Genomic DNA, 115,343 nt, shown 5'->3' with positions numbered 1-115,343 from the left:
CTTGCTCAGTTCGGTGGGGGTGATCTCCTGCATCGTTTCAGCCTACCGTCGAGGACGTGCCGCCGGGCCGGAAGATGCGGCGGGCAAGCGTGAGGGCGAGGTAACCCGAATACCTCGCCCTCACTTGAGGCGTCTAGCAACCGGTCGACCAAGAAGCTTGCGGCTTCCGGGACCGGCTCACGGGTGACGCCCCCACCTCGAAGGTAGCGGACTCGAGGCACCTTGCGTGACGCAACACCGCCGTGTCGCGTCCGCGTCGTCGGTTTTGTGCACCCCGTTCAGGGGTCAACGCCCGAGGCATCGTTGTCTCAGTGCGCGCTGTCGGGGTCGCGAGGGATGTGGAGCTCACCCGGGTCCACGTCGACGTCGCCCGTGTCGTCCGGACCGCCGGTGCCGGGGGCGACGTTGATCATGCCGGAGGCGATGTCGGGATCGCGGACGACGGGCTGCCCGTCGTCCTGCTTGGCCGCAGTCTCCGCCTCACTGGAGGGGCTGTACGTGCGGTCCTTGCTCGTCTGCTCGTCGTCGTTCACTGCGCGGTCGTGGTCGCTCGGAGTACTCATGCTGAGCACGCTAGTCGCGCTGCCACGCCCGGCAGGGACCCTTGCAGGATCGAGGCGAACGTGCAGACCGCTCAGTGCAGGCGGCGGATCGACGCCGACGCGATGACGGGTCGTGCGGCCTCGATGTACGACGCCAGCGTCTCGCGCAGTGCCGCCGCGTTGTCGTCGGTCAGGTCGATCTCGTAGTTCTCGCCGTCGATACCGAACCGGACCGTCTCCCCCAGCCCGCGGGGGATGTCGGAACCGTCGAGGTCGTCGACGAGCGTCGTGATCGTGCGGGTAGCCATGCGTCCATCCTTCCATGCGGGAGGCGGTACGCGTCGTACCCCCGGTGGGGTTCGAACCCACACTGCGGCGATTTTAAGTCGCCTGCCTCTGCCAATTGGGCTACGGGGGCGTGCACCTCATCGTATCGAGGCGCCGAACGCCGAGAGGCGCATGCCCCGGCGGACCGGATGACATGCGCCTCTCGAGGAACGGAGCTGGGCTCCGGACCGGACTACTTGTTCGCGCTGACTTCCTCAGCAGGCGTCGCGTAGGCCTGCTCGTCGTCGGCACCGGTCGGGGCTCCGGTGCCGGCAGGAGCCTCGGCGGCAGGCGCCTCGGCGGCGGGCGCGGCGGCCTCGGCCGGGGCGGCCTTCGGCTTGCGCTTCACGGGAGCCTTGCGAACGGGCTTCTCAGCGGCTGCGGGAGCCGCCGGAGCTGCTGCGGGGGCCGCAGCGTCCGCCGGGGGCTTCGGGCGAGACGCGAAGGTCTCGAAGGCCTCACGCGGCGTCTGCACGGCCGACAGGGAGACGATGTCGCGTCCCAGCCAGAAGTTGTTCCACCAGCCACCGAACACGCGGAACTTGCGCTCGAAGCTCGGCATGGCCAGCCCGTGGTAGCCACGGTGCGCGAACCAGGCCGGGAGGCCCTTGATCGCGAGGTTGCCGGACTGGAAGACACCGACGCCGATGCCGAGACCGGCGACCGCACCCATGTTCTTGTGGAAGTAGTTCTTCGGCTCCTCGCCACGGAGGACCGCGGTGATGTTCTTCGCGAGCAGCTTGCCCTGACGGACGGCGTGCTGAGCGTTCGGCACGCAGAAGCCACCGACGCCACCACCGCTGAGGTCGGGGACGGCGGAGACGTCGCCGGCTGCCCAAGCACCCTCGACGATGTCGTCGTCGGTACCGACGCGGAGGTCGGCGCGGGTCTTGATGCGACCGCGCTCCTCGACGGGGAGGTCGCCACCGCGGACGACGCCCGGGTTCGCCATGACACCGGCGGTCCAGACGATGAGGTCGGACTCGAACGACTCACCGGTCGAGAGCTCGATCTTGCCGTCGACCGCCGACTGCAGCTGGGTGTCGAGGTGCACGAGCGCGCCGCGCTCGGCCAGGTTCTTGAGGACCCAGTGGCTCGTCTCGATCTTGACCTCGGGCATGATGCGACCCATGGCCTCGATGAGGTGGAAGTGCGTGTCCTCGAAGGAGAGCTGCGGGTAGAACTTCAGCAGCGAGCTCGCGAACGAACGCAGCTCGGCGAAGACCTCGATACCGGCGAAGCCGCCACCGACGACCGTGAAGGTCAGCAGGCGGTCGCGCTCAGGCCCGGCCGGCAGGTTCGCGGCCTTGTCGAAGTTGGAGAGCACGCGGTCGCGGATCGCGACAGCCTCTTCGATGGTCTTGAGACCGATCGCGGTGTCGGCGACACCGGGGATCGGGAAGGTGCGGGAGACGGCTCCGGCGGTGACGACGATGATGTCGTAGTCGACCTCCCAGGGCTCACCGACCTCGGGCGTGATGGTCGCCTTCTTCTCGGCGTGGTTGATGCCCGTGACCTTGGCGGTGATCACGTTGGTGTGCTTCAGGTGGCGACGCGGCGAGACGACCGCGTGACGCGGCTCGATGGAACCGGCGGCGACCTCCGGCAGGAAGGGCTGGTAGGTCATGTAGGGCAGCGGGTCGACCATGGTGACTTCGGCCTCACCACGACGAAGCTGCTTCTCGAGCTTCCATGCGGTGTAGAACCCGGCGTAACCACCACCGACGATCAGAATTTTGGGCACGGCGAACGATCTCCTACGTCAAGACGATTGGTTCAGATGAGTGTCTGAGAATATCGGAACAGAGTACTACTTCTGCAGCACCCGCTTGAAATGCCTGGTAGCGCCTATGACACCGAGCGTGACCAGGCTACCAGTTCCGAGGAGGAGCGCCAGTGGCAGCGAGCCGTAGAGCAGGGTGCTCGGCGTCGGGAGGAACGGGTTCGCGCGCACCTCGACGGCCTCGTTCTCCGGGATCGCCGGGGGTACCGGCTCCGGTGTCGGCGACGGCTGCTCGGCACCCGGATCGGGATCGGGGACCTGCGGTGCCCGTCGGTAGAGCGTGATCCAGTCGGACAGCTGCTGCTCCGGCGAGGTCGCCGCCGGACCGACGGAACCGCTGACCGCCTTCGCGGCGTCGATGAGTCCTGCACCGTAAATGGGGCTCTGCGCGGAGTCGCCCACCTGCTTCGCCGTTGCCGTCACGCGCTTGATGGCGTCGGCGGCGCTGAGCTCCGGCCAGGCGGAGCGGACGAGGGCCACGAGTCCGGAGACGATCGGCGCCGCCCCGCTCGTCCCCTGCCACTGCACGTAGGACCCGGCGGGCGTCACCCCGACGAGTTGCTCGCTCGGCGCAGCGACGGCGATCGTGATGCCCTGGCTCGAGGCGTCGAAGCTCGCCGACCCCGCGCGGTCGACACCGGCGACGGTCAGCACACCCGGGATCGTCGCCGGAGCACCGACCTCGACCGTCCCGCTCCCCCGGTTACCCGCTGCGGCTACCACGACGACGTCGTGCGAGAAGGCGTAGAGGAAGGCGTCGTCCCAGCTCGTCGGCCAGTCGAGGCTGTTGCGCGTCAGCGACATGTTGATGACGTCGGCGCCGTTGTCCACCGCCCACCGGACGGCGGTCGCGATCTGATCGTCCCAGGGGACGACGGCCGACCCGTCGGAGCCGAACCCGACCGAGACGGAGAGCAGGCGCGCTTCTGGCGCCACACCGATGACCCCGGCACCGCCCGTGCGACCACGTCCGGCGATCATCGAGGCGACCAACGTCCCGTGCTCGCTCCCCTCGGAGCCCACCGGTGTCCGGCCGTCGGGACTCCCGAGCCCGGAGACGTCGACGCCACCCGCGACCGCACCGGTCAACTCCGCAGGACCGCTCGCGATGCCGGTGTCGATCACGGCGACGGTGACACCGGCGCCTTTCGTCGTCTCCCACGCCGTCGTGAAGCCGTAGTCGCCGAGCCAGTACTGCATGTCGCGCACCGTGTCCGCCGACGCCGGGAGCGCCTGCGTCCCCACGAGCAGGAACGCCAGGAGCACCACGGACAGCGCCGACAGCGCACCTCGGAGGCCGTGCGGACGACGACGGTCTCCGCGTCGCGGACCGTCACTCCCCCACAGGCGACCCCCGTCGCGTGCGGGGCCTATCCCTGCCCCGCCTGGCCGTCCGCGCATGCGCACACCTCGGGGCTCCAGCTCGCGCGGTCGAGCGCGAGGTCGCCGATGGGGTTGACGCCCGGACCAGCCGCGAGGGCGTGGCCGACGAGCGCGTGGAGGCACTTGACCCGCACCGGCATACCTCCGGCGGAGATCCCGTCGATCTCGGCGACCTCGGCGATGGAGGTGCGGTCGGCGAGGTAGGCCGTGTGTGCGGTGGCGTAGTCGGCGCGGACCGCTTCGTCCTCGGCCAGGAGCTCGTTGTACTCGTTCATCACTTGGGTCGCCTCGAGCGAGGAGACCGCGGCCGTGGCGGCCGGGTGGGTCAGGTAGTAGAACGTGGGGAACGGCGTGCCGTCGGCCAGGCGAGGAGCGGTGGAAACGACCGTCGGGGCGCCGCAGACACAGCGCGCCGCGATGCCGACGACGTTTCGGGCCGGGCGTCCCAGTTGCGCCGACACGATCTCGACGTCGCGCTCGGAGACGGGGCCGAAGGGAGGGGTGCTCATGGTTCCATTATCGCCGGGTTCACCACTGTGTCCGGACGTCAGCCGCCGGCGGGAGGCGTCGTCTGCGTGGGAACGGGGGTGTCGGTCGCGACGGGGGCCGGCGAGTAGCCGGTGGCGACGAGCGAGGACAGCAGACCGTCGAGCCAGTCGGACTGCGAGTCGACGAGCGTGTCGCTCACGGGTGTCTCGGTGGTGGGCAACGAGGCCGGGTCGACGTCGTTGATGATGATGTAGCTGACCTCGCCGGGCAGGGCGTAGAACAGGCGGTCGCGTGCCTGCGTCATGACGTAGCTCTGGTCGTTCCAGCGCTCGCGTTCGGCCTGCTGCGCGTCCACCTTTTTCTGGGTGTCGGCGACACCGGCCTCCAGCGCGGCGATCTGCTGCCGCTGCTCGAGGAAGGTCTTGAGGTTCGGCGCCAGGACGACGACCCCGAGCACGAGGATCCCGAGGAGCAGGACGCTGAACCCGGACAGTCGCAGACTCCGCAACCAGCCGCCGGCGTCCGACTGGCGTGCCGAGGCGGTCCGTGTCGAGCCGGTCCGCGAGCGCGGTGCCGAGGAACCGGCCGACGCGGATCGCGGTGCCTTCGTCGTCGACCGCGGGGCTGTGCCTGCGGAGCGCGCGGGCTTCGCGGTGGCTCCAGTCGGGCGCTTGGACGACGAGGAGGCGCGCTTGGAGGAGGCATCCGCGGAGCTCGATCGGGGCTTCGACGTCGGTCGTTGCTTCGACGAGCCGGAGGACGAGGAGGACGCTGCTCCGCTGCCGGACGGCGTGGGCTTCGACTCGCCGCCGGCCGGCATCGATGGCTTCTTCACAGGCGCCTCCCGCACACGACGAAGGCTCTCAGGGGTGCCGATCGGCACCCCTGAGAGCCTTCAGGTGACGATGCTTAGGCGGTGAACCGGGGGAAGGCGCTGCGGCCGGCGTAGACGGCTGCCTGGCCCAGCTCCTCTTCGATCCTCAGCAACTGATTGTACTTCGCGACCCGCTCGCTGCGCGCAGGCGCACCGGTCTTGATCTGGCCCGCGTTCGTGGCGACCGCGAGGTCGGCGATCGTGGTGTCCTCGGTCTCGCCGGAGCGGTGCGACAGGATCGTCGTGTAGCCGGAGCGCTGCGCGAGGGAGACCGCGTCGAGCGTCTCGGTGAGCGTCCCGATCTGGTTGACCTTGACGAGCAGCGAGTTCGCCGCACCCTTGGCGATGCCGTCGGCGAGACGCTTCGGGTTCGTGACGAACAGGTCGTCGCCGACGATCTGGACCTTGGAGCCCAGCTCGGGGGTGAGGTGGGCGTAGCCTGCCCAGTCGTCCTCGGCCAGCGGGTCCTCGATGGTGATGAGCGGGTAGTTCGCGACGAGGTCGGCGTAGTACGCGGTCATCTCGGTGCTGTTGAGCGCCTTGCCCTCGAACTGGTACGCGCCCTCCTTGTAGAACTCGCTGGAGGCGACGTCGAGGCCGAGCGCGATGTCGGTGCCGACCGTGAAACCGGCCTTCTCGATGGCCTCGACGATGAAGTCGAGGGCCGCACGGTTGTGCTCGAAGTCGGGGGCGAAGCCACCCTCGTCGCCGAGGCCGGTCGCGAAGCCCTTCGACTTCAGCAGGCCCTTGAGCGTGTGGTACGTCTCGGTGCCCCAGCGGAGCGCCTCACGGAAGCTCGGAGCGCCGATCGGGAGGATCATGAACTCCTGGATGTCGACGCCGGTGTCGGCGTGCGAGCCACCGTTGATGATGTTCATCATCGGGACCGGGAGGACGTGGGCGTTGGCGCCGCCGACGTAGCGGTAGAGCGACAGGTCTGCGGAGTCCGCAGCGGCACGGGCGACCGCGAGGCTCGCACCGAGGATCGCGTTCGCGCCCAGGCGGCTCTTGTTCTCGGTGCCGTCGAGCTCGATCATGGTGTGGTCGACGAGGCGCTGGTCGTCCGCCTCGATGCCCTCGAGTGCCGGGCCGATCTCGTCGAGGACGGCGTCGACCGCCTTCTCGACACCCTTGCCGAGGTAACGCGCGGCATCGCCGTCACGCAGCTCGTACGCTTCGAACGCACCGGTCGATGCGCCGGACGGGACTGCTGCACGGCTGACCGTGCCGTCTTCCAGGAGCACCTCGACCTCGACGGTCGGGTTGCCTCGGGAGTCGAGAATTTCGCGAGCGCCTACTGCCTCGATGAGTGCCACTGATGTTCTCCTTGTGGGGATTGGGACGTGGGACGGGTACGACGGCCGCCCGCGCTCAGTCTAGTGACATCGGCTGAACGGGCGCAGAGCCGCGGATCGTCGCCCGAGGCGCGCGGTCAGCGGTCGAGCCGGAAGCTCGACACGATGCCGTGGTGGTCGCTGCCCTCGGCGTCGCCGACGGCGTTGTGGGTCGCGGTCATGCCGCGGACGAAGACGTGGTCGAGTCGCATGAGCGGTGTCCCGGCCGGCCAGGTGAGTCCGAAGCCGCCCTCACTCTGATTGGGCTCCGACACCTCGCTCTGGAGTGCGGCGAGCGCCCGGTCGGAGGCGGAGGCGTTGAAGTCGCCCATGACGACGATCCGATCGCGGGTGTTCGCCGCGACGGTGTCGGCCAACTCCGCGAGCATCACGTCCCGTTCGGCGTGCGCACCCGGACGCGCGGAGTCGGCGTGGATCACGTAGACGCTCACGGCTCCGGACGGGGTGTCGACGACGGCGTTGATCGCCCGGTACCAGTCGAGGCCGAGCTTCAGCCCGACCGAGTCGGCGATCGGATAGCGGCTCCAGAGACCCACCGTCCCCGTGAGCACGGAGTACGGGTACTGCTCGTCGAGCGTCGCGGCGAGCGGTTCGCGGTCGTGGTCCTCGATCTCCTGGAGCGCGATGAGATCCGCCCCACTGGCCTGGAGGGAGGCCGCGATGACCGCGGGATCGCCCTCCGGCCCGAGGTTCTGGCTGGCGACCGTGAGGGAGGCCTCGGCCGGGACCGCCGAACGTGCGTCACCCATGGGGACGACGCCGGGGCCGAACAGGAAGGCCCAGACGAGCGTCGGCGCGAGGAGACCGATGACGGCACCCGGCGTGCGGGCGACGAGGAGGACGAGGAAGAGCACCGGCAGCACGACCCATGTCCACGGCAGGGCGTTGTCCCAGACGAGTCCGAGGCCGAGGATGTCGGGGACGAGGGCGTGGGCGGCCGTCAGCAGGGCGAGCGGGACACCGACGGCCAGCGCGAGCGTGGTCGCCCGGCGCCGTACGAGGCTCACCCGGCGGCGCGTGGGACCGGTCGACTCCGGCGCGCGCCGAGGGCGCGCTGCAGGGGCCATGACGCTCATCGGGGGAACCAGTTCTTCGATCGGGGGCAGAGCGGACGGATCGATCGAGGGAGGCGATCCGGCCGAATGCTCCATCCTGCACCGACGAGCTGGGCAGCGGCTCGGAAGCGCGCCGAGGAGCGCGAAGCGGGTGCGGGAATCGTCAGTCGAGCGCTTTGAACTCGAGCGACTCGAGGGTCGAGTCGGCCGAGACGAACGCGAAGGCTCCGAAGCCGGCTGCCGACACGCGGTCGAGGAGGGCCTTGAGGTTCTTCACGCGGGCTTCGAGGCGCACCCGACGCCCCTGGGCGACGAGCTTGGCCTTCAACGCCACGAGCGTCACGGGAGGCACGTCGCGGTCGTGCACGAGCACGACGGCATCCGCGGCCGCGCCCGCGGGGAGCTCGATGAGGTCGACGATGCGCTCGAAGCCGATCGAGAACCCGACCGCCGGCACGTCCTGGCCGAGGAAACGCCCGATCATGCCGTCGTAGCGACCGCCGCCGCCGAGCGAGTACCCGAGGTCGGGGTGCGCGATCTCGAAGATGGCGCCCGTGTAGTACCCCATGCCCCGCACCAGGAAGGGATCGAACACGAGCGGGTTCGCGAAGGGGTCGGCCGGCTGACCCTGGAGGGACGTGGCCGCGGCGACGGCCTTCCCGAGTGCGTCGAGCTCCGCGACGACGGCGTCGTCGGCACCGAGCGGCAGCGCCTTGCGGATCGCCCGCTCGCCGAAGGTGTTGAACTCCATCGTCTGTGGACGGGAGAAGAAGGCCTCGAGCGCGTCGACGGCGGTGGCGTCGACGCCACGGTCGCGCAGTTCGGCGACCACGCCCTGCTGACCGATCTTGTCGAGCTTGTCGATCGTGATGAGCACCTGCGCGTGCTCGTCGGCAGGGAAGCCCAGCGACTCGAGCATGCCGATGAGGAGTCGGCGGTCGTTGATCCGCACGCTGCAGCCGGTGATGCCGAGCTCGGCGAGGGCCGCGAGGGTCGCGATGATGAGCTCGGTCTCGGCGAGGTTCGACGACTCTCCGATGATGTCGATGTCGCACTGCACGAACTGGCGGTACCGGCCCTGCTGCGGACGTTCGCCGCGCCAGACCGGAGCGATCTGGATCGAACGGAACACCGGCGGGAGCTCAGCCCGGTGCGACGCGTAGAACCGGGCGAGCGGCACGGTGAGGTCGAAGCGCAGGCCGAGGTCGGTGAGTTCGGTCTGGTTGTCCGCCGCGGCCACGATGGCCTCCGGGGTGAGCTTGCGCCGGAGGATGTTGAACGCCATCTTCTCGTTGTCGCCGCCGAGCCCGGAGTGCAGCCGGTCGTACTCCTCGACCACCGGCGTCTCGATCTCGTCGAAACCGTGCGCGGTGAAGACCCGACGGATGGTGCCCAGCGCGTGCTCCCGACGGGCCTTGTCGGCGGGGAGGAAATCGCGCATGCCGCGCGGCGGGTTCACTGGAGCTGCCATGCCTCAATTCTGGCATGGCGGGGAACCGGCACCGTGAGCAGGCGCCCGGCGACCCCTCGCTCAGCCGTCGGTCGGAGACGCCACCGGACGCTCGGCGTCCTGCACTCGCACGCTCAACCGACGGACGGCACCCCGGAGCGCCCGTTCCGCGTCGAGCCCGTTCGCCCGTGCTGCAGCGACCACGGCGAGGAGCTGCTCCCCCAGGGCGTCCTCGTCGTCCACGACATCAGCGTCGACCGTCGGGCCCACCCCGAGCGGCACGGCCCTGCCCAGCACCTTGTCGGCGAGGGCGAGCGACGGCATCCCCTGCGGGATCCCCTCGAGCGCGCTGCTGCGCTTCGCCTTCTCCTCGGCCTTCGCAGCGTTCCAGACGCGCACCACGTCCTCCGGGGTCGGCGCTGCTTCGTCGCCGAACACGTGTGGGTGACGGTGGACCATCTTGCGGGTGACGGCCTCGGCGACGTCGTCGAAGTCGAACGGCGCATCGGCGTCACGGGACGCGATCTCCGCATGGAAGACGACCTGCCACAGCACGTCGCCGAGTTCCTCGACGAGTTCGTCGCGCGTCCCGGCCTCGACCGCTTCGACGAGCTCGTAGCTCTCCTCGATGAGGTACGGCACGAGCATCTCGTGGTCGATGCCCTGCGTCCAGACGCAACGGTCGCGGATCTGCCGCATGGCGTCGACGAGGCGCTCAGCGGAGGTGTCGCCGACGGGCTCGCTGCTCACCGACGGGCTCCCCACGGGCGGCGGTCGTCGGTGCTGCCGGTCTTCGAGATCAGTCGCGCGATCCGGTCGCGCGCTTCGGTGAACGGCGGGTAGACGAGCGACAGCGTGTCCGGGGACAGCGGCTTGGAGAACACCGCCTTCGCGTGACTGAACGTGTCGAAGGAATGGCGACCGTGATACGCGCCCATTCCGCTGGCCCCGACACCGCCGAACGGCAGACCCGGCACGAGGAGGTGCGCGGCCGGCACGCCGAACGCCAACGCGCCCGAGGAGGTGTCGCGCGTGAACCGCTTCCGCGTCGCGCGGTCGTCGCTGAAGACGTAGAGCGCGAGCGGCTTCTCCCCCGCCCGGATGTGCGCGATGGCCTGTTCGAGGCCGGACACGTGGAGGATCGGCAGGATCGGACCGAAGATCTCCTCCTGCATGATCGACGCCGAAGCGTCGACGCCGTTCACGACCGTCGGGGCGATGTACCGCTCCGAGGCGTCGGCCCCTCCGCCCAGGGCCGGTTCGAGACCGTCGAGCAGACCGCTGACCCGGGCGAAGTGCTTGTCGGAGATGATGCGGCCGTAGTCGGCACTGTCGGCGGGGTTAGGGCCGTAGAGCGCCGCGATCGCGTCGCGCAGGTACGGGACGAGCCGATCGGCGACCGAGCGCGTCGCGAGCAGGTAGTCGGGGGCGACACAGGTCTGGCCGGCGTTCATGAGCTTGCCCCAGACGATCCGGCGGGCCGCGTCCGCGAGGTCAACGGTGTCGTCGACGTACACCGGCGACTTCCCGCCGAGTTCCAGGGTGATCGGGGTCAGATGTTCCGCCGCGGCCCGGGCGACGACCTTGCCCACGGCGGATCCACCCGTGTAGAAGATGTGGTCGAACCGCTCGGCGAGGAGGGCGGTGGCGACCTCCGCATCGCCCTCGACCACCGCGACGGCACGGTCGTCGAGGTACTCCGGGAGGAGGCGCGCGAGTGCGGCGCTCGTGGCGGGGGCGAGCTCGCTCGGCTTCAGCAGGACGGCGTCACCCGCGGCGAGCGCCCCGATGACGGGACCGATGCAGAGCTGGACCGGATAGTTCCACGGGCCGATGACGAGGACGACGCCGACCGGTTCCGCCACGACCGAAGCGGACGCCGGAGCGAGGGTGAGTGGCACCGCGACGCGTCGGGGCCGCACCCAGCGCTTCAGGTGCTTCAGCGTGTGATCGATCTCGCCGACGAGGAGGCCGATCTCGGTGATCTGCGCCTCGGTACCGCTCTTGCCCAGGTCGGTCGCCAGCGCCCGCTCGAGCTCGCCGCCCCGTTCGAGGAGCAGTTGCTTCAGCGCACGGAGCTGGCGGAGCCGCCAGGCGACGGGCTTCGTGGTGCCGCGGTCGAAGGTCTGTCGGAGCCGGGCCACGGCGTCGGCCACGACCACCTTCGGCTCCTGCTTCGTCCGGATGCTGGTCGCCATGGGTTCCTCCGACTCGACGGGATCGTGGGCACCAGCATACGTCCGTCCGCAGACCGACGGCCTGGCCCAGCGACCGGCTACCCGATGCCCGGAGCCGCGAGGAAGCGGTCGACGTCCGCCGCGATCTCGCGGGACTTCGTGTGGTGCAGGTAGTGGTCGGCGTCGAGCGGCACGACCTCTCCTCGGTCGACGCTCGCAGCCTGCTCCTCATGGAGCGGCAGCCACCCCTCCACCGTCGGGTTGTCCCGCTGGGCGAAGAGCAGCACCGGGAGGTCTGCCGGGAAGGTCTTCCCCTTCGCCGCTCGGAAGTTCGCCGCGATGCGCGACATCTCGTCCGAGGACGTCGCACTCGAGGTGTTGCGCAGCGAGATCATCCCGAGCTGCTCACGCGTGTGCTGGTCGTACGGCGGATCCGGGTACGGGTCGCCCGACAGCGCCGTGACGACCCGGGTGATGCCGAGTGCCTTCGCCGCACGCAGGGCGTCGACCGGCAGCGCGGCGTCCATGCCCGGCTGATCGGGCACGCTGCTGTCGATGCCGACGAACGCCGTCACCTCGCCGCGGAACCGCTCGACGTAGTCCAGCGCATAGATTCCCGCGATGGAGTGCCCCATCAACACGTACCGGTCGATGCCGAGCCCGGCGACCGCCTCGTGGATCTCGGAGACGATGTTCTCGGTCGTTCGCGGCACGTCGGTCTGGTCGCTCAGCCCGTATCCGAAGGGCTCGACCACGACCACCCGGTACGACGACGAGAGCTCCCCGACGAGCGGCGAGAAGTCGAGCACGGGCGAACCGGTGCCGAAGCCGGGCAGGAGGACGATCGTCTGATCACCCTCCCCCGTGATCGACACGTTCATGCGTTTGCCGTCGACCTCGACCCGCTGCCCGTACTCCTCGATGCGCGTGGCCTCAGAGGCCGATGCGGCGGTGTTGACGATGGTGGTCGTGAGGAGCCCGGCGAGCACGAGCGCGACGAGCGCTGCGATCCCGGTGAGGACGATGCGGAGGAACTTCTTCATCCCTCCACGCTAGGGATGGACGACGACCGTCGGATCGGCCGCGGGTACCGACGCTGTCGTCCCGCGGGCCCATCTGCGGCTGCCCGCTAGGACGACGTCGAGCCCTCCGGCAGCGGGTAGATCGCGTTCAGGAACTGCTGCACCCAGGCGATGAGGTCGGTGTCGGCCAGCGGTTCGTCGCCGACGCGCGGCAACGGCACGATGACGGTATTCGTCTGGGCCAGGTACTTCGCGCCGGGATACATGCGTCGCAGCCGCGTCTGGATGGAGTCGGGGAGGTCGGCGGGCGTGACCCGCAGGTTCGGTCCGACGGCGATGAGGTCGCTGAGTCCCGAGCGCTGCGCACGCTGACGGAGCCGCGACACGGCGATGAGCGTACTCACCTGCGCCGGCGGCTCGCCGTATCGGTCGGCGAGTTCGTCGATCACGAGGTCGATCTGGCCGTCCTTGGCCGCAGGTCCGGACGCGGCCGACAGCTTCTGGTAGGCCTCCAGCCGCAGCCGCTCGCTGTCGACGTACTCCTCGGGGATGTGTGCGTCGACGGGCAGTTCGAGCCGGAGCTCGGTCTGCCCTTCGGCGACGTCGCCACGGAAGGTGGACACGGCCTCGCCGATCATGCGGAGATAGAGGTCGAAGCCGACGCCCGCGATGTGGCCGGCCTGCTCGCCGCCGAGCATGTTGCCCGCGCCGCGGATCTCGAGGTCCTTCAGGGCGACCTGCATGCCGCTGCCGAGCTCGTTGTTCGCCGCGATGGTCGAGAGCCGGTCGTGGGCGGTCTCGGAGAGCGGCTTGTGCTCGTCGTACAGGAAGTACGCGTAGGCGCGCTCGCGACCGCGGCCGACGCGACCCCGCAGCTGGTGCAGCTGGCTCAGGCCGTACTTGTCGGCGCGGTCGATGATGATCGTGTTCGCGTTCGAGATGTCGAGGCCGGTCTCGATGATCGTCGTGCAGACGAGGACGTCGAAACGGCGCTCCCAGAAGTCGACCACGACCTGTTCGAGCGCGGCCTCGCCGAGCTGCCCGTGGGCGATGGCGATGCGCGCCTCGGGGACGAGCTCCGCGAGGTCCGCCGCGACGCGGCTGATGGACGAGACCCGGTTGTGCACGAAGAAGATCTGGCCCTCGCGCAGGAGCTCGCGCCGGATCGCCGCACCGACCTGCTTGCCGTTGTACGGACCGACGAAGGACAGGATCGGGTGGCGGTCCTCCGGTGGTGTCGCGAGGGTGGACATCTCCCGGATGCCGGTGACCGCCATCTCGAGCGTGCGCGGGATCGGGGTCGCGCTCATCGCCAGGATGTCGACGTTCGTCTTCAGCTTCTTGAGGGCGTCCTTGTGCTCGACACCGAACCGCTGCTCCTCATCGATGATGACGAGGCCGAGGTCCTTGAAGTGCACCTTGTCGGTCAGCAGACGGTGCGTCCCGATGATGACGTCGACCGTGCCGTCGGCGAGTCCGGCGAGCGCCTCCCGCGCCTCCTTGTCGGACTGGAACCGGCTGAGCGGCCGCAGGTGCACGGGGAACCCGGCGAACCGCTCCTGGAAGGTCTCGAAGTGCTGCTTGACGAGCAAGGTGGTCGGCACGAGCATCGCGACCTGCTTGCCGTCTTGGACGGCTTTGAACGCGGCACGGACGGCGACCTCGGTCTTCCCGAACCCCACGTCGCCGGAGAGGAGGCGGTCCATCGGGATCTCGCGCTCCATGTCGGCCTTGACCTCGTCGATGGTCTGCAGCTGGTCGGGGGTCTCCGCGAACGGGAACGCCTCCTCGAGCTCGCGCTGCCACGGGGTGTCGGGGCCGAAGGCGTGCCCCTTCGACGCCATGCGCGCCGAGTAGAGCTTGACCAGCTCGACGGCGATGTCGCGGACGGCCTTGCGCGCCTTGCTCTTCGCCTGCGACCAGTCGCTGCCGCCCATCTTGCTGAGCTGCGGAGCCTCGCCGCCCACGTAGCGGGTGAGGAGGTCGAGCTGGTCCGTGGGGACGAGCAGCTTGTCGCCCGGGTAGCCGCGCTTGGAGGGTGCGTACTCGAGCACGAGGTACTCGCGGGTGCTCTTCACCGGGTTGCGTCCACCGCTCGAGACCTCGCGCTGGGTCATCTCGACGAACTTGCCGATGCCGTGGGTCTGGTGCACGACGAAGTCGCCGGACCGGAGCTGCATCGGATCGACGACGTTCTTGCGTCGGGTGGCGAGCTTCTTGACCAGGCGCGAGTCGTACCCGGCGGTGCGTCCGTAGAACTCGGTCTCGCCGAGCAGCATGAGCTTCGACGTCTCCAGCTCGAAGCCGCCCTCGACGTCGGCCTGCAGCAGGTAGGCGACCCCGGGCTCCGGGTCGGCCGGCAGCTCGTCGACCATGCGGGCCGCGATCTCGTGCTCGGCGAGGACGTCCGCCGCGCGCTCGACGAGACCGACCCCGCGGGCGGCGACGATGACCGTCCACCCCTCGCGGATGCGGTCGGCGACGTGTTCGATGGCGCCCTCGACGTTGCCGTGGAAGCTCGGCACGGTCTCGCCGTCGACCGTGACGGTGAGGAGCTCGTCGAGTTCGAGGTGCTCCGGGAGCGTCTCGACGTCGGGGCCGGCGCGGAAGCCGCTGAACGTCCACCACGGGTGGTCGGGCGCCGGCTGGCCAGGAGCGCTGAAGGTGACGGACTCCTTCAGGGCGCCCAGCGAGATGAAGTCGCCGGAGGCGAGGTCGATCGGCGCGTTCGCACCGACGGTCGCGGCGCTCCATGCGGCGGCGAGGAACTCGCGGTTCGTCTCGGCGAGGCTGATCGACCTCGTGACGACGCGCTCCGGCGAGACGACGGCGACGGCCGCTCCATCCGGCAGGTAATGGGTGATCGGGACGAGGCGGTCGACGAGGGCCGGGGAGAGCGACTCCATGCCCTCCACCGCGATGCCCTCCGCGATCTTCTCGAGGATCCCGGTGAGGCTCGGGAACTCGTGCTGCATCTCCGCGGCGCGCTGCCGGACGGCCGGGCTGAGGAGCAGCTCACGGGACGGCGGCAGGCGGATCGCGTCGACCGGCTCGGGCAGCGAACGCTGGTCGGCGACCGAGAACGCCCGGATGCCGTCGACCTCGTCGCCGAAGAACTCGACCCGGTACGGGTGGTCGGCGACCGGCGGGAAGACGTCGAGGATGCCACCGCGCAACGCGAACTCACCACGCCGCGACACCATGTCGACCCGGGTGTACGCGAGTTCGACGAGTCGCAGCGCGATCGCGGCGAGGTCGTGTCCGCGACCGCCCTGGACGAGTTCGATCGGAGCGGTCTCGGTGAGGTTGTCGGCCACGGGCTGCAGCGCGGCGCGCACCGACGCGACGAGGAGGAACGGCCGCTCCCCCGTCCACGCGCCGAGCCGCCGCAGCGCCTCCAGGCGTCGGCCGACGATCTCGGCGCTCGGGCTGAGGCGCTCGTGTGGCAGGGTCTCCCAGGCCGGGAACTCGACGATCTCGGCCTCGGGCATGAGGTCGCTGAGCGCGGAGCGGAGCCGCTCGGAGTCGCGGCCGGTCGCGGTGACGACGAGGGCCGCCTGGGCGGCACCCTGCCGACCACGCTCGTCCATGAGCGCCGCGAGGAGCGGTGCACGCAGCCCGTCGATCACGGAGAAGTCCGCGCTCTTGCCCGCGTACGCGAGGGCATCGTCGATCGTTGCGGCGCGCCGAAGCGCGTGAGTCAAACCCTGAAGCGTCACCGGGACAGCCTACGCCGAGCCACCGACACCCATGACCCCATCGCCCACTGGCCACCGCTGTCAATCGGCTGCGGACGACGCGTCACGCGGCATCCTCGCGGGCCGGACGCGTCATGATTGACCCATGACGAGCACGGAGCCCCGGTCAGACCGACACCCCGAACGGACCGGCGGCTTCCCGCTCCCCCCGATCCGCCAACCGATCCGCCGGATCGGAGCGCGGACGTTCGACTTCTCGAAGCAGGTCGCGGTCATGGCGATCATCAACCGCACCCCGGACTCCTTCTTCGACCAGGGCGCGACGTTCTCACTGGACCGAGCCGTCGACGCCGCCGTGACCGCCGCAGAACAGGGCGCCGACTGGGTCGACATCGGCGGAGCCAAGTTCGCCCCCGGGCCGGAGATCCCCACCGCCGAGGAGATCGACCGCGTGCTCCCCGTCGTGGAGGCGCTCGCCGCACGGAGCGACGTCGTCATCTCCGTCGACACCTTCCGCCCCGAGGTGGCGGCGGCCTGCATCGCGGCGGGCGCCTCCGTCATCAACGACACGACGGGGATCCACGACCCGGCGCTCGCGGACGTCGTCGCCGCGAGCGAGGCCACCCTCGTCATCACGCACAGTCTGGCCAGACCGAGGCAGCCGCATCCCCGCCCCCATTACGACGACGTCGCCGGTGAGGTCGCCGCCTTCCTGGCGGCCCGCGTCGACCTCGCGCTCTCGCACGGCGTCCCCGAGTCACGGCTCATCGTGGACCCCGGGCACGACCTCAACAAGAACACCGTGCAGACGCTCGAACTCACCCGACGGTTCGACGAGATCGCCGCGCTCGGGCTGCCGACGCTCGCCGCGGTCTCCAACAAGGACTTCATCGGCGAGTCCCTCGACCGCCCGAAGTCGGAACGTCTCGAGGGGTCACTGGTGTCCGCTGCGGCGTGCATCCTCCTCGGCGCCCGCATCGTGCGGATGCACGCCGTGCCCGAGTCGATCGCGGCCGTGCGGATGACCGAGGCGATCCTCGGCTTCCGCGCACCGGTGGCGCCTGTCCACAACGTCTGATCCGGAACCCTCGAGGAGTCGCATGAGCATCCCCAGCATCACGAGCCTGGTCCCCGCGCAGGACCGACCGCTGTCGGTCGACGAACTCGTGGCGGCGTACACCGTCGAGGACCGATCCGCCACGACCGTCCGCGTGAACTTCGTGACGAGCCTGGACGGTGGGGCGACCGTCGACGGCGTCTCCGGCGGGCTCGGCGACCCGGCCGACAAGACCGTGTTCGACATCCTGCGTCGACTCGCGGACGTCGTGCTCGTCGGTGCCGGGACCGTGCGCGACGAGGGCTACGGTGCCATGCGGCTCGATGTCGACGCCGCGGCGTGGCGCGACGACCACGACCTCCCCCTGCACCCGGTGTTCGCGATCGTGTCGGGCTCGCTCGACCTCGATCTGCGCTCGGAGGTCTTCACCCAGGCACCGGTCCGGCCGCTCGTCGTGACGACCGACCGCGCCGACCCCGCGAAGCGCGCGGCACTCGAGGCGGTCGCCGACGTGGTGGCGTGCGGCGACGAACACGTCGAACCGGCGCGTGTCGTCCAGGCGCTCTCCGACCGCGGCCTGCGGCAGATCCTGTGCGAGGGTGGTCCGGCACTCTTCGGCTCGTTCATCGCCGCTGACGCCGTCGACGAACTCTGTCTGACGATCAGTCCGGCGCTCGTCGGCGGGGAGAGTGTCCGGGTCTCCGCCGGTCCCGCGTCCGAGGCTCCGCGACCGATGCGGTTGCAGCACCTCCTGCGATCGAATGACCTCCTGATCTCGCGGTACGTGCGCGCCTGAGCCGTCGGCTCCCATTTCATCGGACTTCCATCCCTCGATCGTCTGATATCCCAGAAGACCAGTACTGCTACGCTGGCGGCCTCCCCCATCCGATGATTTCTTGGGATGCTGCATGCGCGTTTCGACCAGCCCACTCCGTCCGATCCTGACCACGACACTCGTCCTGGCGGTCGGTTGGACCCTCTCGATGATCCAACCGGCACCGGCAGGAGCGACGGCCTTCGAGCCACCGACTGACGCAGCAGGCACTCCACGCGGTGAGGTCTTCCACGAGGACTTCGAACGCGCACCCGACACCGGCACGCCCATGTCGGTCCGCGATTACCTGGGCCGTTCGGACCTCCGGTTCGACGCCGACGACTTCTGGACGGACCGAGCGGCATGCAACGGCTTCATCCTGTCCGCCTCCATGACGGGCGCCGAGCCCGGCGACTGCCTGGACGTTCCGAGCGCCCTGGCGCACGTCCGAGCCCTCGCCGGGGTGCTGGGTATCCTCAACGGCACCGATCCGGGGACCAATTCCGCCGTTGCGGCCTATACCCAGACGACCGGTCCAGACGGCGGGGTCGAACTGGAGACGACCACACTGGTCCCACTCGCGACCGGTTCCGGCCGCTTCCTGACCGCCTCCGTGAACGTCGCATCCCTGAACTGCTTCGCAACGGTCCCGACCGCGCTGCAGCTCGCGCTGCGGACCCCCGACGGCGTCGAACACCCGGTGTCCGAGCAGGCGATCGACCCGTGCACGGATGACCGTGCCGATTCGTTCAGCCACGGCGGCGTCTCCGCTCGAGCCGGGCACTTCACCGCGGATGCCTCGATGCTGGTGGACGCGGCAGCGATCGGTGTCGTCATGCGCAACGAGCATGGCGGTGGATTCGGGAACGATCACGCTTTCGACGATCTGAGCATCATCGACGTGACCCCGACCCTCGATGTCGAGCTGTCGCAGGACACTGCTGTCGTCGGTGAGACGATCCGTCTCCGCTTCGTCGTGCGCAACACCCCGGAACTCGCCGCGAAGGCCGGTTGGTCCGTGCGGACGGCCTTGCCCGGTGGACTCGCGGTCGCCGCCGATCCGCGAGTGACCGCGAGCTGCTCGGCGGAGGTGACCGCTCCGGCGTCCGGGGCCGACATCGCGTTCACCGGCGACCTCGCGGCGGGCGAGGAGTCCTGCACGATCGAGGTCGACGCCACACCGGTCGCTCGCGGCGCACTGACCGTCGCCGTGGCGGGTGATGCGGTCCGCGGGCTCGACCTCGGCTCGCAGCCGGCCCTGACCGCCATCGACCGGGTCGCGATCGAGAGCCCGGCATCCGTCACCCTCGTGGAGTCCTCGCGACCGACCTCTGCCGGTACGGGCGAGCCGGGCGCCGACATCACCGTGCGCGACGGCGAGGGCCAGACCCTGTGTGAGACCACCGTGGACCCGTCCGGCCACTGGAGTTGCGTGAACACCGTGACCGTCGAGTCCGGCAAGGCCATCGTCCGCGTGGAACAGATCGCCTCCGGGCTCAGCAGCACGGACGAGACCACCTACCGCGTGCTCGTCCCCGCGCTGGCCGTGGAGGGCACCGTCCGCCTCGAGATCCAGGGTGCCGATGGATCGTGGGTTCCGGTCGGGGGCGAGACCGTCACGACCGACCCCGGTGACCGCTTGCGCGTCATCGCGACTGTCACCAACACCGGCGAGAACGCGCTGGGCGACATCACCCTCGCGGAGACGCCGGACACCCGCCTCACCTGCAGCAGCGAGCTCATCGAGCCTGGTGCCTCGACGGTCTGCACCAGCACCGAGCCGCTCGTCCTGACACCCACCGCGCTCGACGTCGGCTCGTTCGCCCACACGTTCGAGGCGGTCCTGACCGGATACTCGCGCGCATCGGACCACGCCGCCACCGGGTCGGTGACCTCGGCCGACCCCGGTCGCCTGCCGCTCCCGGACGCACCCCGTGTCTCGACAGGGGCGCTCCACACCTCGCTCGGCATCGTGTGGCGGGTCGCGCCGCTCGAACCGCAGGCGCCGTTGGTCCGGACGGGAGCCGAGATCCCGCTCTCCATCGCGCTGCTCATCAGCGGACTGCTCCTGGTGGGCGCGGTGCTCGTCGGCGCCGGTGCGCGCCATGCCCGACGCGTCCGCTCACCGCTCGGCTGAGCGGGCGTCAGGCGCCGTGGAACCGGGTCTGTGCAGCCAACAGGCCCTCGTTCACGAGGAGCTCGACCGCATCGGCCGCGTCGGAGACCAGCATGGGAAGCTGCTCCCGCTCGGTTCCCGCGAAGTCCTTGAGGACGAAGTCGGCGGCGTCCTGACGACCCGGCGGCCTCCCGATACCGACGCGGACGCGCAGGAACTCGGGGGTCTTCAGCGCTGAGGCGATGTCGCGGATGCCGTTGTGCCCACCGTGCCCGCCGCCCTGCTTGAGCTTGATCGAGTCGAACGGGATGTCGAGCTCGTCGTGGACGGCGATGACGTGGTCGGGGTCGACGGAGAAGAACTGGGCGAGCGCTGCGGTGGGGCCGCCGGAGAGGTTCATGTAGCTGTTGGGCTTGCCGAGGACGAGCTTCGGGCCGCCCGGCACGAGCCGCCCCTCGGCCACGCGCGCGTTGCCCTTGTGGGTCTTGAAGGTTCCGCCGATGCGCTTCGCGAGCTCGTCGAGGACCATCTGCCCGACGTTGTGCCGGTTGCGGGCATACTGCTCGCCCGGGTTCCCGAGCCCGACGATGAGCCACGTGTCTGCAGCCATGCTGCCTTCCTGATCGAACGCCTCGGCCCGACCGGTGAGACCGGCCAGAAACCGAGCGAACCTGCCGCCTGCCATGCACCGAGACTATCGGGGCGGGCGGGCGACAGGTTCGTCTGCTGGAGTGGTGACTACTCCGCGGCCTCGGCTGCGGTCTCCTCGGCGGCGGCCTCAGCGGCCTCCGTCTCCTCGTCCGCCGGAGCGGCCGGGACGGTGATCGCCACGATGAGTACGTCGGCCTCGGTGATGAGCGAAGCGCCCTTCGGGAGCTCGAGGTCGCCGGCCAGGATCTGGGCGCCCTCTTCGAGGCCCTCGACGCTGACGGTGACGCGCTCGGGGATGTGGGTCGCCTCGACCTCGAGGCTCACCGTGGTGGCGTCCTGGTTGAGGATGGTGCCGGCGGCGGACTCGCCCTCGATGGTCACGGGGATGTCGACCTGGACCTTCTCGCCCTTCTTGACCACGATGAGGTCGAGGTGCTCGATGATCTGGCGCACGGGGTCCTTCTGGACGTCCTTGACCAGCGCGAGCTGGCCCTTGCCGGCGATGTCGAGCTCGAGCACCGCGTTGGACTTGCGGAGGATGAGCAGCATCTGGTGGCCGGGCAGCGAGACGTGCACGGGCTCGGTGCCGTGGCCGTAGAGCACGGCCGGGATCTTGCCGAGGGCACGGAGCTTGCGGGCTGCGCCCTTGCCGAACGATTCGCGGAGTTCCGCGGTGACCTTCAGGTCATCGGACATGATGTTCTCCTCACGGGTCTTGCACCCGGTTGGTCGTGCCGCGACGATGCGCGGCGGAATGGATGAGTCAACTCGAACGCGTATCTGCGTGAGGAAAAGCCGGAAGCCAGACCACCGCGTCGATCACGGAAGCTGCCACGGGCCGCTTCCCTCGCCGAAGTTCAGTGGGAGAGTCTATCGCACCGCGATGATGCCCGCGACCGCCTCGTCCACGATCTCGTCGACGGTGGCGTCGACGTCCACCACGAAGCCCGGTTCGTCGGCGTCCAGGTCCTCGAGGAGTGCGAACTGCGAGTCGAGGAGCGACGGCGGCATGAAGTGACCGCTCCTGCCCTCCATCCGGCGACCGAGCACCTCGCGCGAGCCGTGCAGGAGCACGAACCGCACCCCGGGCGCCTCCGCGAGGATCGCCTCCCGGTAGGCCCGTCGGAGTGCGGAGCAGGCCATCACGAGCCCGGTGTCCGAGGCGTCGGCGAGCGCTTTGCCGACGAGGGCCAGCCAGGGCCAGCGGTCGGGGTCCTCGAGCGGCGTTCCGGCGGCCATCTTGCGCACGTTCTCGAGCGGGTGCAGGGCGTCGGCGTCGGCGAAGGGCACCCCGAGCCGGTCGGCGATCAGCACTCCGGTCGTGCTCTTCCCGGACCCGGACACGCCCATGACGACGACGAGCGGTGCATTCACACGGAACCCCCTGTGGTCTCCGGCCGACGGCCGGGCGGCCGGCTCGCCCGACCCGCACAGCACGATACCGGACACCTCCGCACGGTCCGCTCGGACCTCACCTGCACGCGGGGTCATTGAGAGGTGGAGCGACACCTCCCTTTGCTACGGTTGCAGGACGGGCCGTGCCCGGATCGACGAGGGTGTCGCCGCTGTCCTGCAGCCGCCCCGTCGACTCCTGAGCACTCGGAACGCTTCCCGCATCACCCACTCTGAAGGAGAACCACATGGTGAACACCGCCGAAGCTCGCGCCAACATCGGCGTCGTCGGTCTGGCCGTCATGGGCAGCAACCTCGCACGCAACCTGGCGAGCCGCGAGGGCAACACGGTCGCCGTGTACAACCGCTCCCCCGAACGCACCGACCTGCTCGTGAGCGAGCACCCCGAGGCCGGCTTCGTCGCGTCGAAGACCATCGAGGAGTTCGCCGCGTCGCTCTCGAAGCCACGTACCGCGATCATCATGGTGCAGGCGGGTAAGGGCACCGACGCCGTCATCCAGCAGCTCACCGAGGTCTTCGAGCCCGGCGACATCATCGTCGACGGCGGCAACGCACTCTTCACCGACACCATCCGCCGCGAGAAGGCCGTCCGCGAGACCGGCATCAACTTCGTCGGCGCCGGTATCTCCGGCGGCGAGGAGGGCGCCCTCAAGGGACCGTCGATCATGCCGGGCGGCTCCGCCGAAGCGTGGGAGACCCTCGGCCCCATCCTCAAGTCGATCGCCGCGATCGCAGAGGGTGAGCCCTGCGTCACCCACGTCGGCACCGACGGCGCCGGCCACTTCGTCAAGATGATCCACAACGGCATCGAGTACGCGGACATGCAGCTCATCGCCGAGGCCTACGACCTCATCCGTCGCGGCACCGGCAAGTCGCCGGCAGAGATCGCGGAGATCTTCGCCGAGTGGAACCGCGGCACGCTCGAGAGCTACCTGATCGAGATCACCGCCGAGGTCCTCAAGCAGGTCGACGCGAAGACCGGGCAGCCGCTCGTCGACGTCATCCTCGACCAGGCCGGCGCCAAGGGCACCGGCGCGTGGACCGTGCAGACGGCACTCGATCTCGGCATCCCGGTGTCGGGCATCGCAGAGGCCGTGTTCGCCCGTTCGCTGTCGTCGAAGCCGGCGCAGCGCGCAGCGGCCCGCGAACTCGCCGGTCCCTCCGAGGAGTGGACCGTCGCCGACCCCGACCAGTTCGTCGAGGACGTGCGCCAGGCGCTCTACGCGTCGAAGATCATCGCCTACTCGCAGGGCTTCGACGAGATCGTCGCCGGTGCCGAGCAGTACGGCTGGGACATCAAGAAGGGCGAGATCGCGAAGATCTGGCGCGGCGGCTGCATCATCCGTGCGCAGTTCCTCAACCGCATCACCGAGGCCTACGAGGAGAACCCCGAGCTGGTCGCCCTCGTGACGGCGCCCTACTTCAGCGACGCCGTCGCTGAGGCGCAGGACAGCTGGCGCCGCGTGGTCGTCGCGGCCGCCCAGGCGGGCATCCCCTCGCCGGCGTTCTCGTCGTCGCTGTCGTACTACGACGGCCTCCGCGCCGAGCGTCTGCCCGCAGCGCTCGTCCAGGGCCAGCGCGACTTCTTCGGCGCGCACACCTACAAGCGCGTCGACCTCGACGGCACGTTCCACACCCTCTGGTCGGGCGACCGCAGTGAGGTCGAGCAGGCGGGCTCGAGCCACTAACCCACGGCCTGCAGACGCAGACCGCCCGGTCCGAGTTCGGACCGGGCGTTCTGCGTACCAGCGGAAGGTGACGGGCTACGCGGCGCCGTCGAACATGCTCGTCACGGAGCCGTCGTCGAAGACCTCGTGGATCGCGCGGGCGATGAGCGGCGCGATCGAGAGGACGGTCAGCTTGTCGAAGCGCTTGGCCTCGTCGACCGGGAGCGTGTCGGTGACGACGACGGAGTCGATGGCGTCGCTCTGCAGGAGCTCCACCGCCGGGTCGGAGAAGACCGCGTGGGTGGCCGCGACGACGACGCCGATCGCGCCGGCGTTCTTGAGCGCCTCGGCCGCCTTGACGATCGTGCGTCCGGTGTCGATCAGGTCGTCGACGAGCAGGCAGACCCGGCCCTCGACCTGGCCGACGATCTCGTGGACGCTGACCTGGTTGGGGACCAGCGGGTCGCGGCGCTTGTGGATGATGGCGAGTGGTGCACCGAGCTTGTCGCTCCAGATGTCGGCCACGCGGACGCGGCCCATGTCGGGCGAGACGACCGTCAGCGTCGACGCGTCGAGCTTGGCGCGGAAGTGCTCGAGGAGGACCGGCATCGCGAAGAGGTGGTCGACGGGACCGTCGAAGAAGCCCTGGATCTGCGCGGCGTGGAGGTCGACCGACATGATGCGGTCGGCACCGGCGGCCTTGAAGAGGTCGGCGACGAGGCGGGCGGAGATCGGTTCGCGGCCGCGACCCTTCTTGTCCTGGCGCGCGTACGGGTAGAACGGGGCGACCACGGTGATGCGCTTGGCGCTCGCCCGCTTGGCCGCGTCGACCATGATGAGCTGCTCCATGAGCCACTCGTTGATCGGAGCGGTGTGCGACTGGATGACGAAGACGTCGGTGCCGCGGATGCTCTCGTCGTACCGGGCGTAGATCTCGCCGTTGGCGAAGGTCCTGGCATCGGTGGGGAGGAGCTCGGAGTCGAGCTCCGCCGCGATCGCCTCGGCGAGTTCCGGGTGGGCTCGTCCGGAGACGAGAACCAGCTGCTTCTTGTTGTCCGCCGTGATGCCTGACACAGACCCTGCCTTCTGCCGGAATCCTCCGGCCTCACTCACGAGTCGACGTTACCAGCCGCAGCCGTGTCGTCCGACACAGCATCCACGGTCGGTGCCGCCGAGGCAGCGCCGGCAGCCGTCGCAGCCGCCGTACCCGGGCGCTTCTGCTCGACCCAGCCCTCGACGTTGCGCTGCTGCGCGACCGTCAACGCGAGCGCCCCTGCCGGGACGTCCTTGCGGATGACGGTGCCGGCACCGGAGTATGCGCCGTCGCCGACGCTGACCGGGGCGACGAGCGTGTTGTGCGCGCCGGTGCGGACGTGCGATCCGATGGTCGTGCGGTGCTTGTGCACACCGTCGTAGTTCGAGGTGATCGTGCCGGCACCGACGTTCGACTCGACGCCGATCTCGGTGTCGCCGATGTAACTGAGGTGCGGGACCTTGCTGCCCTCACCGATCTGCGCGTTCTTCGTCTCCACGAAGGTGCCGATCTTGCCGCGCTCGCCGAGCACCGTGCCGGGTCGCAGGTAGGCGAACGGCCCGACCTCGGCGCCGGCACCGATGACCGACAGCGTCGCGTCCGTGCGGCGGACGCGCGCACCAGCGCCGACCTCGGTGTCGATGAGCGTCGTGTCCGGACCGATCGTCGCACCGGACTCGACGACCGTCGCGCCGAGGATCTGCGTCCCGGGAAGCAGAGTGACGTCGGCGTGCAGCCGCGCCTTGATGTCGATCCACGTTGTGGCCGGGTCCTGGACGGTCACGCCGGCGAGCTGCCAGGCGCGCACGAGGAGGGCGTTCAGCTTGGCCGCGGCGGCGCTCAGCTGGGCGCGGTCGTTGATGCCCTCGACCAGCCAGGAGTCGCTCACCGGGAGCGCCGATACCTCGGAGCCCGCGCGCCGCAGGAGGCCGATGACGTCCGTGAGGTACTTCTCACCCTGGGCGTTGTCGGTGGTGACCTCGGCGAGCGCGTCGCGGAGCTGGCTCACGCCGAAGAGGTAGACCCCGGCGTTGATCTCGTTGACGGCTCGCTCGGCGTCGGTCGCGTCCTTCTGCTCGACGATGTAGTCGAGTGCCCCGGCCTCGGTGCGGATGATGCGTCCGTACCCGGTCGCGTCGTCGGGCATGGCCGAGAGGATCGTCGCCGCGACGTCGTGGTTGCGGTGGCGTTCGATGAGCGTGGTGAGCGTGGCGGCGTTCAGCAACGGGACGTCGCCGTTGACCACGAGGACGTCGCCGTCGAAGTCGTCGGGCAGCGCCAGGAGCGCCTGCTCCACCGCGCGACCGGTGCCGGGCACCTCGTCCTGGTCGACGATGGTCGCACCGGGGAGCTCCGACTCGATGGCCTCGACGAGGCGGTCGCGCTCGTGGCGGACCACGGCGATGACGTGCCCGGCGTCGAGCGAGCGGGCGGTCGCCAGCACGTGGCCGACGATCGGCACGCCGCCGAGCGGGTGCAGGAGTTTCGGCAGCGCCGACTTCATGCGGGTTCCCTGGCCAGCAGCCAGGATGATGATGGCCAGACGGTCGTCGGTCACGTGTGCTCCCCCTCGGTCCGGGCACTCGCCCGGTCGGTGATCGGTCGCTCCGCCACCAGGATTCGAACCTGGACCGAACAGCTCCAAAGGCTGCCGTGCTGCCGTTACACTATGGCGGACCACCCCGCGAGACGGCGGAGCGTGGTCAATTCTGCCATGGATGTGCCGCCTCGGAATCAGCTCGCGGCGGCCGATCGAGCCCCGACGCCCGCGTGCCTCGATAATGGTGGGATGCCAGCTAGCACCGATGAGGTCGACCGGATCGTCGACGCCTGGAACCGCGAGCGCCCGGACCTCGACTTCTCGCCCCTCCAGATCCTCTCCCGTGTCGCACGGCTGTCACGCCACCTCGACCGTGCGCGTCGGGCAGCCTTCACCCGGTCGAACCTGGAGCCGTGGGAGTTCGACGTCCTCGCGGCGCTCCGTCGCGCCGGCTCCCCCTATCGGCTGAGTCCGAAGGCCCTGCTGCTCCAGACGCTCGTCTCGAGCGGCACAATGACGAACCGCATCGACCGCCTCGTCGAGCGCGGACTCGTGGAACGCCAGGGCGACCCCAACGACGGCCGCGGCATCCTCGTGCAGATGACGAACGCGGGACTCAACACGGTCGACGCGGCCATCACGCGCCTCGTCGACGCCGAGGCGGACCTGCTCGACGGGCTGAGCTCGACCGAACAGGCCCGACTGACCGTCCTGCTGCGGAAGCTCAGCCTCGACTTCGACTAGCGGAACACGCCCGGTCACTGAGCCTGTCGAAGTTCGCCCTTCGACAAGCTCAGGGACCGGGTGGGGTGGCTCAGGGACCGGGTGGGGATGGCTCAGGGACCGGCCCCGGGGGGGACTCAGGGACCGATCAGCGGCGGAGGATCTTCCGGGCCAGCCAGTTGCCGAAGAACTGGATGAGCTGCACGAGCAGGATGATGATGATCACCGCGGCCCACGTCACGACCGGCTCGAACTGGCGGAAGCCGTACTGGATCGCGAAGGCACCGAGCCCACCGCCACCGATGAAGCCCGCGACCGCCGACATGTCGACGATGACCACGAACACGAAGGTGTAGCCGAGGATCAGCGGACCGAGCGCCTCCGGGAGGACGATGCTCAGCAACGTCCTGAGCCGGCTCGCACCCGCGGCACGCGAGGCCTCGATGACGCCGGGCGACACGGTCAGCAGGTTCTGCTCGACGATCCGGCTGATGCCGAAGGTCGCCGCCAGGGAGATGATGAAGATGAACGCGTTCGCGCCGATGCCGGTGCCGATCACGAGTCGTGAGAGCGGCTGGGCGGCCGCGAGGAAGATGATGAACGGGATCGGCCGGAAGATGTTCACGATCACGTTGAGCACGCCGTAGAGCACCGGGTGCGAGTAGAGGTTGCCGGGCCGCGTCACGTAGAGCCCGGTGCCGACGACGAGTCCGGCGATCCCACCGAAGAGCAGGCTGAAGGAGACGAGGTAGAGGGTCTCGACGGTCGCGTCGCCGAGCTTCGGGAGCAGATCGATCAGTGCGTCCATGTCAGCGCACCTCCGTCACGGTGGCCTGGGATCCGATGGCGGTCAGCGCTCCGTCGATCGTCTGGTCGTCGCCGCGGAGGGCGAGCGTCAGGTGGCCGAATGCACGACCCTGGATGTCGTTGATCCCGCCGTAGACGAGCTCGAAGTCGACGCCCGCCTGCGCGAGCGTGAGGAAGACGCCCGCCTGCGAGGCGTCGCCGTCGCGGAAGGACAGGGTGACGATGCGCCCGACGTGTCGTTCCTTGAGTACCGCCAGCTCGGCCGGTGACGGGACGCCCTTGATGACCGTCGACACGAAGCGCTTGGACGCGGCGTGCTGCGGGTCGGAGAACACCTCGAAGACGTCGCCCTGCTCGATGACCTTGCCGCGCTCCATGACGGCGACCTTCGTCGCGAGCGACTGGATCACCTCCATCTCGTGGGTGATGACGACGATGGTGACGCCGAGGTCGCGGTTCACCTGCTTGAGCAGCGCGAGGACCTCCTGCGTGGTCTCGGGGTCGAGGGCGCTCGTCGCCTCGTCCGCGAGCAGGATCCGGGGCGAGGTCGCGAGCGCGCGAGCGATGCCGACGCGCTGCTTCTGCCCGCCGGAGAGCTGGTCGGGGTAGTTGTCGGCCTTGTCGGACAGCCCGACGAACTTCAGCAGCTCGTCGACCCGGGTGCGGATCTCGGCCCGGGAGCGCCCGGCGACCTCGAGCGGGTACGCGATGTTCTTCCGCACCGACTTGGAGTTGAAGAGGTTGAACTGCTGGAAGATCATCCCGATGCCGAGGCGGAGGTCGCGGAGACCGCGCTCCGAGAGCGTCGTCACCTCGGTACCGTCGACGACGATGCTCCCCGACGTCGCGGGCTCGAGCGCGTTGATGAGGCGGACGAGGGTCGACTTGCCGGCTCCCGAGTAGCCGATGATCCCGAAGACGTCACCGGCCTCGATGTCGAGGTCGACGCCGTCGATCGCGGCGATCGGTGCGGCGCCCTTCTGCGGAGACGGGTACCGCTTCGCGACGTCTCGGAGGCTGACGAGTGGCATGGGGGTGTCCTCGGTGTGTCGGGTGATCAGGAGGCGGTGAAACGACGAAGCGTTCCTGTGGGAGCGGATGACAGCCTCCCACAGGAACGCTCTGAACGTTGGATCAGCCCTTGGCCTTGATGTCCTTCTGGACGGTCTCGAGCGACTTGACGAGGTCCTTGACCGGGGTCTTCAGCGGAACCGCGGTACCGCCGGAGTTCTCCACGACGCCGTCGACGACGGACTTCGTGTCCTGGTAGATCTTCACGAGCTTCGCGTACGTCTCGTTGTCGGCGTCTGCGGCCTTTGCGGCGAAGATGTTGACGTACGGCAGCGCGTTCGGGTCGGACGGGTCGTCCTCGGCGATCGCGTCGGACGCTTTGAGACCGGAGTCGTTGATGAAGTCGTTGTTGATGATCGCGCCGGTGACGTCAGGCAGCGAGGTCGGCGTCAGCGATGCCTCGAGCGAGGTGACGGTGACCTTCGACTTGTCGGCGATGATGTCGTCCGGCGTCGAGAAGATGTTGCCGCCGTCCTTCAGCTCCAGCAGGCCTGCGGACTGCAGGACGAGGAGCGCACGAGCCTGGTTGCTCTCGTCGTTCGGGATGGCGATCGTGTCGCCCTTCTTGATGTCCTTGACGCTGTCGACCTTGGTCGAGTAGAGGCCGAGGGGGTAGATCGCCGTCGAGCCGATCGGCGTGAGGTCCTCACCCGAGGCCTCGTTGTACTGCGCGAGGTAGACGATGTGCTGGAACTGGTTGAGGTCGATCTCGCCCTCGGTGAGCGCCGGGTTCGGCTGCGTGTACTCGCCGAAGTCGACGATGTCGACGAAGATGCCCTCCTTCTCGGCGGCCTCCTTGTACGTCTCCCAGTAGGGGTCGCTCGCGCCGACGACGCCGATCTTGACGGGGTTCGCCTCGGTGCCCTTGTCTTCAGCGGCGGCGCCTGAGCCTGAGCCGCCGGCGCATCCGGCGAGGAGCGCGATGGCGGGGATGATGGCCAGTCCGGCCAGAATCTTCTTCGAGAAGGTCATTGCTGTGATTCCTCTTTCGGGTGGTGCGCGCCGGTGGACGCTGATTCGACGGTACGTCGGCCTAGCAGGGATGACGAACCGGTGCGTAACACTTCGGAACAGAGCGACGATCGAGGTGGTCCGGCCGCCGCGAGTGGACTACTCGACGAGCTCGGAGAGCTCCAGCCAGCGGACCTCGAGGTCGGCGATCTCGCCGTACATGGCCTGGATCTTCGCGCCGAGCGCGGTGATCCCGGCGAAGTCGTTCTGGTCGTGGACCGCGACCTTCTCGTGCGCCTGCTCGATCTGACCGTTGAGCTTGTGGAGCTTGCGGTCGATCGCCTTGATCTCCTGCTGCGCGTTCCGGAGCTCCGCACCGCTCAGCTTCGGCGTCTTCTTGGTCGGGCCACCGCCGGAGGCCGTCGGGCGGTCGTGCTCCTGCGAGCGGCTGCCGGCCGTCCCGGCGTTGAGCTCCAGGTACTGGTCGATACCGCCGGGCAGGTGCCGGAAGTGGCCGTCCATGATCGCGTACTGCTGGTCGGTCACCCGCTCGAGGAAGTACCGGTCGTGCGAGACGACGAGCAGGGTGCCCGGCCACGAGTCGAGGAGGTCCTCCATGGCGGCGAGCATGTCGGTGTCGAGGTCGTTGGTCGGTTCGTCGAGCACGAGGACGTTCGGCTCGTCGAGCAGGATGAGCAGGAGCTGCAGGCGGCGGCGCTGGCCACCCGAGAGGTCCTTCACCGGCGTCGACAGCTGCGCGCTCGTGAAGCCGAGGCGCTCGAGGAGCTGCCCCGGGGTCATCTCCTTGCCGCCGGCGACGTAGCTCGTGCGCTTGCGCCCGATGACGTCGCTCACGCGGTCCTGCTCATACTCGGCGAGCTCGTCGAGCTGCTGCGTGAGCGTCGCGACCTGCACGGTCTTGCCGCGCTTGACGCGCCCCTCGGTCGCTTCGACCTCGCCAGTGACGAGCCCGAGGAGGGTGGACTTGCCGGCGCCGTTCACGCCGAGGATGCCGGTGCGCTCACCCGGGGCGATGCGCCACTCGACGTCCTTGATGACCGTCCGGTCGCCGTAGGACACGGTGACGTCGAGGATGTCGACGACGTCCTTGCCCAGGCGGGCGGTCGCCATGCCGGCCAGCTCGACCGTGTTGCGCACGGGCGGCTCGTCGGCGATGAGCGCGTTGGCGGCCTCGATGCGGAACTTCGGCTTGGCCGTGCGGGCGGGAGCGCCACGGCGCAGCCAGGCGAGCTCCTTCTTCATGAGGTTCTGGCGCTTGGCCTCGGAGACCGCTGCGGAGCGGTCGCGCTCGACGCGCTGCAGGACGTACGCCGCGTACCCACCCTCGAAGGGCTCGACGATGCGGTCGTGCACCTCCCACGTGGCCGTGCAGATGGCGTCGAGGAACCACCGGTCGTGGGTCACGACGAGCAGGCCGCCGGAGTTCTTCGACCAGCGGCGGTTGAGGTGCTGCGCGAGCCAGGTGATGCCCTCGACGTCGAGGTGGTTCGTGGGCTCGTCGAGGAAGAGGATGTCGTGGTCGCCCACGAGCAGGGCGGCGAGCGCGACCCGGCGGCGCTGACCACCGCTGAGGTCGGCGACGAGGGCGTCCCAGGCGATGTCGGAGGCGAGGCCGGAGATGACGTCGCGGACCTTCGGGTCGCCCGCCCACTCGTGCTCGTCGAAGCCGCCGACGATGGTCTGGCCGACGGTCTTGTCGTGGTCGAGGGTGTCAGACTGGTCGAGTACGCCGACCGTGACGCCGTTGCGCACCGTCACGCGGCCGGAGTCGGGCTCCTTGCGGCCGGCGAGGAGGCCGAGGAGCGTGGACTTGCCGTCGCCGTTGCGGCCGACGATACCGATGCGGTCGCCCTCGTTCACCCCGATCGTGATGCCGTCGAAGACGACCTTGGTCGGGTACTCGAGGTGGAGCGCTTCAGCGCCGAGAAGGTGTGCCATATCCGGTCAACGATACCGGGCCCGGGCGTCGACCACCGCCCGTGCACCGTAGGCTGCACGGGTGCCTCTGTTCTCCCGTTCCCGCCGGCTCCCGTTCGGCCGTCGCGACGCCCGAATCACCCTCCTCGACAAGCGGACGCTGCGCTACGAGCTCAGCGTCGACGACATCCCGCAGTCGGTGGTCTCCCTCGCGGATCCCCGCTTGCTCGAGTACCCCTACATCCGGCACATCGCGCGCGTGATCGACGCCGAGGCCCCGGCGGGCGAGGAGCTCTTCGTCGTCCACCTCGGAGCCGGAGCGTTGACGCTCCCCCGCTACGTCCAGGCGACGCGTCCGGGATCGCCGCAGCTCGTCGTCGAGTTCGAGCCGGAGCTGTACGCCGGGATGCTGGACGCGCTCCCGCTCCCGGACGGCCATCGGGTCGAGGTCCGCTTCGGCGACGCCAGGGCCGTCGCGGACGAGCCGATCGACGAAGCCGCCACCACCGACGCGGACGTCACGGCGTGGCGGGACGCGAAGGTGACCGTCGTCGACCTCTGGGACGCCGCGGTGATACACCGTCGGGTCGCGAGCCTCGAGTTCTACCGCCGAGTGGCAGCGCGGTCCGCGGCCGACGGCGTGATCGCGGTGAACCTCCTCGACGGCAGCCCCTTCGACTACTCGCGACGCCAGGCGGCGACCCTGCGGACGGTGTTCGCGCATGTCGCCGTCGTCCTCGACTTCGATCCGGTCGACGACGAGGGGCCGCTCGGCAACGTCGTCGTCTTCGCGAGCGACGCACCGCTCGCGGCCGTGACCCACCCGCAGCTCTTCGGCGCACCCGCGCCCGTGCAGCTTCACGGTGATGCTCTCACGGACTGGATCGACGGGGCGACGATCATGACCGATGCCGACGGCGAGGACTCCCCCGACCCCGACGACCCCCGCTGGGACTGACGACCACACCGTCACCGGGGCCCTCCCTATGCGCACCCATCCCGTTGCGCTACGGTGGGCGTAGCGCAATGGACCGATCCGACCGGACTCCGGCGTCGCGCGGAGGAGGTTGGTCGGTGCCCGTCTCCCGACGCGTCTCCCGCGCTCAGCAGATGAGCGACCGCATCCTCGACGCAGCGCTCGACCTCATGCGCTCGCGCGGCTCGGTCGCCGTCAACATCGAGGCGGTCGCGGAGACAACCGGCGTGGCCAAGACGACGATCTACCGGCGGTACCGCAACCGCTCCGAGCTGCTCACGGCGGCTGTTGCGCGCGCCATGGAGACCCCGGTCGAGATCCCCGAGAACCTCTCGACCTACGACACCTTCACCTGGCTGCTCCACGAAGCCCGGGCGATGATCGAGGACGTGGTGGGCCGGGGCACGATCGCGTCGATCCTGCTCCAGGACGACCCCGAGTTCTCGACGCTGCTCCGCGACCTCACGAGGAACCGGGCGCGCGCGCTGTCCAACCTGGTCGACGAACGGATCTCCACCGGCGATCTGAAGCCCGGACTCGACGGTCGCCTCGTCGCGACCCTGCTCCTCGGCGCGGTCCTCGGACAACTCGTCCGCGGCGCCGACATGGACGACGACTGGGCGGACCAGGTCCTGTCCGTCCTCTGGCCGGCACTGGCCGCATGACGCGAGGCAGCACCCCGCGGCACGCTGCGGTGATCTACAACCCGACGCGCATCCAGCTCGAGCGCGTGACGAGGCTCGTCGACGCAGCAGCCGCCGAGGCCGGCTGGGGACCGACCAGCTGGATCCCGACCCGAGAGCGGTCGACCGCGGTCGACCAGGTCGCCGAGGCGCTCGGAGGCGGCGCGTCGCTCGTGATCGCCGCCGGCGGTGACGGGACGGTCCGCGAGGTGGCCGGGGCGATGCGTCACACCCGGACGCCGTTCGCCGTCGTCCCCGTCGGCACCGCGAACCTCTTCGCCCGGAACGCCGGTATCCCGATCGACACGGCCACCGCCGTGCGGGCCGCGTTCACCGGAGAGGACCGGAGCGTCGACGTCGGCCTGATCGAATACCGGAACCCCGACGGCGTCCGGCGCAGCGCCCCGTTCCTCGTCATGTCGGGCTTCGGCGTTGACGCGGACATGGTGGCCTACGCCGACCCCGTCCTGAAGCGCCGCCTCGGCTGGATCGCCTACGTCGTCCCGATCATCCGCGGGCTCTTCCGCCGCGACCGGCCCCGCGTCTCCTGGAAGGAGGACGGCGGACCGATCCGGAGCGGACGGACGCACACGATGTTCGTCGGCAACTGCGGCACCGTCTCGGCGGGCCTCGACGTCCTCCCTGACGCACTCCTGGACGACGGTGTGCTCGATGTCCTGATGGTGCGGTCCCTCGAAGGGTGGGACGGGGTCCGGGTCACGCGCTGGCTGCACCGCGCGAACAATCCCGTCGCCCGGTTCTCCAAGGGCAGACGGACACGGGGCCGCCGCGTGCAGCCGAGTGCCGTCGAGACGGCCGGTTCCGCCGGCGGGGCGCTCCGCTACCTGCGCGTACGACGCATCGACGTGACGGTCTCACCGCCCGCCGAGTTCCAAGCAGACGGCGACGGGATCGGCCCGGTTTCGGCGGCCCGGCTGACCGTCGACCCCGGCGCGCTCATCGTCCGCCTACCGGCGACGGCGTCGCGATCGGGTCGGCTCCGGCCCTGAGCCCGCCCTTCGACAGGCTCAGGGACCGGAGGAACCACTCAGGCACCGGCGGAATGGCTCAGGACCGGGCGAACGGCTCAGGGACCGGAGGAACGGCTCAGTCCGCGAGGATCTTGCCGGGGTTGAAGTTCGAGCCGGGGTCAGCACTGTCGAAGAGGCCGCGCATGATCGCGACGCCCTCGGTCGAGATGTCCTGCTCCATCCACGGCGAGTGCTCGACACCGACCGCGTGGTGGTGCGAGAGGGTGCCACCGTGGTCGACGAAGGACTGCTGGATCGCCGACTTGACCTGCTCGTACTCGCCGATGGGGTCGTCGCCGGTGATGAACGCGAAGGTGAAGTACAGGCACGCGCCGGAGTGGTACGAGTGCGAGAGGTGGCACATGATCCACCCGTGCACCCCGAGCTTGTCGTAGGCGGCGTTGGCGGCGTCGTTCGCGGCGTCGTAGACCTCCTGCAGGCGCGACCAGGGCGCTGCGGTCTCCGAGACGTCCGCCGCGGCTCCGCGGTCGAGGAGGAAGTCGCGCAGGTACGGGGTGTCGAACTTCTTCTGGTCGTAGAGGGCGCCGGGGCCCTTGCCGACGCCGATGCCGCCGTGCTTCCGGACGATCGAGCCGACGAGGCCCTTCTCGTACCGCACGTGGGACGCGCTGCCCTCGTAGCCGATGAAGGAGAGGCACAGCTGCTCGAGGTCCCAGCCCCTGGCCGTGAGCACCTTCATGAGGCCCTTGGTGACCTGCGCCGAGACGCCGGTGCTGGCCTTCCGGGTCGCGAGCGAGAAGCCGCTCTCCCGGGCGTTCGACACCCGGGTGACCGACGGGCTGGCGTCGCTCTCGGCGATCTCGTGCATCGCCGCGAGCCCGGCCTCCCAGGTGGGGAAGAAGTAGCCGAGGACCTCGCGGACGGCCGGCGTCCGGTGGACCTGCACGGTGACCTCGGTGATGATGCCGAGTCGACCCTCACTGCCGATGATCATCTCGCGGACGCTCGGTCCGGTCGACGCGCTCGGGACGGGACGGATCGCCACGATGCCGTTCGGGCGGACCATCCGCAGGCCCTTGGTGATGTCGGCGATGTCGCCGTACTTGTCGGACTGCATGCCCGAGGAGCGGGTCGCGACCCATCCGCCGAGCGTGGAGTGCGTGAAGCTGTCGGGGAAGTGGCCCATCGTCCAGCCCTTGGCGCCCAGCTGCTCCTCGATCGAGGGGCCCTGCGCGCCGGCCTGGATGGTGGCGAGACCGGAGCCTTCGTCGATCGACAGGACGCGGTCGAGCCGGCCGAGGTCGAGCGAGATGATGACCCGCTCCTCGGTCGGCTGCGGGTCGAGCGAGCCGGCGATGTTGGTGCCGCCGCCGAACGGGATGATCACGGCGTCTGCGGCGACGGCTGCAGCGACGACCGACGCGACCTCGGCCTCGTCAGCCGGGTACACCACGAGGTCGGGCGTGCGGGGCAGGTCGTTCGCGCGGATCCGGAGCAGGTCGCGGATGCTCTTGCCGTAGGTGTGGACGACGCGTTCCTGGTCGTCCGTGGTCACGTGACCCTGACCGACGAGCGTCGAGAGCTCGGCGATGAACTCCTCGGACGCACGCGATGCGGGGACGGTGAGCTCGTCGAAGCTGAGGTGTGACTGCGCCGGCTTCCGGAGGTCGAGACCGACGGCCTGCTTCACGAACGGCGCGAAGTCCGGCTTGTTGCTGTGCTCGAAGGCGACCCCTTCGACTCCCCAGCCCCACCACTTCATGTGCTCCACAGACGTCATCCGGCTTCCTTTCGTGGTGTGTCGATCGAAACGTGTGTTCCCGGCTCGACCGAAGCGCGCAGCGCGACGATCTCGGCGACGACGCGGTCCATGAGCTGCACGGGCGTCTCGTTCGGCTGCGGGTGGATCGGTTGCCCGAAGACGACGCGCACCGGCGGTCGTCCGGGGACGGGCCAGTTGCGACCCTTCGGCATGGCGGAGTGGGTGCCGAGGACGGCCACCGGGAGGCAGGGGATGCCCTGGCGGGTGGCGAGTGCCGCGGCACCGGGCTTGAACCGGCCGAGCTCACCCGTCCGCGATCGGCCGCCCTCGGGGAAGATGAGGATCGGGACGCCGCTCTCGAGCAGCTCCCGTGACACGCCTGCACGCTTGCGGTCGCCCGAGCGGTCGACCGGGAACGCGTTGAAGAAAAGGGCGGCGAAGATGCGGCGGGCGGGGACGTCGAAGAAGTAGTCGGCGGCGACACCGGCGGCGAGATAGCGCGACAGTCGACGCGGCATCGCCCCGACGACGAGCGGTGCGTCGAGGTGCGACTGGTGGTTGGCGACGACGATGTACGGCCCGGTGACGCCCGACAGGCGCTCGCGACCCGTCACCGTCACGCGGGTCAGCGACCAGACGAGCGGCTTCAACAGCAGACGCTGGGCGACGAACCGCGCGTTGGCGTGGAGGGAGGAGGTGAACCGCGGCTCTGCGGTCATCGGCGGGCTCCTGACTGGGCGGCGTTGGCGGCTCGACGACTCGAGGACATCCGGCCGGAGATCCACCGGATGGACGCACGGGGCGCGAACTTGACGAGGGCCATGAGGGCCTTGAAGCGGAAGCTCGGGATGGAGACGACGACCCCTCTCCCGGCGTCGCGGAGGGCGTCGGCGACGAGCCGGTCCACATCGATCCACAGACCTGACGGGATGGAGCGGGTGCTGATGCCGGCGCGATCGTGGAACTCGGTGCGGACCCATCCGGGGCAGAGCGCCGTGACGCGGACACCCGAGCCGGCGAGCTCGACCGCGAGCGCCTCGGTGTAGGTGGTGACGAACGACTTCACCGCGGAGTAGCCGCCGGTGGTGATGTACCCCGCCGTGCTCGAGACGTTGATGATGGTGCCGCGCCCGCGTTCCCGCATGGCGCGGGCCGCGGCGCCCGAAAGCGTGGTGACGCTCCGGCACATGACCTCGATCGCGTTGTCGAGCTCGCTCGTGTCGGGGTCGGTGAGCCGGGCGTGAACGCCGAACCCGGCGTTGTTCACGACCACCTCGATCGGTGACCCCTGATCCTCGATCCGTGCGGCGAGTCTCGCGACGTCGGCGCGGTCCGAGAGGTCGGCACTGATCACCTCGACGGTGCGACCGGTCGCGCGCAGTCGCTCGGCCGATCGCTCGAGCCGCCCGACGTCACGGGCGACGAGCACCAGGTCGAAGCCCCGTCCGGCGAGCGCCGTGGCGAACGCGGCACCGATGCCGGACGTCCCACCGGTGACGAGAGCTGTAGCCATGGGGATCAGAATACGCTACGCGTTGCGTATCGTTGCAAGCTACAGTGATGAGGTCGGATCGTCACGGAACGGAGACGCCATGGTGAACCGGGATTCGCCGCGCGGAACAGCACCCGCGGCCCTCGAGGACGCGGAGCAGGAGAGCGCCATGCTGCGGCCTGCCCACGGGTTCAGCGTCCGCGACTACGCGAAGTCCGCCGTCGGCAGTCGTCGCAAGGAGATCGACGCCGCGGCCTTCGCCGAAACGCCGCTGAGTGCTGAGACGGTCGCGCTGCTCCGCGCCCTGTCGGACATCGAGCGCGCGACGATGCAGTACCTCCGCGGGGTGCTCGTCACCCCCACCCACAAGGACGCCAGGGTCACCGCGTTCCTGATCACCTGGGCGTACGAGAAGTACTGGATCACCGACACCCTCGACACCGTGCTCAAGGCGAACGGCACCCCGCGCAACAAGACGCGTTCGACGGGTCTCCGCCGCACCGTCCACGGTGTGCGCGACCGCTTCGCGCCCATCGGCCAGGCCCTCATCGCGAACGTGCTCGGCGAGGACATCATCGCCTGGCACATGACGATCGGGACGATCGACGACCTCATCACCCACGCGGCCTACCGTGCGGTGCGCGAGCGCGAGCCGCACCCGGTGCTCGACCGCCTCGTCGACGAGATCCTCGAGACGAAGGCCAGGCACCTCGAGTTCTTCACCGCTCAGGCGAGTGACCGCCTCGCCGCGTCGCCCCGTGCACAGGGCATCACCCGTCGCCGCATCCGGAACGCCGTGTGGCCCACCGGCTCCGATGCGAACGGCCCCCGACAGACGGCGCGGTTCGCCGCGCTCGTGTTCCGCAGTACCGCCACCTGGAGCGACCCCGCCGTCCTCGGCATCGACGCGTCGATCGACGCGCTGCCCGGTCAGTCGGGCCTCCATCTCGCCGCAAGACTTGCCCGCCGCGGACGCCGCGGCAGCCTCGAGGAGAACCGATGACCGACACCCCCACCCCAGACGCCGAACAGCCCGACGCCCAGGAGCCGGAGGGTCAGCAGCCCGCCACCGCCCCGGATGCCCTCGACGGCGCGCACGTGCTCGTCACCGGCGGCACCGGCTTCCTCGGGCAGGCGGTGCTCGAGCGCCTGCTCGCCGATCACCCCACCACCCGCGTCAGCCTGCTCATCCGGAAGAAGGGGTCGGTCCGCGGGAGCGACCGTCTCCAGACCCTGCTCCGCAAGCCGGTGTTCAAGGCCTGGCGCGAACGCGTCGGCGCCGAAGCCGCTGCTTCGATCGTGGCCGAACGCGTCAGCGTGATCGAGGGTGGCCTCGACGAGATGGCGCTGCCGGCCGACCTCGACGTCGTCATCCACAGCGCGTCGACCGTCTCCTTCGACCCGCCGATCGACGAGGCCTTCGCCACGAACGTCGGCGGCGCCACCACCCTGTACGCGGCGCTCGCGAAGAGCGGCGCGACCCCGCACGTCGTCCACGTCTCCACCGCCTACGTCGGCGGCACGCGGAAGGGCATCCAGCCGGAACGCAGCCTCGCGCACGACGTCGACTGGCGCGTCGAGGCCGAGGCAGCCCGCTCGGCACGCGTCCGCACCGAGGAGTCGTCCCGTCGTCCGGAGGTCCTGCGCAAGCTCATGCAGACCGCCCGTCGCGAGCACGGCAAGGCCGGCCCCCAGGCCGTCTCGAACGCCGCCGAGGCTGCACGCATCGCCTGGGTCGATGCCCGACTCGTCGCCCACGGCCGTGCTCGCGCCGAGAGCCTCGGCTGGACCGACGTCTACACCTTCACGAAGGCGATGGCCGAGCGGGTCGCCGAAGAGCGCTGGGCCGGCGAGGGCAACCGACTCTCCGTCGTGCGTCCGTCGATCATCGAGAGTGCACTCGCGCACCCGTTCCCCGGCTGGATCGACGGCTACAAGGTCGCCGACCCGCTGATCATCGCCTACGGGCGCGGACAGCTGCCCGACTTCCCGGGCCTCCCCGACAGCGTGCTCGACATCATCCCCGTCGACTTCGTCGTCAACGCGATCCTCGCTGCGGCCCAGACCCCGCCGGAGCCGGCTGCGGCGCGCTACTTCCACGTGAGCTCCGGAGCCAGCAACCCGCTGCCGTTCCACAAGATGTACGCGAACGTGCACAGCTACTTCACCGAGCACCCGATCCCGGCGGACGCCGGTGACATCAGTGTGCCGACCTGGAACTTCCCCGGCGGGCGCGCGATCGAGCGCTCCATCGACCGGCGGCAGAAGGCGACGACGGCGGCCGGACGGGTCGTCTCCCACCTGCCGGCGAACGCGACCACCCGCGGGTGGCAGGACCGGATCCGCAAGGCGTCGAGCGACCTCGGCTCGCTCCGCGACTTCACCGGGCTCTACCGCTCCTACGTGCAGAGCGAGATCGTGTTCGACGACCAGCGCACCCGTGCCCTGCACGCCTCACTGACGCCCGAGCAGCAGACGGACCGCGGGTTCGACGTCACGACGATCGACTGGGACGACTACTTCCAGCGCATCCACTTCCCCGCCGTCACGACCCTGACCCGCGCCTTCGCCAACCGCAAGGCGGGCGCCGCGAAGCAGCAGAAGATCCTGCCCGTGCGCGACGACGTCCTCGCGGTGTTCGACCTCGAGGGCACGGTGCTCGCCTGGAACCTCATCGAGCAGTACCTCTGGCTGCGGCTCGCCGCGACCTCACGGTCGCGCTGGCCCATCGAGATCGCCACGCTCGGCGCCTCCATGCCGGGGTACATCGGTGCTGAACTCCGCGACCGCGGTGAGTTCATCCGCACGTTCATGCGCCGCTACGAGGGCGTCGACGTGGCGCAGCTCGAGAAGATCGTCCGGGGCGGCTTCGGCAAGGCCGTCCGGTCCCGCCTCCTCCCCCAGGCGCTCGAACAGATCGCCGCGCACCGGGCGGCCGGTCACCGGACGATCCTCGTCACGGGCACCATCGACCTCATGACGGCTCCGCTCGAGCCGTTCTTCGACGAGGTCGTGGCCGGGGCGATGCACGCCGAGAACGGACGCCTCACGGGCTACCTCGACAGCCCGCCGCTCGTCGACGAAGCGCGCGGCGCCTGGCTCACGCAGTACGCCGAGCAGCACGGCATGGACCTCGCGCACTCCTACGGCTACGGCGACTCCCATGCGGACGCCGCCTGGCTGCAGCTGGTCGGGAACCCGGTCGCCGTCAACCCCGACCACACCCTGTACAAGCTGGCGCAGGCCGGCCGGTGGACGGTGCGAGAATGGGCACGAACCACCGGAGGCGTCCGCTCCGAAGACGAACTGACCCGCGCACCGCGCCCCGCACAGCCGAGAGGAGAGCGGACGGCCGAGGACACGATCCCCGACCGCCCCACCGCACATGGCGTTTGACATCGACAAGTTCACCGAGACGAGTGTCTCGGTGAACTGGAGCGACCTCGACTTCGACGAGTTCAAGACGAACCCGCTCCCCGCTTCCACCCTGCGCAGCCTGCGCTACATGTGCGACATCGAGTACCACACGGTCTGCTATCTGCGCGACATGCTCATGACGCCGTCCCACGAGGACGACGAGGTCGGCGCGTTCATGACGATGTGGAACCGTGAGGAGTTCTGGCACGGGGAGGCGCTCGCCGCCGTCCTCGCCGCCCACGACATCACGGTCGACTTCGACGAGCTCAAGGCGACGCGCCTGAAGCTCGGCTGGAAGGACCGCCTCGACCCCATCAAGCAGTCGATCCTCGGCAACCTCGTGGGCACCGACTTCATCGCGGTGCACATGAGCTGGGGCGCGGCGAACGAGTGGTCCGCGACCGCCGCGTACACCCGCCTCGCGCAGTTGGAGCGACACCCGGTGCTCTCGGTGCTCCTCAAGCGGATCGCGAAGCAGGAGACGCGTCACGTGGCGTTCTACGCGAGCCAGGCCAAGGCACGCCTGGAGTCGTCGAAGAGCGCACGTCGACTCACCCGCTTCCTGCTCCGCAAGGTGTGGGGCCCCGTCGGTTCCGGCGTCATGCCCGACTCCGAGGTCACGCACGTCATGGGCCACCTCTTCGGCGACGAGGACGGCCTGGCCGAGGTGCGCCGCATCGACGGGCACATCGCCAAGCTCCCCGGTATGGAGGGGCTCACGATCATCGAGAACTCGCTCCGCGTGCGCGGCGTCGCGGCCTGAACCGCGCCACCTCGTACAGCAGCCCCGGTCGGATCTCCGACCGGGGCTGCTTCGTGTCGTGCGGGCCGCGTCTCAGCTCTGCGAGACGATGCGGGCGCCGTGGACCGGTCCGTGGGCACGGATGACCTTCAGCCCGGACGAGGCGAGCGTCACCTGCAGTTCGACGGCGTCGTCGGTGTCGGCCGCCAGGAAGGCGATCGTCGGCCCGGAGCCGGAGACGAGGCTGCCGAGGGCTCCCTGGGAGTCGCCGAACTCGAGCACCTCGCCCAGCACCGGGCGCAGCTGCAGCGCAGCGGCCTGCAGGTCGTTGTGGAGGACCTCCCCGAGGAGGTGGGCGTCGCCCGCGCGCAACGCCTGGAGCACCGCCGCGTCGACCGTCGGCTGACGACCGGACGGCGAGATGTCCAGGATGTGCCGCGCACGGTGGGCGTCGAGCTCCTGGTAGACCTGCGGGGTCGACATGCCGAAGTCGGCGAGGGCGAGCACCCACTCGAACTGCCCCTTGGCCAACGCGCTGCTCAGTTGGTCGCCGCGGCCGGTGCCGACAGCGGTGCCGCCGAGCAGGGCGAAGGGCACGTCGGCGCCGAGGCGCGCCGCCAGCGCCAGGAGGTCGTCGCGGCTGCGTTCGGTCCCCCAGAGGGCGTCACAGGCGAGCAGCGTGGCCGCGGCGTCGGCTGAGCCGCCGCCCATCCCGCCGGCGACCGGCACGTGCTTCTCGATCTCGAGCCGGACACCGCCGCGGTACCCGGTCCGTCTCGCGAGGGCCTTCGCGGCGCGGATGGCGAGGTTGCTCGTGTCGGTCGGCACACCCGACACGTCCACCGAGCCGGAGAACGACACACTGAAGTCGTCGGCCGGGTACGCGTGCACGTCCTCGTACAGCGAGATCGCCTGGTACGCGGTCGCGACGTCGTGGTAGCCGTCGTCCATCACTTCGCCGACTTTGAGGAAGACGTTGATCTTCCCCGGTGCTCGCACGTGGACGTGCTTGAGGATGGCCTCGGTGGTCATTGTTCCAAGTTAGTCGATCGAGCAGGCGCCTCAGACCGCGTCACTTGTCGGAGGAGTCCGCCCAGATGTTGACGTCGGCGCCCTCCGCGAGTCGGTCGATCTCCTCGAGCTCCTCGGTCGTGAACGCGGGGCCGTCGAGCGCCGCCAGGTTCTCGTCGAGCTGCTCGGGACGGGAGGCACCGATGAGGGCGGAGGTGATCGCGGGGTTGTTCAGGACCCAGGCGAGCGACATCTGCGCGAGGGTCTGCCCGCGCTCCACGGCGATGTCGTTGAGCGACCGGAGGCGGGTCGCCATCTCCTCGCTCACCTGGCGGTCGGGCAGGGAGGGACGGTTCGTCGCGCGTTCGGCCGGGCCGTCGCCGAGGTACTTGTCGGTGAGCAGGCCCTGCGCGAGCGGCACGAAGGCGATCGCGCCGAGGCCGGTCTCGGTCAGCACCTCGGTGAGGCCGTCCTCGACCCAGCGGTTGAGGATCGAGTACGACGGCTGGTGGATCACGAGCGGCGTGCCGAGCTCGCGAGCGACGGCGTGTGCGGCGGCGGTCCGCTCGGCCGAGTACGACGAGATGCCGACGTACAGGGCCTTGCCGGAGCGCACGATCGCGTCGAGCGCGCCCACGGTCTCCTCGATGGGCGTGACCTCGTCGACCCGGTGCGAGTAGAAGACGTCGACGTAGTCGAGACCCATCCGCTCGAGCGACTCGTCGAGGCTCGCGGTCAGGTACTTCTTCGAACCGAAGTTGCCGTACGGGCCTGGCCAGAAGTCGTAGCCGGCCTTCGAGGAGATGATGAGCTCGTTGCGGTACGGACCGAAGTCCTCGCGCATCATCCGACCGAAGTTCGTCTCGGCGGAACCGTAGGGCGGGCCGTAGTTGTTCGCGAGGTCGAAGTGGGTGATGCCGTGGTCGAACGCGTGGCGCAGGAGCGCGCGCTGCCCGTCGAACGGCCGGTTGTCGCCGAAGTTGTACCAGAGGCCGAGCGAGATCGGCGGGAGGAAGAGCCCCGAGGTGCCGACCTGGCGGTAGTCGTTCCGCGCGTAGCGGTCGTCCGCCGCAGCGTACGGGCGGTGGATGTCGGGGACGTTCAGCGGGAATCGAGCATCAGCGGTCATGCGCCAACGTTATCGTCCCGCACGCACGATCGACAGGAAGTCGTGGACCGTGAGCTCCTCGCCGCGGGCCGTCGGCTTCACTCCGGCGGCCTCCATCTGCTCCGTCGCGGCCTGGGAGCTGCCGAGGACGCTGCCGAGAGCCTGCCGGAGCATCTTGCGACGCTGCTGGAACGCCGCGTCGATGAGCGCGAAGGTCTTGGTGCGCTCTTCCTCGGTGCCGATGACGTCGGCGCGCCGCTCGAATCCGACGAGCACGGAGTCGACGTTCGGAATGGGCCAGAACACCTGGCGGCTCACCTGGCCGGCGATGCGCCACGCGCCGTACCAGGCGGCCTTCGCGCTCGGGGCGCCGTAGACCTTGCTCCCCGGGCCGGCGGCGAGTCGGTAGCCGACCTCGGCCTGCACCATGACGACACCGGCCGTCAGCGAGGTGAAGTGCTCCAGGAAGTGCAGGAGGACGGGCACGGAGATGTTGTACGGCAGGTTGGCGACGAGTCGGTTGGGCTGCGCGGGGAGTTCCTCGATGCGCATCGCGTCCTCGTGGACGACCGACAACCGGTCGATCATGCCCGGTGCCATCTCCCCCACGGTGAGCGGCAGCTGCCTGGCGAGCCGACCGTCGATCTCGACGGCGACGACGCTCGCGTCGGCCTCGAGCAGGCCGAGGGTCAGCGAGCCGAGTCCAGGGCCGATCTCGACGACGACGTCGCCCGGAGCGACGTGCGCGACCGACACGATCTTGCGGACGGTGTTCGCGTCGATGACGAAGTTCTGACCGAGCTTCTTCGTCGGCGTCACGTCCAGCAGGGTGGCGAGATCTCGGATCTCGGCGGGGCCGAGCAGGGCGACGGAGGCGGTCATCCCTCCAGTATCCCTGATCGGGGAGCCGGTCCTCGTCGGGCGACGGGCGCGAGGCTCGGCGACGGGCTCAGTCGGCCCAGGAGCCGTAGACGCGCTCGGTGTTCGTCGCGAGCTGCGTCGCGAACGCGGCGACGTCCTCACCCAGGTGCTCGGCCATGCCGCGCACCGTGTACGGGAGGAGGTACGGCGCGTTCGGCCGACCGCGGAACGGGGCGGGCGTGAGGTAGGGCGCGTCGGTCTCGACCATGATCAGCTCGCGGGGCATGATCGCGAGCGCCTCACGCAGCGGTGCGGCGTTCTTGAACGTGACCGTCCCGGCGAAGGAGGCGTACCAGCCGTGCTCGGCGCACAGCTCGGCGAGCTCCGGACCGCCCGAGAAACAGTGGAAGACGGTGCGTTCCGGAGCGCCCACCCGCAGGAGCGTCTCGACGACCTCGTCGTGGGCGTCGCGATCGTGGATCTGCAGTGCGACACCGTGGCGCTTCGCGATGGCGATGTGCGCTTCGAACGATGCGAACTGCGCCGCGCGGCCGTCCTCCTCGGTGCGGAAGAAGTCGAGGCCGGTCTCGCCGACGGCGCGGACGCGAGGCTCCGCCGCCAGACGGTCGATCTCGGCCAGCGCCTCGTCCAGGGTGCCCGCGCGGTCGAGGTCCGGTGCGTCGTTGGGGTGGATCGCGACCGCCGCGAGCACGCGGGGGTCCCGAGCGGCGATCGCCGCCGACCAGCGCGAGGTCTCGACGTCGGTGCCGACCTGCACGATGCCGCGGACCCCGACGGAGGCCGCACGGTCCAAGTGCTCCGACGGGGTCAGCGGGGCGTCGCCGTCGGCGTGCTCGAGGTGCGTGTGGTTGTCGTAGACTGCGACCGGCAGCGCCTCAGGCGCCTCGGGGTAGCTCAGTTGCTTCCGCTCCCCCGCTTCGCGCTGCCGCAGGTGCGGTGTGGCGGCCGGATCCGGCGCGACGCCCCCGCTCATTCGGCGACGGCCTCGATCCGCGGGAACAGGGGCTCGAGCCCTGCCACCGAGGTGCCGGCGGGCAGTTGCCCCCAGGTGCCGACGTCGCCGATGCGCTGTGCCCCGAGCTCGCCGAGGGCGGCTTCAGCGCCGAGGGCGGACCACAGCTTGGTGGTCGCCTTCGGGACGAAGGGGTGGAGCAGGACCGACAGGGCGCGCAGGCCCTCGACCGCCGTGGCGAGCACGGTGCCGAGCCGCTCCCGCTTGGCCGCGTCCTTCGCGAGCGCCCACGGCTCCTGCTCGGTGATGTAGCCGTTCAGCTCGTCGACGATCCGCCAGATGGCCGCGAGCGCGTCCTGGATGGCGAGGCGCTCGATCGCGGCGTCGGCGTCGGTTGCAGCGCGGGCGACCGTCTCCTGGATGGCCACGTCGGCCGGCTCAGCAGGGCCGCTCGCCGGCACGACGCCGTCGAAGTACCGCGTCACCATGGCGAGCACGCGCGACGCGAGGTTGCCGAAGCCGTTCGCGAGCTCCGCCTGGTACCGCGCGGAGAGGTCCTCCCAGCTGAACGAACCGTCCTGCCCGAAGGCGATGGCGCGCATGAAGTAGTAGCGGAACGCGTCGGATCCGAAGGTGTCGGTGATCTCACTCGGTGCGATACCGGTGAGCTTCGACTTCGACATCTTCTCGCCGCCGACGAGCAGCCAGCCGTGACCGAAGACCCGCTTCGGGACCTCGAGCCCGGCGGCCATGAGCATGGCCGGCCAGATGACCGCGTGGAACCGCAGGATGTCCTTGCCGACGATCTGCGTGGCGGGCCAGCGCTCGGCGAACGCCTCCTCGTCGGAGCCGTACCCGGCGGCGGTGATGTAGTTGAGCAGGGCGTCGAACCACACGTAGACGACGTGGCTCTCGTCCCACGGGACCTTGATGCCCCAGTCGAAGGTCGAGCGGGAGATGGACAGGTCCTTGAGCCCCTGGCGCACGAACTGGATGACCTCGTTGCGCGCCGACTCCGGCTGCACGAACTCAGGTCGCTCCTCGTAGAGGGCCAGCAGGCGCTCGGCGAAGTCGCTCATGCGGAAGAAGTAGTTGCTCTCCTGGAGCAGTTCGACCGGCTTCGAGTGGATCGCGCACACGAGCTGCCCGACGTACTCACCGGTGCCCTGCACGAGGTCGCTCTCCTGCTTGTACTCCTCACAGCCGACGCAGTAGTACCCCTCGAACTCACCGGTGTAGATGAAGCCGGCGTCGTACAGGCGCTGGAGGAAGAGCTGGACGTTCTGTTCGTGCCGCACGTCCGTCGTGCGGATGAAGTCGTCGTTCGAGATGTCGATCGTGTCGAGCAGCGGGTACCAGGACTCGCTGACGAGCTTGTCGGCCCACTCCTTCGGCGTCACGCCGTTCGCGGTCGCCGTGCGCAGGATCTTCTGGCCGTGCTCGTCGGTCCCGGTCAGGAACCAGGTGCGGTCGCCGGCCTGACGGTGCCAGCGCGCGAGGACGTCCGCGGCCACCTCCGTGTAGGCGTGCCCGATGTGCGGGGCATCGTTGACGTAGAAGATGGGCGTGGTGATGTAGAACGAGGTGCCGTCGGCCATGGGGTCAATCCTAGGACGAGCGGGCGTCGCCACCGTGCCTGTTACGGTGCGGGACGCACCTGCGCGTCCGGCGACGCCTTCGGGGGCCGGGCTGCGAGGGCCGCCTGGTACAGGTCGCGCTTCGAGAGTCCGGTGGCCTCGGCGACCTCGTTGGAGGCGTCCTTCAGGCGCGTGCCCGAGGCCACGAGCGCGAGCACCTGCTCGAGCGCGGTGGCCGGATCGGCCTCGACGGCCTCCGCACCGGCGATGACGATGCAGATCTCGCCCTTCACACCCCCGGACGCCCACTCGGCCAGTTCAGCGGCCGTTCCCCGCTTGACCTCCTCGAACAGCTTGGTGAGCTCCCGGCACACCGCCACGCGACGGTCGGCGCCGAGCACGGCGGCGATGTCCTCGAGGGAGGAGGCGAGTCGGTTGGGCGATTCGAAGAACACCATCGTCCGCGGCTCGGTCGCCAGCGCTCGGAGGCTGCTGCGCCGGTCGCCCGGCTTCCGCGGGAGGAACCCCTCGAAGGTGAAGCGGTCGGTCGCGAGGCCGGACACGGCGAGCGCCGTAACGACCGCCGACGGCCCGGGGATCGCGGTGACCTGGACGTCTGCGGCCGCCGCCGCGTCGACGAGGTGGAAGCCGGGGTCGGACACGGTCGGCATGCCGGCGTCGCTGAGCACGAGGACGTCGGTCTCACGGGCCAGTTCGACGATCTCGGCCGCGCGTTCGCGCTCGTTGTGGTCGTGCATGGCGATGAGCCGCGGCCGCGATTCCACACCGAGGGCGCGCAGCAGGTGGATGGCCGTCCGGGTGTCCTCGGCGACGATGACCTCCGCCGCGGCCAGCGCCTCCCGGAGTCGTGGCGACGCATCGCCGAGGTTGCCGATGGGGGTCGCTCCGAGGATGATCACCGGACCAGTCTCCCATCCGGTCGGGGTGGTTAGATGAGACGGTGTCGGTCGATCTTCTGGAAGCCCCTGTGACGGGATCCCGCCTCGACCGCTGGTGGGAGCGGATGCTCCGCACCGAGCGCCGCCGGAAGCTCTGGATCTGGGGTGGTCCGGCCGCCGTGACGCTCCTCGCGTTCGTGCTGCGGTTCTGGAACCTCGGTCACCCGCACTCGCTCGTCTTCGACGAGACCTTCTACGTGAAGGACTCGTGGTCGCTGTGGCTGAACGGCTACGAGAGCACCTGGCCGGACGGGGCGGACGAGGGCTTCGCGAACGGCGACGCGGGCAGCCCGAGCACGAATCCCTCCTACGTCGTGCACCCACCGCTCGGCAAGTGGTTGATCGCGCTCGGCATCGCCGTGTTCGGCATCGACGACAGCACCGGGTGGCGCATCTCCACCGTGATCGCCGGAACGCTCGCGGTCCTGCTCGTCACGCTCATCGCCAAGCGGTTGTTCACCTCGTCGATCCTCGCCGTCCTCGCCGGGTTCCTGTTCGCGATCGACGGACACGCGATCGTCATGGCCCGGGTCTCGCTGCTCGACAACTTCCTCATGTTCTTCGTGCTCGCGGGATTCGGCGCGATCCTGTTGGACCGGTCGTGGCACGCGTCACGCCTGGCGGCGAAGGTCGCGTCAGCCCGGGCGAGCGGCGCCGATCCGGCCTGGGGTCCCGTCCTCTGGTGGCGGCCGTGGCTGCTCGCCGCAGGGGTCGCGTTCGGCGCGGCCACCGCGGTCAAGTGGAACGGACTGTACTTCCTCGCCGCGTTCGGCGTGTACGTGATCGTCACGGATCTCCTGCTCCGTCGCCGACTGGGCCTCAGCCTGTGGGCGAGCGCGGCGGTCCTCAAGCAGGGCCCCGTGTCCTTCGTGACCCTCGTCCCGGTGGCCGCCGTCGTGTACCTCGCCAGCTGGACCGGGTGGATCAGGACGTCCGGCGGGTACGACCGCCAGTGGGCGGACGCGGTGGGCAACGCCTGGACCGGCACCTTCGCGTGGGTCCCCCACTGGTTCCAGAGCCTCCTCCACTACCACCAGAGCGCCTACAGCTTCCACGTCGGCCTCAGCACCCCGCACCCCTACGCCGCGAACCCGCTCGGCTGGCTGCTCATGATCCGGCCGACGAGCATGTACTACCAGTCCCCCGCCACCGGGACCGACGGCTGCGCGTGGGACGCCTGCTCCTCCGCGATCACCTCGATCGGCAACCCGCTCATCTGGTGGGGCGCCGCCGTCGCGCTCGGGTACTGCGTCTACCGGCTCGTCCGGTACCGCGAGTGGCAGGTCGGGCTCATCGTCCTCGGAGTCGCAGCGGGGTACCTGCCCTGGCTGCTCTACCTGAACCGGACGGTGTTCCAGTTCTACACGATCGTCTTCGAGCCGTACCTCATCCTGGCGCTCGTCTTCGCGATCGGGAAAATCCTCGGGTCCCGCGACGACCCGGAAGAACGACGGTTCGCCGGCGTCGGCGTCATCGGGGTGTTCGTGACCATCACGACGCTGCTGAGCATCTTCTGGTATCCGCTCTGGACCGCCATCACCGTGCCCTACTGGTTCTGGCACCTGCACGCCTGGTTGCCGTCATGGGTGTGACGGGAGGACGACGATGAAGGCGCTCCCAGGGGTGCTCGTCGCCGGTGCAGCGGCGCTCGCCGCCCTGGGCCTCCACACCCTCCTGCCGGTCGTCCCGCTGCTGACCGCGAGCGTCCTGCTCGGCATGGTGGTGGGCCAGCTCCCCGCGTTCCAGCGGCTCGCGGCGGGCGTCCTGAAGCCGGGACTCGGCATGAGCGCGAAACGGTTCATGCGGATCGGTGTCGTCCTGCTGGGGCTGAAGCTGAGCCTCGTCGACATCGCCGGCCTGGGGTGGGTCACGCTCGCCACCACGGTCGCGATCGTCGTCGTCACCTTCTTCGTCACCCTCTGGCTCGGCCGGAGACTCGGGCTCGCGGGCCCCGAACCGCTCCTCATCGCCACGGGCTTCTCCATCTGCGGCGCCTCCGCCATCGGCGCGATGAGCGGCGTCGTGAAGGCGAAGGACGAGGAGCAGGCGACGCCCGTCGCGCTCGTCACCCTCTGCGGGACCCTCGCGATCTTCGTCCTCCCGGCACTCCGCGGCCCACTCGGGCTCAGTGACGAGCAGTTCGGTCACTGGGTGGGGGCGAGCGTGCACGACGTGGGTCAGGTCGTCGCGACCGCCCAGATCGCCGGCACGAGCGCACTCGCGATCGCCGTCGTCGTCAAGCTGACCCGCGTCGTGCTCCTCGCCCCCATGGTCGCCGCCGCCGCGACGATCGAGCGCCGCCGACTCCTGGCGGTGTCGGCCGGCGCCGGTGCTCAGGTCGATGCCGACGGGACCGCGACCGCAGCCCGACCGCCGATCGTCCCGCTGTTCGTCGCGGGCTTCATCGCCGCGGTCCTCGTCCGCACCCTGCTCCCGGTGCCCGAGCTCGTCCTCGACGTCGCCGACGGCGTGCAGACCGCACTGCTGGCGATGGCGCTCTTCGCACTCGGCGCCGCGATCCGCGTCCGCACGCTCGTCACCACCGGGTGGCGCGCGCTCGTCGTCGGGCTCGTCTCCTGGCTCCTCATCGCGGTGCTCGCGCTCGGAGCGGTGCACCTGGCCTGAGGAAGGGGTGCGTGCCCGACCAGCGCGGCTAGTGCTCGCCGCCCACGATCTTCAGGCCGATGACGCAGCCGATGAGCCCGAGGATGAGCAGCACTTTGACGACCGACAGCTGTTCGCCGCCGAAGGTCATGGCGTATCCGACGGTGAGCACTGCGCCGATCCCGACCCAGACCGCGTAGGCGGTGCCCACCGGGATGTCGCGCATGGCCCAGGCGAGGCCGGCCATGCTGAGCACGAGCGCCCCCGCGAACGTCACGGTCGGCCAGAGCTTCGTGAAGCCCTCGGACTTGCCGAGCGCGGTGGCCCAGACGGCTTCCAGGACCCCGGACGCGATGAGTACGATCCAAGACATGACGATCACTCCCAAGTGGTCAGTCTTGTCGCGTTCCGGGTACTGCGCCCTCGTCCGGCAGCCCGATGAGGGCTGTGTCCCAGACGATACGCCGACGCCCTGGGCAGGCCCTGTGCAGTGCGGTCGAATGCGACGCAATGTTGCAGCACGGTGAAGCGCTCGACGGTGCTCCGGTAGCGTGAACGCATGGCAGATCGTGAGTATGGCTTCCGCACGCGTGCGATCCACGCGGGCAACATCCCCGACCAGGTGACCGGCGCACGGGCGCTGCCCATCTACCAGTCGAGCGCCTTCGTCTTCGACGACACCGCCGACGCCGCCGCGCGCTTCGCCCTGCAGAAGTACGGGAACATCTACTCCCGCCTCGCCAACCCGACGGTCGCGAGCTTCGAGGAGCGCATCGCCAGCCTCGAGGGCGGCCTCGGTGCCGTCGCGACCGCTTCCGGCCTCGCCGCGCAGTACATCACCTTCGCCTCGCTGGCCGGACAGGGCGACCACATCGTCGCCTCGGCCAACCTCTACGGCGGCTCGATCACGCAGCTCGACGTCACCCTCCGCCGGTTCGGCATCGAGACCACCTTCGTGCAGTCCTCCGACGCCGCCGACTACGCCGCCGCCATCCAGGAGAACACGAAGCTCGTCTTCGCCGAGACGGTCGCGAACCCCTCGGGCGAGATCGCCGACATCGAGGGCCTCGCCGACGTCGCGCACGCGCACGGCATTCCGCTCATCATCGACTCGACCATCGCGACGCCCTACCTCAACCGCCCGATCGAGTGGGGTGCCGACATCGTCACGCACTCGGCCACCAAGTTCCTCGGCGGCCACGGAACGACCCTCGGCGGTGTCGTCGTCGAGAGCGGGCGCTTCGACTGGAACACCGACAAGTTCCCCCTGTTCGGCCAGCCCGTCCCGAGCTACGGCGGCCTGCAGTGGTCGGGCAACTTCGGCGAGTACGCCTTCCTCACCCGGCTGCGCGCCGAGCAGCTCCGCGACATCGGTCCGGCGCTCGCTCCGCACTCGGCATTCCTCCTCGCCCAGGGGGTGGAGACGCTGCCGTTCCGGATCCAGGCCCACGTCGACAACGCGCGGATCGTCGCCGAGTGGCTCGACGCCGACCCGCGCATCGCCGCCGTCAACTGGGCCGGACTCCCGGCCCACCCGCACCACGAGCGCGCGAACAAGTACCTGCCGAAGGGGCCGGGCTCGGTCTTCAGCTTCGAGGTGAAGGGTGGCCGTCAGGTCGGCCAGAAGCTCATCGAATCCGTCGACCTCGCGAGCCACCTGGCGAACATCGGCGACGCGAAGACGCTCATCATCCACCCCGCATCGACGACGCACGCGCAGCTCTCCGACCAGCAGCTCGTCGACGCCGGTGTGCTGCCGGGCATCGTCCGGCTGAGCGTCGGTATCGAGGACCCTGACGACATCATCTACGACCTCGACCAGGCGCTCGCCGCAGCGGTGAAGGAGTAGTGGCATGAGCACTTCGACAAGCTCAGTGACCGGTGTGGACGCGACAGTGACCGGTGTGGACGCGACCGTGACCGGTGTGGATGCGACCGCGACCGTGACCGACCAGGACGCGACCGAGACGGTCCGGCTCACCAACGGTCTCACCTGCTCGCTGCCCGCCGATTCGCCGCTCGCGAAGCTGCTGCGTTCGCAGCGCACCTGGGCGGGCCCCGACGCGAAGGCTCGCCTGAAGCTCCTCCGCGAGGCGAAGTCCGTCGCGATCGTCGGCGCCTCCCCGAACCCGGCGCGTTCCTCGTACTTCGTGGGCACCTACCTGCAGCAGTCGAGCGATTTCCGGATCTATTTCGTGAACCCGAACGCCACGGAGATCCTCGGTCAGCCCGCCTACCCCGACCTCGCCTCCCTGCCGGAGGTACCCGACATCGTCGACGTCTTCCGCAAGGCGAGCGACATCCCCCAGGTCATCGACGAGGTCGTCGCCATCGGAGCACCGACGGTGTGGGTGCAGCTCGGCATCTGGAACCAGGAGGCGGCCGAGTACGGCGAGTCGAAGGGTCTGAACGTCGTGATGGACCGCTGCATCAAGGTGGAGCACGCCCGATTCCACGGTGGCCTCCATCTGCTCGGCTTCGACACCGGCCAGATCACCGCCCGCAAGACCCTGCGCTGACGCCTCGGTTCCCTGCACTCGTCGGCAGGTCGCACTTCGACAGGCTCAGTGACCGGGGACGGCTCAGTGACCGGGCCGGTTCACGTAACGAGCCCTGGATACACTCGTGACGTGCCTGCGTCGAACCTCCGAGTGACCGTCCTGGGGCCGGTGCTCGTCGAGGGACGCACCGGTCGGCTCGTCGAACCCGGCGGCCGGCTCGCCAAAGCGCTGGTGACGATCCTGGTGCTCGCGGACGGGCGCGCCGTGTCGACGGCCGCCCTCATCGACGAGCTGTGGGACGACGCACCGCCCGCAGGTGCCAAAGCCGCGCTGCAGACCCTGGTCTCACGGGTGCGCGCCGTGTCGGCGCCCGACCTCATCGACTCCTCGGCCGCCGGCTATCGACTGTCGATCGACCAGTCCCTGGTCGACCTCCACGTCGCCGCGCAGGCGGCCGATGCGGCGTCGACGGCCATCCGCGCCGCCGACCCGCACACCGCGGGCACGCTCGCCCGGGACGCACTCCTCCTCTGGACCGGTGATCCAGGCGCTGAAGTGGACGGCCCGCTCGGCGACGAGCTGGCGCACCGCGCGGCGCGGCTCCGCGACGACCTGCGCCGGGTGCGTGCTCAGAGCCGCCTCGAGCTCGGCGACGGCGCGGCCGTCATCACCGATCTCGAGGCGCTCGTCGCCACCGATCCACTCGACGACGCCACCCAGCTGATGCTCTTCAACGCCTACGCGCAGAGCGGACGTCGCTCCGACGCGATGCAGCTCTTCGCAGACCACCGTCACCGGCTCCGGGACGAACTCGGTGCCGACCCGACGTCGGCGCTGGTCGCGGCACACGCGGCGCTCCTGCAGGACGCCGTCGAGCCGTCTCCGCCGGCCGCCACTCCCCTGGCCGCCCGGGTCTCCAGCATGGTGCTCGGACTCCGGACGGCGCCGAACGAGCTCCTCGGTCGCGACGCCGACCTCGACGCGATCGGCACGCTCGTGTCCGAGGTCCGCCTGACCACGATCCTCGGCCCCGGTGGCCTCGGGAAGACCCGACTCGCCCAGGAGGTCGCCCGGCGTGCCACCACGACCACGCCCGGCGTCGTCGTGGTGGAACTGGCGAGCGTGCGGGACCCGGAGGATCTGCCACTCGCGGTCGCGACCGCACTCGGCATCCGCGAGGCCCCGACCCCGCGTCGGCTGAGTGAAGCGATCATGGTGCAACCGGTCGAGCTGCACGAGCGAATCATCGACAGACTCTCGGAGCGGCCGACGCTGCTCGTGATGGACAACTGCGAGCACCTCGTGGATACGGCGGCACGCTGGATCGCCGATGCGCTGGCCTGGGCCGGCGACCTCCGCGTCCTCGCGACGAGTCGGAGCCCGTTGTCGATCGCCGCCGAGCACGTCTACCAACTCGACCCGCTGGACGCTGCCGTGGACGGCACCGACCTCGAACACGCGGGCCCTGCGGTGCGGCTGTTCGTCGAGCGTGCGCGCGCCGCCCGTCCGGGACTCCATGTGCCACTCGACGTCGCAGCACGTCTCTGCGCGAGACTCGACGGCCTGCCGCTGGCGATCGAACTCGCGGCGGCGCGCACCAGATCCATGTCGGTCGAGGAGGTGGAGCGACGACTCGGGAACCGCTTCACCCTGCTGACCGCCGGTGATCGCAGTGCTCCTGAGCGCCACCGCACCCTGCTCGCCGTCATCGACTGGAGTTGGAACCTCCTGGGCGAGCACGAACGTGTCGTCCTCCGTCGCATGTCCAGGTTCCCCGACGGCTTCGATCTGGAGGCGGCTGCAGCGCTCGCCCCCGAGGTCGAGGTCGTGGAAGCGCTCGACGCGCTCGTCGGCCAGTCGTTGCTCACCGTGCAGGACGACCCGGCCACCGGGACCGTCCGATTTCGGATGCTCGAGACGGTCCGCGAGTTCGGCGCGATCAAGTCCGCCGAGGCGCACGAGGACGACCTCGTACTCGACCGCACTCGGACGTGGGCGGTCGCACTCGCGGAGACGCTCCTCCCCGCCATGCAGGGACCGCGACAGGTGGCGGCGTTCGCGCGCCTCGCCCTCGAACAGGACACCCTGGTGGACGTGCTCCGCGGGGCCGTCGCCGACGATCGCGCCGACGTCGTCGCCCCGGTCTTCGCAGGACTCGCCCTCTTCTGGACGATCCGCAGCGCGCATCAGGAGGTCCTGGTCTTCGGAACGGCCGTCCTCGACGTGCTCCGCCATCAGAACCCGGAGTCGGTGTCGACCGACACCCCGGCCATCGCCGTCGCCATCATCACCGTGACTTTCCTCGCCACCGATCCCCGGACGTCCGCGCGGGCGATCGGCGTGCTCCGCCGACTCGAACGGGTACGGACGACACAGGCCCCACGGATGCGCGCGATGGTCAGCCTGTTGCTGGTCGCGGGTCGCCCCGAACGCGCGGAGGCCCTCCTCCGCGAGTACTCCCGGTCGACCGACCCGCACGTCGCGAACCTCGGGAACCTCATGTCGGCCCAGGCGGCGGAGAACGACGGCGACCCCCGCGCCGCCGAAGCGGCCGCCCTGCGCGCGAACGACCTCTCGCTCACGCTCGGGGATGTCTGGGGCGCCGCCATGAGTGCGCACATGCTCGCCCAACTGCACAGCCAGAACGACGAGCCGGAGGAGGCGCTCGTCTGGGCGGCCCGCGCTGCCGAGGGGCTGACCGCGATCGGTGCCGAGGCGGACCTCCGTCAACTCGAGTGGCTGATCGCGATCGGTGACATCGCCCGCGGTGACCACGCCGCCGCCACCACCGTGCTCGACCGGTTCCTCTCGGACGACGTCTCGTTCTCCGCGTTCGCCCCGCTCCCCGAGCGGCGGTCGATCGGCTGGGCCGGTCTCGCCGAGATCGCGCGGGCACAGGGCGACGTCGCACGGGGAGCCGAGCTCTACGGGAAGGCGCTCGTGGCGTTCGCTCCGGGTGAGTCGCGCCGATCGCCGTGGTTCACCCTCGTCGGCTCCGCCGCGATCGCCGCCGCCGTGCTGGACGGTGTCCCGGACGCCACCGAGGTCCAGCGTCTCGTGCGGCGGGTCCGCACCCGCACCATCGCGCTGGGACGCCTCCTCCCGAACCGGTTCGACCGACCGGTGCTGGGTTCCACCGTCATCGCGCTCGGCGCCTGGTACGTCCGCTCGGAGGACGACGAGGTGCGGTTGATCGGCGCAGAGCTCATCGCGCTCGCCAGTGCGCTCGCCTCCCGTCAGGACATCCCCTCGCTCGTCCGCACACCACACGAGGCAGCAGCGGCGGCGCGACTCACGCCGACCGAGCGCGACCGCATCGCCGAGCGGTCCCTTTCCCTGCAGGCGCACGAGAGCGCCGCCAGGGCGTTCGAACTGCTCGGCAGTCCTGCCCTGGCGGCGCACTGATCGGTCGCTGCGATCGTCTCGTCGTCAGGCGCGGCGCATGTACGCCCGCACGGTGAGCGGTGCGAAGACCGCGACGATGACGGCGGCACCGAGGAGCGCCAGCCAGGCGTCGCCGCCGAAGACACCCGTGTTCGCGAGGTCGCGGACCGCGGTCACGAGGTGCGAGACCGGGTTCACGTCCACGAAGCCCTGGAGGAAGCTCGGCATCGTCTCCGGGTTCACGAAGGCGTTCGACAGGAACGTCAGCGGGAACAGGACGAGGAACGAGATGCCCTGCACGCTGCTCGCGCTCCGGGCGATGACCCCGAAGAACGCGAAGATCCAGCTGATGGCCCAGGCGCAGACGATCACGAGGAGGCCGGCGAGGGCCACGAAGCCGATGCCGCCCTCCGGCCGGTACCCCATGACGAAGCCCATCGCGAAGGTGAGCGTCGTGGCGATCGTGTAGCGCACCGTGTCGGCGAGGAGGGCACCGGCCAACGGTGCGATGCGGGCGATGGGCATCGACTTGAAGCGGTCGAACACGCCCTTGTCCATGTCCTCGCGGAGCTGGATGCCGGTCACGACCGAGGTCGTGATGACGGTCTGGACCAGGATGCCCGGGATGATGATCGGCAGATAGCTCGCGACGTCGCCGGCGATCGCGCCGCCGAAGATGTATGTGAACATCAGCGTGAAGATGATCGGCTGGACCGTCACGTCGATCAGCTGCTCGGGCGTGCGCTTGATCTTGAGCAGTCCGCGGTACGCCATGGTGAAGGAGTTGCGGACCGTCTGCGAGAGGCTGACATGGTTCCGGAGGGACCGGTCTGCGGCCGGGGTGATGGTGATCGTGCTCATGCGTGGACCTGCTCTGCGGTGTCGAGGGAATCGGTGTCGGACGTGGCGTCGGCGTCGTCCGCCTCGACGCCGTGCCCGGTGAGGGTGAGGAAGACCTCGTCGAGCGTCGGCTTCTGGACGCTCATCTCCGCGAGCCGGATCCCGGCTTCCCGGAGCGTGATGAACAGGTCGGTCACGGCGTCGGGGTCGCGCATCGGGGCCGTGATGCGGGTGGCCTCCGGTGAGACGACGGTGTCGACGCCGAGGACGCTCGAGATGACCCGTCGCGCATCCTCCAGGTCGGCGGGGTCCGCGAGCCGCAGCTGCAGCGACGACTCGCCGACGGAGGCCTTCAGCTCGTCGGAGGTGCCCTCGGCGACCACGAGACCGCGGTCGATGACGGCGATCCGGTCGGCGAGCTGGTCCGCCTCGTCGAGGTACTGGGTGGTCAGGAGGACGGTCGAGCCCGTCGCGACCAGGCGGCGGATCGTGTCCCACATCTGCGCGCGGGTCCGCGGGTCGAGGCCCGTGGTCGGCTCGTCGAGGAAGATGAGGGGCGGCTGGGCGATGAGGCTCGCCGCGAGGTCGAGACGACGACGCATGCCGCCGGAGAACTTCTTCAGGGGTCGCGACGCCGCGTCGCTCAGGCCGAACTCCTCGAGGAGTTCCGCGCTCTTGCGCTTCGCCTCCGCGCGGCCGAGCCCGAGCAGTCGCGAGAAGATGACGAGGTTCTCGGTGGCCGAGAGGTTCTCGTCGACGGACGCGAACTGCGCCGTCACGCCGATGAGCTGGCGCACGACCTGCGACTCCCGCTGGATGTCGTGTCCGAAGACGGTGGCGGTGCCGGCGTCAGGACGCAGGAGCGTCGCCAGCATGCTGATGGTGGTGGTCTTGCCGGCGCCGTTCGGGCCGAGGACGCCGTAGACGGTGCCGGTGCGGACCGAGAGGTCGACGCCGTCGACCGCCCGGTTGTCGCCGAAGGTCTTCACGAGGCCGTGGGCTTCGATCGCCCAGTCGGAGCTGATGCTCATGCGGATGCCTTTCGAAATCAGGTGTGGTCCGCCGGTGGGCGACCCGGACAACAGTGTGGGCGGGGGCACTCACGGATCGCTCACCTGCCGCTGACACCCGCTGACGGCCGCTGACACCGCACCCGGCGCCGAAGACGCTTAGAGTGAGAGGAGCCAGTCGCACCGAAGGGGGTCGTCCAGTGACCGCATACGTGTCCGCGTTCGACCTCTTCTCCATCGGGATCGGGCCGTCCAGCTCGCACACGGTCGGACCGATGCGGGCGGCCCTGGCCTTCGCCACCGGGCTCGCGGACGACGGCCTGCTCGACCGGGTCGACCGCGTCACGTGCTCGTTGTACGGATCGCTCGGCGCGACCGGCATCGGCCACGGCACCCCCGACGCTGTCGTCGCGGGACTCCAGGGGCTCACTCCCGAAGGGTGCGATCCCGCCGAGGTCCGCCGGGCCTGGAGCGACCACCCCGACGGCGCTCCCCTCGCGCTCGCCGGGACGCGGGCCATCGCGTTCTCGAAGGACGACGTCTCGTTCGTGCCCAGGACGAGGCTGCCGGGCCACCCGAACGCCATGACGCTGCACGCCTGGGATCAGCGGAGCGACCTCCCGGTGCGCTCCGAGACGTACTACTCGGTCGGCGGCGGCTTCATCCGTCGTGACGGCGACGACCCGAGCACGGTGCTGCCGTCGACACCCGTGCCGATGCCGTTCCGGACCGCTGAGACGCTCATCGGCCTCTGCGACGAGACAGGGCTCCCGATCGACGCGATCGCGAGACGCAACGAGGAGGCCCTGCGGTCCGCGGTCGAGGTCGACGCCGGCCTCGACGCCATCTGGACGGCCATGCACGAGTGCGTGACCGCCGGGCTCGCCGACACCGGCACACTCCCGGGCGGTCTCGGCGTCAAGCGCCGGGCGCGTGCCGTCCGTGAGCGCCTCGACGTGGCCGAGGCCGAGAGCGGGCGTGAGCTCCCCACGGAGTGGCTGCACGCGTTCGCCCTGGCGGTCAACGAGCAGAACGCCTCCGGCGGGCGGGTCGTGACCGCACCCACGAACGGGGCCGCGGGGATCATCCCGGCCGTCGGGAGCTACTACCTGCGGTTCGTGCCGGGCGCCTCGCTCGACGGGATCCGTCGGTACCTGCTCACGGCGACCGCCATCGGCTCGCTCTTCAAGGCGAACGCGTCCATCTCCGGGGCCGAGGGCGGCTGCCAGGCCGAGGTCGGCTCGGCCTGCGCCATGGCCGCCGGTGCCCTGTGCGCCGTCCTCGGCGGCACACCGCGTCAGGTCGAGAACGCCGCGGAGATCGCGATGGAGCACCACCTCGGCCTCACGTGCGACCCGGTGGGCGGGCTCGTCCAGGTCCCGTGCATCGAACGCAACGCGATCGCCTCCTCGACGGCCGTCAGCGCCGCACGCCTGTCCCTGCACGGCGACGGGACGCACCTGGTGTCGCTCGACACCGTGATCGAGACCATGCGCCAGACCGGCGTCGACATGTCGACGAAGTACAAGGAGACGAGCGAGGGCGGTCTCGCGGTCAACGTCATCGAGTGCTGAACCGCGGCGTCGTGTGACCGCGTGTTGCCGACCACCGTGGTCATCCGGGCCGCGGCCTCCTACGGTGGGCGCATGACCTCCACGCACGCGCCGTTCCTGGTGGACCCGCTCGTCTCCACCCAGTGGCTCGCGGACCATCTCGGCAGCGAGAGCCTCATCGTCCTCGACGCGAGCGTCGTCGAGCTGCCTGCGCTGGACGGCGGCCCGGTGCGACTGGTGAGCGGCTACGACCTGTACCTCTTCGACGGCCATGTGCCCGGTGCCGTGTTCGTCGAGCTGTTGGACGCGCGTCAGGGGCTCGGAGCATCCTCCCCGGACGAGGTCCGACGCGGCGCGGCGGCCATCGGCGTCACGGAGCAGCACACGGTCGTCCTGTACGACCAGTTGGACGGGCGCTCCGCCGAGCGCCTTCGTGCGGCGCTGACCGGAGCTGGATACAAGCGCGTCGCGCTCCTCGACGGCGGCCTCGGGCGCTGGCGCTCCGAAGCCCGCGAGCTGCGCTTCGGCCGACCGGACGGCACCTTCGGGGCCTGACCCACCCAGGTGTCGGGGCGACGGGCGCGCTGGTTCAGCGGGCGTCGAGCTGCGCCACATCCGTCACGGGGAGGCGGCAGACGAAGTCCCGGCAGTGGTAGGCGGTCAACCGGCCGTCGCGACTCGTCCGTTCGGCGAAGACGTCGAACCCGCTCGTCGTCCAGGCCACCGCCTGCCGCTCGGAGACCACCGCCACGACGTCGTCCCGGCGCGTCCTGACCGCGTCGCGCATCGCCCGGTTCGCCGTTGCGCGAGCCTCGTCCTCATCCGGATCCGCCCGATCCGGCCCGACGACGATCAGTTGCGACGCCGGCCCGGTGAGCGATGCCGCGAGGGCCAGACTCGCGCCGAACGCGGTCGGTGCCGACAGCGCAGCCGACGCGGCGAACCGGACCGCGCTCTCGGCGGCGTCCCGGAACCGGCCGTCTGCTGTCAGCTGGAACAGCAGCAGCGACGCGCGTCCGAGCGAGGAGATCCCCGAGGGATACGCGCCCTCCGACGGGTCGCCGTCGATCCGCATGCCCTGGGCCGACAGCACCGGGTCGCCGCCGCCCGGCAGGATGAAGCCGGCCACCGTGGCGGAGGAGGTGTCAGTCACGGTCTCGTCCGTCACGGTCTCGTCCGGCAAGCACCGGTCGACGAGGTCGCGGGCGACTTCCGCGTAGCGGACCTCGCCCGTCGCGAGGCCGAGACGCAGGAGTCCCTCCGCGAGCATCCCGTAGTCCTCGAGGGCCGCAGCCGCACCCGACCGCCGTTCGTCGAGCGAGGCCCGGGCGAGCGTGCCGTCCGAGGCGAGGTGGTTCTCGACCACCGCGTCCGCCGCCCACCTCGCTGATTCGATCCATTCGGGGCGGTCGAAGACCGTCGAGGCCTCCGCCAGCGCGCCGATCGCGAGCCCGTTCCAACCGGTGAGCACCTTGCGGTCAACGGCCGGCGGGGTCAGCGTCGCCCGGCCGTCGGCATCGCGTCGGTAGTAGCCACCCTCCGATCCGATGCCGTCGACGACGCTCTCGGAGTCCTGCGCCGACCCGAAGCCGCCGCTCGGCTGCTGCAGCGTGCCGATGAGGAACTCGGCGATCCCGGCGGCGACACTGGCCGCCCACGAGCTCGGGCGCTCGGCCCAGGCCCGCGTGTACGCGGTGAGGAGGAGCGCGTTGTCCGTCAGCATGCGTTCGTAGTGCGGCTCGGTCCAGTCCCGGTTGACCGCGTACCGGAAGAACCCGCCTTCGACCGGATCCCGGAGCGCCGATGCCCCCATCGTCCTGAGGGTGCGTTGCGCGAGGTCGACACCGCGGCGGGCGACCTCCCCCTCGCGCGGCGTCAGCAGGAAGTCGAACAGCGGGGCCATCGGGAACTTCGGAGCCGTGCCGAAGCCGCCGAGCTCCTGGTCCGCCAGCGCCTCGACCGCCACGATCGACGCGTCGAGGTCTCCGGGTTCCGGCAGTAGGGCGTCATCCGTGGACGACATCGTCTCGGCGATCGCCAGCGCGAGTCCGTCGGCGCTCGCGACGACCTGCTCCCGTCGCTCGGTCCACGCGACGCGGACGGCCTCGAGCACCTGCGGGAACGAGGGATGCCCGCGGAGCGGGACGGGAGGCGAGTAGGTCCCCGCGTGGAAGACGTGTCCGCGCGGCGTCACGAACACGTTCAGCGGCCAGCCCAGGTCACGGGTGAACGCGCCGGCGGCGGCGAGGTAACTGGCGTCGACGTCGGGATGCTCCTCGCGGTCCACCTTCACCGCCACGAAATCGCGGCGGAGGAGCTCGGCGATGTGCTCGTCCGAGAACGACTCGCGTGCCATGACGTGACACCAGTGACACGTCGAGTAGCCGATCGAGACGAGCAGGGGGACGTCACGACGGGCCGCTTCGGCGAAGGCCTCCGGCCCCCAGGGGTACCAGTCGACCGGCTGCTCGGCGTGCGAACGGAGGTACGGGCTCATCGCCTCGGCGAGCCGGTTCGTCATGCGGGATCCGTGGCCCGGGACCTACTGGCCGAGCGGCAGTCGCTCGCCCGCCGTGATCCGCGTGCGGAGCCGGTTGTTCGGCGCAGGCAGCGGGCACACGTAGTGGTCGCTGAACGCGCACGGCGGCAGGTACGCGCGGTTGAAGTCGACGAGGACGTGGCCGTCCGCGGTCGGGGCCGGCATGCTGATGAACCGGAACCGGTAGCTCTCGTCGCCACTCGTGCCGTCGGAGAAGACCGCCCAGAGTCCGTTCGGGCCGCCCGTGACCGTCAGCGAGACCGCTTCATCACCGAGCTCGAACTCGACCCGGCCGACGGGGGTCTCGGTCGTGACGTGGCCGTCGATCGACTCGGTCTCGACCGTGACGTCCGGGGACGGCACGAACCGCGCCGGCCGGATCCAGGCGACGTCGGGGGCGAACGCGCTGATGCCCGCGAGCGAGGTCCGCGTCGGCGCCTCCGGGTCGAGCACGCGGAGGGCGTAGACGCCGTCTCGCTCCATACCTCGGAGGAGCGCGTCGCCGAAGTGCAGTTCGTCACCGTGGACCAGCTCGACGCGGTCGGTCATGATCTGCGCGCCACTCGGCGTGGTCAGTCCGGTGCCCGTGAGCCGCTCACCGACGATGCCGGTCGCGTCCGCACGCCAGGTGCCTGGCGCGCCCTCGAGAGCGGTCGCCTCCTCGGTCAGCCAGTGGGTGAACCGGAGGGCGGCGATACCGTGGGGTGCTCGGACGGAACGCTCGCGAGCGGTGTGCCAGGCGGTCCAGGACGCGATGAACTCTGCGGGGGTCTCGGAACTCATACCCTGACGCTATCAACTCCTCAGGTGTCGGAGACCCCCTGGACATCCGGCTGCAGCCGGATGCGCTCCCCGCGAACAGCGCGATGGCGCCGCCCGGAGAACCGGACGACGCCATCGACGTGTGGCTGCTGCTCAGCTGAAGAGCTTCTTGTCCTTCAGCCAGTCGGCCGCGAGGGTCTTCGGAGCGGCCTTCTCGTCGCCCTGGTTGCGGGCGTTGAGCTCGATGAGGTCCTCGGTGGTCAGCTCCGCGGACACGGCGTTCAAGACCTCCTTGACCTTGTCGCTGGCCTTGGCCGAGTTGATCAGCGGCAGGACGTTCTGCGGGAGGATCAGGTTCTCCGGGTCCTCGAGCGTGACGAAGTCGTTCTCGGTGATCGACGGGGTCGTGGTGTAGATGTCGGCGAGCTGGACCGTGCCGTCGAGCAGGGCCGCGGTGGTCTGTGCGCCGCCGCCGTCGCTGATCGGGACGAAGGTGAGCTTGTCGGCGGGGACGCCGTACACCTCGGTCAGGCCCTTCGGGCCGTACGGGCGCTCAGCCAACTCGGGTGCGCCGCCGATGGCCAGCGGGATGGTTAGGGCCGCGAGGTCGGCGAGGCTCGTGACGTTGTTCGCCTCGCTGAACTCCTTCGTGACGTTGTAGGAGTCCTTGTCCTCCGCCTTGGACTGGTCGAGGACCTCGTAGCCCTTCGGCGTGGCCTCCTGGAGGGCGGAGTAGACCTCGTCGCTCGACGTGGCCGTGGCGGAGTCGTCGAAGAACTGCAGCAGGTTGCCGCTGTAGTCGGGGACGAGGTCGATCGAGCCGTCTTCGAGCGCTGCGATGTAGACGTCGCGCGCGCCGATGTTGAGGGACTCGGCCGTCTTGATGTCGTTGGCCTCGAGCGCCTGGATGTAGATCTGGGCGATGATCTCCGACTCGGGGAATCCGGCGGAGCCGACCGTGATCGTGTCGGATGCCGCGGTCTCCCCGGCGGTCGGGTCGCCTGCGGAGCAGGCGCTGAGCGCGAGGGCCGCGACGGCGGTCGCGGCGATGCCGACGGCGAGGCGTCGACCCTGTCGAACTGTGAACATGGTGTTTCCTATCTGTGATGGGCGAGAACGGTGGTGCCGTTGTGGGTCTGGGAGCCGGGCGGTGCTGTCACCCGGGATGATGGGACGCGTCAGTTGTTGCGGTATGCCGCGGTCTGCATGTTCGCCTCCGCTTCTGCGACGACGGGGTCTGGTGCGGTGGACCGGTCGTCGCCGGTGGTGGCGTGACCCCGGGTCTCGTCGACCCGCGTGTGGGTCGCCTGGACACCGCGCGGCACGACCGCGCGCTGCAGCAGCGAGAAGACGCCCTCGAGGATGAGGGCGAGCACGATGATGATGATCGAGCCGGCGAGCATCTGCGCGTAGTCGCGTACCGGGAGGCCGTCGAGGATGTAGCGACCGAGACCGGGGCCGTTGGTGAGGAACGCGACGACGGTGGCGGTCGCGATCGTCTGCAGGACCGCCGAGCGGACGCCACCGATCATGAGCGGGAGGGCGAGCGGGATCTCCACCTTGCCGAGGATCTGCCACTCGTTCATCCCGACGGCACGCGCGGCGTCGATGGTCTGGCGGTCGATCGACTCGACCCCGCCGTACGCACCGGCCAGGACGGGCGGGACGGCGAGCACGACGAGTGCGGTGATCGCGGGGACGAGACTCGTGCTGGAGAAGCCCCACCCGAGCGTGATGAGCGCGAGGAGTGAGAGCAGACCGAGGGTCGGCAGCGCCCGGAGCGCGCCGGTGATCGCGACCGCGATCTCCCGTCCCTTCCCGGTGTGCCCGATGAGGAGCCCGAGCGGGATCGCGATGACGCAGGCGATGAGGACGGTCAGGCCGGTCACGGCCAGGTGCTGGAGCACCCGCACGGGGATGCCGCCTGGGCCCTCCCAGTGCGCGGGGTCGAAGATCCAGGCGAAGGCGGCGAGGAAGTTGATCATGCTGCTCCTCCCCCGGCGGTCGCCAGCTCACGGGCTTCGGTGGCCGCGCGACGACGACGGATCGCGCCTTTCGAGCTGATCCGCGTCCACGGCATGAGGAGTCGGCCGAGGAGCACCAGCAGGACGTCGAACACGATCGCGATCACGACCGTCCCGACGATGCCGGTCAGGATCTCGATCGGGAACTGCCGGTTGTAGCCGTCGGTGAAGAGGTAGCCGAGGTTCGTGACGCCGATGAGGGCGCCGACGCTCAGCAGGCTGATCGTGCTCGCGGAGACCACCCGGATGCCGGCGAGCATGAGCGGACCCGCAAGCGGGAACTCGACCCGCCAGAACCGCTGGCCGGTGGAGAACCCCACGGCCTGTGCCGACTGCCGCACCCCGGCGTCGACGGCGTCGAGCGCGTCGGCGACCGTGCGGACGAGCAGGGCCACGGCGTAGATGGTGAGCGCGATCACGACGTTCGCCGGATCGAGGATCTTCGTGCCGATGAGGGACGGCATGAGGACGAACAGCGGCAAGGACGGGATCGCGTAGAGGATGCCGCTCAGTGTGAGCAGCACGCCACGCGACCACCGGTACCGGTGTGCGAGCCAGCCGAGGGGGAGGGAGATGAGGAACCCCAGGATGATCGGGGGCAGGCTCAGCTGGACATGGGTGAGGGTGAGGTCCCAGATCATGTCCCAGTTCGCGATGACCCAGCTCATGTGGATGCGCCGTCCTTCCGGACGTCCAGGCCAGGGCGGTCGCCTGCGCCGGGCCCGGCTCCGAGGACGCCGGCGGGGCGGCCCGACTCGTCGACGACCACGTCGCGTCCGTCGACGCGCTCGACGTGGAGCGTCCGCTGGCCACGATCGGCGCCGATGAACTGGGCGACGAAGTCGTCGGCAGGGTTGGCGACGATCTCGGCCGGCGTGCCGACTTGGGCGATCTGGCCACCCTTCTGCAGGATGACGACCTGGTCGCCGAGGAGGAAGGCCTCGTCGATGTCGTGGGTGACGAACACGATCGTCTTCGCGATGTCGCGCTGCAGTCGGAGCAGCTCCCGCTGGAGCTCGGCACGCACGAGCGGGTCGACGGCGCCGAACGGCTCGTCCATGAGCAGGATGTTCGGGTCGATCGCGAGGCCTCGTGCCACGCCGACGCGCTGCTGCTGGCCGCCGGACAACTGACTCGGGTACCGGTCGGCGAGCGCGCGGTCGAGTCCGACGGTGTCGAGGAGGGTGAGGGCGTCCGCCCGGGCCTGCTTCTTGTTGACGCCGGTGAGCATGGGCACCGTGGCCACGTTGTCGATCACGGTGCGGTGCGGGAGGAGACCGGAGTTCTGCATGACGTAGCCGATGCGGCGACGGAGACGAACCGGGTCGACGGCGGAGACGACCTCGTCGTCGATGACGATGCGTCCCTCGCTCGGGTCGACCATGCGGTTGATCATCCGCAGGAGCGTGGTCTTGCCGCAGCCTGAGGACCCGACGAAGACCGTGGTGGACCGCGACGGGATCGTGAGGGAGAAGTCGTCGACCGCGAGGGTGCCGTCGTCGAAGCGCTTGGAGACGTGTTCGAAGGAGATCATGCTGGACCGATGCCTCTTCTCTGCACGGCTGTTCGTGACAGGTCGTCTTCCAAGGGTCGTCGCCGCCGCGGTCGGTGGCTCGCTGAACGTCTCTCGGTCGGTGGTCCGAACCTACCGGAGGGCACTGACATCGCCCACCCCCTCGACACGTGTCGAAATACATGGCATGCGACGACGTGGGTGCGCCCTCGCACGTTCGCCGGCCGGCCGCCGTCGCTCAGGATCGGTCGACGCCCAACGCGGCGAGCGCCGCCGTGACGAGCTGCTGACCGTGCAGCTCCTGCTCGATCGCCGACCGGAGGCCGGCGTGGGCGACGGAGAACCCGACCGACCATCCGTCGTGCTCCGCCGGGCCGAGCGCGTCCGCCGCGACGACCGCCTCGACCGCCAGCACGTCCGCGAGGAGGGCGGTCGAGCGTTCCAGCAGTCGCAGCGAGGTCCCGGCGAAGGAGGCCGGGTCGTCCGAGTCCTCGTCCGGCACGCCGGCGGTGACGACCGGGGTCGCGAGCACGCGCAGTTCAGCGACGAGGTCCGCCGCCGACTGACCGAGCCGACCCGGTACGAGCCCGTGCCCGGTCCCCCGCGGGTCGACCCCGCCTCCGGTGATGCGTCCGAGCCGTCGCTCGGCGGCAGCAGCGGTGTGCGCGATGGCCGCGCGGAGCCCGTCGAAGGCGCGGGCGAGCCGCGCGCCATGCAGCAGCCCGCCCGTCCGCAGGACGCCCGACGTCTGATCGACGAGTGGGTCCTCCGAGGCCGTTCCGAGCGTCGCTTCCACGAGCTGGACGGCCGCCGTGACCTCGTCGGCGAGCGCACCGTTGATCTGCGGGGTCGCCCGGAGCCGCAGTCCGTCCCGGTCCCGTCCGCCGCGCGCACCCTCCGGGCCGACCGGCGTCGCCAACAACTCGGAGATCCGCTCGCCGCTGGCCCGGATACCCGCCGACGGGCTGCCGGCGAGGACCCTCGCGTCGAACGCCGGTCCTCGCCCGCCGAGCCCGGACCGCGCAGCGGCCCGCGACGAGAGCGCGCTCGTGGTGTCCGCCAGTCGGCTGAGCGCGCCGAGCCGGTGGAGTGCGAGCGCACCGACGCCGAGCGAGTAGGCGTTGTGGTGGACGAACGCCAACCCCTCGTGCACAGCGAGGTCGAGCGGTGCGAGCCCGACCCGCGACAGGGCGACCTGGGCGGAGAGCCGCTCACCCGCGAGGACCGCTTCCCCCTGCCCGATCACGAGCGTCGCGACGGACGCCAGGTGGGTCTCGTCGCCGTCGCCGAGGGAGCCGACGGACGGGATCACCGGGGTCACCCCACGGTTGAGGAGCTCCGCGACGAACACGGCCGTCTCGAGGCGGATCCCGGATGCGCCACGGGTCCATCCGGCGAGCCGGGCGGCGACCACCGCCCGAGCACGGTCCACCGAGAGCGGCAGTCCGATGCCGCCACGGCGGTCATGGACGACACGCTCCTCCACGGCCGAGGCATCGAGCGTCGCGGTGCGCGGAGCCGCTCGTCCCCCGGCGGGACCAGGGATCCGTGGACCCTGGGACCGAGGGCCCGGCGCACCGACGCCGATCGGCGTCGTCTGCCGGTCGACGACGGCCCGGCCGGCGCCGATGCGGTCGAGCGCCGGGGTGTCGAGGACGACGATGGCGTCGTCGCGGGACACGGCCACGAGGTCGTCGACCGAGATCGGGCCGATGCCGAACACGACCGGGGCTCCCATCAGTGCGCGCCCGTCGATCGGTCGGCGGCGTTCGTCTGGTCTGCGCTGTTGGACACGGGTCGCTCCATCCGCTCGTCATGGGCCGTGGTCCGGCCGGGATGGACGTCAGCGTACGAGCGCCTGGCGGCCGGTGCACGGTGTGTGTCGACGTGTGACAGCACACGGGGACGGTCGGTGCTCGGCGAGGTGTCCGTCGACCTCAGCGGTAGCGGCGGCCCTCGTCGCGACGGTAGAGAGCGAGGACCACGACGGTCAGGACGAGGGTCCAGGCCAGGACGCCGACCCACGACCACCACGGCAACTCGCCACCCTGGACCGCCCAGACGACGAGCTCCCGGGTCTGGCGGCTCGGGAGGAACATCGACAGCCGGTCGAGCCACGGGGCGAAGAGGAACGGTGGGATGAACAGTCCGCCGGCGAAGGCCAGCGAGAACATGACCACCTGCACCACCGCGATCGCGGCCTTGCTGGGGAGGGCGTACCCGATCGCGGTGCCCAGGAGCATGAACGGCAGGGCACCCACCAGGAGCGCCACGATGCCACCGAGCAGTCCTGTCGGAGTCGTGGTGGCGGCGGTCAGGAGCGCACCGAGCACGACGACCGGTATGACGGCCGCGAACCCGAGGAGACCGACCGAGCACAGGTGCGAGAGGACACGGGCGACACCCGTCACCGGAAGGGTGCGGAGGTACGGATCCCACGCCTGCTCCCTCGCCTGGGCGATGGTCAGGCCGAAGCCGAACAGGGAGTTGGCGAGCACCGCGAAGACGATGAGGGAGATGACGGCCTGGGTCGCGATGACGGGATCGCCGGCGACCTGCGCCTGCGGGACGACGAAGAACAGCAGCGAGAGCGCGGGGAAGACGAGCGAGCCGATCAGCGCGATCGGGACGCGCACGGTCTCGAGCAGGGAGTACCGCGCGTGCAGGGCGGTGAGCTGGAGTGTGGTGGCCATCAGGCGGCGCTCCGTTCGACGTCCGCCCGGGCATCCGCGGTGAGGGTCAGGAACGCTTCCTCGAGGGTCGCGCCGCGCACGGCGAGATCGGTGAACGGGACCTCGGACCGGACGAGATCGCGCACGAATGCATCGGCGTCGCGGACGTCCAGTTCGACGACGTCACCGTCACGACTCGCCTGGACGACTCCGGCGAGCCGCTCCACCGCTCCGGGGTCGGTGGTCCGGAGCCGCACCCGGTGGATGCCGACGAGCCCGAGCACGTCGCGCAGTGGGGCATCGGTGATGACCCGTCCATCCCCCAGCACCACGACGCGCTCGGCGAGCGCTTCGATCTCCTCGAGGTAGTGACTGGTGAGGACGATCGTCGCCCCGAGCTCGTGTTGCCGGCGGATCGCGTCCCAGAGGGTCCGGCGGGCGTCGACGTCGAGGCCCGTCGTCGGCTCGTCGAGGAGCACGAGACGCGGTCTGCCGACGAACGCGAGTGCGACCGCGAGGCGGCGCTGCTGGCCGCCCGAGAGCGAGCCCGTCTGGCGTCGGAGGAGGTCGCCGAAACCGAACTGCTCCGCCAGGGCGGCCGTCGGCACGCGGTCTGCGAAGTGCCGTCCGACGAAGTCGACGACCTCTCCCACCCGGAGCGTGGGCGGCAGTGCCGTCTCCTGCGGTGTCGATCCGAGCCTGGTGCGGTTGACCGCTTGGGCGGGATCGCCGCCGAAGAGCGTCACCGTGCCGGTCGTCGGACGTCGGGTGCCCTGCAGCAGGGACAGCACGGTGGACTTGCCGGCGCCGTTGGGCCCGAGGAGCCCGACGAGCGAGCCCGGCTCGATACTGAGGTCGACGTCGTGCAGCGCGGTCACGTCGCCGTAGCGTCGTGTCACGCCCTCGAGGGTGGCCAGTGATGTGATCGTCATGATGTCCCCGTTCCCGACGCGCCGCCGAGCATCGCTCGGAGGCCGGTCATGTAGTCCTCGAACGCGCGGCGCCCGAGCGTGGTGAGTTCCAGGTAGGTGACCGGGGTGCGTCCCCGGTGGGTCTTCGTGACGAGGACGTAGGCGCCGTCCTCGAGTTTCCGCAGGTGCGTGGACAGGTTCCCGGCGGTCATGTCGAGCATCTCCTGCAGGCGGGGGAACGACATGCTGCTGTCCGCATCGATCGCCGCGAGCGTCGACATGATGCGCAGGCGGGCCTGGGCATGGATGAGGGGGTCGAGTTCCTCCATCGGTCACGCCGCCGATCGGTGGGCACGCCGACGGCGGGTCGCCTCGAGGAAGGTCGCGTACACGAGGAACCCACCTCCGCCGGCGATGGCCATGATGAGCGCGTTGCCAGGCGAGCCGAAGAACGGCGCGGCCATGCCGACCACGATGATCCAGATGCCCATGCCGTACATGAGGCGGTCGCGCCAGACTGCTCCACCTGCGAGGTACAGCAGACCGACCACGAGGCTGTAGATGGCCGGGTAGAAGATGGCGGCGAGTGCGGGTGCCATCCCGGCAGCGAACAGAGCGCCGCCGAACACCGCCGCTGCCGTGCACCCGATCGCCCAGGCGATGCCGTACATGGTCCCCTGCACCTGCTGTGCTCCCTGGATCCCGCGAGACACGCGGGAGCCGATGATCGACGACGAGACGATGCCGCCAACCATCAGGATCCCGAAGAGCCACCCGGCGACCGCCGGCGGGGTGGTGAACCAGGGGTTCTCGTCGCTCGCGGACCAGAGCGCGAGGAACCCGACGGTCCACGCGACACCCCAGATGTACACGATCGCGATGGTGGGCCTCGTGAAGATGTCGTCGACACGGCTCGCCTGTCGCTCCTGCAGAGCGAGCATGGCGGCCGGGTCGAGCGCATCCGAGCCGTCGGTGGGTTCCATCGGTGAAGTCATATCTACTTTGTAACGCAAACCACTCTGCGAAGCAACCCTGTTTGCGACACAGCGCTAGACGTGCCCGCTTCACACCGAGGTGCCACAGCCCAACTGCCCTTCGACAGGCTCAGGGACCGGGTTCATCCGGCCGCCCCTCTCCCGCTCACCCTTCGACAAACTCAGGGACCGAATCACCTTCAGTGAACCTCTCCCGGTCACTGAGCCTGTCGAAGTGCGGCACAGCTCGGGGACCGAAGCGGTGCGGACAGACTTCTCCCGGTCACTGAGCCTGTCGAAGTGCCCACGAGGACGCCTCATCATCCCGGGCACACTTCTCCCGGTCACTGAGCTTGTCGAAGTGCCCACGAGGACGCCTCATCGTCCCGGGCACACCGGTCCCGGTCACTGAGCCTGTCGAAGTGCCCACGAGGGCACCTCATCGTTCCGAGCACACCTCTCCCGGTCACTGAGCTTGTCGAAGTGCCCACGAGGAACCCCTTCGACAGGCTCAGGGACGGGCGGGTGGTCAGAACGGGGCGGGGTCCGGTTCAGTCCGATACTGCTTCCCGTCGGGTGTCGTCCACTCGAGTACCCCACCGGGCTGGTGGTCGAGGTCCCACCCGGGGAGATGCTTCATCCGGTGATGATGTCGGCAGAGACAGGCGAGGTTACCGACATCCGTCGTCCCGCCGTCTTCCCATGCGACCGAGTGGTCGAGGTCGCAGGCCCGGGCTCGCCTGCCGCAGCCTGGTGCGCGACAGGTGCCGTCCCGCAGGCGGACCGCGCGTTGCAGGTCGGCCGGGACCCGGTATTGATTCCGCCCGACGGAGAGGACGGCGCCGGTTTCCGGCTGGACGAGGATCCTGGTGAAGCTTGGTGCGTTCACCGCGATGCGAGCCGCGGTCTCGGGGTCGATCGGGCCGTACCCGTCGAGCATCGCCGGGGCATCGCTCACGCCCGCCATGCTGAGCGCCGGCACCGTGATCTGCACCGTCGGCTTGATGTGCTCCTGCACCTCGATCGGATGCGGAAGCACCGGGCTCGACATCACGTCCTCGGGCGTGACGCCGGTGAGCGCGAGTGCTGCGAGGGCGTCGGCCTGCAGCTGGGCGCAGGTGCGGGTGTAGCCAGCTGCGCGAGATTCCGAGGCCGCTGCTTCGACGCGCTCGATGATGCCCTGGGCGATGGGTGCGGTGGTGAAGAGGTGCACCCATGCCATGCCGTCGGCTTCGGGTTCGAACGCGACCCGGCGGTCGGCTTCGGAGCGGGTTGCACGTGCGGTGATCGACTCGGGGTGGAGTCGCTCGCGCAGCACGCGGGCGCTCGTGCGGAGGCCAGCGGCCGTGGTGCGCTCGGCGACGACGAGGACGCGGTCGAGGAACACCGCCCGTCCAGCAGCAGGGACGTCGCAGAGCTGATCGGTGATCACCTGCGCATGCCGCGCCGAGATGTGGCCGGCCTCCAGCGACGCCAGCACGGCCGGTGCGTCATTGACGAGACGTTCGGCGTCGTTCGTTGCAAGCTGGACCGTCCGCTCCGGCATCCGGGTCGCCATCGCGAGAGCCGCACACGTCGACCGACGGGACAGCGCCCGACGCTCAGCTGGCGGAAAGGTCGCCGGGACCGTGACGTCCGCGAAGGCATCGGCATAGGCGGCGGAGCGGGCCAGCAGACGCGCCTTCCGTGCGTCCAAGACGGCCTGCTGCCGGTGGATCTCAGTCCACTCGTCCGAGAACTCCGCCAGCTGCGCGGCGTATTCGTCGCCGACGCGGATCGCGGCTGGCGTGGTCTCGGTCATGGAACAAGTTCATCATGGACCACTGACATTCCAGATGCCGAGTCGAAGCGACTGTGGAAGTTCCTCGTGCGCCCTTCGACAAGCTCAGGGACCGAAGGAGGTTACTCAGGGACCGGAGGAAGGGTTCGCCGCATCAGGAGGCCCGGAGCGGCAGCACACCGCGTCCAGCCCGATACGATGGAGGGCTGATGTCCGACCTCCGAATCTCCTACCCGCCCGAGCTGCCGGTCAGTGCCGCCCGCGCGGACATCGCGCGTGCCATCAGCGAGAACCAGGTCGTCATCGTCGCCGGGGCGACGGGTTCCGGCAAGACCACGCAGCTGCCGAAGATCTGCCTCGAGCTCGGTCGCCAGTCCATCGGGCACACGCAGCCCCGACGACTGGCCGCGCGCACGATCGCCGAACGCATTTCGGAGGAGCTCGGCCAGGAGCTCGGTGGCATCGTCGGCTACCAGGTCCGCTTCACCGATCAGGCGTCGAAGGCGACGAAGATCAAACTGATGACCGACGGCATCCTGCTGAACGAGATCCACCGCGACCGGATGCTGCGCAAGTACGACACGATCATCATCGACGAGGCACACGAGCGCAGCCTCAACATCGACTTCCTGCTCGGCTACCTCAAGCAGCTCCTCCCCCAGCGCCCCGACCTCAAGGTCATCATCACGTCCGCGACGATCGACCCGGAGAGCTTCTCGAAGCACTTCGACGGAGCACCCATCGTCGAGGTCTCCGGCCGCACGTACCCGGTCGAGATCCGCTACCGGCCGCTCGTGGCCGACGAGCCCACCGACGACGACGAGGACGCCCCGGAGTCCGAAGCCGCCGACCGCGACTACCTCGAAGGCATCAACGCCGCCCTCGACGAGCTGGCGCGCGAGTCGATGGGCGACGTCCTCGTCTTCCTGTCCGGCGAGACGGAGATCCGCGACGCCGCCGACGCCATCCGCGGGCGCAACCTGCCCGGCACCGAGGTGCTGCCACTCTACGGCCGGCTCTCCTCCGCCGACCAGCACCGCGTGTTCCAGCCATCGACCGTGGCAGGTCTCCGACGGCGCATCATCCTCGCGACGAACGTGGCCGAGACGAGCCTCACGGTGCCCGGCATCAAGTACGTCATCGACGCCGGAACCGCCCGCATCTCGCGCTACAGCGTGCGCTCCAAGGTGCAGCGGCTCCCCATCGAGGCGATCTCGCAGGCTTCGGCGAACCAGCGTTCGGGTCGGTCCGGCCGTACGAGCGACGGTATCGCCATCCGCCTCTACTCGGAGGACGACTTCGCGAAGCGCCCGGAGTTCACCGAACCGGAGATCCTCCGCACGAACCTCGCCGCGGTGATCCTCCAGATGATCTCCCTCGGCCTCGGCGACATCGCCGCCTTCCCCTTCCTCCAGCCACCGGACGCCCGGGGCATCAAGGACGGCGTCGATCTGCTGTCCGAACTCGGCGCGATCGAGACGCGCACCTTCGCCGACGGCTCACCTCGCGGCGGCGGTCCACGCCTCACGCGGGTGGGGCGCGACCTCAGCCGCCTGCCGATCGATCCGCGGTTCGCGCGCATGGTCGTGGAGTCGAAGCAGCACGGGGTGTCGCGGGAGGTGCTCGCGATCGTCGCGGCGCTCACCATCCAGGACCCACGCGAACGACCGCTCGAGCACCGACAGAAGGCCGACGAACTGCACCGCCGGTTCGTCGACCCCACGAGCGACTTCCTCGCCCTCCTGAACCTCTGGAACTACCTCGAGGAGAAACAGGACGAGCTGTCGTCGAGCGCGTTCCGTCGGCTCTGCAAGAACGAGTTCCTCAACTACCTCCGCGTCCGCGAGTGGCACGACGTCTACCGCCAGCTGCGTCAACTCGCGAAGCCTCTCGGCCTGACGATCAACGAGCCGGCGGTGAACCCCGACGGCATCCACAAGTCGCTCCTCGCGGGGCTCCTCTCGCACATCGGGCTGAAGGACCAGACCGTCGCTCCGGTCGTGAAGGGCCGGAACGCTCCACCGGCGACGAAGACCGCGAAGAAGGGCGACTACATCGGCGCCCGCCAGACGCGCTTCGTCCTCTTCCCCGGGTCCGCGCTCGCGAAGAAGCAGCCGAACGCCGTCATGAGCGCGGAACTCGTGGAGACGAGCCGGCTGTTCGCCCGCACCAACGCCTCGATCGACCCGGCGTGGGCGGAACAGATCGCCGGCGACCTCTGCAAGCGCTCGTACAGCGAGCCGCACTGGGAGAAGAACCAGGGCTCCGCCGTCGCCTTCGAGAAGGTGACCCTCTTCGGCGTGCCGATCGTGCCGCGCCGCCGGGTGCAGTTCGGTCGCATCGACCAGGAGCAGGCCCGCGAACTGTTCCTGCGGCACGCGCTCGTCGACGGCGAGTGGACCCACGACATCGGTCGCGACAAACTGTTCGACTTCCACCGCGCGAACCGACGGCTGCGCAAGGAGCTGAGTGAGCTCGAGGAGCGGACGCGACGCCGCGACATCCTCTTCGACGACGAAGCCGTCTTCGACTTCTACGACGCCCGCGTCCCTTCCGAGGTCTCGACGACGCGGGGCTTCGAGTCCTGGTGGCGCAAGACGCGCGTCGACCAGCCCGAGCTGCTCACGATGCGCCAGGAGGACCTCCTCCCCGAGGACGCTCTGGCGGTGGACGAGGACCGCTTCCCCGCCGAGTGGGTGCAGGCCGACCAGCGGTTGAAGCTCAGCTACCGTTTCGAGCCCGGAAGCGACGACGACGGCGTGACGGTCATCGTCCCGCTCGCCCTGCTCGACCGACTCTCGCCCGCGGGTTTCGACTGGCAGGTCCCCGGTCTCCGTCGGGACCTCATCACGGCGATGATCAAAGCGCTCCCGAAAGCCCTGCGTCGGAACATCGTGCCTGCGGCCGACTGGGCGGCGAAGCTGCTCGCCGAGCTCCCCGCCGACGTCCCGGCGGTCGCCCCCGGCAGTCCCGCCGCCGAGGACTCCTTCGCCACCCGTCTCGCGAACGCGATCAAGCGGCTCTCCTACATGGACATCTCAGCCTCGGACTTCGAGATGGAACGCGTCCCCGAGCACCTGCTCGTGACCTTCCGGGTCATCGATGAGCGCGGCCGGACGCTCGCCAGCGGCAAGGACCTCGTCGAGCTGCAGCAGCGCCTCAAGCAGCGCACCCGGGCGAGCGTCGCCAAGGTCGCGGCCGCCAGAGTGCCCAACGCCATCGAGCGCTCCGGGTTCACCAGGTGGGACTTCGACGACCTCCCCCGTTTCATCGACATTCGCCAGGAGGACGGCGTGATCCGCGGCTACCCCGCGATCGTCGACGACGGTACGAGCGTGTCGATCCGGATCATGAGCACGGAGGCCGACCAGGCCCGCGCCATGCCCGCGGGGGTGCGCCGCCTCCTCCTGCTCGCGATCCCGTCCCCGACGGCCTATGTGCAGCAGCACCTCAAAGCCAACGAGAAGCTCGCGCTCGCGACGAGCCCCTACCGGTCGACGCCGGCGTTGTTCGAGGACTGCCTCGCCGCCTGCATCGACGACGTCCTGTTCCGTGTGGTGCCCGACGGACAGGTGTTCTCCCGGCTGCAGTACGAGACGCTTCGCGACCGCGTGTCCGCCTCGGTCATGGACCGCATGTTCCAGACGGTCGCCATCGTCGCCCGCATCCTGCAGGCCGCGCGCGACACGGAGAAGGCCATGAAGGCGGCGACGAGCATGACGCTGCTCGCGGCCCTCACCGACATGCGAGGCCAGCTCGACGGACTGGTCTTCCCGGGCTTCGTCTCCCGGACGGGCTCAGCACGACTCGAACATCTGCCCCGCTACCTCGCCGGCATCCGTTACCGCGCCGAGCGACTGACGGACAACCCGAACCGCGACCGGGTGTGGATGACGGAGGCGCAGACGGCGTCGGCGCGGTTCGAGGCCGCCGGCGGCACGATCCCACTGCCCGCCGAGGCTCCGGAGCACCTCGTGAAGGCCCGGTGGATGCTCGAGGAGCTCCGGATCAGCCTGTTCGCCCAGCAGCTGGGCACGGCCGAATCGGTCTCGTTGCAGCGCCTGCAGAAGGTCCTCGCGAGCTAGCGCTCCCCGGTCCCTGAGCCTGGCGAACGAAGGGCTCCGCTCGCGGACCCCGTCCCTGAGCCTGTCGAAGGGCTCCGCTCGCGGACCCTAGTCCCTGACCCTGTCGAAGGGCGCATCTCGACGAGCTCGTTGTCCGGAGTCGGCGATTCAGGCGTCCGGTCCCGTCGCCACCGGACGCTCCGGGTGGTTCGCCCACTCGCTCCACGACCCCGGGTACAGCACCGGTTCGAAGCCGGCCAGGGTGAGTGCGACCGCGTTGTGCGCCGCGGTCACCCCACTGCCGCAGTAGGTCGCGACCGTCGCGTCCGCAGGCACGCCCGCGGCGAGGAACTGCTCGTGGAGGGCCTCGGGCGACAGGAATCGGCCGTCGGCGCCGACGTTGGCGGTCGTCGGTGTGCTGAGCGCTCCGGGGATGTGACCGGCCCGAGGGTCGATCGGTTCGACCTCGCCCCGGTACCGTTCGCCGGCGCGCGCGTCGAGCAGCACCCGTCCCTCACCCGCCCACGTCGCGGCGGTGTCGATGTCGATGGTCGGCAGGACGCCCGTCGTCAGCGTGACCGTCCCGGGTTCCGGGACGACCTCGCCGCGCGCCACGGGCAGTCCGGCGTCCGTCCACGCCCGGAACGCGCCGTCGAGGATGCGGACGTCCGCGATGCCGGCGTTCCGCAGCACCCACCAGGCTCGTGCCGCCGACAGGCTCTTGAGATCGTCGTAGACCACGACCACGTCGCCGTCGTCGACGCCCCACGATCGCGCGGACGCCTGGAGCGCCTCGCGATCGGGCAGGGGGTGACGGCCTCGGACGGCCGGTTCTCCGGTCGGCACGGGGTCGGCCAGCTCGTGGTCGAGGTCGACGTACACCGCGCCGGGCAGGTGCCCCTCGAGGTAGGCGGGCCGTCCGTCCGGTGCGTCGAGTCGCCACCGCACGTCCAGGACGCGCACCGGCGTCCCGGAGGCGATCAGAGCGGCGAGGTCGTCCGGGGCGATGAGGATGGGCATGCGTCCAGCGTACGCACGCGAGGTCGACGGGACCTGCGCCCGACCGGTCGGTCACCGTCACACCGGGTAACAGAGTTGCAGCTCCGGCCGGATGAGCGAAACGTAGCCTGTGCAGCGTCCACCGAATCGGCGTTGCAGCAGTCGTCCACAGCCGTTCGAAGGATCCCCCGTGAGCTCAGTCCACCCGGCAGCCGCCTCCGTGACCACCTTGCCGTCCCCCGTCGACGGTGGCGAGGTCGCCCCCGGTTTCGCCTCCCTGTCCCCCGACGACTTCAAGGCGGCGTTCCGTCAGCACCCGGCCGGCGTCTCGGTCATCACCGCGGACGACGGCAGCGGGCCGGTGGGGCTCACCGCCACCTCGGTCTTCTCCGTCAGTGCGGAACCGCCGCTCCTCGTCTTCTCCGTGTCGTCGCTGTCCTCGAGCGCGCCGACCATCACCGCGTCCGACACCGTCGTCGTCCACCTCCTGGGTTCCGAGCAGCTGCACATCGCGAAGCTCTGCGCGACGAGCGGGATCGACCGTTTCGCCGACACCTCCATCTGGGACCGCCTGCCGACGGGCGAGCCGTACTTCACGGGCAACGGCGTCTGGATCCGCGGACGCATCGTCAACCGCATGGAGGCGGGCACCTCGACGGTCATCGCGGTGCACGCGCTGGAGTCGAGCGTCTCGCAGCTGCAAGCGGCCGAGGAGCCGGTCCGGGCCGAGCCTGCCGCCGAGGCGCCCGCTCCCGCCGTCCCGACATTCAGCCCCAGCTTCGACGGCGCGCCGCTCGTCTACCACAACCGCACCTGGCACCGTCTCGACGCGAACTCGCAGATCGACAGCTGAGCGGCCTGCTGCTGGACATCTGTGCACTCCAACCCGCCGTCGGTCCACCGATCTCCGGATAGCGTGGTGACATCACCATCGTCGAGAGGACCCTCATGGCTGGATCGAAAGCCCGCACCGCCGCACGTCTGCTGCTCGGAGGCGCACTCGTGTTCGCCGGCATCAGCCACCTGACCTTCGCTCGGAAGGACTTCCAGGCGCAGGTGCCGGAATGGGTGCCGATCGACGAGGACACCACCGTGCTCGCCTCGGGCGTCGTCGAGATCGCGCTGGGTGCGGCACTCGCCTCAGGCGTGAAGCGGACGGCCGTCGGCAACCTCGCTGCGGCGTTCTTCACCGCGATCTTCCCGGGCAACCTCTCCCAGTGGCTCAACCGCCGCGACGCCTTCGGTCTCGACACCGACAGCCGCCGGTTCACCCGGCTCTTCTTCCAGCCCGTGCTCATCGCCTGGGCCCTCTGGTCCACCCGCCGCTGACCACCAGCCGTCGCTGAGTCGCCCGGATCTGCGCGTTTCCTCGTCGGATTCGAACATCCTCGGGCGAGTCAGCGGCGCACGGCGGATCGCCAGGTAGGGTCGAGGACACCAGAGCCACAGGGAGAACGATGCTGACGACCGAAGCGACCATGGACGAGCTGCTCGTCGCCGAATCCGTCGAGACGCCGAGCGCCGGACGCAACGGTGTCGTGAGTCTCGTCTCACTCGTCGTTATCCTCACGATCGTGGTCACCGCGATCGCGGCGCTCTTCCTCCCGGTCGTCCAGGGCGCGACGGCGTTCTTCTACTTCTTCCTGGCCGGCTTCGGTGGCCTCGGCGGCTGACGCCGCTATACGCTGAACGCCTGAGGGCCGGATGGAATCGTGGATTCCATCCGGCCCTCAGCTGGTTAGCGTAGTGATGTGCCGTGTCGACAATCCTGGCGCTGATGTGTAGGGGTTGGCTCAAGGAACCGCTGAAGGCAGACAGAGTAGCTAACGCCTAGATGCTTCATAGAAGTTGGCACAAGCTTGGAGCATCGCTATCGCTGGCCTTCCGGCAGCCTCGCTTCATCGTGGGCTAGGGGTGTTGTCATGCGGCGAACGTCGCCCAGATAAGCCCTCCAGTGCAGAGGACGAGGCCGAATGTTGCGATGACAAGCGCCCAAGAGTTAACTCGGATCTGTGCGGACATTTTCTGGTCGAGCTGCGCTCGGTGCTCAACGATCCAGAGGTCGAGGACTTCCTTCCCGCCCCACGCAACATGGGGTCCGCCGATCCGTGTCAGCACGCCGCTCAATCGCTCGGGCTCTTCAGTCGTCGGCTCAGCAACAAGAGTGGGTTCAATCGATTTCTGCATACCGCCACCATGACACCTTGTCACCCACCCAATCCACCTCTGCAACCCGGAGGCCGTATTCCAAGAACTCTGCAAAGCAAGTCGGGTGCATGTCGAGGTACTGATAGCTGAGGCGATGTATCCGCTCCTGTTGCCTTGGTTCTGCTGGACGCCCCGAGGGTGATGGAGCGCACAAGTCGTCTAACCTCGAGCTGTGAGAAGTCAACGTGATGATCCACTCATCGCCAAACTGGTTGCGGCCGTTGCACCTCGGGGCTGGGCATTTCACGGGCAATGGCCAGCGGCTGAGACTGCCTCGTTGGTGGAGCTGGATGCTGCAGTCCTGGACGATGCGCTGACTGAGATGTGGAATCGAAACGGCGCACAGCGTCTTCGCCACGTCGGCTACCCGCTGGGGAGGTTCGGCCGGTTGCGCAGCATCGAGTACCAACGGCGTTTCCAGCTGCGCTCTCTTCTTGTGATCGAAGCCGTGGATTGCCACCGAGAGAAGCGATATGCGGCGGCCACCGCTCTCACGCTCGCACAGATAGATGGGCTCACGACAGATGTCATGGGCTCCACGTTCTTCCGCCACGAACCTGATGCCGGCGCCCCTGCGTACACGGATGACGATACGCTTGCCGGCATCGACGGCAACCTGCCCGTCGTTCGTGCATCGTTCAGCGCACCGGTGGATGTGACCGCGCGTCACGGTTCAATCTCGCGCCACGGCATTCTCCACGGCCGTGACCTCACCTACGCGACACAGACGACGTCGACGAAGGCGCTCGTGCTGCTGGGCGCACTCGTTGAGCGCCTGCAGGCTCCCGCCCAGGAAAGAGCTCGGCTTGAGCGGCGTCGCACGGACATCGAGCAGATGAAGCTCGATGGCGTAGACGAACGTGGCCGGCTTCTTGACGCCCGCTGCCTCCCCGAGACCTACATGTTCCGCGCCGATCTGAGCACAGATGTGCACTCAACGATGATGAGCGAATCTCTCAGCGAGCACATGCTGATCCAGAGTGCCCACCGGCGGCTGAAGGAGCGAGGTCTGCATCGAGGGAGTTTCCAGCTGCTCGACGTTGGGGCACGCCGCTTCGCATGGTCGTTTCGTCTTCCCAGCGGCCACTACCTTGGCGCCTCGCACGACATGGTCAAGGCGACAGTTCCGGTGGAGGTCGCGGAGTTCACCTGGGACGCACCGATGGCTCCGGTGGCCGCACCATGGACCGACGAATCGGGGTGGACGGCAGTGCCGTTCGGGACACCCCAGACTCTGAACTGGGATGCTCCGAAGTTCTTCGCGTAGGCAGAACCTGGATCCCCCGGGGCCCGCGTCCTAGACAACCGCCCGCATCACCGGACGCGTCCACTTAGGGGTTGGCGTCGCTCTAGTTCTGCTGACGTACGGAGGTGCTCTCATCCGAGCGTCCTCTTTCCCCGACGAACCATGCCTCCGGTAGGCCGCGACGAACTTCCCGACACCGCGATTAGGCGGTGCTGTAGCGCTGGCTACTCGTCTTCTCTTGCGAATTCCTCGATGTACGCAACCATCGTCGCAGCCTCGTCGTCGGCTACGCCATGGGTGGTCAACGCCTTCAACAGGGTCGGGTGCAGACGATCTCGGAGGTCAGCCGGAATGACCTCCATGGTGAGCATGTTCCCGGCATAGGCGAGCACTCGCATGACAGCGATATTCGCCTCCGTGCTCGCTGCCACCTGATTATCGAATAGGACTCGGTGGTCGCGCTTCGTCGCGCTATGCCCAGCGGAAGCAAGCAGTATTGAGTAGGCGAGCACCTTGGCTGACCGACGCACATCACCGTGACGCAGCCACACGTTCGCCGACGGCCAGAGCTGCTCAGCGAAAAGCAGTTCCGTGTGGTTCTTCTGTGCGGCCCGCGCGAAACGCTCTAGTTGCCTGCCGAACACGACACCGTCCCGCCTGCTCGCAAGGGCATGGAGCATGAACCCTTCGTAAATCGGACGCCTGTTGGGCGCCGCTATCTGTCGGGCCTGCTCCCACAATAGGTATGCGTCGTCAAGATCACCGTCGGCGAAAGCAAGGGACGCGAGCGCACCCGCAGCGCGAGACCGCGCGTTCTCGTCGCCAGAGCGCTTGGCAAGTTCCTCTGCGCGTCGCGCTACAGAGCGCGCCGTTTCATAATCCGAGGCGTCATCGTCGTTGACGAAGGTGTTCGCCAGGGACGCGAGCGCCAGCGCTGCTCGTTCGTCGTCTCCAAAGGCTTCCGCCTGCGCTGCGGCTCTTTCGAAATGTGGACGCGCATCGTGCGGCCGATGGGCGCGAGAATAGATTTCGCCTACGTTCATCTCGACCAACGCTCCCAAGACTCGGTCGCTACGGTCCTGCGCGATCTCGCTGGCTGCCTGGAGGCGTTCGAGCGCCCTCTCATCGTCATCCAATTTCATCAAGACCAAGGCAGAGTCATTGAGAGCATTACCGAAAACAGTGGGCTGATCCGAAGGTGACAGTTCATCGAGAGCATCGTCATACAAGGCCAGCGCGACATCCAGCGCACGGTAGGAATGCTCCGCGACACGGGCAAAGTCGAGAAGCAAAGACGCCCGCGGACTATCGACAGCACCGAGAAGACGAGCGGCTGAACGTAGAAGGTCGAGCGCCTCAGATGAGTCCGCGCCCGCGTCCATCATCAGCAAGCCGGACAACCTGAAACACTCCCCCGCAAAGCTGGACGACACACCCCCGCCATTGACAGCGAAGTTCCGTAGGTGCCGAGCGCCTTCCTCCGAATGCCCAGATGCGAGCCAGACGATACGGAGGTTTCTGAGGCCGCGGCTGGCCCACTCCTCATCGCCGTTCCGGATCAAGTCCTTGACCGCACCCAGTAGAACGTCCTCCGCCTCAGCGAGTCCCGACTCCTCCGCGTCTGGTGATGTCGATTCCGATACCCGGGCGTCGAGCGCCTGAGATACAAGCACCGCTCCGAGATCGGCGAGGGCCTGGGACCGATGGACGCCCACCGCTTTCTCCACAGCGCGGCGCAACAGTGGGACCGCCCGGTCGAAGTCCTCGATCTTCGCGTAGTCGATTGCAAGTTCGTGGGCAGTGTCCACGAACAGCACTGGGTCGCCCGACTCCTCAGCCGCGGCGAGAGCGCGTTCTGCATACGCGAGGGCTCGTAGTTGATGTCCGCCGTCCCTCTGAGACTGCGCTAGATGCCCCAGGGCCGCAATCTGCAATTGGGTATCGCCTCGGCGCTCAGCATTCTTCAACACGCGACGCAGCTTTGTTCGCCCGCCTTGAGCGTCACCGTCGAACATGTCCATCACGGCGCTGCGCGCAAGCCATGACCCTGCCAGGTGAGGGTCCCCAGCGTCATGGGCGCGCTTCTCGAGGCGCTGCAGGCGCTGCCGAGCTTCGTCGGTGCGATCCTCGACCGCCGCATACTCGACGAGGTTCAGCTCGGTCCCGACCGTGCCGACAATGTCGCCGAGCTGCTCATACCGTTCGAGCGCTTCTGTCGTGGCCTTGCGCGCTTCGGAAGTGTCCCCGGTTTCGTGATGCAAAGCACCAATGCTCTGAAGGAGTTGGGCAGCTCCGAGCGAATCGCCCACCTCGTCAGCAGCGTGGGCAGCATCGCGATACAGAGCGAGGGCATCATCGGTGCGCCCTTCGCGGCGTGCGATGAACGCTGTGATGGCGAGGACTCTCGATGTCACCTCAGTCGCTGGAGCTTCTGCCCGTATTAGGCGGGCGCGTTCGCTGCCTGTTGTCTCGCTTTGGTACTCATCGAGCACGGACTCGAGCGGAACACCGAGAACGTAGGAGACGCCGATGCTGGCGAGTGCGTTCGCGGCGATGAAAGCCCCATAGCCGGCGAGCTCGCCAGCGACATCAACCAACTCGGCGATGTGTTCGTCGTCTCGCCGCTTGTAGGCGCGCATGAGCGCGCCCACGACCAGCTCGTGTCCGTTTTCGAGGTCGCGCCAATCGTCGGGGAGCTCGGGATCCCATTCAGTCATCAGACGCCTCCTCCGGAAGGCGCTCGCGCCGATCGATGGTCGCCAGTGTCATGGCTCTGACAATGGCACGGGACAACGCATCATAGACAAGAGAGTCCAGCTCATCCGCATTCTGGAAGTTCCGCGTAACGACCTCTGAGATCTGCTGCTCTTTGATGAACTCGGCGACGTCTTCGGGAAGCTCCGCATCCTTACGGATGAGAATGTATCGATTCGCTCCGCCGTCCCGCGCGGCAAGGTACTCGGCGTACACGATGGGAGAGAGGCCTCCATCGACGAGAAGAATCAGGCCCGCGCTCGTCTTGGCATAATTGACACACTCCTGCTCTGAGTGGAGCTCGCCGATGGCCGCGTCGCGCTCCCAGTACCATGACCGATGCCCCGAGACTCGGTCGACAGCGCTTGCAGTTATAAGGCGTTCAGCGTCGAGGGTTGTTCTCATCCGAGAGCTGATGAAGACGCGGGCGTGGTCGTGGTCCCTGCCATAGACGATCTCGTCCCTCAGCTCTTGCGAGACCCTTCTACCCAACGCCGATCCTCTTTCTGTTCCCGCGACCACTCTGCCAGATCATCCCGCGCGGAGGGGCGCCGGGCCGTGAGTGCGCCGCGCGCCTAGCTATCCACTGGATAGTCTGCGATTTGCAGCATGTGAACCGCGATGCCACCCGCACGGTGTCAGAGGTGTGGCCTGTCGCCTCCGTAATAAAGTCTCCCCGGGGCGATCTCCCCGTCTTGCCCACGCGACGAAGAGCGCCCCAATCCACGCTGAACCGATACTCAAGAATTCTCAGGCGGCAAGCCGAAGTCCTCAGCGGCACCCTCGATTGCTCGGAACAGGCGCAAAGAGTCCCATGTGTCGACCAACAGGGGATTTTCTCGCCCCTCCGCCTCCGTGAGCGCAGGGGCGAGAAGCATGACATTGTCGTGCGCCTGTGCGGAAGCCTCTAGGAGCGCCCGACCGAGATGCACGGCATGAAGGAGCACCAGCTCCTCGAGCTCTCCTACGGACAGCACTCCGATGGGGTACTCGGCCTGGTTTGTCATATGCTCGCGGATGAGCCAGTGCTGGTTGAGATAGAAGGGCTCCAGCGTCACAACGAGTCCGACCCGAGGCTTGCTGGTGTCGATAACGGGCAGCCGCTTGCCGATGAGATCGATGTGCCTGTTCGAACGGTTCAGCTGGAAGATGCCTTTCCCGATGCTGTCCTCAATCGAGCCCATCCAGTCGTCCCTGCCTACACGCAGGGACTCAATCGGTTGCCGCGCTTTGCATTCGATGAGCACCAACACATCCGGCAGATCCAAGAGCCAATCGCACGAATCGATAGGGTTCCCGTCGGACTTGTAGCGCACCTCCGAGAGGACATGGCGCTCCCCGTCGATGAGGTTAAGCTGCCGACCGGTGTAATGCTGGAACACCGGGCCGAGATCGCTCGCAAAGGCGTTGCGGAGTTCCGTTGGCGGCAGAAAATAGATCGACGGCGGGAGCGCCTTCTGAATGACCGCTTGCGTCCACGGGGCGGCCGACTGGGAGGCAACCCCCTCGACGAATGGCCTGTTGGTCAGTGGGTTGAAGGCGAACTTCTTCTGAGAGGTGGGCAGCGGATCCTGCCATTCTCGGTTGGTGTTCTTGAAGTCAGCGACGGTCGTCAAGAGGTGTTCGGTGAAGACGCGGCGAGCGGCGACGAGTGGGAAGACTTCCGAGAGCGCGCGCACTCCTGGGGCGTCGAGAACATCGAGCGACACGAGACCGTTGCCCTTCTGTGCGAGGACTGAGAAGAGGAAGATCGATTCGATATAGTCGTCGAACGCTAGCCCGTCGGTGAGGCGCTCGAACCACCCCGAGGTCATCACCTTTGGCGCAAAGCCCTCCGGGAATTCTGCCGCCGACCCGAAGAGCAGCACGGACCGGGCCACGCCTGCGAGAACGGAGCGCTGCCCGGGAAACTGTTCGAAGAAGATGCGTGCCAAGATGCGAGCCAACTGCTCCTGTGCAGCGTCGATGAACTCCGGCGACTGCTCGTCAGCGTCGCCTCCGGCGAGGAAGCGACGATCTTCGTCAACGAGTTGTGCGTTCAAGCTGCACAAGCGCAACAGAGTATCGAGGTCCGCCCGGTGGCGGCCCGGACCACCCCACGCGAGTGCCGTCCGCGCCACATCAGCGATAGTCCACGGCGTCACGCCGTATCGCTTCCACTCCTCGAAATCTTCACCGTTGGCGAACATCGCGCTCACAGCCGCAGCCTGAACGAGCAGGCTGTCGCGGTCAGCCTTGCGGACAGCCAACTTGAACTGTTCCCACGTGACGGCCGGGGCAGCCTTCCGGCCAGGATGCCTGTGCATCTTAGGGTTCTCCTCTGTGTAATCGTGCCTGTTAGTGGGCGCCGCGGATCGGGTATCCCGTGAGGCGCTCCTTCACCTGCGCGGGAAGAACTCGGTGCTCCCACAGAATCTGTTGAATGGCCGCCTTCGCCCCCTCGTCGGTGACGCTCACCTGGACGCGGATCGCAGCGAGCGCCCGATGCGCCGCATGAGCGATGTCGAGAATCTCATCCGGGGTGCACAGGTGAAGATGGGCAGATGCGATGGGAACCGCACCCGGGACGATGGTCCTGCTCGGAGCAACAACGACCCCCACCGACCCGGCCGGGAACTCCTCGACGCCCCTCAACGCGGCGAGTGAATCGAGTTGTGTATTCGCCTTCCGGACGTACTCCATGCTGAGGTTCTTCGCAGTCTGTTCGCTCTTCGCCTCGACGGCGATCCACAAGTCGTCCCAGACCCAAGCCGCGTCACAGTTGCCTTCCTGGGAGGGCTTCGATGAGTCCGCACCAAGGAAGCGCCCGAGTTCGACGAGACCAAGCTCGTACTGTGTCGCCTCGGTCTGCCCCAGCTGGTTGAGCATTGTCTGGGCGGCCGTTCCGAACTTGGCACTCCCGCGGAGTGGTCCGCTGACAAGCGCCAGCACACGGTCGGCTGCGTCATCGTCCCAGGTGTCTGAAATGACCTCCGCCGGCGGAAGTGGCTGGATCTCTCGCAGCCAGACAGCGCTGAGGGCTGCGCCGTGCGCCGTCCTCAGCAGCTCCGCGGAACGCGCCGCAGCCGGCTCATTCCCTTCGTCCGCCGAGAGACCGAACCACGCACTCGCAAGGTACGCCCACAAAGCACGATAAGAGCGTGCTCCCGGATCCGTAAGCCCTTCAAGCACAGCAACCGCAGCCCTGCCCGCCGCCTCCCAGTCCCCCTGCCATGCCTTCTGCCAGACAACGACCTCGCGCGGAGCACTCGCCGCGAGGTGAGCGGACAGCGCCTGGGCAACACGCTGAGCACGCGACCGATACGTCGCAATGGCCTCCTCGCCGTTGTCCCGCCAATCCTCGTCCTGCTCCAGTGCGCTGTGCGTCAGCGCCACCAGGTTGCTGTAGTTCGTGTGGCTCGCGGCGAGACCGAACTCGATCTCCGCTTGCAGTTCAACTGGCATCGACTTCACGTTGTCAGGGTCCGACAGGTACCTCAGACGCTCCTGGCCGTACACGGCGACGACAGCCCAGTCCTGCGGTCCCCGCGTGCAGCGCCCCGCCCCTTGAACGATCCGCGTGCGAACCCGCTCCGCCAGCACCTCCCCCGCGCGCAGCTTCCCGCGAAGGAACTTGTCCTGGAGGTGAGATGCGGAGGGCACTCCGGAAAGCACCATGAACCGGCACGCATCGCCCGCCATGTCCATGCCGTCGTAGCGGTTCGCGGCGAGCAACGTCCCCTCGTCCGCCTCCTTGAAGGCTGCGACGGTGGTGTCCGAGGCGACAATCCGTTCAGACATCGGAATCTCGAGGAGCTTCGCGATCTCGGCGCTCTCCGATGTTCCTTGGGTCAAGATGAGGCGCTTGTCGACGAGATCCGAGATGCGCTTCAGCGCCGACGGTTCCTCGACCACGTCAACGCCGTCCAGCTCATCCGAGTCCGCCTCCGCAGGCTCGACAGTCGTGTCATAGTCGGGGTTGAACTCCGCGAGGTCCGGGAACACAAAGAACCGTCGCCCGCTGCCTGTCCGCTCCCACGCTTCCGGTGCCGCGATGCGCGCGATGGATGTGCGACCGAATGCTCGTTCGAGCTCGCCCGCCTCACCGAGCGTCGCCGAGAGGTAGACCCGCTGAACGGGGTCGGTGAAGGGGCCGCGCTCGAACGTCGGAGGGATCATCGGGCGGATGTACCAGTTGCTTCGCGACACGAAGAACAGGCATGACGACAGGTGCTCCCGAACCATCTGAAACCGCCACCAGGCAGGCGTGTACTTCTCCAGCCCGGCGTCGAGGACAGAGATGATGGCCGCGAGCCTGTCGCGTACGGCCCGCTGTGGCAAGAGCCGTACTTCACCATTGGATGCGGTGTCTGGCCCTTCACCGGTCATTCGAGCCGCAAGGTTGGGATCGAGCGCGTCCCCGAACGCGTCGAACAGGTCCCCGTGCACGCTTGACGCGCGCTTCACGTCGACCGCCCAGGCGTCAGCAACGTAGCCTTCCGCCGCGTGCGCGTCGTCGAACAGAAGCGTCTTCGCGTTCTTGAACTGCGAGTTCGAGTTGAAGATGTGGGAGTAGGTCGTGACGGCGATAGCCTTCGACCTCGTATACGCCATCAAGTGACGCGGGTCCCAGTCATTGTGCGAGTCGATGAGCGCATACGCCTTGATGCCTTGCCGCGCTGCGGCCTCAGCAACCTGAATCGCCAGCTGCTTGGTGGGGCATGCATAAACCACTCGCTGCCCATACTCCCGCCGCCGCCACTCAGCGATGAGCAACCCGACCAGTGTCTTTCCCGACCCAGTCGGAAGCTCGAGCGCCACGTCGTCGTCGTTGAGGTGGTCCCGGTGATACTCGCGGAGCTGGTCAGTCTGATGAGACCAGAGTGCACCAACCCCATTCCGCCGGCGGGTGAGTTCCCCGAACAGGGTCTCCGGGGAGGCTGTCGCGTCCTCCGCTCGGGCAGCGGTGGGGAACACGGGACGTGGGGTGCGGGTATCAGCCATGACGGAGCCTCCGAGATAGTCAGGGTCGTCAACGTTGTGTCGGCCGAGAAGATGCCTGTGACTATTGCGGGTACAGGCGGACCCCGAGCGACTGCTCCAGCAGGATGATTGCCCGCAGGTGCGGCCATGCCGTGCCCGCGAGAACTTGACGCACACTACCCTCGTCAAGACCAGCACCAGCAGCCACGCTTCGGATGCTTCGGCCATCCATGGCCGTCTGCAGGTTCACGACGAATCGGAGCGCGGCTTCGCCAGCGGCATCACTCGATTCGACGTCTGGCCACGAACTCGTGAGTTCTTTCGGGGTGGGGTGAGCCTTGTTGACCATCCACCCCGCCCTTCAGTGGCCTCTTGCGCCAACTAGGCAATCAGTGCCACGTCGAAAGACGTGTGCCAACTTCAACGTGGTGCGGCGCCACAATGCGTGACGCCGCACAGCCGTGACTAGAAGTCCCAGTCCTCGTCTTCCGTGACCACGGCCTTGCCGATCACGTAGGAGGAGCCCGAGCCCGAGAAGAAGTCGTGGTTCTCGTCGGCGTTCGGGGAGAGCGCCGACAGGATCGCCGGGTTCACGTCCGTGACCGTCTTCGGGAACATGGCCTCGTAGCCGAGGTTCATGAGCGCCTTGTTGGCGTTGTAGTGCAGGAACTTCTTGACGTCCTCGGTGAGACCGACCTCGTCGTAGAGGTCCTGCGTGTACTGCACCTCGTTGTCGTAGAGCTCGTAGAGCAGCGAGAACGTGTAGTCCTTGACGTCGTCGCGCTCAGCCTGCGTCAGCTTCTCGAGGCCCTTCTGGAACTTGTAGCCAATGTAGTACCCGTGCACGGCCTCATCGCGGATGATCAGGCGGATCATGTCGGCGGTGTTGGTGAGCTTCGCGCGGCTCGACCAGTGCATCGGGAGGTAGAAGCCCGAGTAGAAGAGGAAGGACTCGAGGAGGGTCGAGGCGGCCTTCCGCTTCAGCGGGTCGTCACCGTGGTAGCGGTCGAGGACGATGGACGCCTTCTTCTGCAGGTTCGGGTTCTCGACCGACCAACGGAACGCCTCGTCGATCTCCTTCGTGCTGCTGAGCGTGGAGAAGATCGAGGAGTAGCTCTTCGCGTGCACCGACTCCATGAACGCGATGTTCGTGTAGACGGCCTCCTCGTGCGGGGTGATCGCATCGGGGATGAGGGCGACGGCGCCGACGGTGCCCTGGATCGTGTCGAGGAGCGTGAGGCCCGTGAACACGCGCATCGTGAGCTGCTGCTCCTGCGGCGTCAGGGTGTTCCACGACTGGACGTCGTTCGACAGCGGGATCTTCTCGGGCAGCCAGAAGTTGTTGACGAGGCGGTTCCAGACCTCGACGTCCTTCTCGTCCTCGATCTTGTTCCAGTTGATCGCCTGGACGCGGTCGACCAGCTTGAGCTTCTCTGACATGAATTGGTGTCCTCTATCGGGAAGTGGGGTTGGCCCTTCGACAGGCTCAGGGACCGGTGATGCTGATGGCCCTCGACGGACCGGTGATGCTGATGGCCCTCGACGGACCGGTGATACTCGTGGCCCTCGACGGACCGGTAATGCTGATGCCCTTCGACAGGCTCAGGGACCGGGGTCGGGCTCAGGGACCGGAATACCGGTCACTGAGCCTGTCGAAGTGCGGATGACGAAGCGCGAAGCTCCTTAGAGCATGCAGCTGACGCAGCCGTCGACTTCCGTGCCCTCGAGCGCGAGCTGGCGGAGACGGATGTAGTAGATGGTCTTGATGCCCTTCTTCCACGCGTAGATCTGCGCCTTGTTGATGTCGCGCGTGGTGGCGGTGTCCTTGAAGAACAGCGTCAGCGACAGCCCCTGGTCGACGTGCTGCGTCGCCGCGGCGTACGTGTCGATGATCTTCTCGGCACCGATCTCGTAGGCGTCCTCGTAGTACTCCAGGTTGTCGTTCGTCATGAACGGAGCCGGGTAGTACACGCGACCGAGCTTGCCTTCCTTGCGGATCTCGATCTTCGACGCGATCGGGTGGATCGACGACGTGGAGTTGTTGATGTAGGAGATCGAACCGGTCGGCGGGACGGCCTGGAGGTTCTGGTTGTAGATGCCGTACTCCTGGATCGACGCCTTGAGGGCCGTCCAGTCCGCCTGCGTCGGGATCTGCACGCCGGCCTGCTCGAAGAGCTCGCGGCCACGAGCCGTCTCGGGCTCCCAGACCTGGTCGATGTACTTGTCGAAGAACTCACCCGACGCGTACTGCGAGTCGGCGAAGCCGTCGAAGGTCTCCCCGCGCTCCTTGGCGATGAGGTTCGAGGCACGCAGCGCGTGGAACACCACCGTGTAGAAGTAGATGTTCGTGAAGTCGATGCCCTCGGGGCTGCCGTAGTGCACGCGCTCGCGGGCAAGGTAGCCGTGGAGGTTCATCTGGCCGAGGCCGATGGCGTGCGACTTGTCGTTGCCGTCCTCGATCGAACGCACCGAGGAGATGTGGCTCTGGTCGGACACGGAGGTGAGGCCGCGGATGGCGGTCTCGACCGTGCGACCGAAGTCGGGCGAGTCCATCGTGAGCGCGATGTTCAGCGAGCCGAGGTTGCAGGAGATGTCCTTGCCGATCTCCTTGTACGAGAGGTCCTCGTTGTAGGTGGTCGGCGTGTTGACCTGGAGGATCTCCGAGCAGAGGTTCGACATGTTGATGCGGCCCTTGATGGGGTTCGCCTTGTTCACCGTGTCTTCGAACACGATGTACGGGTAGCCGGACTCGAACTGGATCTCCGCGATGGTCTGGAAGAACTCGCGGGCGTTGATCTTCGTCTTCTTGATGCGGGAGTCGTCGACCATCTCGTGGTACTTCTCGCTCACCGAGATGTCGCCGAAGGGCACACCGTAGACGCGCTCGACGTCGTACGGCGAGAACAGGTACATGTCCTCGCCCTTCTTCGCCAGGTCGAAGGTGATGTCGGGGACGACGACGCCGAGGGACAGCGTCTTGATCCGGATCTTCTCGTCGGCGTTCTCACGCTTGGTGTCGAGGAAGCGCAGGATGTCGGGGTGGTGTGCGTTGAGGTACACCGCACCGGCGCCCTGACGCGCGCCGAGCTGGTTCGCGTAGCTGAAGGAGTCCTCGAGGAGCTTCATCACGGGGATGATGCCGCTCGACTGGTTCTCGATCTGCTTGATCGGTGCACCGGACTCACGGATGTTCGACAGCGAGAGCGCCACGCCGCCGCCACGCTTCGAGAGCTGGAGCGCGGAGTTGATGCCACGGGCGATCGACTCCATGTTGTCCTCGATGCGGAGGAGGAAGCAGGAGACGAGCTCGCCTCGCTGGGCCTTGCCCGAGTTGAGGAAGGTGGGCGTCGCGGGCTGGAACCGACCCGCGATGATCTCCTCGACGAGCGTGACCGCGAGCTGCTGGTCGCCGTCGGCGAGACCGAGGGCGGTCATGACGACGCGGTCCTCGAACCGCTCGAGGTAGCGCTTGCCGTCGAAGGTCTTCAGCGTGTACGAGGTGTAGTACTTGAACGCGCCGAGGAAGGTCTGGAAGCGGAACTTCTTCGAGTAGGCCAGGTCGTTGAGCTCCTGGATGAAGTCGAACGAGTACTTGTCGAGCACTGCCTGCTCGTAGTACTCCTTCTCGACGAGGTAGTCGAGCCGTTCCTTCAGCGAGTGGAAGAAGACGGTGTTCTGGTTGACGTGCTGGAGGAAGTACTCCCGCGCGGCCTCACGGTCCTTGTCGAACTGGATCTCGCCGTTCGGGCCGTAGAGGTTGAGCATCGCGTTGAGCGAGTGGTAGTCCATCTGGCTCGTCGACGGTGCGTCGATCACTGAAACTGGCGCTGCTGCCAAAATGATTCCAATCCATTGTGGACGGTGGTGACATCGTCCTGGGTTCCGAAGAGTTCGAAGCGGTACAGGTGCGGGACCTTGCATTTGCTGGCGATCACGTCGCCGGCGAGCCCGTAGGCCTCGCCGAAGTTCGTGTTGCCGGCGGCGATGACCCCGCGGATCAGGGAGCGGTTGGCCTCCACGTTGAGGAACCGGATCACCTGTTTGGGCACCGCTCCGTCGCCGTTGCCCCCGCCGTAGGTGGGGGTCACGAGGACGTAGGGTGCCGTGGCGTGCACGGCTTCGTCTTTCGCATACAGCGGGATCTGCAACGAGGGCAGGTCGAGCTTCTGCATGAAGCGATGCGTGTTGCCGGAAATGCTGGAGAAGTAGATCAGCCGTGGTTGCACGGGAGGCCTCCTCGTCGCCGTCCGGACGGGCGGATGGTGCGGTACTGCTGGAGCCGGCTCATGATGACGCCTGCGACCGTGGGCTCAAGCCAGACGTGCGGCGAGCTCTTCGATCTTGTCGGGACGGAAGCCCGACCAGTGGTCTTCCTCGGTGATGACGACCGGTGCCTGCAGGTAGCCGAGGGCCTTGACCTGCTCGAGTGCGTTCTCGTCGACCGAGAGGTCGAGGATGTTGTACTCGATGCCCTTGTTGTCGAGTGCGCGGTACGTCGCGGTGCACTGCACGCAACTGGGCTTCGTGTAGACCGTGATTGCCATAGCTCTTCGTGCCTTCCCCTCAAAATCTGGTGATTCCCGCGGCGTCCTGCGCCGGGGTTCCAATACTACATATAGTTGGCGACCTTCAGGCCAACCCCAAGGGCTAGTAGTTACAGCCCTGTAGTTTTCCACCGGGTTCTCCACCGTTTCGGGCGAGTTATCCACCGGTTCTCCACTGGGTACAACGCTCGTGGGCGACGCGAAAATCCCGGATTGACGGCCTTTTCTCCCCCGTCTGAGGGATATCTATCCACAGGCAAGATTCTCCTCCGCACCTCCGACATCCGTTGTCGGTTTGGGCGTGTCGCGGGCGTGTCGCGCGTGTCGGAACCGGTCCCTAGACTGGTGTCCTTGTGAGCAGCTACCGTGACCTTCTTCGTACCCCCGGCGTCGCCCGGATCATCGCGGCGCAGCTCACCGCACGCTTCCCGTTCGGGATGCTCTCGCTGGCCTTCCTGCTCCACATCGAGCAGGTCACGGGGTCCTACGGGGCCGCCGGGCTCGTCCTCGCTGCGACGAGCATCGGGCAGGCGATCGCCGGCCCCCTCACGAGCCGGTGGATGGGCGTCTGGGGCATCCGCAAGGTGCTCCTCCTCACCCTCGCGGTCTGTGCCGTCTCCGTCACGACCATCGCCCTCGTCACCATGACCGTCCCCGCGTACATGGCGGTCGGATTCGTCGCCGGGCTGAGCACGCCGCCCGTCCAGCCCGCGGTCCGCACCATCTACCCGAAGCTCGTCACCTCCCAGCAGCTCACCCCGCTGTTCTCCCTCGACGCCTCGGCCCAGGAGATCATCTGGGTGCTCGGGCCCGTCGTGACCACCTTCGTGTCCACCCAGGTCGGCACGGTCTGGGGCATCGCCCTGGCGGCGGTGATCATGGTCGTCGGCTGCCTGTGGTTCATCTCATCACCGGAGGTCGGGCGCGTCCGCATCCCGAGGAGCCGTCGCAAACTCGGACAGGTGCTCAAGCGCCCGCCGGTCCTCCTCGCCACCGTCGTCGGCTTCCTCCTCATCGGCGCCTGTTCGGCCGTCGAGGCGGGCGTCGTCGCGACCTTCGGGCACGACGGCCTCGAGGCCGGTATCGTCCTCGCGATCTTCTCGGTCGGCTCGCTGGCCGGCGGCCTCGCCCTCGGGCACACCCCGATCGGTCCCTACGCGCTGGCGCGCCGCATCTTCATCGTCTTCGCCGGACTCGCCGTCGCGAGCCTCTTCCTCAACGCCTGGTGGCTGTCGGTCACCCTCTTCGTCGCCGGCATCGGCATCGCGCCGGCCCTCGCCGTGCTGTTCGCCATCGTCTCGGCGAGCGTGAAGTTCAGCGACACGGCCGAGGCCTACGGCTGGGTCGGCACCGGTCAGCTCATCGGTGCCGCGATGGGGTCGGCGGCGGCCGGCTTCCTCATCGACGGCTCCGGAGCGGTCGGCGCGTTCTGGGTCGCCGGCGTGTTCGCGCTGTTCGGCTTCGTCATCCCGTGGATCGGTCACCGGTGGCACCCCGACCTCCGTGGCCGCGATGCGAGCCCGATCCCCGACACCGAGCCGATCAACACCCACCCGTCCTGAGCCGCCCCGCTTCAGTCGGCGGCGCGCAGCGGCGCGAGGGCCCCGTCGAGTGCGGCCAGTTCGCCCAGGAGCATCGGCAACATGGTCGTCTGGCGGTCGTTGGGTGTGAACACCCCGTCGGCGACCTGCCGTGAGATGTACGGGATCTCCACGTTCGCACCGGTACTGACGAGGCCGAGTGCCTGCAGGACGGGTCGAAGCGCGACGACGCCGCGGGTTCCGCCCGACAGCCCGCCGTAGCTGACGATCCCGACCGGCTTCCGCGCCCACTCGTGCATGAGGTAGTCGAGCGCGTTCTTGAGGGCGGGCGCGTAGCTGTAGTTGTACTCGGGCGTCACGAACACCAAGGCGTCCGTGCGATCGACCCGCTCGCTCCAGGCGATCGTGTGCGGGTGGACGTAGGCGCGCTTCCGCGGGTGCGCGGGCTCGTCCATGAACGGCAACGCCAGCTCCCGGAGATCGACCGCGTCGACGGTGAACCGCTCGTCCGCCTCGGCCACACCCGCGACCCAGTCGGCGACGGCACCGCCCACCCGCTCGGGACGGACACTCCCGGTGACGATCATGAGTTGCGGCATGGGCTCCCTTTCGACGGTGACGGTGGCCCTGTCGAGGATACTGGTGCCATGGCAGACAGCACCCCGACCGTCCTCCTCGACGACGGGCACACGATCCCCCAGCTCGGCTTCGGCGTCTACAAGGTCCCGGACCTCGCCAGCACCGAGATCGTGCAGACGGCGCTGGAGGTCGGGTACCGCCACATCGACACCGCCTCGCTGTACGGCAACGAGCGCGGCACCGGCGTCGCGATCCGCGAGTCGGGCATCCCCCGCGACGAGCTCTTCGTCACGACGAAGGTCTGGAACACCGATCAGGGGTACGAGGAGACGCTGCGCGCGTTCGACACGAGCCTGGACCTCCTCGGCCTCGACCACGTCGACCTGTACCTCATCCACTGGCCGGCCCCGCGCCAGGACCGGTACCGCGAGACCTGGCGCGCGCTCGAGCGGTTGCGGGCCGAGGGACGTACGCGCTCCATCGGCGTCTCGAACTTCCACCGCAGCCATCTCGAACGGCTCCTGGAGTCGGCGGAGGTCACCCCGGCCGTCAACCAGGTCGAACTGCACCCGTTCCTCCCCCAGCGGGAGTTGCGCGCCGTCAACGCGGCACACGGCATCGCGACGGAGGCCTGGTCGCCACTCGCCCGCGGCCGCTTCTTCACGCCCGCCGCAGACGGCTCCGACGCCACCTCCGACCTCGGGGCCATCGCACAGAAGCACGGGCGCACGGTCGCGCAGGTGGTGCTGCGCTGGCACCTGCAGCTCGGCAACATCGTCATCCCCAAGTCGGCCACACCGGCGCGGATCGCGGAGAACTTCGCGGTGTTCGACTTCACCCTCGACGCCGACGACCTGGCCGCCATCTCGGCGCTCGAGAACGGCGAGCGCACCGGCACCGACCCGGATCGGCTCGACTGACGCGAGACCGTAGGCTGAACGCATGACCGAGCCCGTCGTCGACACCGCTTCCAGCCTCGCCGCCCGCACGATCACGCCCGTGGAGCTCCCGCGTCACCGCTGGGGTCGTCACGACGCGCCGGCTCGGGCGCTCGTGGTCCACGGACTCGGCAGCAACGGTCCGAGCACCTGGCGCATCTGCGCCGCCCTGGCCGATCGCGGTTGGCTCGTGGAGGCGGTCGACCTCCGCGGCCACGGCGTCGCCCCTCGTGCGTTGGACTACCGCGTCGAGGCCTACGCCGCCGATCTGCTGGCCACCAGGCCGACCCCCGTGCCCGGCGTCGGGCACGCCGCGTGGGACCTCGTCGTCGGACACTCGCTCGGAGGCGCCGCCACCGCGGTCGCCGCCGCAGCCGATCCCCGATGGGCGGCGGCGGTCGTGCTGCTCGACCCCGCCATCGCGCTCGACGACCACGACGCCGAGATCATCCGGGCCAGCCAGGAGGCCGCCTTCGCCGACAACACGATCGCATCCGTCCGCGCGAAGAACCCCGAGTGGCACCCGCTCGACGTGGAGATCAAGGTCCAGGCGGTGTCCGAGGCGAGCCGGTGGGCGATCGAGCAGACGAGCGAACAGAACCATCCGTGGGACGTCCGCCCCGCAGCGGCCGCTCTGCGCAACCCGACCTTCGTGATCGCCTCCGACCCTGAGGTGTACAGCCTCTTCCGCGGCGCGCTCGCCGCCGAGGTCCTCGCCAACCGCCAGGTCAGCCTGACGATCGTCCAGGGCGCCGGTCACAACGTGCACCGGGACCGCCCGGCGGAGACCACGAAGGCCATCGGCGATTGGGCCGAGCTGCAACTCGAACAGCGATCGCGTCGCGAGACCTGATCGCGACCCGCTTCCCACGGTCCCTGCGCCTCCGCGGTACAGCGGCTCCCTCGGGTGATGCGCGTCGCGAGACCTGATCGTGACCCGCTTCCCAGGGTCCCTGCACCTCCGCGGTGCGGCGGCTCCCTAGGGTGATGCCATGAAGCGCTCAGCAGTGACCCGCACCACCACCGTGTTCGTCTCCGCCGTCCTCGTCGGGCTCGTCCTCTCGGGCTGCTCGGCCGGGTCGAGCACCGAGGCCGGCAGCGACTCGCGAGCTGCGATGCCCGCGCCCGGCCAGGTCGCCGGCGACGCGCAGGTCGGCGTCGGCGGCGCCGCCTCCCCCGACCTCACGCAACAGCAGGTGGTCACGACCGGTTCACTCACCGTCACCGCTGACGACCCGATCAGCACCGCGACGGACGCCACCCGGATCGTCACCGAGGCGGGCGGGCGCGTCGACAGCCGCGACGAGACTCCGGGCACCTCCGACCAGGCCGCGCAGGCGACTCTGACGGTCCGCATCCCCGCCGACGACTTCGACGACGTGCTCGCGCAGCTGCAGGCGCTCGGCACGGCGAACAACCTGTCCGTGTCCGCGGTGGACGTCACGGCACAGGCCGCCGACCTCGACGCGCGGGTCACCGCCCTCCAGGCCTCGGTCGACCGACTGCTCGGACTCATGGCGGCTTCGACCACGACGGCCGACCTCCTCGCCGCCGAAACCAGCCTGTCCCAGCGGCAGGCGGAACTGGACGGGCTCGTCGCCCAGCGTGATGCCCTCGCCGATCAGGTCGACTTCTCCTCCGTGTTCGTGAGCTTCGTGGCCCCAGGCGTGGTCGCACCGGGTGTGCCCACCGACTTCTGGGGCGGCGTGGTCGCCGGGTGGAACGCGCTCGTCGCCGCCGCCTCGGGGCTCGTCGTCGTGGTCGGCGTCCTGGTGCCGTGGTTGCTCCCCCTCGCGGTCGTCGCCGCGGTCGTGGTCCTCCTCGTCAGGTCGGGCCGTCGGCGCGCTGCTCGCCGCTCGCAGACACCTGCCACCTCGGCCGGGCCCGATGCGACAATGGACCGGTGACCGCTCAAGCGCAGCACCACTCATCCGATCGATCGTTCGACCCCGCCTCGATCCTCAGTGACGGGCTCGTCGAGCGCATCCGCGAACGTGCCGCCGTGGCGGACCGCGAGAACGCCTTCTTCGACGAGGACCTCGCCGAGCTGCGAGCGTGCGGTTATCTCCGGGCGTTCGTCCCCGAGGAGTTCGGCGGCCTCGGCCTCGGCCTCGGCGAGGTCACGCTGCTCCAATCCCGGCTCGCCACCGCCGCCCCGGCGACCGCCCTCGCAATCAACATGCACCTCGTGTGGACGGGGGTCGCGCGACTGCTCCACACCCGAGGAGACGACTCGCTCCGCTTCGTCCTCGAGGGAGCTGCCGGGGACGAGCTCTACGCGTTCGGGGTGAGCGAGGCGGGCAACGACCTCGTACTCTTCGGATCCGACACCGAAGCCCGTCCGGGCCCCGACGGTTCCTATCGGTTCCACGGCCGGAAGATCTTCACCTCGCTGTCGCCCGCGTGGACCTGGCTGGGGACGACCGGGCTCGACACGACCTCGGCCGACGGTCCGAAGGTCGTCTACGGCTTCATCGATCGCTCGCGCGGCGGTTTCGAGATCCTCGACGACTGGGACACCGTCGGGATGCGCGCCAGCCAGAGCAGGACGACCCTGCTCCAGGGGGCCGAGTCGACGGCGGAGCACATCGTCCGACGCCTCGATCCGGGGCCCAACCCGGACCCCATCGTCTTCGGGATCTTCGCCTGCTTCGAGACCCTCATCGCCGCCGTGTACACGGGCATCGGCGAACGCGCCCTCCGGCTGGCGGTCGAGACCGCCCACCGGAAGACGTCGAAGAAGGCCGGTGGCGCGAGCTACGCGGCCGATCCCGACATCCGCCGTCGGATCGCCTCGGCCGCCATCGCGTACGACGGCATGCTGCCGCAGCTCGCCGGCATCGCCCGGGACCTCGACGACGGCATCGACCACGGCGCGCTCTGGTTCCCGAAGCTCGTCGGGCTCAAGGTCCGTGCGACGGAGACCGCTCGCGAGGTCGTCGATCAGGCGATCCGGGTCGCCGGCGGCGGCAGCTACTTCGCCGCGAGCGAATTGGGCCGGCTGTACCGCGACGTCCTCGCCGGGATGTTCCATCCCTCCGACGACGAGTCCGCCCACGCCACGGTCGCGAACGCTTGGCTCGGGCCCGTGTGACGGCTCGGGCCGGCCTGACGACTCGGCTCAGCCGCGGTTGTTGCTGAGCTCGAAGATCCGCAGGAGTTCGCCGACCGCGGCGTCCTTGCTGTCCCCACCCTCCTCGAACATCTGCGTGACATGCGTCAGCAGGTGGTTCTCGACGAGCAGTTTGTTGAGGGATCCCAGCGACTTCTGGATGGCGAGCGACTGCGTGATGATGTCCATGCAGTAGTCCTCGTTCTCGATCATCTTCTCGAGACCACGCATCTGGCCCTCGAGGATCTTCGTCCGGTGGAGGGCCCGCTTCTTGATGTCTTCGATCACCGGCTCAGGGTACCACCAGGGGGTACGGTGCCCTCCTGTTCCATCGGACCGGAGGACACGGTCGACGAGCCTAGGATGGGCGGATGACGAGCTCCCCCACACTCGAACTCACCGCCGCCGACGCGGACCGCGCACGAGCCCTGCGCTCGATGAAGCGCCTCGCCACCGGACTGCTCCTCGTCATGGCGGTCATCTTCGCCGTCGCGTTCGCGCTCGAGGGACGCTACCCGTGGTTGGCGTACGTCAGGGCCGCTGCGGAAGGCGGCATGGTCGGGGCGCTCGCGGACTGGTTCGCCGTCACCGCCCTCTTCCGGCACCCGCTCGGCATCCCGATCCCCCACACGGCGATCATCCCGAAGCGGAAGGACGAGATCGGCGTCAGCCTCGGCGAGTTCGTGGAGACCAACTTCCTCTCCGAGGAGGTCGTGCGGCAGAAGCTCGCGTCCGTCTCCGTCTCGGAGAAGCTCGGCGGATGGTTGTCCGAGCCCGCGAACGCCGAGCGGGTCACCGCCGAGGGGTCCATCGCGGTGCGGGGTCTGCTGGAGACGCTGTCCGACGACGACGTCCGCGAAGTCATCGAGGCGTTGGCGTCCAAACACCTCATCGACCCGCAGTGGGCTCCGAACATCGGCCGTTGGGTCGAGCACATCGTCGGCGTCGGCGCGCACCACGACGCGGTCGACCTCCTCCTCGACCGCACAGGTGAGTGGCTGAGCACGAACCCGAAGGCGTTCGAGCGCCTGGTCTCGAGCCGTTTGCCGACCTGGGTGCCGTCCTTCGTCGACCGGCTCGTGGACGACAAGCTCTACCGGGAGGCCGTGTCCTTCGTCCAGGCCGTCCGCGCGGACCCCGACCACCAGCTCCGCCATGCCCTCGACGGCTACCTCGGCGAGCTCGCGGAGCAGCTGCAGCACGACGACGCGACCATCACCCGCTTCGAGAACGCCAAGCACGAGGTCATCGACAGTCCTCGTGTCCGGGAGGTCGCCGGCAAGACCTGGACGGCCGCGAAGAGCGCGTTCCTCGAGGCACTCGACGCCCCCGACAGCGACCTCCGTGTGCGGATCGCCGGCACCATCGCGGACTTCGGCCGGCGACTGTCGACCGACCGGGCGTTCTCCACCCGCGTCGACACCCGCGTCGCGGACGCCATGTCCTACGTCGTCACCCGCTACCGGCACGACATCGCCAGCATCATCACCGAGACCGTCGAGCGTTGGGACGCCCGGGAGACGACCCAGAAGATCGAGCTGCTCGTCGGACGCGACCTGCAGTTCATCCGCTTGAACGGCACCATCGTCGGCGCGCTCGCCGGCCTCGCGATCTTCACGGTCGCGCAGGCGGTCCTCCGCGCGTTCTGACGACGGGACCGGTCAGCGCTTCGGGAGCAGCTCCACGGAGATGAGGTTCACGACGTCGTTCGCGAGCAGGTCGAGCGACCCCTGGTCCTTGCACGTGAAGGTGAAGACGACGAGGATCCCCATCTTCGTGAGCGACCGGACGCCCCAGTACGTGCGCTCCCCCGAGGGCTGGGTCCACGACAGGACCCGGAACTCGATGAGGCCCCCACCGCTGTTGTAGTTCAGTTGTTCCGTCGTGCCGTCCGCTTTGACGTAGTCGGCCCCGACGTACTTCGCCATGTAGGCGTCACTCGACTTCTCGTCGTCTCCGACCGCGATCTCGTCAGGCGTCAGCGCGATGTCGCCGAGTCCGACGTCGCACGAGGTCGCCGCGTTCCGGTAGATCTCGACGCCGTTCCGGTCCGGACCGATCGCCGCCCAGGACGAGTCCAGGTCGTTCGTCAGGTAGGCCGTCCATTCGGCGGGAACGTCCTGCCCGGCCGCGAAGTCGAGGTCGGGCGGGATGGAGACGTAGGTCTTCGTCGGCTCCGGCGTCGAGTCCGTCTCCGTGGGCGTCGGAGAAGCGGTCTTCGTCGGGGTGGCCGAGCGGGTGGGGCTCGGGTCCGCGACCGGTGCGCCACCCTGCGTGAGCACGAGGGCGACGACGGTGATGATCGCCGCCAACACGAGCGGGACACCGACGGCGAGGGCGATGATGAGCCCCGTCCGCTTGCGCTTCGGGGCACCGGGAGGCGGCGGCTGCTGGCCGTACCCGGGAGGGCCCTGCGGTGGCTGCTGCTGGTACGGGTTCTGCTGCGACTGGTACGGCTGCTGCGGCTGTCCACCGGAGGGGTTCTGCTGCCCGCCATACGGGTTCTGCTGGTACGGGTTCTGCTGGTACGGGTTCTGCTGCTGTCCGTGCGGGTTCTGCTGCTGCGGTCCCTGCCCGTACTGCGGCTGCGGCTGTCCGTATGGGTTCTGCTGCTGCGGTCCCTGTCCATACGGCTGCTGCGGCTGCTGACCGGAGGGGTGCTGCTGCTGCTGACCCGTCGGCCATTGCGGCGGGCGACCGTCAGGCTGCTGCGGGTCGGGAGGCGGTGCATCGGTCACGGGAGTGGCCTTTCGACGGAACGGCGGGCGGAGCGGGTGAACTGCCCGGCCGCACGCCTGCAGTTCGTGTCGTCAGCATATCTGCGACGGACCGGCGCCGGTGGGCACATCCTGCACCAGAATGGTGACGTGTCCACCGCCCCCACCACACCCCGCACCCGCAGCGAGCGCCTCGACGCGCTCCCGTTCACCAAGGCCCACGGACGACTGCTCGTCGGTTCCGGCGTCGGCTGGGCCCTCGACGCCATGGACGTCGGACTCGTGTCCTTCGTCCTCGCCCAGCTCGCCGTGCAGTGGCAGCTCGGGAACACGGAGCTCTCCTGGATCGCCTCAGCCGGGTTCCTCGGCATGGCCATCGGTGCGACGCTCGGCGGCTTGCTCGCCGACCGGGTCGGTCGACGCCACGTCTTCGCGATCACGCTCCTCGTGTTCGGCATTGCGACGGGGGCTTCGGCCCTGGCCTGGGGACTCGGCGTGCTCATCGTGCTGCGGTTCATCGTCGGCCTCGGACTCGGCGCCGAGCTGCCCGTCGCCTCGACCCTCATGAGCGAGTTCGCCCCGCCGCGGATCCGCGGGCGGATCATCGTGTTCCTGGAGGCGTTCTGGGCCGTCGGGTGGATCGCCGCCGCCCTCATCGGTTACCTGGTCGTGCCGACGAGCGACGACGGGTGGCGCTGGGCGCTCGCCATCGGTGCATTGCCCGCGGTCTACGCGGCCATCGTACGGACGCGACTGCCGGAGTCGGTGCGCTTCCTCGAGTCGCGTGGTCGCCACCGCGAGGCCGAGGCTGTCGTCCGCGAGTTCGAAGCCTCGGCCGGCGTCGCCCACCCGGAGGCCACCGGCGACACCACCACCGACACCTCGGTAAGCACCGGCCTCTCCGCCGGTCAGCGCCTCCTCGGACTGTGGGTGCCCACGCACCGCCGCGACACCGGAGCGCTGTGGATCGTGTGGTTCTGCGTCAACTTCTCCTACTACGGTGCGTTCATCTGGATCCCGACGATCCTCGTGGCCTCCGGCTTCTCGCTCGTCCGGTCCTTCGGTTTCACGCTCATCATCACCCTGGCCCAGCTCCCCGGCTACGCCGTCTCGGCGTGGTTGATCGAGGCTTGGGGACGGAAGCAGACCCTCGCGACCTTCCTCGCGGGTTCCGCGGTGTCGGCGGTCCTGTTCGGCACCGCGACGACCGAACCGATGATCATCGTGTTGGGCATGTGCCTGTCCTTCTGCAACCTCGGTGCCTGGGGCGCCCTGTACGCGACGACGCCGGAGCTGTACCCGACGGCGCTCCGTGCGACCGGGGCGGGGTGGGCCGCCGGCATCGGCCGCATCGCCTCGATCATCGCCCCGCTATCGGTCCCGGTGCTCCTCCTCGCAGGACAGGCCATGCTCTTCTCCGTGTTCGCCGCCTTCTTCGTCGTCGCCGCGGTCGCCGCACTGTTCCTCTCGGACATGCGCGGCCGATCCCTCGACTGAGCCGCGTCCCACTGCCCGACCCGCACCGCCAGTCGGCCGGGTCGGTCGGCGACGATGCGACAGAATGGGGCCGTGACCGAATCCACCAGCGCCGTGTCCCCGTCCGCCTCCGTCGACCGACGTCCGATCTCAGGACGTCGTGTCGATCTCGAGCACGGTGCGTACACCGCGTCGATCGCCTCGGTCGGTGCCTCACTGCGGTTCCTGCAGCACGACGGCCGCGACCTCGTGGTCCCGTTCGACGCGGAAGAGGTCCGTCCGGCGTTCCGCGGCGCCATGCTCGCCCCGTGGCCCAACCGCGTCGTCGACGGCCGCTACACCTTCGCCGGCGTCGACCACCAGCTCGCGCTCACCGAACCCGCTCGCGGCCACGCCCTCCACGGGCTCGCCGCCTGGTCGGAGTGGGACCTCGTGTCGTCGAGCGCATCGTCGGCGGCGTTCCGCGTGGTCATCGAAGCGCAGGAGGGCTATCCGTTCCGTGTCCAGGTCACCGCGACCTACACGCTCGACGACGACGGACTCCGCACTGACGTCGAGGCACTGAACCTCGGCGACGTCGACGCCCCGTACGGCACCGGGCCGCACCCCTATCTCGTCGCGGGAGAGGGGCGCGTCGACGACTGGACGCTCGAGCTGCCCGCCGCCGAGGTGCTCACCGTCACGCCGGACCGGCTCATCCCGGTCTCGCTGGAGCCGGTCGACACGGAGGCGACGGAACACTTCGACTTCCGCGCACCCCGGGCCATTGGCGACACCTTCATCGACCATGCGTACACGGCACTCGACCGCGACGCCGACGGTCGGGTCATGGTGCGGGTGACGACACCCTCCGGCGGTGGCGTCGCGATGCACTGGGGCGAGGGTCTGCCCTGGGTCCAGGTGCACACGGCCGATCAGCCCGTCGCGGAGCTGAACCGACTGGGGCTCGCCGTCGAACCGATGACCTGTCCCCCCGACGCCTTCTCGACCGGGACCGATCTCGTGGTGTTGGCTCCCAATACACCACACCGGGTGTCCTGGACCATCGCAGCACTCTGACGGTCGTCGGGGCTAGGCTGGCGACATGTCACAGACTCTTGCGAAACTCACCGGCGGCCCGCTCGACAGCGAGATCATCCCGCTCGAAGACGGTCAGGACGGCGAGCTCGTCCTGCCCTACGGCGAAGGCCAGCTCATCTACCGTCCCGTCGGCGAAGCGACGAACACCGGCGACCACGACGGCCCGACGACGACCGACTACGAGTACGTCGAGTCGACGGAGGACATCTCCCCGACGAACCGCAACGGCAACGGCGACGACGACTCGATCGGCTGAACCGGACCGCCCTGTTCCACCTGAACGCCGGTAGCTGAGCCTCAGCTGCCGGCGTTCGGCGTTCACTCCCCCTGGTCGTCGACCGTCACCGTGAAGGTCTGGACCCGGAGTGGCAGCACGGGTGTCATCCGGACCTCCAGGCGGAGGCGGCCCTCCGTCCCCTCGACGAACCAGACCAGGTGGTCCGGCGAATCGCAGATCGGCGTCGCGCGCCCCGAAGCCACCTCGGCGATGCCACCGACGGCGGTGACAGCGGCGTCGACCGCTTCGCGTCGCTCGTCCAGCGGGCGGTCGAGGGCGACGTTCTCGGCGAACAGCGAGGCGGCGACGCGGTCGTCCCAGTGCGACAGCAACCCGGTCGCGGTCATGGATGCCACAAGCGTCTCCGGCCAGGGGCGGATCGCCGGTTCCGGCAGCTCGCCGGAGGCCTGGGCGCCCGCGATCGCCAGCCGCAGGGCCTGTTCGGCGGGCTTCGCCACGGCCGCGTAGCCGGCGTTCTCGAAGGCGACGACACCGAACCCCGATGTCGGGTGCCACCGCATGTGGGCGCTGTAGCCGGGGTAGCCGCCCGAGTGCGAGACGAGCGTCCCGAGGTCGGCGTCCTCCTCGACGAAGAGGCCGAAGCCGTAGCCGAGCGCGAGTCTCGGCGGCACGCCGTCGAGGGTGGGCCGCGACGGAGCCAGCCGGTGCAGCTGCTGCATCTCGCGACGGCTGGCGCTCGACAGTGGTCCGGTCTCGTCCCCGGTCCAGGCGCCGTCGAGCCAGCGCACCCATCCGATCAGGGTGGAGGCCGAGGCGAAGAGTCCGCCGATCGAGGAGAAGACCCCGGGGCCGGAGAACGGGACCTCGACGAATCGGCCGTCTTCATCGGCGGCCCGTTCGCGGCGGACACGATGACCGGTCGCCGTGACCGCCCCGTCGCCCTCGGGTCGCTCGAACACGGCGCCGAGCCCGAGCGGCTCCAGCAGGAGCGAGGTCACCGCATCGATGTAGGAGCCACCGGTCACACGCTCGATGACCTGCCCGAGCAGCGCATAGCCGAGGTTCGAGTAGGAGAACGCCGTCCCGGGTGTCGTGACGCATCGGACGCCGCGCACGAGCAGCCGCCGGAACTCGTCCACGCTGATCGACTCCTGGCGGTCACCCCACGGATCGTCCGTTCCGAGCCCACCCGACATCGTCAGGAGCATCCGCACGGTCGGCCGGACGGCGATCCCGTCAGGGAGCACCGGCGCGAACTCCGGCACGAACCCGTCCACTGGCGCGTCCAGGTCGAGGCGGCCGGCATCGCGGAGGATGAGAAGCACGGCGGCGGTGAAGCTCTTCGTGCAGGAGGCGATGCGGAACAGCGTGTCGGCGTCGGGCACCGGACCGCCCACGGCGACCCCGCCGAACCCCTGCTCGAACCGGACCCGCTCGCGGTCGAACACGGCGACGTACGATCCCGGGGCGACGCCGGAGGTGATCCGGTCCTGGAAGACCCGCGTGATGTCCGTCTCGGTGCTGTCCTCGACCAGGTGCATGCCGCCTCCTCCTCGACGGCCCTCGGCAGCCGTCCGCGATCTCGTCGCGCTTCGAGCGTACGACCATTCCGCGCCACCGGGCGCCATCGCACGGGGTGCCGGGCGTAGGGTGCTCCTCCGCCAGGACGAAGTCAAGGGGCACCGATCAGCGACGTCCGATGCCCGCCGCGGGAGTAGCGTCATCTCCCGGATCGACCGTCGACGGGACGGCCGTGGAAGGAGTCATTCCATGTCGAACACGTCGACCTCCGGGCGACCTGCCCCGGTGCGGAGCCTCGTCCCCGCCAGGATGGACCGATTGCCGTGGACCCGGTTCCACTGGATGATCGTCGTCGGTCTCGGCTTCTCATGGGTGCTGGACGGTCTCGAGATCCAGATCGTCGCCTCCGCCGGATTCCAGAAGTCGCTGGGGCTGTCGGCGGCGGAGGTCGGACTCCTCGGGACGATCTATCTGCTCGGCCAGGTGACGGGTGCCCTCGTCTTCGGCCGCATGGCGGACCGCCTCGGCCGCAAGAAGCTCTTCATCCTGACCCTCGCGATCTACCTCGTCGCGAGCGGCATCGCGGGCTTGTCCCCCACGTTCTGGTTCCTCGCCATCTTCCGGTTCTTCGCCGGCATGGGTATCGGCGGCGAGTATGCGGCGATCAACTCGGCCATCGACGAGCTCATCCCGTCGAAGTACCGCGGGCACGTCGACATCGCCATCAACGGCACCTACTGGGGTGGCGCCGCCCTCGGATCGGCGGCGAACCTGTTCCTGCTGAACACCGACTACTTCGCCGAGGACGTCGGCTGGCGCATCGGATTCTTCATCGGGCCGGTCCTCGGTCTCGCCATCATCTTCCTGCGACGCCACATCCCCGAGAGTCCGCGCTGGCTCATGACGCACGGTCGGGAACAGGAGGCGGAGGCAACAGTCGACGACATCGAGGCGACCGTCCGCAAGCAGGGCGGGACGATCGAGCCGGTCGACGAGTCGAAGGCGCTCACGGTCCAGGCCCAGGGCCACATCCCGATCCGGACCATCTTCGGCGTCCTCTTCTCGAAGTACCCGAAGCGCACCTTCGTCGGCCTCGCGATGATGATCACGCAGTCGTTCCTGTACAACGCGATCTTCTTCACCTACGCGCTCGTGCTGCAGAACTTCTACGGCACGAGCCCCTCGTCGACGCAGTACTACTTCTTCCCCTTCGCGATCGGAAACCTGCTCGGCCCGCTCCTCCTCGGCAGGCTGTTCGACACCTGGGGTCGTCGCCAGATGATCTTCCTCACCTACGGGGTCTCCGGAGCGGTCCTGGCCGTGTCGGCGGTGCTCTTCAACGCCGGTGCGCTTGACGCGACGACCCAGACGATCTTCTGGTGCGTCTCGTTCTTCTTCGCCTCCGCCGGTGCGTCCAGCGCCTACCTGACCGTGAGCGAGATCTTCCCGCTCGAGCTCCGCAGCCAGGTGATCGGCTACTTCTTCGCGATCGGACAGATCGCGGGTTCGGTCGCGCCCCTGCTCTACGGGATCCTGATCGGTGATGGCACGGACCGCGGTCCGCTCACCGTGGGCTACTTCGTCGGTGCAGGCGTGATGGTCCTCGGCGGGTTGATCGCCCTCATCTTCGGGGTCGACGCCGCGCGGAAGTCACTCGAGGACATCACGGAACCCCTGTCGATCGTGCGCGACGAGCAAGGCTCGGGACGCTGAGCCCGGTCCGCGCTCAGTCCTCGTCTGAGACGTAGACCCCGAGCGTCTCGGCGAGGCGCTCCCGCTCCACCGCCCGACGGCCGGCGCCCTTGGCGCTGGCCGTCGTGAGCGTGGCGAGGATGTGCAGGGTGAGCGCGATCCCGATCGAGGAACTCGGGTGGCCGTCCTCGGCACGGCCGAGCACGATCGTCTCGTCGGCGTACGGGGTCAGCGGGGCGTCCGGCGCGTCGGTGATGAGCACGAGGCTGCCTCCCGCCTCGGCGAACGGGACGACGGAGTCGATCGTGTACTTCCGGTACCGCTGCAGCGACACGGCGATCATGACGTCGCTCGTCCGCACGTCGCTGAGGACGTCGAGCGGCCGCACGATGGTGCCGTCGATGAGCGTGACGTTCGCGAGGCCGTAGCTGAGGTCCGCGGCGAGGAGGGACGCGTAGGTGAACGACTTCGACGCCCCGATGAGGAAGCGTCGCCGCGCGGAGACGATGAGGGCCGCTGCGCGTTCGAGGGCACCGTCCGCCTTGGCCGAGGCGAGGGACTCCTCGAACTGCTTCCGTTCCTGCTCGAGGAGTCGGTGCTTCAGGACGGACGCGGAGCGTCGTTCGAGACGCTGCTCCGGGCGTTCGCCGGGGACGGCGGTGTCCTCATCGGTGAGGAAGAGGGTGTCGTCGTTCACGCGCGGTCTCCTTCGCATGCCGTCGCCGGGGTTCGGGCCGGCGCCGTCCGTTCACATCGGCAGCAGCACCGACGGCCCGCCGGCAGGTCACCCGGCGAGGTTCCCTTGATGGTAGCGACGGGAAGCGCATACAGGATCGCCGGAACGACAACGATTCGGTGCACACGCGTCCGGCCGCGCGACGGTCAGCGTTCGGGCTCGTCGTCCAGGTCGGGCAGGGTGATCGAGGAGGTGAAGAGGCTCGCGCGCTGCTCGGCCTCGGCGCTGCCGCTGAACAGCCCGACGGGCTCGGTGACCGGCCCGCCGCGCTTCGGCACCGGACGAGGCTCCTGCTCGACCATCTGCACCCGGTTGCGCGGGATCGCCGACGGGTTCTGCGCGAGGATCCACTCGACCATCTGCTCGCGCACGAGGCATCGGAGGTCGAAGAGGGTCGGTGCGTCCACCGCGGTGACGAGGATGCGGATGCGCACGTAGCCGCCGACGGCGTCCGTCACCTGCAGGACCTGTGCCCGGCCGTCCCAGAGGTCGGTGCGGTCGAGGATGCGTTCCAGCTCGGTCCGCATGACCGCGGGGCTCACCCACCAGTCGAGGTCGAACTCGACGGACCCGAGCAGCTCGCTCGTGTTCCGCGTCCAGTTCTGGAAGGGCGTGGAGGTGAAGTAGGTGGACGGGAGCACCATGCGGCGATCGTCCCAGATGCCGACGACGACGTAGGTGAGGGTAATCTCCTCGATCCGGCCCCACTCCCCCTCGACGATGACGACGTCGTCGACCCGGATCGCATCGCTGAAGGCGAGCTGGATCCCGGCGAACACGTTCCCGAGGACGGACTGCGCCGCGAGGCCGGCGACGATGCTCACGACCCCGGCGGAGGCCAGCACGCTCGCCCCGACGCCCTGGACGCCGGGGAACGTCAGGAGGATCGACGCGACACCGACGATGACGACGACCGCGATCGCCAAGCGACGGACGAGCGCGAGCTGTGTCTGCATGCGGCGGGCGACCTTGTTGTTCGGGACGTCGATGCGGTACCGGGCCTGGCCGAGCCCGATGACGAAGGCGAGCAGCGCGGCGACCAGCCATGTCGCTGCGGCGATGACGGCGATCCGGAAGGTCTGGTCGATGAACCCACGGGCGGTCTCATCGGGAAGCGTCGCCGCAACCGCCGGCCACACGGCGACCAGGATCACGAGGGCCCGGAAGGGGTGCCTGGCACTTCCGGCGAGCGCACCCGGCCAGTCGCTCCGCCGCGCCGCCATCCGGAAGGAGACCGACACGATCACGATGACGACGAGCGCTGCGATCAGCGCTATCCCGGCCGCTGCGGCGACACCCCACCAGCTCTGCCAAACGAACATCCATGCCTCCTCGAGCCGGTCGTGCACTATGTGTTCCTCCGCCGACCGATGCCGTACGGCGCAAGCGTCCAGCGTAGGGGCGGGTGCATGCCGCGCTCGACCGCTTGCGCGGCCTGCCACGAACCTCTCAGGCCGAGTTCACGTGGCCGGCGCGTCCCACGTGAACGGAGCGAACCTCCCCGTTCACCGAGGTGACGCGGCCCAGACTGCCCTTCGACAGGCTCAGGGACCGAGACATGGCGGGCAAACCTCTTCCGGCCACTGAGCCTGTCGAAGTGCCCACGAGGACGCCTCATCATTCCGGGCACACCTCCCCCGATCACTGAGCCCGTCGAAGTGCCCCCGGGAAACCCTTCGACAAGCTCAGGGACCGAGACATGCCGAATAAACCGCTCCCGGTCACTGAGCCTGTCGAAGTGCGGCACAGCTCGGAGACCGAGGCAGTGCGGACAGACGTTTCCCGGTCACTGAGCTTGTCGAAGTGCCCACGAAGAACCCTTCGACAGGCTCAGGGACCGGCGGAGGTCAGAACGGTGCGGGGTCCGGTTCGGTCCGGTGATGCTTCCCGTCGGGTGTCGTCCACTCGAGCGCGCCGCCTGGTCCGTGGTCGAGGTTCCATCCGGGGAGGTGCTTCATGCGGTGGTGATGTCGACACAGGCAAGCGAGGTTGCCGACATCTGTTGTGCCGCCGTCGTCCCAGGCGACGGAATGGTCGAGGTCACAGGCCCGGGCGCGCCTGCCGCAGCCCGGTGCGCGACAGGTGCCGTCCCGCAAGCGCACCGCGCGCTGCAGATCAGCCGGAACGCGGTACTGGTTGCGACCGACGGAGAGGATCGCACCGGTTTCGGGCTGGACCAGGATCCGAGTGAAGCTCGGCGCGTTCACCGCGATACGTGCCGCAGTCTCAGGATCGATCGGCCCGTAGCCGTCGAGGGTGGCCGGGGCGTCGCTGACGCCGGCCATGCTGAGCGCTGGGACCGTGATCTGCACGGTCGGCTTAATGTGTTCCTGGACCTCGATCGGATGCGGAAGGACCGGGCTCGACATCACGTCGTCCGGGGTCACCCCGGTGAGGGCGAGCGCCGCCAGGGCATCCGCCTGGAGCTGCGCGCAGGTGCGTGTGTCACCCGCCTTGCGCGACTCTGCGGCCGCTGCGTCGACCCGCTCGGCGATGCCCAGCGCGATGGGTGCCGTGGTGAACAGGTGCACCCAGGCCATGCCGTCGGCCGCGGGCTCGACCTCCACCCGGCGGTCCGCTTCGGAACGCTTCGAGCGGGACGTGATCGACTCCGGATGCAGGCGCTCGCGAAGGACACGAGCTCGCCTGCGGAGCTCCGCATCGGTGGCCTGCTCTGCGACCGGGAGCACCGTGGCGAGGAACACGGCCCGCCCGTCGGTGGGCACGTCGCAGAGCTGGTCGGTGATCGTCTTGGCGTGCCGAGCCGAGATACGGCCCGCCTCGAGCGACTCGAGCACGGCCGGGGCGTCGTTGACGAGCGCCTCGGCGTCATTCGTCGCCCGCTGCACAGTCTGCTCGGGTATGCGGGTCGCCATCGCGAGCGCCGCGCACGTGGAGCGACGGGACAAGGCACGGCGCTCGGCGGGCGGGAACGCGGCCGGGACGACCGTGTCCGCAAAGGCGTCGGCGTAGGCCGCTGACCGGGCCAGGAGCCGAGCCGTTCGGGCAGCCAGCACAGCCTGCTGCCGGCAGATCTCCGCGTACTCGTCCGAGAATTCCGCGAGCTGCGCGGCGTAGTCATCGCCAGCTCGAGCTGCGGAGGTGGTGCTCTCGGACATGACTCCAGTCCACCATGGACCACTGACATTCCAGATGCCGAGTCGGCCCGGTTTTGGAAGTTGCTCGTGCGCCCTTCGACAAGCTCAGGGACCGGAAGGAGTTACTCAGGGATCAGAGGAGCTGCCCACGGACCGGAGAGGTGCCGCCGGATTGGGAACCTTCCCCGTGGGCCCTTCGACAGGCTCAGGGAACGGAGGTCAGGGACCGCTGGACGTTCATCGGTTCCGTCAGGTCACCGGGCTACCCTCCGACGAGCCCGGAGACCGGAGGGTTCCGGGTGCACCTCTCCCGGTCACTGAGCCTGTCGGAGTGCTCGCGAGAGACCTCCCGGGCGGGGTGCCTCCGTCAGCGGTACACCGAGAGGCCCGCCGCGGCCCCACTGCTTGAACGGTCCGCCGAGACCCGATCAGTCCGGCAGGACCTCGTGCGGATACTCGGCCGACCGGTGCTGGAACTCGGTGATCGCCGGGTTGAGGATGACGCCGTCCTGGATCTCGACGGCCCGCTGGACGGTCAGGCTGTCAACCCAGGCGGCCGGTCCGGCCAGGACGGTGGGCAGGAACGGCAGCAACGCCTCGCTGTTCTCCCAGCTGGACGAGTTCCACAGCAGCGAGGGGCTGTGGTCGACCGCGTAGTAGTTGATCTCCCCGGGCCCGACGGTGAACATCGGGTCGTCGAACCCGGTCGTGCGCGCCCACTCGAAGGCCATCCCCTCGTCGCAGGAGACGTCCACGATGAGGCTCCCGGGCCGGAACGCACCGAGGTCGTCCTCGCGGAGGTAGAGCAGTGGTGCGTTGGGGTCCTGCAGCGTGCAGTTGACGACGATGTCACTCTCGGCCAGGAAGGGCGCGAGTGGCACGCGACCCTCGTCGGTGATGACCTCGCTCAGGTACGGGCCGTCGTCGTGGTCGAACTGGATCATGCGGGCGGAGTGGATGGGCGCCGCGACCGCCGCGACCCGGCGGTTGGTGAGCACGCGCACGTCGTGGATCCCATGGGCGTTGAGCGCGGTCACGGCACCTCGGGCGGTCGCGCCGAAGCCGATGACCACGGCGGTCAGGCGACGGCCGTAGCTGCCGGTGGAGCCGCAGAGCTCCAACGCGTGGATCACCGAGCTGTAGCCGGCGAGTTCGTTGTTCTTGTGGAAGACGTGCAACCCGAAGCTGCCGTCGGCGGCCCAGTGGTTCATCGCCTCGAAGGCGATCAGCGTGAGCCGTTTGTCGATCGCGAGCTGCGTCAGCGCGGAGTCCTGGACGCAGTGCGGCCAACCCCAGAGCGTCTGCCCGTCGCGGAGCTCCTGGACGTCCTCGAGCTGCGGTTTCGGCAGGAGGACGACGTCGGCCTGCTCGATGACCTCGGCGCGCGTCGCGAACGAGCGGACGTAGGGGGCGATCTCTTCGTCGGAGACGCCGAACCGGGCACCGTAGCCGTGCTCCACGACGATCCGAGACCGGAACTCCTCCGGGATGCGCTCGAAGTGCGCCGGGTGGATCGGCACGCGTCGTTCGTCAGGTTTCAGCGAGGTGCCGATCACCCCGAGGACGGCGTCGTGCTGCACGGTCGGTTCGGATGCTGCTGGCATGACTGCTCGTCCCGTTCACGGGAACCGAAGCGGCGCCGTGCTCCCGACCGTACAGGACGCGGGGCGCCGCCGACACGGGACAGGGAGCTGCCGACACCCGGAAACACGACAACCCCACACCGTGAGGTGCGGGGTTGTCGTTGCAGCTGGTGGACCCAAGGGGATTCGAACCCCTGACCCCCTCGATGCGAACGAGGTGCGCTACCGGACTGCGCCATGGGCCCAACTACTCGTCCAGGCTAGCAGAACCGGCGAGCCGTTTCGAACCGGCCGCGCTAGTCCTCGTAGGGGTTCGGGCCGTCGTCGACCGGCATGCTGCCGTCCTTCGGATTGGCGGCGATGAGGGCAGCGAGGTCGAGATCGCGGAACCAGCGGAGCCGCTGGCTCCGGGCACGCCGATAGTGCTCGTCGACGACCGGCTCGTCGAGGACCCGGTCGAGCTTCGCCTGGATGGCGCGCTCCAGGTCGCCCCACGCACGCTCACGAGCGGATTCCGCGATCGCCGCGACGAACTCCTCGTCCTTGCTCACCCGACGGAGTTCGGCGGCGAGCCCCGAGTACACCTCGCGGCGACGGGATAAGGCGCTCAGGTCACCCGCGCGGTAGTCGTGCTGGTGACGAGCACTCCCCCGCCGCTGGAACGCCGTCTGGCGCGCCTCCCGTGCGAGGTCGGCGTAC

At 68.9% G+C, this 115,343-nt stretch carries 100 protein-coding genes, 3 tRNA genes and 1 riboswitch (2 of these 104 cut by a window edge); of the genes, 34 read left to right on the top strand and 69 right to left on the bottom strand.

Annotation, left to right across the window (positions count from 1 at the left end):
- The 8 genes from IFR14_RS08040 to IFR14_RS08005 all read right to left on the bottom strand — a co-directional run.
- Window positions 1-33, bottom strand: partial view of a rhodanese-like domain-containing protein gene (locus IFR14_RS08040; protein WP_064296463.1) — the 5' portion only. It extends 279 nt beyond the left edge of the window; only the first 33 of its 312 coding nucleotides appear in the window; its start codon is at window positions 31-33; the stop codon falls past the left edge of the window.
- A gap of 275 nt (window positions 34-308) precedes the next feature.
- Window positions 309-563 (bottom strand): hypothetical protein, encoded by a 255-nt coding sequence (locus IFR14_RS08035; protein ID WP_191940752.1) that lies wholly within the window; start codon window positions 561-563, stop codon window positions 309-311.
- 71 nt (window positions 564-634) lie between these two features.
- On the bottom strand, window positions 635-850 hold the full coding sequence (locus IFR14_RS08030) for a histone-like nucleoid-structuring protein Lsr2 (RefSeq protein ID WP_191940751.1): 216 nt from the start codon (window positions 848-850) through the stop codon (window positions 635-637).
- Between the two features lie 36 nt (window positions 851-886).
- Window positions 887-960, bottom strand: a tRNA-Leu gene (locus IFR14_RS08025).
- 102 nt (window positions 961-1,062) lie between these two features.
- On the bottom strand, window positions 1,063-2,613 hold the full coding sequence (locus tag IFR14_RS08020) for an FAD-dependent oxidoreductase (RefSeq protein WP_191940750.1): 1,551 nt from the start codon (window positions 2,611-2,613) through the stop codon (window positions 1,063-1,065).
- 66 nt (window positions 2,614-2,679) lie between these two features.
- Complete coding sequence (locus IFR14_RS08015; RefSeq protein WP_307783479.1) at window positions 2,680-3,921, bottom strand: S8 family serine peptidase; 1,242 nt, start codon at window positions 3,919-3,921, stop codon at window positions 2,680-2,682.
- 101 nt (window positions 3,922-4,022) lie between these two features.
- Window positions 4,023-4,544 carry a DUF501 domain-containing protein gene (locus IFR14_RS08010; RefSeq protein WP_124768964.1) on the bottom strand — a complete coding sequence of 174 codons (522 nt, stop codon included), beginning with the start codon at window positions 4,542-4,544 and terminating at the stop codon, window positions 4,023-4,025.
- Window positions 4,545-4,582: 38 nt separating this feature from the next.
- Complete coding sequence (locus IFR14_RS08005; protein WP_161578538.1) at window positions 4,583-5,032, bottom strand: septum formation initiator family protein; 450 nt, start codon at window positions 5,030-5,032, stop codon at window positions 4,583-4,585.
- 163 nt (window positions 5,033-5,195) lie between these two features.
- On the opposite strand from IFR14_RS08005, the gene IFR14_RS08000 reads away from it, so the two are divergent.
- Entirely contained in the window at window positions 5,196-5,444 is a 249-nt protein-coding gene (locus IFR14_RS08000) for a hypothetical protein (RefSeq protein ID WP_161578539.1), read from the top strand.
- Here IFR14_RS08000 and eno read toward each other — a convergent pair.
- The 7 genes from eno to mfd form a co-directional block, all read right to left on the bottom strand.
- The gene (gene eno, locus IFR14_RS07995; protein WP_085510462.1) at window positions 5,434-6,714 is read right to left on the bottom strand and encodes a phosphopyruvate hydratase; all 1,281 of its coding nucleotides are present in this window, start codon (window positions 6,712-6,714) and stop codon (window positions 5,434-5,436) included. The two genes, IFR14_RS08000 and eno, sit on opposite strands and share 11 nt — an antisense overlap.
- A 116-nt stretch (window positions 6,715-6,830) precedes the next feature.
- A complete protein-coding gene (locus IFR14_RS07990; RefSeq protein ID WP_137242003.1) occupies window positions 6,831-7,760 on the bottom strand; it encodes an endonuclease/exonuclease/phosphatase family protein in 930 nt (309 codons plus the stop codon).
- A gap of 211 nt (window positions 7,761-7,971) precedes the next feature.
- Window positions 7,972-9,279 carry a histidine--tRNA ligase gene (gene hisS, locus IFR14_RS07985; RefSeq protein ID WP_191940748.1) on the bottom strand — a complete coding sequence of 436 codons (1,308 nt, stop codon included), beginning with the start codon at window positions 9,277-9,279 and terminating at the stop codon, window positions 7,972-7,974.
- A 60-nt stretch (window positions 9,280-9,339) separates the two neighbouring features.
- Complete coding sequence (locus IFR14_RS07980; protein WP_229938703.1) at window positions 9,340-10,008, bottom strand: MazG family protein; 669 nt, start codon at window positions 10,006-10,008, stop codon at window positions 9,340-9,342.
- Entirely contained in the window at window positions 10,005-11,456 is a 1,452-nt protein-coding gene (locus tag IFR14_RS07975; RefSeq protein ID WP_191940747.1) for an aldehyde dehydrogenase family protein, read from the bottom strand. Before IFR14_RS07975 ends, IFR14_RS07980 begins: the two co-directional genes overlap by 4 nt.
- A 77-nt stretch (window positions 11,457-11,533) precedes the next feature.
- Window positions 11,534-12,478 (bottom strand): alpha/beta fold hydrolase, encoded by a 945-nt coding sequence (locus tag IFR14_RS07970; protein WP_191940746.1) that lies wholly within the window; start codon window positions 12,476-12,478, stop codon window positions 11,534-11,536.
- A gap of 86 nt (window positions 12,479-12,564) precedes the next feature.
- Entirely contained in the window at window positions 12,565-16,176 is a 3,612-nt protein-coding gene (gene mfd / locus IFR14_RS07965; protein WP_191940745.1) for a transcription-repair coupling factor, read from the bottom strand.
- A gap of 124 nt (window positions 16,177-16,300) precedes the next feature.
- On the opposite strand from mfd, the gene folP reads away from it, so the two are divergent.
- The 3 genes from folP (at window position 16,301) to IFR14_RS07950 (ending at window position 20,163) form a co-directional block, all read left to right on the top strand.
- Entirely contained in the window at window positions 16,301-17,233 is a 933-nt protein-coding gene (gene folP / locus IFR14_RS07960) for a dihydropteroate synthase (RefSeq protein WP_137242007.1), read from the top strand.
- A 22-nt stretch (window positions 17,234-17,255) separates the two neighbouring features.
- Complete coding sequence (locus IFR14_RS07955) at window positions 17,256-18,008, top strand: pyrimidine reductase family protein (RefSeq protein ID WP_191940744.1); 753 nt, start codon at window positions 17,256-17,258, stop codon at window positions 18,006-18,008.
- A 112-nt stretch (window positions 18,009-18,120) separates the two neighbouring features.
- Entirely contained in the window at window positions 18,121-20,163 is a 2,043-nt protein-coding gene (locus tag IFR14_RS07950) for a DUF7933 domain-containing protein (RefSeq protein WP_191940743.1), read from the top strand.
- 7 nt (window positions 20,164-20,170) lie between these two features.
- Here the strand turns inward: IFR14_RS07950 and pth are convergent, their stop codons facing one another.
- The 3 genes from pth to IFR14_RS07935 all read right to left on the bottom strand — a co-directional run bounded on the left by pth (window position 20,171) and on the right by IFR14_RS07935 (window position 22,167).
- Window positions 20,171-20,752, bottom strand: coding sequence for an aminoacyl-tRNA hydrolase (pth, locus tag IFR14_RS07945; protein ID WP_086473844.1), 582 nt, complete (start codon window positions 20,750-20,752; stop codon window positions 20,171-20,173).
- 128 nt (window positions 20,753-20,880) lie between these two features.
- Window positions 20,881-21,489, bottom strand: coding sequence for a 50S ribosomal protein L25/general stress protein Ctc (locus IFR14_RS07940; RefSeq protein ID WP_079705465.1), 609 nt, complete (start codon window positions 21,487-21,489; stop codon window positions 20,881-20,883).
- A gap of 174 nt (window positions 21,490-21,663) precedes the next feature.
- Window positions 21,664-22,167, bottom strand: a complete 504-nt coding sequence (locus IFR14_RS07935) for a gluconokinase (RefSeq protein ID WP_342365665.1) — start codon at window positions 22,165-22,167, stop codon at window positions 21,664-21,666.
- A 266-nt stretch (window positions 22,168-22,433) separates the two neighbouring features.
- Between IFR14_RS07935 and gndA the strand changes: the two genes are divergently transcribed.
- Complete coding sequence (gndA, locus tag IFR14_RS07930) at window positions 22,434-23,894, top strand: NADP-dependent phosphogluconate dehydrogenase (protein WP_079001993.1); 1,461 nt, start codon at window positions 22,434-22,436, stop codon at window positions 23,892-23,894.
- Window positions 23,895-23,969: 75 nt separating this feature from the next.
- On the opposite strand, the gene IFR14_RS07925 is transcribed toward gndA, so the two are convergent.
- The 3 genes from IFR14_RS07925 to IFR14_RS07915 form a co-directional block, all read right to left on the bottom strand.
- Window positions 23,970-24,947, bottom strand: coding sequence for a ribose-phosphate diphosphokinase (locus IFR14_RS07925; RefSeq protein WP_079705464.1), 978 nt, complete (start codon window positions 24,945-24,947; stop codon window positions 23,970-23,972).
- A 35-nt stretch (window positions 24,948-24,982) separates the two neighbouring features.
- Entirely contained in the window at window positions 24,983-26,464 is a 1,482-nt protein-coding gene (glmU, locus tag IFR14_RS07920; protein ID WP_124768955.1) for a bifunctional UDP-N-acetylglucosamine diphosphorylase/glucosamine-1-phosphate N-acetyltransferase GlmU, read from the bottom strand.
- 47 nt (window positions 26,465-26,511) lie between these two features.
- Window positions 26,512-26,583 (bottom strand) — tRNA-Gln (locus IFR14_RS07915).
- Window positions 26,584-26,695: 112 nt separating this feature from the next.
- Between IFR14_RS07915 and IFR14_RS07910 the strand changes: the two genes are divergently transcribed.
- Entirely contained in the window at window positions 26,696-27,190 is a 495-nt protein-coding gene (locus IFR14_RS07910) for a MarR family winged helix-turn-helix transcriptional regulator (protein WP_064296482.1), read from the top strand.
- 127 nt (window positions 27,191-27,317) lie between these two features.
- Here IFR14_RS07910 and IFR14_RS07905 read toward each other — a convergent pair whose 3' ends face one another.
- The 4 genes from IFR14_RS07905 to IFR14_RS07890 all read right to left on the bottom strand — a co-directional run bounded on the left by IFR14_RS07905 (window position 27,318) and on the right by IFR14_RS07890 (window position 31,957).
- Window positions 27,318-27,977 carry a methionine ABC transporter permease gene (locus IFR14_RS07905; RefSeq protein WP_064296483.1) on the bottom strand — a complete coding sequence of 220 codons (660 nt, stop codon included), beginning with the start codon at window positions 27,975-27,977 and terminating at the stop codon, window positions 27,318-27,320.
- Window position 27,978: 1 nt separating this feature from the next.
- Entirely contained in the window at window positions 27,979-29,007 is a 1,029-nt protein-coding gene (locus tag IFR14_RS07900) for a methionine ABC transporter ATP-binding protein (RefSeq protein WP_159878151.1), read from the bottom strand.
- Between the two features lie 103 nt (window positions 29,008-29,110).
- Window positions 29,111-30,019 (bottom strand): MetQ/NlpA family ABC transporter substrate-binding protein, encoded by a 909-nt coding sequence (locus tag IFR14_RS07895; RefSeq protein WP_191940742.1) that lies wholly within the window; start codon window positions 30,017-30,019, stop codon window positions 29,111-29,113.
- Window positions 30,020-30,157: 138 nt separating this feature from the next.
- Window positions 30,158-31,957, bottom strand: coding sequence for an ABC-F family ATP-binding cassette domain-containing protein (locus tag IFR14_RS07890; RefSeq protein ID WP_079705459.1), 1,800 nt, complete (start codon window positions 31,955-31,957; stop codon window positions 30,158-30,160).
- A gap of 61 nt (window positions 31,958-32,018) precedes the next feature.
- Between IFR14_RS07890 and IFR14_RS07885 the strand changes: the two genes are divergently transcribed.
- The 3 genes from IFR14_RS07885 to IFR14_RS07875 all read left to right on the top strand — a co-directional run bounded on the left by IFR14_RS07885 (window position 32,019) and on the right by IFR14_RS07875 (window position 34,605).
- Entirely contained in the window at window positions 32,019-32,894 is an 876-nt protein-coding gene (locus tag IFR14_RS07885) for a fused MFS/spermidine synthase (RefSeq protein ID WP_191940741.1), read from the top strand.
- 116 nt (window positions 32,895-33,010) lie between these two features.
- Window positions 33,011-33,577, top strand: coding sequence for a TetR/AcrR family transcriptional regulator (locus tag IFR14_RS07880; protein WP_161578540.1), 567 nt, complete (start codon window positions 33,011-33,013; stop codon window positions 33,575-33,577).
- Window positions 33,574-34,605, top strand: coding sequence for a diacylglycerol/lipid kinase family protein (locus tag IFR14_RS07875; protein ID WP_191940740.1), 1,032 nt, complete (start codon window positions 33,574-33,576; stop codon window positions 34,603-34,605). The genes IFR14_RS07880 and IFR14_RS07875 overlap by 4 nt, the downstream gene beginning before the upstream one ends.
- A gap of 97 nt (window positions 34,606-34,702) precedes the next feature.
- Here the strand turns inward: IFR14_RS07875 and IFR14_RS07870 are convergent, their stop codons facing one another.
- Genes IFR14_RS07870 through IFR14_RS07860 form a run of 3 tightly spaced genes read right to left on the bottom strand, consistent with a single transcriptional unit; the run spans window position 34,703 to window position 37,862 of the window.
- Window positions 34,703-36,367 (bottom strand): FAD-binding oxidoreductase, encoded by a 1,665-nt coding sequence (locus IFR14_RS07870; RefSeq protein ID WP_175116167.1) that lies wholly within the window; start codon window positions 36,365-36,367, stop codon window positions 34,703-34,705.
- Window positions 36,364-37,068: a lysophospholipid acyltransferase family protein gene (locus IFR14_RS07865; RefSeq protein WP_138946648.1), complete on the bottom strand. Its 705-nt coding sequence runs from the start codon at window positions 37,066-37,068 to the stop codon at window positions 36,364-36,366. Before IFR14_RS07865 ends, IFR14_RS07870 begins: the two co-directional genes overlap by 4 nt.
- Window positions 37,065-37,862 carry an SDR family NAD(P)-dependent oxidoreductase gene (locus IFR14_RS07860; RefSeq protein ID WP_191940739.1) on the bottom strand — a complete coding sequence of 266 codons (798 nt, stop codon included), beginning with the start codon at window positions 37,860-37,862 and terminating at the stop codon, window positions 37,065-37,067. The genes IFR14_RS07865 and IFR14_RS07860 overlap by 4 nt, the downstream gene beginning before the upstream one ends.
- 79 nt (window positions 37,863-37,941) lie before the next feature.
- On the opposite strand from IFR14_RS07860, the gene IFR14_RS07855 reads away from it, so the two are divergent.
- From IFR14_RS07855 to IFR14_RS07845, 3 genes are read left to right on the top strand one after another with little or no spacing between them, the layout of a single operon-like run.
- On the top strand, window positions 37,942-38,844 hold the full coding sequence (locus tag IFR14_RS07855; protein ID WP_249406901.1) for a hypothetical protein: 903 nt from the start codon (window positions 37,942-37,944) through the stop codon (window positions 38,842-38,844).
- Window positions 38,841-41,237 (top strand): SDR family oxidoreductase, encoded by a 2,397-nt coding sequence (locus IFR14_RS07850; protein ID WP_191940738.1) that lies wholly within the window; start codon window positions 38,841-38,843, stop codon window positions 41,235-41,237. The genes IFR14_RS07855 and IFR14_RS07850 overlap by 4 nt, the downstream gene beginning before the upstream one ends.
- Window positions 41,227-42,021, top strand: a complete 795-nt coding sequence (locus IFR14_RS07845) for a hypothetical protein (protein WP_079705450.1) — start codon at window positions 41,227-41,229, stop codon at window positions 42,019-42,021. Before IFR14_RS07850 ends, IFR14_RS07845 begins: the two co-directional genes overlap by 11 nt.
- A 72-nt stretch (window positions 42,022-42,093) precedes the next feature.
- Here the strand turns inward: IFR14_RS07845 and IFR14_RS07840 are convergent, their stop codons facing one another.
- The 6 genes from IFR14_RS07840 to rsmI form a co-directional block, all read right to left on the bottom strand.
- Entirely contained in the window at window positions 42,094-43,032 is a 939-nt protein-coding gene (locus IFR14_RS07840) for a 4-(cytidine 5'-diphospho)-2-C-methyl-D-erythritol kinase (protein WP_191940737.1), read from the bottom strand.
- Between the two features lie 40 nt (window positions 43,033-43,072).
- Window positions 43,073-44,140: an L-glyceraldehyde 3-phosphate reductase gene (gene mgrA, locus IFR14_RS07835; protein WP_124768944.1), complete on the bottom strand. Its 1,068-nt coding sequence runs from the start codon at window positions 44,138-44,140 to the stop codon at window positions 43,073-43,075.
- Window positions 44,141-44,149: 9 nt separating this feature from the next.
- On the bottom strand, window positions 44,150-45,001 hold the full coding sequence (gene rsmA / locus IFR14_RS07830) for a 16S rRNA (adenine(1518)-N(6)/adenine(1519)-N(6))-dimethyltransferase RsmA (RefSeq protein ID WP_191940736.1): 852 nt from the start codon (window positions 44,999-45,001) through the stop codon (window positions 44,150-44,152).
- Window positions 45,002-45,068: 67 nt separating this feature from the next.
- Window positions 45,069-45,974, bottom strand: a complete 906-nt coding sequence (locus IFR14_RS07825; protein WP_191940735.1) for a TatD family hydrolase — start codon at window positions 45,972-45,974, stop codon at window positions 45,069-45,071.
- A complete protein-coding gene (metG, locus tag IFR14_RS07820) occupies window positions 45,971-47,551 on the bottom strand; it encodes a methionine--tRNA ligase (protein ID WP_191940734.1) in 1,581 nt (526 codons plus the stop codon). The genes IFR14_RS07825 and metG overlap by 4 nt, the downstream gene beginning before the upstream one ends.
- Before the next feature lie 41 nt (window positions 47,552-47,592).
- A complete protein-coding gene (gene rsmI, locus IFR14_RS07815; protein WP_137242025.1) occupies window positions 47,593-48,450 on the bottom strand; it encodes a 16S rRNA (cytidine(1402)-2'-O)-methyltransferase in 858 nt (285 codons plus the stop codon).
- A 68-nt stretch (window positions 48,451-48,518) separates the two neighbouring features.
- On the opposite strand from rsmI, the gene IFR14_RS07810 reads away from it, so the two are divergent.
- Complete coding sequence (locus IFR14_RS07810) at window positions 48,519-50,081, top strand: dolichyl-phosphate-mannose--protein mannosyltransferase (RefSeq protein ID WP_342365664.1); 1,563 nt, start codon at window positions 48,519-48,521, stop codon at window positions 50,079-50,081.
- A 13-nt stretch (window positions 50,082-50,094) separates the two neighbouring features.
- On the top strand, window positions 50,095-51,114 hold the full coding sequence (locus IFR14_RS07805) for a YeiH family protein (protein WP_191940733.1): 1,020 nt from the start codon (window positions 50,095-50,097) through the stop codon (window positions 51,112-51,114).
- A gap of 28 nt (window positions 51,115-51,142) precedes the next feature.
- Here IFR14_RS07805 and IFR14_RS07800 read toward each other — a convergent pair whose 3' ends face one another.
- Complete coding sequence (locus IFR14_RS07800) at window positions 51,143-51,466, bottom strand: DMT family transporter (protein WP_191940732.1); 324 nt, start codon at window positions 51,464-51,466, stop codon at window positions 51,143-51,145.
- 14 nt (window positions 51,467-51,480) lie between these two features.
- A riboswitch (guanidine-III (ykkC-III) riboswitch) is annotated at window positions 51,481-51,544 on the bottom strand.
- Between the two features lie 108 nt (window positions 51,545-51,652).
- On the opposite strand from IFR14_RS07800, the gene IFR14_RS07795 reads away from it, so the two are divergent.
- The 3 genes from IFR14_RS07795 to IFR14_RS07785 all read left to right on the top strand — a co-directional run bounded on the left by IFR14_RS07795 (window position 51,653) and on the right by IFR14_RS07785 (window position 56,999).
- Entirely contained in the window at window positions 51,653-52,942 is a 1,290-nt protein-coding gene (locus tag IFR14_RS07795; RefSeq protein WP_079705440.1) for an O-acetylhomoserine aminocarboxypropyltransferase/cysteine synthase family protein, read from the top strand.
- A 178-nt stretch (window positions 52,943-53,120) separates the two neighbouring features.
- Window positions 53,121-53,612 (top strand): CoA-binding protein, encoded by a 492-nt coding sequence (locus IFR14_RS07790; protein WP_234993988.1) that lies wholly within the window; start codon window positions 53,121-53,123, stop codon window positions 53,610-53,612.
- Between the two features lie 111 nt (window positions 53,613-53,723).
- Window positions 53,724-56,999 (top strand): BTAD domain-containing putative transcriptional regulator, encoded by a 3,276-nt coding sequence (locus IFR14_RS07785; RefSeq protein ID WP_191940730.1) that lies wholly within the window; start codon window positions 53,724-53,726, stop codon window positions 56,997-56,999.
- Between the two features lie 24 nt (window positions 57,000-57,023).
- Here the strand turns inward: IFR14_RS07785 and IFR14_RS07780 are convergent, their stop codons facing one another.
- Window positions 57,024-57,839 (bottom strand): ABC transporter permease, encoded by an 816-nt coding sequence (locus IFR14_RS07780; protein ID WP_064296503.1) that lies wholly within the window; start codon window positions 57,837-57,839, stop codon window positions 57,024-57,026.
- Window positions 57,836-58,849, bottom strand: a complete 1,014-nt coding sequence (locus IFR14_RS07775; protein WP_085510429.1) for an ATP-binding cassette domain-containing protein — start codon at window positions 58,847-58,849, stop codon at window positions 57,836-57,838. The genes IFR14_RS07780 and IFR14_RS07775 overlap by 4 nt, the downstream gene beginning before the upstream one ends.
- A gap of 179 nt (window positions 58,850-59,028) precedes the next feature.
- Here IFR14_RS07775 and IFR14_RS07770 point away from each other — a divergent pair, with 179 nt between their 5' ends.
- Both IFR14_RS07770 and IFR14_RS07765 read left to right on the top strand, forming a co-directional pair.
- Window positions 59,029-60,402, top strand: coding sequence for an L-serine ammonia-lyase (locus IFR14_RS07770; RefSeq protein WP_124768937.1), 1,374 nt, complete (start codon window positions 59,029-59,031; stop codon window positions 60,400-60,402).
- Window positions 60,403-60,474: 72 nt separating this feature from the next.
- Window positions 60,475-60,936, top strand: a complete 462-nt coding sequence (locus IFR14_RS07765) for a rhodanese-like domain-containing protein (RefSeq protein WP_124768936.1) — start codon at window positions 60,475-60,477, stop codon at window positions 60,934-60,936.
- Between the two features lie 34 nt (window positions 60,937-60,970).
- On the opposite strand, the gene IFR14_RS07760 is transcribed toward IFR14_RS07765, so the two are convergent.
- From IFR14_RS07760 to IFR14_RS07705, 12 genes are all read right to left on the bottom strand, one after another.
- Entirely contained in the window at window positions 60,971-62,902 is a 1,932-nt protein-coding gene (locus tag IFR14_RS07760; protein WP_191940729.1) for a thioredoxin domain-containing protein, read from the bottom strand.
- A gap of 21 nt (window positions 62,903-62,923) precedes the next feature.
- The gene (locus IFR14_RS07755) at window positions 62,924-63,703 is read right to left on the bottom strand and encodes a DUF1684 domain-containing protein (RefSeq protein WP_079705432.1); all 780 of its coding nucleotides are present in this window, start codon (window positions 63,701-63,703) and stop codon (window positions 62,924-62,926) included.
- A gap of 132 nt (window positions 63,704-63,835) precedes the next feature.
- Complete coding sequence (locus tag IFR14_RS07750) at window positions 63,836-64,771, bottom strand: ABC transporter substrate-binding protein (protein ID WP_079705431.1); 936 nt, start codon at window positions 64,769-64,771, stop codon at window positions 63,836-63,838.
- 89 nt (window positions 64,772-64,860) lie between these two features.
- Window positions 64,861-65,667: an ABC transporter permease gene (locus IFR14_RS07745; RefSeq protein WP_079705430.1), complete on the bottom strand. Its 807-nt coding sequence runs from the start codon at window positions 65,665-65,667 to the stop codon at window positions 64,861-64,863.
- Window positions 65,664-66,374: an ABC transporter permease gene (locus tag IFR14_RS07740; protein ID WP_079705429.1), complete on the bottom strand. Its 711-nt coding sequence runs from the start codon at window positions 66,372-66,374 to the stop codon at window positions 65,664-65,666. Before IFR14_RS07740 ends, IFR14_RS07745 begins: the two co-directional genes overlap by 4 nt.
- A complete protein-coding gene (locus tag IFR14_RS07735; protein WP_124768934.1) occupies window positions 66,371-67,240 on the bottom strand; it encodes an ABC transporter ATP-binding protein in 870 nt (289 codons plus the stop codon). The genes IFR14_RS07740 and IFR14_RS07735 overlap by 4 nt, the downstream gene beginning before the upstream one ends.
- 217 nt (window positions 67,241-67,457) lie before the next feature.
- Window positions 67,458-68,957, bottom strand: a complete 1,500-nt coding sequence (locus tag IFR14_RS07730; protein WP_191940728.1) for an aromatic amino acid lyase — start codon at window positions 68,955-68,957, stop codon at window positions 67,458-67,460.
- Window positions 68,958-69,156: 199 nt separating this feature from the next.
- The gene (locus tag IFR14_RS07725; RefSeq protein WP_137242035.1) at window positions 69,157-69,912 is read right to left on the bottom strand and encodes an ABC transporter permease; all 756 of its coding nucleotides are present in this window, start codon (window positions 69,910-69,912) and stop codon (window positions 69,157-69,159) included.
- Window positions 69,912-70,823, bottom strand: coding sequence for an ABC transporter ATP-binding protein (locus IFR14_RS07720; RefSeq protein ID WP_124768931.1), 912 nt, complete (start codon window positions 70,821-70,823; stop codon window positions 69,912-69,914). Before IFR14_RS07720 ends, IFR14_RS07725 begins: the two co-directional genes overlap by 1 nt.
- A complete protein-coding gene (locus IFR14_RS07715) occupies window positions 70,820-71,131 on the bottom strand; it encodes a transcriptional regulator (RefSeq protein WP_079705424.1) in 312 nt (103 codons plus the stop codon). The genes IFR14_RS07720 and IFR14_RS07715 overlap by 4 nt, the downstream gene beginning before the upstream one ends.
- A 3-nt stretch (window positions 71,132-71,134) precedes the next feature.
- Complete coding sequence (locus IFR14_RS07710; RefSeq protein ID WP_124768930.1) at window positions 71,135-71,797, bottom strand: hypothetical protein; 663 nt, start codon at window positions 71,795-71,797, stop codon at window positions 71,135-71,137.
- Between the two features lie 508 nt (window positions 71,798-72,305).
- Window positions 72,306-73,577: an HNH endonuclease signature motif containing protein gene (locus IFR14_RS07705; protein ID WP_191940727.1), complete on the bottom strand. Its 1,272-nt coding sequence runs from the start codon at window positions 73,575-73,577 to the stop codon at window positions 72,306-72,308.
- 188 nt (window positions 73,578-73,765) lie between these two features.
- On the opposite strand from IFR14_RS07705, the gene hrpA reads away from it, so the two are divergent.
- The gene (gene hrpA, locus IFR14_RS07700; protein ID WP_191940726.1) at window positions 73,766-77,641 is read left to right on the top strand and encodes an ATP-dependent RNA helicase HrpA; all 3,876 of its coding nucleotides are present in this window, start codon (window positions 73,766-73,768) and stop codon (window positions 77,639-77,641) included.
- A 147-nt stretch (window positions 77,642-77,788) separates the two neighbouring features.
- Here the strand turns inward: hrpA and IFR14_RS07695 are convergent, their stop codons facing one another.
- Window positions 77,789-78,640, bottom strand: coding sequence for a sulfurtransferase (locus tag IFR14_RS07695; protein ID WP_191940725.1), 852 nt, complete (start codon window positions 78,638-78,640; stop codon window positions 77,789-77,791).
- A 199-nt stretch (window positions 78,641-78,839) separates the two neighbouring features.
- On the opposite strand from IFR14_RS07695, the gene IFR14_RS07690 reads away from it, so the two are divergent.
- The 3 genes from IFR14_RS07690 (at window position 78,840) to IFR14_RS07680 (ending at window position 80,292) form a co-directional block, all read left to right on the top strand.
- On the top strand, window positions 78,840-79,472 hold the full coding sequence (locus tag IFR14_RS07690; RefSeq protein ID WP_342365695.1) for a flavin reductase family protein: 633 nt from the start codon (window positions 78,840-78,842) through the stop codon (window positions 79,470-79,472).
- Window positions 79,473-79,567: 95 nt separating this feature from the next.
- The gene (locus tag IFR14_RS07685) at window positions 79,568-79,948 is read left to right on the top strand and encodes a DoxX family protein (protein ID WP_079705419.1); all 381 of its coding nucleotides are present in this window, start codon (window positions 79,568-79,570) and stop codon (window positions 79,946-79,948) included.
- Between the two features lie 128 nt (window positions 79,949-80,076).
- Complete coding sequence (locus IFR14_RS07680) at window positions 80,077-80,292, top strand: hypothetical protein (protein WP_191940724.1); 216 nt, start codon at window positions 80,077-80,079, stop codon at window positions 80,290-80,292.
- Between the two features lie 247 nt (window positions 80,293-80,539).
- Here the strand turns inward: IFR14_RS07680 and IFR14_RS07675 are convergent, their stop codons facing one another.
- The gene (locus IFR14_RS07675; RefSeq protein ID WP_191940723.1) at window positions 80,540-80,806 is read right to left on the bottom strand and encodes a hypothetical protein; all 267 of its coding nucleotides are present in this window, start codon (window positions 80,804-80,806) and stop codon (window positions 80,540-80,542) included.
- A 298-nt stretch (window positions 80,807-81,104) separates the two neighbouring features.
- Here IFR14_RS07675 and IFR14_RS07670 point away from each other — a divergent pair, with 298 nt between their 5' ends.
- A complete protein-coding gene (locus tag IFR14_RS07670; RefSeq protein ID WP_191940722.1) occupies window positions 81,105-82,094 on the top strand; it encodes a hypothetical protein in 990 nt (329 codons plus the stop codon).
- A 203-nt stretch (window positions 82,095-82,297) separates the two neighbouring features.
- On the opposite strand, the gene IFR14_RS07665 is transcribed toward IFR14_RS07670, so the two are convergent.
- From IFR14_RS07665 to nrdH, 8 genes are all read right to left on the bottom strand, one after another.
- On the bottom strand, window positions 82,298-84,790 hold the full coding sequence (locus IFR14_RS07665; protein WP_191940721.1) for a tetratricopeptide repeat protein: 2,493 nt from the start codon (window positions 84,788-84,790) through the stop codon (window positions 82,298-82,300).
- Window positions 84,783-85,349, bottom strand: a complete 567-nt coding sequence (locus IFR14_RS07660) for a hypothetical protein (protein ID WP_191940720.1) — start codon at window positions 85,347-85,349, stop codon at window positions 84,783-84,785. The genes IFR14_RS07665 and IFR14_RS07660 overlap by 8 nt, the downstream gene beginning before the upstream one ends.
- 218 nt (window positions 85,350-85,567) lie before the next feature.
- Window positions 85,568-87,025, bottom strand: coding sequence for a hypothetical protein (locus IFR14_RS07655; protein ID WP_191940719.1), 1,458 nt, complete (start codon window positions 87,023-87,025; stop codon window positions 85,568-85,570).
- 139 nt (window positions 87,026-87,164) lie between these two features.
- Window positions 87,165-89,810, bottom strand: a complete 2,646-nt coding sequence (locus tag IFR14_RS07650) for a DEAD/DEAH box helicase (RefSeq protein ID WP_191940718.1) — start codon at window positions 89,808-89,810, stop codon at window positions 87,165-87,167.
- A 444-nt stretch (window positions 89,811-90,254) separates the two neighbouring features.
- Window positions 90,255-91,229 carry a class 1b ribonucleoside-diphosphate reductase subunit beta gene (gene nrdF, locus IFR14_RS07645; protein ID WP_056007612.1) on the bottom strand — a complete coding sequence of 325 codons (975 nt, stop codon included), beginning with the start codon at window positions 91,227-91,229 and terminating at the stop codon, window positions 90,255-90,257.
- Window positions 91,230-91,472: 243 nt separating this feature from the next.
- The gene (gene nrdE, locus IFR14_RS07640) at window positions 91,473-93,578 is read right to left on the bottom strand and encodes a class 1b ribonucleoside-diphosphate reductase subunit alpha (RefSeq protein WP_191941273.1); all 2,106 of its coding nucleotides are present in this window, start codon (window positions 93,576-93,578) and stop codon (window positions 91,473-91,475) included.
- 23 nt (window positions 93,579-93,601) lie between these two features.
- Window positions 93,602-94,015, bottom strand: a complete 414-nt coding sequence (gene nrdI / locus IFR14_RS07635) for a class Ib ribonucleoside-diphosphate reductase assembly flavoprotein NrdI (RefSeq protein WP_064296523.1) — start codon at window positions 94,013-94,015, stop codon at window positions 93,602-93,604.
- Between the two features lie 84 nt (window positions 94,016-94,099).
- Window positions 94,100-94,333, bottom strand: a complete 234-nt coding sequence (gene nrdH / locus IFR14_RS07630; RefSeq protein ID WP_056007615.1) for a glutaredoxin-like protein NrdH — start codon at window positions 94,331-94,333, stop codon at window positions 94,100-94,102.
- 353 nt (window positions 94,334-94,686) lie between these two features.
- Here nrdH and IFR14_RS07625 point away from each other — a divergent pair, with 353 nt between their 5' ends.
- Complete coding sequence (locus IFR14_RS07625) at window positions 94,687-95,895, top strand: MFS transporter (RefSeq protein WP_086474343.1); 1,209 nt, start codon at window positions 94,687-94,689, stop codon at window positions 95,893-95,895.
- 11 nt (window positions 95,896-95,906) lie between these two features.
- Here IFR14_RS07625 and IFR14_RS07620 read toward each other — a convergent pair whose 3' ends face one another.
- Window positions 95,907-96,473: an NADPH-dependent FMN reductase gene (locus IFR14_RS07620; RefSeq protein WP_191940717.1), complete on the bottom strand. Its 567-nt coding sequence runs from the start codon at window positions 96,471-96,473 to the stop codon at window positions 95,907-95,909.
- A 48-nt stretch (window positions 96,474-96,521) separates the two neighbouring features.
- Between IFR14_RS07620 and IFR14_RS07615 the strand changes: the two genes are divergently transcribed.
- From IFR14_RS07615 to IFR14_RS07600, 4 genes are all read left to right on the top strand, one after another.
- Window positions 96,522-97,373, top strand: coding sequence for an aldo/keto reductase (locus IFR14_RS07615; protein ID WP_191940716.1), 852 nt, complete (start codon window positions 96,522-96,524; stop codon window positions 97,371-97,373).
- 22 nt (window positions 97,374-97,395) lie between these two features.
- On the top strand, window positions 97,396-98,244 hold the full coding sequence (locus IFR14_RS07610; protein ID WP_191940715.1) for an alpha/beta fold hydrolase: 849 nt from the start codon (window positions 97,396-97,398) through the stop codon (window positions 98,242-98,244).
- 139 nt (window positions 98,245-98,383) lie between these two features.
- Window positions 98,384-99,298: a DUF4349 domain-containing protein gene (locus IFR14_RS20840; protein WP_191940714.1), complete on the top strand. Its 915-nt coding sequence runs from the start codon at window positions 98,384-98,386 to the stop codon at window positions 99,296-99,298.
- Window positions 99,295-100,485, top strand: coding sequence for an acyl-CoA dehydrogenase family protein (locus IFR14_RS07600; protein WP_191940713.1), 1,191 nt, complete (start codon window positions 99,295-99,297; stop codon window positions 100,483-100,485). The genes IFR14_RS20840 and IFR14_RS07600 overlap by 4 nt, the downstream gene beginning before the upstream one ends.
- Window positions 100,486-100,512: 27 nt before the next feature.
- On the opposite strand, the gene IFR14_RS07595 is transcribed toward IFR14_RS07600, so the two are convergent.
- The gene (locus IFR14_RS07595) at window positions 100,513-100,791 is read right to left on the bottom strand and encodes a metal-sensitive transcriptional regulator (RefSeq protein ID WP_064296530.1); all 279 of its coding nucleotides are present in this window, start codon (window positions 100,789-100,791) and stop codon (window positions 100,513-100,515) included.
- A gap of 83 nt (window positions 100,792-100,874) precedes the next feature.
- Between IFR14_RS07595 and IFR14_RS07590 the strand changes: the two genes are divergently transcribed.
- Complete coding sequence (locus IFR14_RS07590) at window positions 100,875-102,152, top strand: DUF445 domain-containing protein (protein ID WP_191940712.1); 1,278 nt, start codon at window positions 100,875-100,877, stop codon at window positions 102,150-102,152.
- A gap of 12 nt (window positions 102,153-102,164) precedes the next feature.
- Here IFR14_RS07590 and IFR14_RS07585 read toward each other — a convergent pair whose 3' ends face one another.
- Entirely contained in the window at window positions 102,165-103,241 is a 1,077-nt protein-coding gene (locus IFR14_RS07585) for a hypothetical protein (RefSeq protein WP_191940711.1), read from the bottom strand.
- 129 nt (window positions 103,242-103,370) lie between these two features.
- Between IFR14_RS07585 and IFR14_RS07580 the strand changes: the two genes are divergently transcribed.
- The 3 genes from IFR14_RS07580 to IFR14_RS07570 all read left to right on the top strand — a co-directional run bounded on the left by IFR14_RS07580 (window position 103,371) and on the right by IFR14_RS07570 (window position 106,032).
- Entirely contained in the window at window positions 103,371-104,717 is a 1,347-nt protein-coding gene (locus IFR14_RS07580; RefSeq protein WP_342365663.1) for an MFS transporter, read from the top strand.
- A 72-nt stretch (window positions 104,718-104,789) separates the two neighbouring features.
- Window positions 104,790-105,755, top strand: a complete 966-nt coding sequence (locus tag IFR14_RS07575; RefSeq protein WP_446728075.1) for an aldose 1-epimerase family protein — start codon at window positions 104,790-104,792, stop codon at window positions 105,753-105,755.
- 25 nt (window positions 105,756-105,780) lie between these two features.
- Window positions 105,781-106,032 (top strand): response regulator, encoded by a 252-nt coding sequence (locus IFR14_RS07570; protein WP_079001938.1) that lies wholly within the window; start codon window positions 105,781-105,783, stop codon window positions 106,030-106,032.
- Window positions 106,033-106,094: 62 nt separating this feature from the next.
- Here IFR14_RS07570 and IFR14_RS07565 read toward each other — a convergent pair whose 3' ends face one another.
- Entirely contained in the window at window positions 106,095-107,555 is a 1,461-nt protein-coding gene (locus IFR14_RS07565) for a serine hydrolase domain-containing protein (RefSeq protein WP_191940709.1), read from the bottom strand.
- Window positions 107,556-107,784: 229 nt separating this feature from the next.
- Here IFR14_RS07565 and IFR14_RS07560 point away from each other — a divergent pair, with 229 nt between their 5' ends.
- The gene (locus IFR14_RS07560) at window positions 107,785-109,248 is read left to right on the top strand and encodes an MFS transporter (protein ID WP_191940708.1); all 1,464 of its coding nucleotides are present in this window, start codon (window positions 107,785-107,787) and stop codon (window positions 109,246-109,248) included.
- 13 nt (window positions 109,249-109,261) lie between these two features.
- On the opposite strand, the gene IFR14_RS07555 is transcribed toward IFR14_RS07560, so the two are convergent.
- From IFR14_RS07555 to IFR14_RS07530, 6 genes are all read right to left on the bottom strand, one after another.
- Window positions 109,262-109,924, bottom strand: coding sequence for a MurR/RpiR family transcriptional regulator (locus tag IFR14_RS07555; RefSeq protein ID WP_197977484.1), 663 nt, complete (start codon window positions 109,922-109,924; stop codon window positions 109,262-109,264).
- A 185-nt stretch (window positions 109,925-110,109) separates the two neighbouring features.
- Window positions 110,110-111,285, bottom strand: a complete 1,176-nt coding sequence (locus IFR14_RS07550) for a mechanosensitive ion channel family protein (protein WP_086474686.1) — start codon at window positions 111,283-111,285, stop codon at window positions 110,110-110,112.
- Between the two features lie 525 nt (window positions 111,286-111,810).
- A complete protein-coding gene (locus IFR14_RS07545) occupies window positions 111,811-113,082 on the bottom strand; it encodes an HNH endonuclease signature motif containing protein (protein ID WP_137242056.1) in 1,272 nt (423 codons plus the stop codon).
- A gap of 407 nt (window positions 113,083-113,489) precedes the next feature.
- Window positions 113,490-114,665 (bottom strand): N(5)-(carboxyethyl)ornithine synthase, encoded by a 1,176-nt coding sequence (locus tag IFR14_RS07540; protein ID WP_191940707.1) that lies wholly within the window; start codon window positions 114,663-114,665, stop codon window positions 113,490-113,492.
- 147 nt (window positions 114,666-114,812) lie between these two features.
- Window positions 114,813-114,889: transfer RNA gene (locus tag IFR14_RS07535), tRNA-Ala, on the bottom strand.
- A 51-nt stretch (window positions 114,890-114,940) separates the two neighbouring features.
- Window positions 114,941-115,343, bottom strand: the 3' portion of a protein-coding gene (locus IFR14_RS07530; protein ID WP_191940706.1) for a hypothetical protein. It continues 260 nt past the right edge of the window; only the last 403 of its 663 coding nucleotides appear in the window; its start codon lies off the right edge, out of view; its stop codon occupies window positions 114,941-114,943.

This window comes from Plantibacter sp. CFBP 8775 (assembly GCF_014839505.1).
GTDB lineage: Bacteria > Actinomycetota > Actinomycetes > Actinomycetales > Microbacteriaceae > Plantibacter > Plantibacter auratus.
The sequence above is the reverse complement of the archived record's forward strand: the minus strand, read 5'-3'. Positions and strand labels throughout refer to the sequence as shown.

Bases quoted from the DNA above. Each gene is read 5' to 3' on its own strand.
- IFR14_RS08035 (WP_191940752.1), bottom strand. From the start codon at position 563: ATGAGTACTCCGAGCGACCACGACCGCGCAGTGAACGACGACGAGCAG.
- IFR14_RS08030 (WP_191940751.1), bottom strand. From the start codon at position 850: ATGGCTACCCGCACGATCACGACGCTCGTCGACGACCTCGACGGTTCC.
- IFR14_RS08010 (WP_124768964.1), bottom strand. From the start codon at position 4,544: ATGAGCACCCCTCCCTTCGGCCCCGTCTCCGAGCGCGACGTCGAGATC.
- hisS (WP_191940748.1), bottom strand. From the start codon at position 9,279: ATGGCAGCTCCAGTGAACCCGCCGCGCGGCATGCGCGATTTCCTCCCC.
- IFR14_RS07975 (WP_191940747.1), bottom strand. From the start codon at position 11,456: ATGGCGACCAGCATCCGGACGAAGCAGGAGCCGAAGGTGGTCGTGGCC.
- IFR14_RS07970 (WP_191940746.1), bottom strand. From the start codon at position 12,478: ATGAAGAAGTTCCTCCGCATCGTCCTCACCGGGATCGCAGCGCTCGTC.
- folP (WP_137242007.1), top strand. From the start codon at position 16,301: ATGACGAGCACGGAGCCCCGGTCAGACCGACACCCCGAACGGACCGGC.
- IFR14_RS07955 (WP_191940744.1), top strand. From the start codon at position 17,256: ATGAGCATCCCCAGCATCACGAGCCTGGTCCCCGCGCAGGACCGACCG.
- IFR14_RS07950 (WP_191940743.1), top strand. From the start codon at position 18,121: ATGCGCGTTTCGACCAGCCCACTCCGTCCGATCCTGACCACGACACTC.
- pth (WP_086473844.1), bottom strand. From the start codon at position 20,752: ATGGCTGCAGACACGTGGCTCATCGTCGGGCTCGGGAACCCGGGCGAG.
- IFR14_RS07940 (WP_079705465.1), bottom strand. From the start codon at position 21,489: ATGTCCGATGACCTGAAGGTCACCGCGGAACTCCGCGAATCGTTCGGC.
- gndA (WP_079001993.1), top strand. From the start codon at position 22,434: ATGGTGAACACCGCCGAAGCTCGCGCCAACATCGGCGTCGTCGGTCTG.
- IFR14_RS07910 (WP_064296482.1), top strand. From the start codon at position 26,696: ATGCCAGCTAGCACCGATGAGGTCGACCGGATCGTCGACGCCTGGAAC.
- IFR14_RS07905 (WP_064296483.1), bottom strand. From the start codon at position 27,977: ATGGACGCACTGATCGATCTGCTCCCGAAGCTCGGCGACGCGACCGTC.
- IFR14_RS07900 (WP_159878151.1), bottom strand. From the start codon at position 29,007: ATGCCACTCGTCAGCCTCCGAGACGTCGCGAAGCGGTACCCGTCTCCG.
- IFR14_RS07895 (WP_191940742.1), bottom strand. From the start codon at position 30,019: ATGACCTTCTCGAAGAAGATTCTGGCCGGACTGGCCATCATCCCCGCC.
- IFR14_RS07890 (WP_079705459.1), bottom strand. From the start codon at position 31,957: ATGGCACACCTTCTCGGCGCTGAAGCGCTCCACCTCGAGTACCCGACC.
- IFR14_RS07875 (WP_191940740.1), top strand. From the start codon at position 33,574: ATGACGCGAGGCAGCACCCCGCGGCACGCTGCGGTGATCTACAACCCG.
- IFR14_RS07870 (WP_175116167.1), bottom strand. From the start codon at position 36,367: ATGACGTCTGTGGAGCACATGAAGTGGTGGGGCTGGGGAGTCGAAGGG.
- IFR14_RS07865 (WP_138946648.1), bottom strand. From the start codon at position 37,068: ATGACCGCAGAGCCGCGGTTCACCTCCTCCCTCCACGCCAACGCGCGG.
- IFR14_RS07860 (WP_191940739.1), bottom strand. From the start codon at position 37,862: ATGGCTACAGCTCTCGTCACCGGTGGGACGTCCGGCATCGGTGCCGCG.
- IFR14_RS07855 (WP_249406901.1), top strand. From the start codon at position 37,942: ATGGTGAACCGGGATTCGCCGCGCGGAACAGCACCCGCGGCCCTCGAG.
- IFR14_RS07850 (WP_191940738.1), top strand. From the start codon at position 38,841: ATGACCGACACCCCCACCCCAGACGCCGAACAGCCCGACGCCCAGGAG.
- IFR14_RS07845 (WP_079705450.1), top strand. From the start codon at position 41,227: ATGGCGTTTGACATCGACAAGTTCACCGAGACGAGTGTCTCGGTGAAC.
- IFR14_RS07840 (WP_191940737.1), bottom strand. From the start codon at position 43,032: ATGACCACCGAGGCCATCCTCAAGCACGTCCACGTGCGAGCACCGGGG.
- mgrA (WP_124768944.1), bottom strand. From the start codon at position 44,140: ATGACCGCTGATGCTCGATTCCCGCTGAACGTCCCCGACATCCACCGC.
- rsmA (WP_191940736.1), bottom strand. From the start codon at position 45,001: ATGACCGCCTCCGTCGCCCTGCTCGGCCCCGCCGAGATCCGAGATCTC.
- IFR14_RS07825 (WP_191940735.1), bottom strand. From the start codon at position 45,974: ATGAGCGGGGGCGTCGCGCCGGATCCGGCCGCCACACCGCACCTGCGG.
- metG (WP_191940734.1), bottom strand. From the start codon at position 47,551: ATGGCCGACGGCACCTCGTTCTACATCACCACGCCCATCTTCTACGTC.
- IFR14_RS07805 (WP_191940733.1), top strand. From the start codon at position 50,095: ATGAAGGCGCTCCCAGGGGTGCTCGTCGCCGGTGCAGCGGCGCTCGCC.
- IFR14_RS07800 (WP_191940732.1), bottom strand. From the start codon at position 51,466: ATGTCTTGGATCGTACTCATCGCGTCCGGGGTCCTGGAAGCCGTCTGG.
- IFR14_RS07795 (WP_079705440.1), top strand. From the start codon at position 51,653: ATGGCAGATCGTGAGTATGGCTTCCGCACGCGTGCGATCCACGCGGGC.
- IFR14_RS07780 (WP_064296503.1), bottom strand. From the start codon at position 57,839: ATGAGCACGATCACCATCACCCCGGCCGCAGACCGGTCCCTCCGGAAC.
- IFR14_RS07775 (WP_085510429.1), bottom strand. From the start codon at position 58,849: ATGAGCATCAGCTCCGACTGGGCGATCGAAGCCCACGGCCTCGTGAAG.
- IFR14_RS07765 (WP_124768936.1), top strand. From the start codon at position 60,475: ATGACCTCCACGCACGCGCCGTTCCTGGTGGACCCGCTCGTCTCCACC.
- IFR14_RS07760 (WP_191940729.1), bottom strand. From the start codon at position 62,902: ATGACGAACCGGCTCGCCGAGGCGATGAGCCCGTACCTCCGTTCGCAC.
- IFR14_RS07755 (WP_079705432.1), bottom strand. From the start codon at position 63,703: ATGAGTTCCGAGACCCCCGCAGAGTTCATCGCGTCCTGGACCGCCTGG.
- IFR14_RS07750 (WP_079705431.1), bottom strand. From the start codon at position 64,771: ATGTTCACAGTTCGACAGGGTCGACGCCTCGCCGTCGGCATCGCCGCG.
- IFR14_RS07745 (WP_079705430.1), bottom strand. From the start codon at position 65,667: ATGATCAACTTCCTCGCCGCCTTCGCCTGGATCTTCGACCCCGCGCAC.
- IFR14_RS07740 (WP_079705429.1), bottom strand. From the start codon at position 66,374: ATGAGCTGGGTCATCGCGAACTGGGACATGATCTGGGACCTCACCCTC.
- IFR14_RS07735 (WP_124768934.1), bottom strand. From the start codon at position 67,240: ATGATCTCCTTCGAACACGTCTCCAAGCGCTTCGACGACGGCACCCTC.
- IFR14_RS07730 (WP_191940728.1), bottom strand. From the start codon at position 68,957: ATGGGAGCCCCGGTCGTGTTCGGCATCGGCCCGATCTCGGTCGACGAC.
- IFR14_RS07725 (WP_137242035.1), bottom strand. From the start codon at position 69,912: ATGGCCACCACACTCCAGCTCACCGCCCTGCACGCGCGGTACTCCCTG.
- IFR14_RS07720 (WP_124768931.1), bottom strand. From the start codon at position 70,823: ATGACGATCACATCACTGGCCACCCTCGAGGGCGTGACACGACGCTAC.
- IFR14_RS07715 (WP_079705424.1), bottom strand. From the start codon at position 71,131: ATGGAGGAACTCGACCCCCTCATCCATGCCCAGGCCCGCCTGCGCATC.
- IFR14_RS07710 (WP_124768930.1), bottom strand. From the start codon at position 71,797: ATGACTTCACCGATGGAACCCACCGACGGCTCGGATGCGCTCGACCCG.
- IFR14_RS07705 (WP_191940727.1), bottom strand. From the start codon at position 73,577: ATGACCGAGACCACGCCAGCCGCGATCCGCGTCGGCGACGAATACGCC.
- hrpA (WP_191940726.1), top strand. From the start codon at position 73,766: ATGTCCGACCTCCGAATCTCCTACCCGCCCGAGCTGCCGGTCAGTGCC.
- IFR14_RS07695 (WP_191940725.1), bottom strand. From the start codon at position 78,640: ATGCCCATCCTCATCGCCCCGGACGACCTCGCCGCTCTGATCGCCTCC.
- IFR14_RS07685 (WP_079705419.1), top strand. From the start codon at position 79,568: ATGGCTGGATCGAAAGCCCGCACCGCCGCACGTCTGCTGCTCGGAGGC.
- IFR14_RS07680 (WP_191940724.1), top strand. From the start codon at position 80,077: ATGCTGACGACCGAAGCGACCATGGACGAGCTGCTCGTCGCCGAATCC.
- IFR14_RS07675 (WP_191940723.1), bottom strand. From the start codon at position 80,806: ATGCAGAAATCGATTGAACCCACTCTTGTTGCTGAGCCGACGACTGAA.
- IFR14_RS07665 (WP_191940721.1), bottom strand. From the start codon at position 84,790: ATGACTGAATGGGATCCCGAGCTCCCCGACGATTGGCGCGACCTCGAA.
- IFR14_RS07650 (WP_191940718.1), bottom strand. From the start codon at position 89,810: ATGGCTGATACCCGCACCCCACGTCCCGTGTTCCCCACCGCTGCCCGA.
- nrdF (WP_056007612.1), bottom strand. From the start codon at position 91,229: ATGTCAGAGAAGCTCAAGCTGGTCGACCGCGTCCAGGCGATCAACTGG.
- nrdE (WP_191941273.1), bottom strand. From the start codon at position 93,578: ATGGACTACCACTCGCTCAACGCGATGCTCAACCTCTACGGCCCGAAC.
- nrdH (WP_056007615.1), bottom strand. From the start codon at position 94,333: ATGGCAATCACGGTCTACACGAAGCCCAGTTGCGTGCAGTGCACCGCG.
- IFR14_RS07620 (WP_191940717.1), bottom strand. From the start codon at position 96,473: ATGCCGCAACTCATGATCGTCACCGGGAGTGTCCGTCCCGAGCGGGTG.
- IFR14_RS07615 (WP_191940716.1), top strand. From the start codon at position 96,522: ATGGCAGACAGCACCCCGACCGTCCTCCTCGACGACGGGCACACGATC.
- IFR14_RS07610 (WP_191940715.1), top strand. From the start codon at position 97,396: ATGACCGAGCCCGTCGTCGACACCGCTTCCAGCCTCGCCGCCCGCACG.
- IFR14_RS20840 (WP_191940714.1), top strand. From the start codon at position 98,384: ATGAAGCGCTCAGCAGTGACCCGCACCACCACCGTGTTCGTCTCCGCC.
- IFR14_RS07590 (WP_191940712.1), top strand. From the start codon at position 100,875: ATGACGAGCTCCCCCACACTCGAACTCACCGCCGCCGACGCGGACCGC.
- IFR14_RS07570 (WP_079001938.1), top strand. From the start codon at position 105,781: ATGTCACAGACTCTTGCGAAACTCACCGGCGGCCCGCTCGACAGCGAG.
- IFR14_RS07565 (WP_191940709.1), bottom strand. From the start codon at position 107,555: ATGCACCTGGTCGAGGACAGCACCGAGACGGACATCACGCGGGTCTTC.
- IFR14_RS07560 (WP_191940708.1), top strand. From the start codon at position 107,785: ATGTCGAACACGTCGACCTCCGGGCGACCTGCCCCGGTGCGGAGCCTC.
- IFR14_RS07550 (WP_086474686.1), bottom strand. From the start codon at position 111,285: ATGTTCGTTTGGCAGAGCTGGTGGGGTGTCGCCGCAGCGGCCGGGATA.
- IFR14_RS07545 (WP_137242056.1), bottom strand. From the start codon at position 113,082: ATGTCCGAGAGCACCACCTCCGCAGCTCGAGCTGGCGATGACTACGCC.
- IFR14_RS07540 (WP_191940707.1), bottom strand. From the start codon at position 114,665: ATGCCAGCAGCATCCGAACCGACCGTGCAGCACGACGCCGTCCTCGGG.